The organism is Streptomyces sp. NPDC088124, from assembly GCF_040685895.1.
GTDB lineage: Bacteria > Actinomycetota > Actinomycetes > Streptomycetales > Streptomycetaceae > Streptomyces.
Genome location: NZ_JBFBJB010000037.1, coordinates 1 through 94,124, shown reverse-complemented (window position 1 = coordinate 94,124; position 94,124 = coordinate 1). Strand labels below are relative to the sequence as shown.

Here is a 94,124-nt window from a genome sequence, read left to right as displayed (position 1 = left end):
GCCGCCCGGCACCGCGCCCCGGTGACGTATCTCCTGCTGGACAACGGCGGTTACGGCGCGGTGCGCGCGCTGGGGCACCGGATCGGGGTCGCACCAGGACCCAGGAGGTCCGGGCGGCGCGCCTCTCCGCATGTCGCCCCACGCCCGCGCGTGCCCGCCCGCAGGCGCGGCTGGATCTGTCAGGGGGCCACGGTCGTGGAGCACGGCTCGGAGCACAGGAACGACGAAGGCTCGGCTTCTTCCCGGTACACCCGGGACATGAGGGAGGCACGCCGCTCCGGGCGCGAGGCGTTGCGCTCGGATCTGTCCAGCGGCCACCTGGGCCTGGGCGCGACGGTGATCGTCCTGGCCGTGATCGCCGGTAGCTCCGGCCTCCGCTGGACCTTGATCGTCGGCGGCGGGGTCACCACCTGGTTCGTTCTTGCTCTGGCCGTGATCCACTACCGGGGCGGCCGCGGCCGGGACGCTTTCCGGCGTGCCTACATGGCAACGTTCGGCTGGGGCCAATGGCTCTGAACACCTTTGGCGCTGCCTGCTTGGGCAGGGGCGACACGTTGGGTGCGTTGTCGGGTACCAGTTCGTGCCGAGGGGCGCCGGAGGCGCCCGGGGCGGGTTGTGGCAGATGAGACTGCCCTCTCCAGCCGGTTCAGCGATGGGACACACGGATCGCGCCTCGAAGAACGTCGGTGAGGAGCGCGATCTGGGACCGTGAGAAGTGAAGGAGTGCCTCAGGAGCAGAACCCTCAGCCGTGAGGGGAATGTGCATCCGCCATGATCCAGGACGCCATGGGTGGCGCATCCACTCGCCGAACGCTTCAGTTCCGGCGAGCATTTCAACCAGTCTCTGAGCTTCGGGAACCGGCAGCTTCAAAAGTGCGTAGCCATGGTGATACGCGATGAAGCCGTCGCCGCCGTAGCCGAGCGGTGTCTCCCTCTGGGCGCGGATGCCGGCGACGGCCTCGCCGACATCCTGGCAGCAGGCCGTGGTGGTGAGGCCGAGGCCCCAGAGTGCGCGGATGACGGGAACCATCTCGGTGTCGATGTCCGCCTGATCCCCGGCGGGGGTGGTGAGCGTCTCAGTGCGGTGGACGGGTGGGTCGGTTGCCATCAGGACTCCCGCTGTCATCGGGCTCGGCGGTAGGCCGACCAGCGAGCTGCGGCGTCCGCGAGGTCGCGCTTCCAGGGCACGTCGAGCGCATCTGCGGCGATGCCTTCCCACAGGCGCTGTTGGGCGGTGGCGAACACGTCGAGGGCGCGGGCCGGTGCTGTGGCCCAGGCCGGGGTCTCTGCTGCCCACTGTTCGGCACCCTCGGGGGTGTGGCCGGTGGAGATCAGCCAGACGATCCAGCACGCGGCATCGATCCAGGCGGCACCTCGGGTCGGCCAGGCCCAATCGACGACGCGGGCGGCCTCTCCGACGATGAGCACATTGTCCGGGGTCCAGTCGGTGTGCAGCAGTGCTTCGCCGCACAGGAGTTGGGCGTCGGCGGGGGTGTCGAGGTACTCGGCGAAGCGCTGTTCGATCTGTTTGAGCTCGATATCCGCCGGAGCCCGGACGGAGGCGAGCCTGGTGATCGCCTCGGCGACGAGGGGCACGTCGGGGGAGGCAGGGCTGTAGTCGGCGGGGCGGCCGTCGAGGTGCTCGAAGCCGAGGAGGTTCCACTCTCCGTCGTCGATCATCCAGAGGAGGCGCGGGGCGAGCGGGGCGACATACGGGTTGATGGCCGCTTCGCGGTTCTGGGTCCAGACGCGGGGGTGGTCGCAGCGTAGGCCCTTGACGAAGACACGGCCGATACTGGTGTCCAGGGCGGCGGCGATTTCACTGTTGAGGCCCTTGTCGGCCGTTGTCACCCCGTAGACGGGGCCGGTGCGGGCGACGACGGCGTCGAGGGTAGGGGTGGGGAGGTCGTTCCAGTGCAGTCTCATGGTCACCAAGGTGAGAGTGTAGGAGCGGACGAGGCCCGAGTGGCGGAGCCACCCGCGCGTAGCGGGTGGCTCCGGTTCTGAGTCGGTCTAGTGCCGCGACCGGCAATGTTTGCCCCGAAGGAGCGTCGTCCGGTGCGTGCGATCGCAAGGCGGCCGGAAGTCCTTGTAGCGGAGCTACCAGGGCTTTTGGCCAACGCGGCGAGCGTGCGTGCTGGGCGGCGCGACGGGGCAAAGCTTGCCGGGAGGGGCACTAGTACGGGTTGTCGTTGCCGCAGCCGAGCATGACCTCGGTGCTGGAGACGGCGTCGAGGTCGTCGACGAACTCGATCTCGTCCTCTTCGGCCTTCGACATGGTATGAATCTTCACCGCAACAGGTGCCATGGCAGTTGTCACCTCCTTCCCGCTGTCTCGGTGTGCTGGCAGTAGCGGGTCAGCGGAGCGCCTGCCTTGCGGTACAAGGCGGCGAGCGGCATGCACGTGCTGCATGACTTGCTGAGAGTGCAGCCCGCGCAGCCGCCTTGGCGTCCCAGAGCCCGGTCGGCGAGTTCACCGAGCCGGGCCAGCCCCGCTACCCCCTCGGTCACGAGGGAGATCGGGTGATCGCGGGAGACCTTGCAGACGCTGGCCATGCCGTGGGGGTCCACGTGCACGGAGGTGTGGCCCGCGTCGCAGCCGGTGAACGGCTTCCGCTCGCGCAGGTAGGCCGTCGCCTGGGAGGATAAGGACTCGGCCCCGCCGTAGATCGTCGGCGACATCTGCGTGTACTCACGCGTGACCGCGCCGTACCGCTTGCCGAGTTCGTGCATCGCCTCGACCTCGTGCACGTTGTCCTCGGTGACGATAACCGTCAGCTCCAGCGGCAGCCCGGCCTCGTGCGCCGCGTTCAGCCCGCGCACGAAGTGGGACCAGGAGCCCCGCCGTTGGGTGAGGCCGTCGTACGTCTCCTCGGTGGCTCCGTAGACGCTGAGCGTCAGCCGGTATGGACGTCGGCTCGTGAAGAGGTCGAGGAGCAGTGGGTTATGGAGGCGGGAGCCGTTGGTGAGGACTTCGATCACCATCCCGAGCTCGTACGCCAAGGAGTGAACCGCGGCAAAGTGCCGGTCGATGGTGGGCTCGCCACCGGTGATCTGGAGCCAGACCACGCCCGCATCCCGGAGGACGTACAGCAGCTTCTCCCGCTGGTTCCATTCGAGTCCGGCGAACTCCTTCAGGCCCAGATAGCAGTGCTTACAGGCGTAATTGCAGCCGAGGTTGAGCTCGTACGAAGCACGGCCGAGGCCGTACGGGGACGGATCCCGTACCAGCAGGCCGGCGTCGGCCCGGGTGCTCGCCAAGTCCAGGGCCCACTGACGAAGTACGGGGCGGCAGAGCCACCCGGGGACTTCGCCGCCGGTCGTGACGACTTGGCGGAGTTCGAGGTACCGATGTGCAGGGATCTTGATTCCCTTCGCACTCCCGGGGCGTAGGACGTAGTAGTCGCCCAGGAACGGGGCGACGATCAGTTCGTGCATGAGCTTGCTCCCTGGGCGAGTGGAGGTCCGGAAGGCGGGCACTACGGGAGTCGGCAGTGCCGAACTGCTGTCGTCCACTTCGATCTCCCTTCCCGATGCGGTGGCGCGTGGGGTGCCCGAACGGATCGATGGGCTTCACAGAACCGCTTCCTGAGGCCTCGAACCAGAGCAGAATTGGCGCATGGGTGAGGCATTCATGACGCATCACCGGGCATGACCTGGAGAGTTTCGCCTTCGGGGATCGCGAAGAACTAGGCTGGGAGATTCCTTCCATGGCTCTGAAACGGCACGGCTTGGTGCGCCGTCGCCGGGCGGTGGGCCACACGCAGGAGAGCCTCGCTGAGGTGCTGCACGTGGAACGGTCCACCATCGCGCGCTGGGAGTCGGGGAAAGTGGCGCCCAAGCGTGGATCCGGCCGATGCTGGCAGAGGTTCTCCAGGTCAGTACGGAGAAGTTGAGTGAGCTCCTGCTGGTCTCGTCCCCTGACGAGCAGCCCCCGGCTGAGCGCACGGAGTACGCCATGCGCCATCCGTCCCGGGTGGATCTCTCGACGGTTGCCGAACTGCGGGGCGGCATGGACTCCTTGGGCGAGCGCTACGACTGTGAGGCGTCCGCAGCGCTCCTGGCACGTGCCGGAGAACACGTGAGCCAGGTTGTCTTCCTCGCCGGGGAAGCTCCGTCCGGGCGCGTTCAGCGGGAGATGCGCATCCTTCAAGCGGACGCAGTGACCTTCATGGGGCAGCTCGTTTGGGACGCATCCCATCGGAGAGACCATGCAACGACCCGCTCCTATTACGCGCAGAGCATCGAGGTGGCTCGCCATCTGGGCGACCCGAACGCGGAGGGACATGCCCTCTTACGGACTTGCTACGTGGCCCTCTACGGAGCCAGTGACTACCGAGAGGGGCTGGATCTGGCCCTCCAGGCAGCCCGTACGGTCCGACGAACCAGCCACGTCCTTACGGGGCTTGCCATGCTGCACGCCGCGGAGGCGTATGCCTACCTGAGTGAAGCAGGCGAATGTGAACGTGCCTTGGCGGACGCCGAGAGGCACTTGAACCAAGCGCATGGTGCGGATGTGGCCCACGACCTGTTCTCGCCCCCACACTTCGGCCGCCTGGCCGGCTCCTGCTACCTCTCGCTCGGCGACTACCACAGGGCCGAACAACTCCTGGCCCACACTGCTGCCGAGCTGCACGACCGACGCAAGTCTCGGGCCATCGTCCTCGGCAACCTCACTCTGGCCCGGCTCCGGGACGGGGACCTGGACGGTGCGCTCGCCGCCTTCAACGACGCTGTCGGCGAACTGCGCAGCACGCGCGGAGGTGGTGGGATGAACATCGTCTTCCGAGCCGCCCGAGAGATGCGCCCTTGGCACGGCGAACCTGCGGTGCAGGATGCGAGGGACTGTCTGATGGCCTTGATGGAAGCGATGTGACCACGGAATGAAGGAGGCCGACGTGCGTACACAAGTGGACAAGGACAAGCAGCGAGTGCGCGAACGTGTGTGGGATCTGCTCGATGCGGAGGGCGCTGTCCTGACCGCGACGGCACACGGCCGCATCCCGAACTTCAAAGGCTCCGAAACCGCTGCGGACCGACTCGGCGACTTGACGGCCTGGCGCGATGCGCACGTCATCAAGGCCGTGCCGGACAAGGCGCAGCTGCCGGTACGCGCTCGCGCTCTCGCCGAGGGGAAGACGGTGTTCATGGCGGTGCCGAAGCTCGCCGACCCGCGCCCTTTCTATCTCCTCGATCCGGCGGTGCTGCCCGTTCCGCCGCAGGAGGCTGCCTCCAGCAAGATCGCGGCAACGGTGGCCCCGCAGGTTGATGTGGCCGATCTCCAACCCGTCGACATGGTCGTCGTCGGCAGTGTCGCAGTGAACCGGGCCGGCGTACGCATTGGTAAGGGAGCCGGATACTCGGATCTTGAATTCGCGCTCCTGATGGAGGCTGGTCTGATCAGCGACCGGACGGTGGTTGTGTCCACGGTCCACTCGCTCCAGGTGCTGGACGAGGAGCTCCCGTCAACCGATCACGATTTCGGGATGGACCTGATCGTCACACCCGACGAGGTCATCTCCTGCTCGTCGCCTCACCGCCCTGCCGGGCTGGTGTGGGAGCACCTGGACTCAGCGAAGATCGCTGCCATTCCGGTGCTCGCCGCCCGGGCTCCGGCGAACGGGCGCTGAAGCCTCATTGCGGGTGTTGCCCGTCCGTTGCGGAGCGGTGTGATCTGTAACATCAGCAAACCGGACGGAGGGGTCTCCTCCCGATAAGGAGGCGATCAGGAACACCGCAGGTCAGATGGCCATCCACCGGGAATTCCGGTGCCCATCAGCCTGGACTCGACCGGCCGCACACCTGGACTTCGCCACGGCAGCCCCACTCCACGACCGCGTGCCCCGCAGGGCGAGCCGGCCCGGTGGACTGGAACCGGCTCTAGCGACAGATATGCCTCTCAGAGGGCCGCCCCTGCCCCCGGCACCACGGTGACCAATACGTCACCGGCTCACCCTCGTTACCCCTCGGCCTGAACCCGCATCCGCCGCCGTCAGGGCAGCCAGCGTCCGTGTCCGCGTATGCGGGGGATCTGGCGGGCGCGGATGGTGATGTGCACCGGGTCGCGGTGGCAGTGGCAGGTGTAGGAGTACGTCTCCTCCGTCTCGACGCACAGCGCATCCGGGACGCCCTCCTCCGCCCCCGGGCGCCCGCCGGCCGCGTAGAGCAGGCCGAACACCAGCGCGGTGAAGCTGACGCAGAGCGCGACGACTCCCCAGAATGTCTCGTCGGCCATTGCGGTGGTCACCGCCGGGGCGTTGCGTCGGCCCGTGTGGGCTTCAGGTCGATCTCGGCGTAGACGGTCTTGCCGACGGTCCGGGGCTCGGTTCCCCACCGGTCGGTGACCTGCACGACCAGCGGTAGCCCCCGCCCGAAGCACTCGCCCTCGCTGGCGGTCCGCAGTGCGGGCAGCCGCTCTCCGCGCGGGTCGGTGACCTCGATACGGAAGCAGGTGGACCGCAGTACCACGGCGACCTGGAAGAGCCGGTCCCGCAGACACCCGTGCAGCAGGGCGTTGGTGCCGAGTTCGCTCACGACCAGGGCCGTGGCCCAGGCGAGTTCGGGGTGGCCCCACTCGACGATCAGCCGCGACGCCCGATGCCTTGCCAGGGGCACGCTGCTCGGGACAGGCGGGTAGTTCAGCCCGTCCTCCTGCAACACAGGCTCGGAATCGGGGCTTTCAAGGGTTGAGGTCATGGACGCGCACCTCCATGTGCGGTCGGGGACTGCCCGTACGGGGTGCGCATGGCGGTGGCGATGCCGCGCGTACGGCTGCGCTCTGGCGCAGGGCAGCGCGGTGCACTTCCACCAGGTGGCGCCGCTGTGCGAGCGGTTACGTACCGAACGTAGCCATCCATTCGCCTTGAAGGCAAGGGAACTGGAGCCAATTGGCCCCATGGAGGGAAGTGAGTCGACTGGCCGGTACCTTCGACGCCACACTTGGCTTGTGAATGAGTCACCGAAAGTCGGTAATAGGGCGTCAACTGTCCTCGCGCGTAGGCTCGGACGAGAGCTGCACGGTCTGCGCGACGCAGCGGGCAAGACGCAGCATGAAGCCGGGGCTTCCATTAACTCGACGAACTCGAAGATCGTGAAGATGGAGCGCGGCCTGGTGCCCATGCGGGACCCGGACATCCGGGTGCTGTGCGAGTTCTACGGGGCGGATGCGAAGGACACGGGTCGACTGCTGGAACTCGCCCGGCTGGACCGGGAGCGCCGCAAAGCGAAGGGCTGGTGGCAACACTCGCCGCAAGCGGGTGCGCTGGCGGAGTACATCGCGATGGAGGATGTGGCCCGTCGCGTGCGGACATGGCAGCTGTCGCTAATTCCGGGCCTGTTCCAGACGTCGGACTATGCACGGTCGCTGGCCGTCAGCGATGGTGTGTGGGAAGACCCGAACGACATCGAGCGCATCGTCGAAGTGCGGATGAAGCGGCAGGAGCGGCTTACGAGAGAAGACCCGCTGGAGGTGTACGCGGTGGTCTGGGAAGCCGCCCTCCGTCAGCAAGTGGGCGGCCCACAGGTAATGAGGAGGCAGTTGGAACGCCTCCTGGAGGTCTCCCAGTTGCCCAACGTGCGTCTTCAGGTGATGCCGTTCCAGGCGGGTGGACATCCCTGCGTGTCCAGTACGTTCAACATCATCTCGTTTGCGGAGAACGAGGCTGTCGACGTTGTCCACACCGACACGATCGTTTCTATTGTCTGGGTGGAGAATGAAGGCGAAGGTGCCGTGTACAGCACGTTCTTCGATCGCACAGCTCGGCTGAGCCTTGCTCCGAAGGACTCGGTGAGCTTGATCGACAGCATCTGCAAGGGGATGTATACGTGAGCGATCTCGTCTTCGTGAAGTCCAGTTATAGCGCGTCCGGCGGCGAGTGCGTCGAGGTCGCCGGCAACATACCCGGCACCGTGGCCGTCCGTGACTCCAAGAGCCCGTCCGGCCCGGTCCTCCGTCTCGGCCCCGCCGCCTGGCGCGCCTTTCGCGCCGGTCTCCAGGCGGGATGTGCGCGGGATGCCGACGGCGGCGCCGGGCCGGGGGTGCTGTAGTCGGCCGTTCGGCGCCCCGCAGCTCCGTTTCCCGGGGCGCGCGGTTACGTGCGCAGCAGCAGTGTGAGGCCCGCCACCGCCAGGCCGAGGAGCACCGCCGACGCGCCGTAGGCCAGGCGGTGTGCCTTGAGGACGGGGAGGAAGCGGTCGGCGGCGAGCCGGCCGGGGCCGGTGAGGGCCAGGGCGGCGGCGCCGGCGGTGAGCAGGAGCTCGTATTCGATTCCGGCCGGGGCGAAGAAGGCGCCGGTGCCCTTGACGGCGATGGCGTTGACCATGGTGCCGACCACGGCGGCGCCCATCAGCGGGGTGAGCAGGCCGACGGCCAGGCCGAGGCCGCCGAGGGTCTCGGTCAACCCGGCGACCACGGCGAACGCCTTACCGGACGGGTAGCCGCTCATCGTGAAGAACGCGCCGGTGCCGTCCAGGCCGCCGCCGCCGAACCAGCCGAACAGCTTCTGGCTGCCGTGTGCGGCCATCGTCAGGCCCAGGACGACGCGGAGCAGCAGCAGGCCGACGTCGTAGGCGTGGGGCGTGGAGGCATGGGCCCGGTCGCCCGGTGCGGAGCCGGCGAGCGGGGCGAGGGCGCGGGTGGCGGTGGAGGTGGGGGAGGACATGAGCGCGTTCTCTCCTGGGTGAAGGGGTGGGGGCCGCTTCTGCGGGGCCGCTTCGGGGGGCTTGGGGTGCTTCTTCGGGGCCGTTCCTGTCCGGCCCCGTGAGCCCGGTGGCCATTCCTTGAAAGTTGAAGCAATGGCTCGGTTCCGACGGTACACATTGATTTGAATTTCAACAACTGGAGCCTAGGATGGGGCCATGGACGAGCCCCGCTGGCTGGACGAGCACGAGCTGGCCGCGTGGCGCGGGTTCATCACCGCCGCCACCCTTCTGGAGCGCCGCCTCGACCAGCAGCTCAAGGAGGAGGCGGGCCTCTCCCACGCGCAGTACGAGATCCTGGTGCGCCTCTCGGAGGCGCCCGGCGGTGAACTGCGCATGACCGGGCTGGCGGAGCTCCTGCTCACCTCCAAGAGCGGCCTCACCTATCAGGTCGGACAGCTGGAGAAGGCCGGTCTCGTCCGCCGCCGCTCCTGCCCCTCCGATGTGCGCGGCGTCTTCGCCGTCCTCACCGACGCGGGCCGCGAGCGGCTGCGCGCGGCGGCCCCCGGGCATGTCGCGCTCGTCCGCGAACTGCTCATCGACGTCCTCGACGGCGACCGGCTCGCCGCCCTCGCCGGGAGTCTCGGCACGGTCGGGCGGCGGCTGCGCGAGGGCGAGCGGGGCCGCTGACCCTTCGGAGGCAACCTGATCGGCCTTCCGGCGCGTTCCACTGGCGTGAGGGACCGAACAGGACAGGGACGCGCATCGCGCGCCGCGCCCGCGGCACGGGACCGGTCGGGTGAATCCCGCCCCGCGCCGGGTGCTGTGCGCCGCGGGCGACGCGCCGGGGACCGGGCGGAGGACGTCCGTACGATGATCACCGGCGCAGACTTCGGTGCAGGAAGCGCATCCGCCCCTCCTGCCTTCACCGGAAACACGGAATGAGAGGCCCGTACATGTCTGTGCGCCCGACACGCGCTGCCCGCGCTCTTCGCACGCTTCGCGGAGGACCGCGGCTGGCCGCCGCGCTGCTGGCGACCGGTCTGCTGCTCACCGGCTGCGCGGACGGCGACGGCGTGCGCGACGCGGGCCGGGCGGACACGGCGGACAAGGCAGGCACCCGCTCCGGGCCGGGCGCCGGCGCCGCCTCCGCCTCGGATTCCGACGACGCCGTCGCGCGGGGCGGCGAGGACACCGCCGACGGCGCCGGCACGGGCGCGTCCGGGCCGCTGGAGGCGCGTGGCGCACGGGCCCGGGCGATCCCCGGCCTCGGCCCGGAGACCCGCGCCGAGATCCCCCCGGGGACGACCCAGGCCGTGGTCGTGACCGGCATCAACCGCGACTCCAACCTCTCCTCCGTCGTCGTCTACGAGCGCGACCCGGTCACCGGCTGGGAGCCCGTCACCGACACCTGGCCCGCGCACAACGCGCTGGAGGGGTGGACCGACGACCACAACCAGGGCGATCTGCGCTCGCCCATCGGGGTGTACGGGCTGACCGACGCGGGCGGCCGGCTGGCCGATCCGGGGACGCGGCTCCCGTACGACCGGGGACCGGCCTTCTCGGTCTCGGGCACCGGGTTCGAGGGCGAGCCGCTCGAAGGCTCCTTCGACTACGTCGTCGCGATCAACTACAACCGCACGCCGGGGAGCACCCCGCTCGACTGGACCCGGCCGCTCGGCGGCGACAAGGGCGGCGGCATCTGGATCCACGTGGACCACGGCGGCCCCACCCAGGCATGCGTCTCCGTGCCGCGCGAGCGGATGAAGGAACTGCTGCGCACGCTGGACCCGGCGAAGCGGCCGGTCGTGGTGATGGGTGACGAGGGCTCCCTGGGCCGATGAGCCCCGACGGCCGCGCCTGCTTTTCTGCGTCTCCGGGCACTCTTGGTTGATCCGTTGTTCACAGCCCGCGCCCAGGTCGCTGCCAGCTTGGCTCCCTAGGGTCCCGTGACATGACAGAGACCCAAGTGCCTTCGGAGAAACGGGACATGATGCGCCGCAGAGCGGTACTCGCGGGCGGCGCGGCCATTGCCGCCACCGGGATAGCGGCCGCGGCCGTCACCACGGCGTCGGCGGGCGAGGGCACGGCAGCCTCGTCCACCGGCACCGGCACCGGGCGCGGCGCCACGGCGACCGGCGACGGCGAGGTGTGTTACCGGCTCACCTCGCAGACCACCGAGGGCCCGTACTACATCGACGCCGACAAGATCAGGAAGGACATCACCGAGGGCAAGGAGGGCATCCCCATGACCCTCCGCCTCAAGGCGATCGACTCGGACACCTGCAAGCCGCTGCGCGGCGCGGCCGTCGACATCTGGCACTGCGACGCGCTGGGCCTCTACTCCGGCTACGAGTCCGCCTCCACCGGCGGCGGGGGCGGCGGCACCCCGCCCACCGACGCCCCCACGGACGCCCCCACCGGGACACCCCCGACCGGCGGCCCCGGCGGTGGCGGCGGCGGTCACGAGGAGCCCACCGACGACAAGCGGTACCTGCGCGGCACCTGGCTCACCGACAAGAACGGCTTCGTCGAGTTCACGACGGTCTTCCCGGGCTGGTACCGGGGCCGCGCCGTGCACATCCACACCAAGGTGCACGTCGGCGGCAAGATGACCGACGCCGGGTACGAGGGCGGGCACACCTGCCACACCGGCCAGTTCTTCTTCGAGGAGGCCGCGGTCCTCGACTCGGCGAAGATCGCGCCGTACTCGACCAGCACGACGGAGCGCACCACGCTCACCGAGGACACCATCTACGACCGGAGCGGCGTCCAGGGCGGTCTGCTGAAGCTCTCGTACCGCAAGAACGACATGGCGCGCGGTGTCGTCGGCTCCATCACGATGGGCGTCGACCCGGACGAGACCCACGACGGCACCGACCTCTGATCCGCCGTTCCTCCGCGATCACCCACTCAATGGGGTCAGGGCCCGGAACCAGGCACGTCAGCCTGGTTCCGGGCCCTGACCCCTGAACGTGTGTACGGCGCTACGCCGGCTGCTCCTCCAGACGCGGGAAGAGCACCGCGCCCTTCGTCACCGTCGCGCCCGCGGGCAGCAGGCCCCACGTGCCCGCGTCCTGGACCCGCTGGTCGGCGAGCGCGCCGAGCGCCTCGTCCGCGCCGAGCGAGTCCCACAGCTTCTGCGAGGTCTCCGGCATCACCGCGTTGAGCAGGACGGCGATCGCCCGCAGCGACTCGGAGGCCGTGTAGAGGATCGTCGCGAGCCGCGCCCGGCCCTCCGCCGAGTCGTCCTTGGCGACCTTCCACGGCTCCTGCTCGGTCAGATAGCCGTTGACCTGCTTCACGAAGTCGAAGACCGCCGCGATGCCGCCCGCGAAGTCCAGCTCCTCGCCGATCTTCCGGTCCGCCTCCGCGACCGCCTTCACCAGCCCGTCCCGTACCGCCTGCTCCGCGTCGCCCGGGGCGGCGTCGGCTGGCAGCGTCCCGCCGAAGTACTTGCCGACCATGGCCGCGACGCGCGAGGCGAGGTTGCCGTAGTCGTTGGCCAGCTCGGAGGTGTAGCGGGCGGTGAAGTCCTCCCAGGAGAACGAGCCGTCCTGCCCGAAGGCGATGGCCCGCAGGAAGTACCAGCGGTACGCGTCGACCCCGAAGTGCGAGGTCAGGTCCTGCGGCTTGATGCCGGTCAGGTTCGACTTCGACATCTTCTCGCCGCCGACCATCAGCCAGCCGTTGGCGGCCACCCGGCCGGGCACGGGGAGCCCCTGCGCCATCAGCATGGCGGGCCAGATGATCGCGTGGAAGCGCAGGATGTCCTTGCCGACCAGGTGGACGTCGGCCGGGAACGTCGCGTCGAACTTCTCCTGGTTCGCGCCGTAGCCGACCGCCGTCGCGTAGTTCAGCAGCGCGTCGACCCAGACGTAGATGACGTGCTTCTCGTCCCACGGCACCGGGACGCCCCAGTCGAAGGTCGAGCGCGAGATCGACAGGTCCTGCAGGCCCTGCTTGACGAAGTTCACGACCTCGTTGCGGGCGGACTCGGGCTGGACGAAGCCGGGGTTGGCCTCGTAGTGCGCGAGGAGCTTCGGACCGTACTCACTGAGCTTGAAGAAGTAGTTCTCCTCCTTGAGGATCTCCACCGGCGTCTTGTGGATCGCGCACAGCTTGACGCCGTTCTCGTCCTCGATCAGCTCGGCGGAGAGTTTGTACTCCTCGCAGCCCACGCAGTACGGGCCCTCGTAGCCGCCCTTGTAGATCTCGTCCTTGTCGTACAGGTCCTGCACGAACTCCTGCACACGGGCCGTGTGCCGCTCCTCCGTCGTCCGGATGAAGTCGTCGTGTCCGATGTTCAGGTGCTCCCAGAGGGGCTTCCACGCCTCCTCGACGAGCTTGTCGCACCACTCCTGCGGGGTGACCCCGTTCGCGTCGGCGGTGCGCATGATCTTCTGACCGTGCTCGTCCGTGCCGGTGAGGAACCACACCTTCTCGCCGCGCTGGCGGTGCCAGCGGGAGAGCACGTCGCCTGCGACGGTCGTGTAGGCGTGGCCCAGGTGAGGAGCGTCGTTGACGTAGTAAATGGGGGTGGTGACGTAGTACGCCTTCCCACCCTGCTCTTCGGATCCAGTGGCCGCCATGCTCGAAATGGTATCGGCCCGGAAGTGGTGCCTTCACATCGATAAATGACGGTAGCTACCCGGTGGAGACCTCCGGGAAACAGGTGCCGCGATAGACAGGCACATCCTGGGAGGGAATGGGCATCATGTACGAGGCGGGACAGAGGATGAGGGACGGGACGGGCACGGGGACAGGCACGGGGACGGGGACAGGGTCAGATCCGGGGGCAGGTCCGGTGCCGGGGCCGGTGCCGGGGCCGGGGAGAGAGACAGGGGACGACACCATGCGGGTACTGGTCGCCGAGGACGAGGAGGTCCTGGCCGAGCTGGTGGCCACCGGGCTGCGCCGGGCGGGCTTCGCCGTCGACACCGTCTACAGCGGGGACGCCGCCCTCGCCTATCTGGGCCTGCACGACTACGACGTCGTCGTGCTCGACCGCGACCTGCCCCGCGTCCACGGCGACGACGTGGCGCGCAAGCTCGTCGCCGAGTCCTCCCGTACGCGCATCCTGATGCTCACCGCGTCCGCCTCCCTGGAGGACCGCGTCGAAGGGCTCGACCTGGGCGCCGACGACTATCTCGGCAAGCCCTTCGACTTCCCCGAGCTGGTCTCGCGGGTCCGCGCCCTGCGGCGGCGCAGCGCCAGGCCCGTACCGCCGCAGCTGGAGAAGCACGGGGTGCGGCTCGACTCCGTACGGCGGACCGCGTCGCGGGACGGGGTGGCGCTGGATCTCTCGCCCAAGGAGTTCTCCGTACTCCAGATCCTGCTGGAGGCGGACGGCGCGCCCGTCTCGGCCGAGGAACTGCTGGAGCGCGCGTGGGACGCGCACGCCGATCCCTTCACCGGGGCGGTACGGGTCTGCCTGAGCAAGCTGCGCTCGAAGCTGGGGGACCCGCCGCTGATCCGCACGGTGCAGGGGGCGGGGTACGCGCTGTGAGCCCCTGGCCGATACGTCGGGGCGGCGCCCGCCTGCTCCGGCCGCTCGCCGGCTCCACCATCCGTACGCGCATCGCGCTCGTCTACGGCGGTGTCTTCCTCGTCCTCGGCGGCTGTCTGCTGACCATCGTCAACCTGCTGGCCGGCGCCGGAACGCAGATGGAAGCCGCGGAGATCGCCGCCCGGGTGGCGCCGGCCCAGGTGGCGCCCGCGGTCCAGCCGGAGTCCATGACGCGTCTGATCGGCGAGCAGCAGATCGCGCCCGTCACCGTCAACCAGGTCGCCGACAACGTCACGAACGCGGCCTCCGACGAGATGGTGTTCTGGTCGGTCGTCGCGCTGCTGATCATGGCGGCGTGCGCGGTGGGCGTGGGGTGGTGGACGGCGGGCCGGGTGCTGCGGCCCGTGCACGCGATGACGGCGAAGGCCCGCAGGCTCTCCGAGCGCAATCTGCACGAGCGGATCAGGGCGCGCGGCCCGGACGACGAGCTGAAGGAATTGAGCGACACCCTGGACGCCCTGCTGGCCCGGCTCCAGAAGGCGTTCGACAGCCAGCGCCGCTTCATCGCCAACGCGTCGCACGAACTGCGCACCCCGCTGGCGACGCAGCGCACCGCGATCCAGGTCGGGCTGGACGACCTCTGCTCGCCGGACGAACTGGCGCGCACGAAGGAGACCCTGCTCGACAACAACCGGCGCAGCGAGAAGCTCATCGAGGGGCTGCTGGTGCTGGCGCGCAGCGAGCGCGAGGTGGACGACCTGGAGCCGGTCGACCTCGGCGAGGCGGTGGCGGAGGAGACGGTGCGCTGCGGGGGCGCCGTGTCGCTGACGGTCAAGGACGCCGAGACCGTGCAGGGCAACCGGCTGCTGCTCGGCCAGCTCGTGGGGAACCTGCTGGCCAACGCCGTCACGTACAACGTGCCGGGCGGGACGGTCGACGTGGAGGTGACGGGCGCGGTGCTCGTGGTGCGGAACACGGGGCCGGAGGTCGCGGCGGCGGATGTGCCCGCGCTGTTCGAACCGTTCCGGCGGGGCGAGGGCCGCGACCGGATGGGGCGGGGCGCGGGGCTCGGGCTCTCGATCGTCCGCTCGATCGCGGAGGCGCACGGCGGGACGGTGGACGCGGTGCCGGGCGGCGACGGCGGGGGGCTGGTGGTGACGGTGACGCTGCCGGTGCGGTCGTCGGCGCCTGTCGGGCAGTCCGTGCCTGCGTAGGCGTCTGCGGCGTTGCTCGCGGCGGTGCTTGTGCCGGTGCTTGTGCCGGCGCCGGCGCCGGACGGGGAAAGTGCCCGTCCGGCGCCTGGGTGAACGGCCGGCGGTGAGGGCCGGGGCCCTCAGACTCCGCTCTCGGGGTGCCAGTCGGCGAGCAGCCCGCGGTAGAACGCCGCGTCGGGCAGGTCGCGCGGGACCGGGCCCGCGTGGAAGAAGCCGACGTTGGCGGTGGCCGCGTCCGCGCCGAGCTTCCGCGCGAAGTCGAACGCCTTGGAGTCCTCCTCGCCGAACGCCACGAACTGCCAGAACACCGGCAGCTTCGCGGCCTCGGCGAACGCCTGCTCGGCGGCGCGGACGAGGCTGGGCGCGCCGTCCGTCTGGAAGATCACCAGCGCGGGCCCGTCGGCTCCGGACTTCTCGTAGTGCGAGACGACCTCCTCGACGGCGCGGTGGTAGTTCGTACGCCCCATGCGGCCGAGGGAGCCGTTCAGTTCGTCGATCTTCCCCTCGTACGCGTCGAGCCCGATCTCCCCGGTCCCGTCGATCTCGGTCGAGAAGAACACGACGGGGACGGTCGCGCCCTCGTCCAGGTGCGCGGAGAGCGCGAGGGCCTGCTCGCCGAGGTGCTGGGCGCTGCCGTCCTTGAAGTACGGCCGCATGGATCCGGAGCGGTCGAGGACCAGGTAGACGGTGGCGCGACGCCCGGTCAGCCCGTGCTTCTTGAGCGCGGCGCCGGCGGCCTTGTAGCGCTCGGCGAGCCCGGGTGCGCGGGATTTGACGCGAGCGAGGGCGAGGGCCGGGCGAGCCGCGGTGGCGGTGTCGTCCTCGGTGTCGCCCTCCGTGTCCGTGTTGACCTCCGGCGTGACCTCCGCCGCGAGGGGCTCAACTTCGTTGGAAGGGAGGGGAGTTGGCTCCGGCGAGGGGGTGGGGGTGGGGGTGGGCTCGGGCTTGGGAGCCGACTCCGGCTCGGGGGCGGTCTCGGGCGCGGCAGCGGCTACCGGCTCGGGCGTGGCCACGGCCGCGGGCTCGGTGGCCGGCTCGGGCTCGGTCACGGTTTCCGGCTCGGCCTTCGCGGCCGGTGCGGGCTCCGGCGTGGACTCGGGCTCGGGCTCGGGTTCGGCCTTGGTCTCGGGGCTGGTCTCGGGGCCGGTCTCCGGCTCTGCCTCGACCTCGGCCTCGACCTCTGCCTCTGCCTTTGCCTTCGATTCCGCCTTCGCTTCCGGCGCGGGTTCGGTCACCGCCGCCGTCACCGCTGCGGGCTTCGCTTCGGCCTCCGGCTTCGACTCCGGCTCCGGCGACGGCTCCGGGGTCTTCTCGGCCTCCGGCTCGGCTTTCGGCTCGGCCTCGGGCTTGGGCTCCGGCTTCAGTTCCGGTTCGGCGGACGCCTGCGCCGGCACGGTCGGGGCCGCCGGTGCCGACGGGGTCTCCTGAGCGGTCGTCAGCGGCTCGTCCGCCGAGCGCGTGCGCGACGCCTGGGGCGGCACGCTGCGCTCCGGCTCGCTCGGGCGGGGGTTGTCGAACGCCGCGGCCACCAGGTCCGCGGCCCCGGAACCCGCTCCCGCCCCGGCACCCGCCGTCGCCGGCGACTTCCGCGCGGGCGCCGACTTCTCCGTACGGTCGGCCTGGGACGGCACCGAGACGGACGCCGGCACCGACGCCGAACCGGAGGCCGAACCGGACGACGTATCGGCGGCGGAGTCCGAGTCTGTCGAGGCAGAGGCAGAGGCAGAGGCAGCAGTAGAGGCAGAAGTAGAGGTAGAGGTAGTAGAGGTAGAGGTAGAGGCCTGGGCCGAGTCGGACGCCACCTCCGGGGCCGATTCCGTAGCAGGGGCCGACCCGTTGCGCTCCTCCGCACGGTCGCGTCCGAACACCTTGCGCAGCAAGCTCCGAATGCCCATGGGCGAGCCTTTCAGATGAGTTGGGTGCGGTGTCCGCCACCGGGAAAACGCGCATTCCTGGCCAGGGCGGATACGTAAGGTTAGCGGCCGCCCCGGGCGATCTACGGCAGGGGCGGTTCACGTAACGGGCAGAAGGGTAGCGGCGTGGCCTCCACGGCGCCCCGCGTTCGCCTGCGCGCCGGACATTACCCTCCCCCGACCACCCGGTCGATGTGGATTCATGTTCCGTTCACCTTCCGGCCGCCGCGCTGCCGGTGCCCGCGCCTAGCGTCGGCCGCCGAGTCATCCCGACACCCTGTCGGCGCGGTGCGCGCCGAACCATCACCGGAGGCATACGTGCGCAAGCTGCTCCCGCTGCTCAGCTCCCCCTCATCCCCGCATCCCGGCGGCCGTTCCGCCCTGACCTGCCGGTACCGCTGCGGCGACGCGTGCTTCCACGAGGTGCCCAACAAGAGCGACAACGAGTACGTCGGTGATGTCATCGCCGGTGCCCTGTCGAGACGTTCGATGATGCGCGCCGCCGCCGTCGTCACGGTCGCGGGCGCCGCGGGCAGCGCGCTCGCCCTCGGTGGCCCCGGCGGTTCCACCGCCTCCGCCGCCCCCGTCGTCGGCAACGGCCACGGCAACGCCGGTACGGGCGGCGGCTCCGCCACCGCCGACGGCGCCCGCGGCCTGCGCTTCAAGCCTGTCGCGCCCAACACCGCCGACAAGGTGACGATCCCCGCCGGCCACAGCCAGAACGTCGTCATCCGCTGGGGCGACCCGATCCTGCGCGGCGCGCCCGCCTTCGACGCGGACCAGCAGACGGCGAAGGCCCAGGCAGGTCAGTTCGGCTACAACACCGACTTCCTGAGCCTGCTGCCCCTGACCGAGAAGGGCGAGAAGGGCCGGCAGCTCCTCGTGGCCAACCACGAGTACACGGACGAGATCCTGATGTTCAAGGGATACGACCCGGCCAAGCCGACCCGCGAGCAGGTCGAGATCGCCTGGGCGGCCCACGGCCTCTCCGTCGTCGTGGTCGAGGAGGACCGCAAGAGCGGCAAGCTCACCGCCGTCACCCGCCACCAGCTCAACCGCCGCCTCACCGTGCGGAGCGAGTTCCGCCTCACCGGTCCGGCCGCCGGCAGCGACCTGCTGCGCACCTCCGCGGACCGCACGGGCAGCAAGGTGTACGGCACGCTCAACAACTGCGCGGGCGGCACCACTCCGTGGGGCACCACGCTGCACGGCGAGGAGAACTTCAACCAGTACTTCGCCAACGGTTCCAGCCCGACCGACCTGCGGTACGGCATCGGCACCGGCGCGTCCGAGCGCAAGTGGGAGCAGTTCGACAAGCGCTTCGACCTCAAGCAGGAGCCCAACGAGGCGCACCGCTTCGGCTGGGTCGTCGAGCTGGACCCGTACGACCCGGACTCCACGCCCCGCAAGCGCACCGCCCTCGGCCGCTTCAAGCACGAGGCCGCGCAGCCCCGGCTCACCGCCGACGGCCGTCCCGTCGTCTACATGGGCGACGACGAGCGCTTCGACTACCTCTACAAGTTCGTCTCCTCGAAGAAGATGAAGAAGGGCGGCGGGCGCGCCGCCCACGAGCACAACCTCACGCTGCTCGACGAGGGCACGCTGTACGTCGCGAAGCTGACCGGCGACAGCCCGGCGGGCGAGATCGACGGCACGGGCAAGCTCCCGAACGACGGTGAGTTCGACGGTTCCGGCGTCTGGATCCCGCTGGCCACCGGCGATGTCTCGCACGTTCCGGGCATGTCCGCCGACGAGGTGTACGTCTTCACGCGCCTCGCGGGCGACAAGGTCGGCGCCACGAAGATGGACCGTCCCGAGGACGTCGAGCCGTCCCCGCGCACGGGCCGCGTCTATGTCGCGCTGACGAACAACACCGACCGCGGCAAGGCGGGCAAGGCGGGCCCCGACGAGGCCAACCCGCGCAACGCCAACAAGCACGGTCACATCCTGGAGCTGGCGGAGAACTGGGACGACCCGGCGGGCGACGGCTTCGCCTGGCGGCTCTTCCTGGTCGCGGGCGACCCGAAGGACCCGGCCACGTACTTCGCGGGCTTCCCGAAGGACAGGGTCTCCCCGATCTCCTGCCCCGACAACGTCGCCTTCGACCCGCACGGCAACCTGTGGATCGCCACGGACGGCAACGCGCTCGGCAACCACGACGGGCTGTTCGGCGTCGCGACGCAGGGCGACCGGCGCGGTGAGCTGAAGCAGTTCCTGACCATGCCGACCGGCGCGGAGACCTGTGGCCCGATCATCCAGGACCGCCGGGTCCTGGTCGCGGTCCAGCACCCGGGCGAGGTCGACGGCGCGTCGGTCGAGAAGCCGGCGAGCACGTGGCCGGACGGCCCGGGCAGGATCGTCCGCCCGTCGGTGATCTCGGTGTGGCGCAACGACGGCCGCGACATCGGCGCCTGACGCCGGGCGCGTGAGACACGTATGACCAGGGGTGGCGCCGCTCGGACCGGCGCCACCCCTTCCGTGTGCCGGGCCGGGCTACCCTCGGGGTATGGCTTCTGAGGCTTCCGGTACGGGCACGGGTGCGGGTGCGGGGACAGGGCCGGGCGAGGGAACGGCCCGGGTCGACACCTGGATCTGGTCCGTACGGCTCACCAAGACCCGCTCCCAGGCGGCCACGGCCTGCCGCGCGGGCCACGTCCGCGTCAACGGCGAGCGGGTCAAGCCCGCGTACACCCTGAAGCCGGGCGACGAGGTCCGCCTGCGCCACGCGGGCCGCGACCGGGTGGTCGTGGTCTCCCGTACGGTACGGAAACGGGTCGGCGCCCCGGTGGCGGTCGAGTGCTACGTCGACAACAGCCCCCCGCCCCCGCCCCGCGAGCTGACCCCGTCGGTCCCGGTGCGCGACCGGGGCGCGGGCCGCCCGACGAAGCGGGACCGACGGGAGATGGAGCGGTTGCAGGGGCTCGATCAGGGCCGGGCGCCGAAAAGTGCTTGATCGTACGGCGGCGGCGCGCGTACGCCGCCGCCGGACCTGGGGCCTGTCGCGAACTCCCGGGTGATCCGGGTGTGTTCGCATCGTGACCCCGGCACTACAGTGCAACGGTGACCTCGCTGCCGGAAGACCCGCTGTCGCTGATCCGTGAGGACGACCGGGACGCGGCCGTGCGGCGCCTCCAGGACGCCTACGCCGAGGGACAGCTCTCGCACGAGGAGATGGACGAGCGCCTCGGCCGGGCGCTCACCGCCAGGACGCACGGCGAGCTGGTGTCGGCTCTGGCCTCGCTCCCGGCGGAGAACGCGAGCACCACGTCCACGTCCACGATCGCCGTCGCCGGCGGACGGATCCGGCGGCGCGGCGCATGGCGCGTACCCCGGTTCCTCAAGGTCGAGTCCGCGTTCGGAAAGGTGCACCTCGACCTGTCCCGGGCGGTCTTCGACCACGCGGCGGTCGACATCGAGCTGCAACTCGGCACCGGCGGAGCGAAGATCACGGTCCCCCGGGACGCGACGGTCGACATCGAGGATCTGCACACGGGTTGGAAGGACTCGCTCCACAGGACCCCGCGGGGCTACCGCCCCGGCGTGCCCAGGATCCGGATCTCCGGGACGATGGGGTTCGGGCGGCTGAAGATCCGTCACGCGCGGCGCTGAGCTGTTGAGCCTTCGTCCGGGGCCAGGCGGATCAGTCCGCGGTGGCCCGCACCGCGTCGTTCCAGGCGTGGGGGCTGCGGTAGTGATTCCTGTGCCCTGCCGCGAGTACGGCCCGGAGCTCCGCGAGATGCGGGGTGTCCGCCGGGAGCCGCAGCCGGGCGAGGAGGGACCGCGCGGGCGCCGGATCCAGGTCGCCGCGGACATCGTGGTAGCCGGCGAGCAGGCCCTTGAACAACGGGCCGTGCAGGGCGGGGAGCCGTGCGGCGGCGTCGTACGCCGCCCGCTTCACCGGCCAGGGGACGGGGCCCGAGACGGCCAGGGCGCGGCCGGCCCGGCGGAGCGGGGCCGCGGGGCCCGCCGCTCCTTGCGCCACGACGCGGTCGATGTCGTTTCCGAGCACCTCGGCGAAGGCGGTAGCGGCGGTGTCGGGGTCCTCGAACCAGTCGACCCAGAGCGAGTACGTGACGGCCTCGGCGTCCCGGTCCGCCTCCAGTCCGCGGCGGTAACCGTCCCACAGCGCGTCGGCGGGCAGGGGACCCTCCGGGCCCTGGTCCGCGGACCGGATCTCGTGGCTCACCCAGTACTCGCCGAGGAGATCCAGCAGCCCGAAGGCCAGCCGTACGCGCTCGGCCGCCTCCAGGGACTCGTCGGTGAGCAGCTGGCCCGCCCAGGCGAGCGCGACCTCGTTGCCGGTGAGCGGGCGGTCCGGCGCCTCGGCGTCGAACCACCTGCCGGCGGCCTCCGTGATGCTCTGCTCGGCGAGCCAGCGCCGCGCGTCCTCCATGGCCCCGGACGGTAACGGATGAGGCCGCCCGTCGGCGAGGCGGGCGCCGGCCCGGGAATGTTCCGGTCCCACGAACCACTCCTCCCTCTAGGATATTGATCATGTTCAAGTCAGGGGTGGGGTTCCTCGCGCTGTTCGGCCTCGGCTGGTGGGCCCTGGCCACCAGCGCGTTCGACGGCCCGGACGAGACCGTCCGCCTCGCCGTGGGCCTCATCGCCGCGTTCAGCCTGTGGGGCATGGCCCTCTGGACGGTCATGGGGGCGGCATCCGCCGCCGGGCGCGGCCGCGGGGTCACCAGTTGATGGCGAGGTCCATCGTCGACTGCCAGTAGGTGACCTTGAGGGAGTCGTCGATGTTGACGCCCTTGGCGGGCAGCGGGGGGTTGGCGCCCTTGCCGACGCTCTCGTTGCCGGAGCGGCCCTGGAAGTAGACGGCCAGGGACTTCTCGGTGCTGCCGTTGGCGCCGCTGCCGTCGGCGGCGGACAGGTTCACGGCGGCGTAGCCGGACTGGCCGGGCTCCAGGGTGACGACGGCCTGGGGCTGCGTGTCCTCGATGACCGGCGGTACGGACTGGGCCTCACCGAACTGGACGGCCGGGTAGCCGTACAGGAAGCAGGGGTTGCTGCCGGTGTTGGTGACCGTGAGGAGCAGGTGGTTCACCGGGCGGCTCAGCGGAGTCGCGACGGTCTTCGTCACGGAGCCCTCACAGGTGACCACCTGGCTGGGGGTATCGGCGTTCGGCTGCGAGCCGCCGGTGTTCTGCTTCGGCTCACCGCCGGAGGAGCCGCTGCCGGAGGAGCCGCTGCCGGAGGAGCCGGCGGCGGAGGAGCTGCCGTTGGAGGGGTTGCCGTTGGAGGAGCCGTCGGCGGAAGAGCCGGAGGAGGACCCCTTCGACGCGCTCGTGTTCTCGTCGGCCACGGCGGTCGCGGCGGAGTCCTTCGACGCGCCCTCGTCGGCCAGGCCCGTTCCGTCCTGGCACGCGGTCAGGGAGAACGCGGCGAGTGCGACGCTCGCGGCGACGGTCACGAGACGGGTGCGGGAGTTACGGATGCGGGACATGGTGCGTTTCCCCTTAGGCGTCGGGTGGGGTGCTGCTTGGATGACCAGAGCTTGTCCGGGCATCCGTCCCAGCCGCTACGGTCAGCCGGGAGTTCGGGATGGTGGAACGCCGAAAAGGGCCCTGAGCAGGGGAAACGCGGTGGCCCTGGAACGCGTGGATGGGACGCCGGAGGGGTCCGGCGGCGCCGCTGCGGGAGCTGAGGGACGGCGGGGGACGGCGTACGAGGGCCCCGGGGCCGCCAGGGCCCCGGGGTCTTCGGTCTTCCGGGCCTTCGGGCCTTCGGTCAGCGGACGTTCGCGCCGGCTTCCGCCACGAGCGCGTCCAGTATGTCGCCGGGGCTCGGCATCGCGGCGATCCGGTCGGCCGCGTCCCGCGCGGCGGTGCGGTACCGGCCGTCAGCCAGCAGTTCCGACAGGGACGAGGCCACCGTCGCGGCGCTGTCCGCGACGAGCGAGACGCCCGCGGCCTCCGTACGCGCGGCGGTGAACGGCTGGTCGGCGCCCTGCGGCCAGAGGACCATGGGCACCCCGTGGCTGAGGGCCGCCAGGACGGTGCCCGAGCCGCCGACGCCGACCACCGCGTCCGCGCCGTCGAGCAGATCGTGGATCGGCGCGAAGGGGACGTACCGCGCCTCGCCCGCCCCGTTCACCGGACCGCCGCCGGCACCCTCCGCCGGCCCCGTTCCCGCCTTCAGGCCCTGCGAGATGCCGAAACCCACGGTGACCAGGGCGTTGGTGTTCTGCGAGGTGACGGCCTCTACCACCGTGTTGAGCAACTCCGCCTCGGAGAAGATGGTTCCGAGGGTGACGAGGACCCTGGGCCTGGCCGGGTCCGCGAAGGCCGGCGGTGACCAGCTGCTGCCGGGGCGGCGGTGGGCCTCCGGGCGCATCGGCCAGTGCCGGACGGGGCTGGACCACTCGGGTACCTGGAGCAGCGGCGGGCAGGGGTCGATGTAACTGCGCGGCGGTGCCGGCCGCGCCCCGCGCGCGGCGTAGCGAGGAGCCGCCTCCCGGGCCAGCGCCTCGGCGAACGGGCCGGGCATGGCGGGCCCGAGGCCCACCTCGTACCACTCGACGTTCAGCATCGCCGCCAGAAGCGGGCCGACCGTGTCGTACGCCTCGGCGACGACGACATCCGGCTTCCAGCCGAACACGGCCGGCACCGCTTCCTCGACGGTCAGGTCGATCCTGGTCGCGGCGAAGATCTCGCCGACCTCGTCCGGCGAGGGGTTCATGACATCGTGGCCCACGCGCCGCGTCGCCTCGGCGAGAAGCTCCGCGGGCATGGGGCCGGCGGGCAGGAGTTCCACGGCCGGGGGCAGTTCCTCCGCCACCACCTGTGCCATTCCCCCACCGGTCAGCAGGGCCACCTGGTGACCGCGGTCCACCGCCGCACGGATCAGTGAGCCCATCGGTAAGAGGTGACCGTGTGCCGGCGTCGCGCTGAAGAGTATGCGCATCGGTGTTCCTCACTATCGCTGTTGTGCTGGTAACAGCGGTGCTGTTGCTGCCGCTGGTGATCCGGTCCGGTCCGATTCGATTCGATTCGATTCGAAGGACGGACCGCTAACCGGGTTTGATGGAGGAGAGCTGTACGAGCAGGAGGACCAGCCGGTAGGCGTCGGCGAAGTCGTCGACCGTGAAGGTGACCGTCCGGCCCCCGTCGCCCCCGGCGCGTGAGACGCCCGGGATGAGCGTCGCCAGGTCGACCGAGACCGGGCTGTACAGGTCGACCTCGACATCGAACGGCCCGGTCAGGACCAGCGGTGGAACCGTCGCGCGCCGGGTGATGGCCTCGGCGGCGGCGCGGCGCAGCCGCTCCCGGGCCTCCTCGGGGTGCAGGGCGACGGCGGTGGCCTGTCCGAGGGCCTGCTTGACGGGGACGGTGACCGCGGTGGGCAGCAGTTCGCGCAGTTCGGCGCAGGCGGTGTCGTCGCCGCTGAGGAGCACGACCGGCACGCCCAGGGTTCCGGCCAGGGCGGCGTTGAGGCCGATCTCGCCCAGAGGGAGTCCGGCCACGCGTACGTCGAGGATGTCGCCGCTCATGGTGTGCGCGAGGACGGCGGGCCCGACGCCGGCGCGCGCGTGGTAGCCGATGAACAGCACCGCGTCGGTGTCCTCGTCGATCCCGCCGAGCATGCCCAGGGGGCGCGGCTTGCCCCGTACGAGATGGGCCCGCCGGTCGAGTTCCTCCGGCAGCAGGTTGCGGAACGGGCCGTGCGCGTCGGCGACCCACACCACGGCGGTGGGTTCGGCGTCGAGGACACCGGCGATCACGGCGTTCGCCTCGGCCGTCATCAACGCCCGGCCGCGCTCGTAGTCGTAGCGGTCCGGATTCGTCTCGGTGGGGTGTACGACCCCCGAGATGCCCTCCATGTCAACGGATATCAGCACCTTCATAGTTCAAGAAGCCTAGGTGTCAGGTGAGTTGTCTCCTACGAGTCGGTGCGCGCGGGTGTGGCGACGGGCTGTCTCCGGGCCGTTCGTGCGTCCGTGTGCTCGTGTGTTCGTGTGTTCGTGGGGCCGTGCGTCTGTGAAAAGGGTTCGGCGGGCCCGGTCGAGCCGTGGAATCATCGGGCGGCCGGACCGGCGGATGATCTCTTCGAGGAGTGGTGAACGGACATGGTGGCCGGCTGGGAGTGGGACGAGACGCTGTTCCAGGGCACGGCGCCCTATTACCGGCGCGGGAGACCACCGTACGCCCCCGGACTGGTGGACGTGCTCGCCGATGTGCTCGGACTCGACGGGCGTGGACGCCTCATCGACGTGGGGTGCGGACCGGGCACCCTCGCACTGGGCCTGGCGCACGCGTTCCGCGAGACCGTCGGGGTGGACCCGGACGCCGGGATGATCGCCGAGGCGGAGCGTGGCGCGGCCGGGACCGGAGTGGCCGGCAGGACGCGGTGGGTGCGGGCGCGGGCCGAGGAACTGCCGCTGGGGCTCGGGACGTTCACCGTCGCGACGTTCGGCCAGTCCTTCCACTGGATGGACCAGGAGAGGGTGGCGGCGACCATCCGGGACATGCTCCTTCCCGGCGGGGCGCTGGCGCACGTCGCGGACCTGAAGTCGGCGGACCGGTCCGCCGGGCCCGTCGGCTCTGTCGGCTCTGTTGGTGGTTTACCGTATCCGGCCGTGCCCGACGCGGCGATCGGGGAACTGGTCAGGGAGTACCTGGGACCGGTCCGGCGGGCCGGCCGCGGGGTGCTGCCGCACGGAACGCCCGGCGGCGAGGCGGCGGTGTTCGCACGGGCGGGGTTCTCCGGTCCCGAACGCCATGTCGTGCCCGGCGGGCAGCCGCTGGACCGTACGGTGGACGACGCCGTCGCGGGCGTGTTCTCGATGTCGTTCTCGGCCCCGCACCTGTTCGGCGCCCGTCGTGACGCGTTCGATGCGGACCTGCGCCGACTGCTGTGGCGGGTCTCCTCGTCCGGCCGGTTCTCCGGCCGCGTGCCGAGCACCGAGGTCTTCGTCTGGCGGAAGGGTCCCGCCGCCGGACCGGAGGCCCAGCCCTCCTAGCCTTCTCGGCTCTCTCCTCTCCTCTCCTCTCCTCTCCTGTCCCCCTGCCTTCCCTGCCGCCCCTGCTCACGCCTCCGCACCTTTCGCCGATGTAACCGACTCCGGCGCGGGAAGCGAAACCGCCGGCTCCGGCACGCTGCCGGCACGGCCGGTACCCGGCCCGTCGGCCCGGGCGCCTCGCGGTCCTCGACGAACGGACCGCGGGCGCCGTCTTCGATGGGAGAAGGACATGCCTGTGCGGCGGCCGGCGACGCCGCGTGCCGGACCGTCGCGGAACGGCCGGGGGCCGGGGCGTAGGGCGTGTTTCGAAGCCGCCGTGGCCACGGCCGGGGTCGGGGCGTAGCCGCGGCGGCAGCCGTCCGGGCGCCGGCGAGGGTTACGGGGCGCCCTCCGCGCGGGTGGGCGGCAGCAGCCCGCAGAGCGCGGCGCGCTGGGTGGGGTCGATGTCCTCGGCGAGTGCCTGGACGACGGCGGCGGCCAGGGCCGGGAACTCCTCGCCCAGGACGCGGCGCGCCTTGTCGGTGAGGGCGACCTCGATGCCGCGCTTGTCGCAGGAGACCGACCGGCGGGTGACCAGCCCGGCGCGCTGGAGACAGGCGACCTGGTAGGTCAGCCGGGTCTTCGGGCGGCCCAGGAGTTCGGCGATCCGGGTCATCCGGAGGCTGGCCTCCGGCTGGTCCGCGAGCAGGCACACCACGAGGAACTCGTCGTGCGAGACCCCGAGGGCCGCCTTGACGTCCGAGCGCAGCCGCTGCTCGACCACGCCGGCCGCCGCCAGGAGGTGCATCCAGGCGCGCAGCTCGGGCGGCAGCAGCGCGTCCCCCCGGGACGCGGGGCACTCGGGTGCGGCTGGGGGGTCGGAGGGTTCCGGCATGGGGCCCATTCTATCGGTCGTCCAATTTTGGAGGAGTAGGTTGTTCATATTTGGATTACGGGCTACGGTGACATTGTTCAAATTTGGATGACCAATGCCGTCGGTGGCCCGTGCCGTCGGTGGGCCCGTGCCGTCCTGCGTTTCGTCATACCGTCCCTCATAAGGAGCGCTCTCATGACCGTCGCCGTCGAAACCGGCCTGTGGCGGCTCGACCAGGCCGCCTCCGTCGTCGCCGTACAGCAGAAGACGATGTGGGGCCTGGTCACCGTCAAGGGAACCTTCACCTCCGTGAGCGGCGAGGGCGAGGTCCGGGCCGGCGGTTCCGCCCAGGGCACGATCACGCTCGACGCCGCCTCCCTCGACACCAAGCACGCCAAGCGTGACCAGCACCTGCGCCACGCGGACTTCTTCGACGCCGACAACCACCCCGCCCTCACCTTCGCCGTCCACGGCGCCGAGCTCCGTCCGGACGACACCGTCCAGGTGACCGGCGAGCTCACCGTGCGCGGCGTCGGCCGGCCCCAGACGCTGACCGCGCGGGTCGTACGGGCGGACGCCGGCGCGGTCACGCTGGAGACCGAGTTCGTCGTCGACCGCGCCCAGTTCGGCATCGGGTGGAACCAGATGGGGATGATGCGCGGCCTGACGACCGTCAACGCCACCCTCCGCTTCGCCCGCGCGGTAGCGTGACCGGCCCCGTACCTCCTCACCCTCTTTCTGCCCCTCCTTCTGCCTCTCCCTTACGCCCTGCTTCCCGACCCCTGCCTCGCCGATGACGGAGACCACAGCAATGACGACCGACCGCGCCGACCTGACGATCAAGGCCCTGCGTACCGGACACGACGAACTGGCGTCCCTCGTGCGCGGCTTCACCGCGGACGACCTCACCCACGCCACCGGGGCCTCGGAATGGGACGTGTCGCAGGTGCTGAGCCATCTCGGCAGCGGCGCCGAGATCAACCTCGCCGTCCTCGAAAGCGCCCTGAACGGCACGGAACGCCCCGACGGTGATTTCAACCGCTCCGTCTGGGCGCGCTGGGACGCGATGACGCCCGCCGAGCGGGCCGAGCGCTTCCTCGAAGCCGACGAGGCACTGGTCCGGCGGTACGAGGGTCTGGACGCGCAGACCCGCGCGGACCTCCGTGTCGACCTGGGCTTCCTGCCCGCGCCGGTCGACGTGGCCACCGCGGCCACCATGCGGCTCAGCGAGTTCACGCATCACGCGTGGGACGTCAGGGTCGGCTTCGACTCCACGGCGGTGCTGGCGCCCGAGGCGACCCGGCTGCTCCTCGACCAGACCGGCGCGCTCCTCGGTTTCCTCGCCAAGCCGGCCGCTCTCGACGGCCGCCGGGTCGCGCTCGCCGTCCGCCTCACCTCCCCGGACCACGCGTTCGGCCTCGAACTCGGCGACGCCGCCACGGTCGGCGACACCCCCGAGCGGCCGGACGGTGTCCTCACCGCCCCGGCCGAGTGGTGGCTCCGCGCGGTCACCGGCCGCCACGCCCCCGACCACACCCCCGCCTCGGTGGTGCTCACCGGCGACGCGATCACCCTGGACGACCTGCGGCGCGTCTTCCCCGGTTTCTGACCTCGGGCGGGCGGCGGGACCCCTGGAGCGAGGCGGGCTTCCGGCGGGCGGCGGACTTCGGATGGAGATATTCGGGCCGGAGAACGTAAATGTCCTGTTACGGGGAAGTTTTGTCGCATGAACCACGACGCCCCCATGAAGCACGACGACGAACAGCGCGATCCGCAGGGCCGATACGTCACGTTCCGGCTCCCCAGTCACCCCCGTAGCGTCGGCCGGGCCCGCGAAGTCCTGCACACGCGGATCGGGTTGCCCGGGGATCCGGGCGAGACCGCGGCCCTGCTCCTGTCCGAGCTGGTCACCAACGCGCTGCGGCACGGCAGTCCGCCGGGCCGGGAGATCGCCGTCACCCTGTACCACGCGGAGGGGCTGCTCCGGGTGGAGGTCGAGGACGCGGGGGACCGTCTGCCGAGACCGCGCGTGCCGGGCACGGACGACGAGTGCGGGCGGGGGCTCGCGCTCGTCGCGGCGCTGGCCGACGACTGGGGCGTGGCGCCGCGCAGGGGGCCCGGGAAGCGGGTCTGGGCGCTGCTGAAGGTGCCCGGCGGGGGTACGCGGGGCTAGGGTCTGTCGTTTGGATCAGGCTGGATCAGGGAGCGCCCGCCGCGTCAGCGGCTGATGTCGCTGTTGGTGCCGTGGATCGCAAGGCCGAGGAGGGAGGCGACGCGTGAGCGTCGGCTCCCCCGTATCCGCCGTCAACGCGGCGAGGCGCGGCCCGCCGCGGTAGCGGCTGATGTCGCTGCGGGCACGCGAGCCCAGCATGATCCAAACGACAGACCCTACGTGCCGGGAGTCACCTCGCGCGACCGGTGAGCCCGGTGGTGCCGGTGAGGCCCGGGCGCCGCTGCGGGGAGGCGATGGCGCGGGCCGCCCGTACCTCGTGGCGCAGCGGGGCCAGTACGCCCTTCTCGTCGCCGCCGAGTTCCGCCCGTACCTCCACCAGGACGTCGCTGGAGCGCATACCGGTCGCCATTTCCCGCAACTGGCGCTCGATCGCGGCGGTCTCGGCGGGGGCGGGCGGCGGGGCGCCGTGGTCGACGCGGACCCGGGCCGCCGTCGTGGCGTCCACGACGCGTTCGACGGCGACGAGCAGCGGCCACCAGGCCCTGGCGCGCGTACCGGTGGGCGGGGGCTCCGTCAGGGCGCGCTGGAACTCGGTGCGGACGACGGAGAGATCGCGGTAGATGCGGCGGCGCGTGCGCACCCGTTCCGCACGGTCGGCGTCGGGCGCCGCGGCGAACGCGCACCGTACGTACTCCGCCGTCTCCTCGACCGCGTCCGCCAGCCGGTCCCCGATCCGGGTGTGCCAGCTCTCCGGCCAGAGCAGATAGCCCGCGACCAGGGCGATCGCGCACCCCATCATCGAGTCGACGAAGCGCGTGAGCAGCAGCCCGGACCCCTCGTGGCTGAGGAGGTCGGAGAGAAGCAGGATGACAGGGGTGACGGCGGCCGTCTGGAAGGCGTAGCCCTTCACCGTCATCGCGGGCACGAGCCCCGCGATGACCAGCATCACCGCCACGTCCCACCAGCCGCGCGCGACGTGGGAGAGGATCACCGCCGCGACGACCAGCCCCGCCACCGTGCCGAGGGCGCGCAGCACCGCGCGGGAGAAGACCGAACCGTAGTCCGGCTTGAGGATGAAGGTGACGGTGAGGGCCACCCAGTACGAGCGCGGCACCGGGACGAGGGACACCAGCGCCTGGGAGAGCCCGATGCAGAGGGCGAGGCGCAGTCCGTACCGCCAGGAGTCCCCGGAGAGCAGGACGTCACGGGTGGCGCGCCGGGCGCGGACGCGCAGGGCGGCGGGGCGGCCGAGCCGGTCGTCGACGTTGTCCGGGTCGGGCTCGGCGTGGTGCACGACGGACGTGGCGTGGCGGAGCGCGGCGTCGACGGCCCGTTCGGCCGAGGTGGCGCCGGGGCGCGTCGGGTCGGGCCGCGCGGGCTCCGGCGCGGGGCGCGCGCGGTCCGTACGGCCTTCGGCCACCGCGTCCGCGAGCTCCCGTACGGCGGCGGGCACCGCGTCCGGCAGCGGACGGCCGCGCTGATGGGCGGCGGGGGCGGCCTCCACCAGCGGGATGACGACGTTGAGTTGGGCGAGCAGCCGCACGAGCGGTTCCGAGCGGCCGTGCTCGCGGGCGCGGCGGGCGAGAACCAGGTCGTACGCGTGGTTGAGGGCGTCGGTGACGGCCTGACGCCTCGTGTCGTACGTGCCGTGCGTGCCGTGCGTGCCGGATGTCCCGTACGCGCCCCGCGCGTTGTACGGAGTGCCGGCCGCGGGCTGCTGACGGCCCGCCACCGCGAGGAGGTCGGCCACGGCGCGGTACGTACCGGCGACGGCGGCCCGTTCCGGTTCCAGCCCGCGCAACGGCCAGGCCAGCAGCGACAGCAGAAGGACGAAGAGCCCGCCCAGGGTGAACAGGAGCGGCGCCACCCACCACGGCTCGGGCATCGCGAGCCCGGCGCCCAGCACGGCGAAGAGGAGGAGCAGGAGCCCGGAGGACGAGGCGACCGCGCCGATGGAGGAGATCATTCCGGAGACGAGCGCGAGCAGAGTGAGAACGCCGACCGCCCACCAGCCCCGGCCGAAGACGAGCGTGCCGAGCGTGACACCGACGGCGCCGAAGAACTGCGGGACCGCGATGTTGAAGATACGCATCCGGTACGCGTCCGCGGTGTCGCCGATGACGCCGTACAGGGCGCCCAGCGAGGCCAGCGCCCCATAGGCGGGCCGGTCGGCGGCGATCCCCACCGCGAGCGGCGTGGCCATGCCGACGGAGGCCCGGGCGGCGGCGGCCCAGGGGACGGGCGCGGAACTGGGCCGCAGGCCCGCGAGCAGCCACGGGGGCGCGGCGGGGCGGCGTGGCGAGGGCGGACCCGCGCCGGAGGCGCCGCTCGGGACACTGCTCTCGGAATGTTCTCCCATGATGACAGCGTGACGTACGAGAGGTGCGTGACGTACGAGAGGTGCGTGACGTACGAGAGGTACGCGAGGTGCGTGACGAGTCGGGTCAGTGCAGTTCGAGGGTGACGAGCAGCGACCGGTGGTCGGTGTCCGCCAGGTCCAGGAAGCGGGCGCTCCGTACCGAGAAGTCGTCGCTGACCAGTACGTGGTCGATCTGGGCGCCCAGCGGCCGCGGCACGTCCGAGGGCCAGGACGGGGTGTGGCCCGCGCCCGCCAGGAGCGCGCTGTCGCGGAGCCGGCCCGCGTCCAGGAGGGCGCGGAACACGGCGTGGTCGCGGGTGGCGTTGAAGTCCCCGGCGAGGATCAGCGGCGCGCCGGCCGCCTCCTGCGCGGCGGCGTAGGCACGGATACGGCCCAGTTCCGTCCGCCAGTCGTCGACCATGCCCGGGATCGGCGGCAGCGGGTGGGCGAGCTGGAGCTGCACCGTGCGGTCCCCGATGCGCGCCGCGGAGCCGGGCATGGCGAGGGTGCCGGGGAGGCCCGCGGTGTCGGTGAGCGGGAAGCGGGACAGGATCGAGGACCCTTCGGCGCCGCCGGCCCTGACCATGTTCCGGTACGGGTAGTCGGCGGCCGGTATGCGTCCGTCGAGGAGGCGCGTGCAGTCGAATTCGCACTCCTGGACGAATATGAGGTCGGGCTTCTCGCGCCGGATCGTCTCGACCAGGCCGGACGCGGCCTGCCCGAACTCGACGTTGGACGTCAGCACCTTCAGCGTGGTCGGCGCGGTGCCGCCGGAGCCGGACACGGCGCCCGCCGCCCTGACTTCGGAGCCGGTGCCTGTTTCGTACGGCCGCAGGAACCATCCCACGGCGCCGATCACCACCAGCGCCCAGACCGCCCCGGCGCGCCAGCGCAGCAGTGCGGTGAGGAGCAGGGCGAGGGTGGCGGGGGCGAGCAGCCAGGGCAGGAACGCGAGGAGTTGCGGTACGGGGGTGACGCCGTCGCTGCCGAGGGCGCGGCAGCCGAGCAGGACGGTGGCGGCGAGGAGGAACAGACCGGTGGCGCCGACCAGCAGGCGCTGGGGGAGGGGACGGGCGAGCGGCGGTGACGGTGTGTCCGGCGGTGACGGTGTCTCCGACAGCACCGGTTGAGCCGGTGGATCCGTACGGTCCTTGCGGGGCGTCTCGTTCGTGCCGCTCGTGTCACTCAAAGGGGGTGGCCTCTCGCGCTCGGCCTGCTGGAGGTCTCCATCTTTCCTCAAGCCGTACGGACGCACGGAGCACACGTGTGAATGCGGGAACAGCGATGACGCTGTTCCCGCGAGATGGGTGGGGGATTCTCTGTTCCGGCGTGCCGAACCGTCAGGTTCTGGCGCCCGTTCCGGCTCCGGCTTCGGTTCCGAGAACGCCTCGGTCCGTGGCCAGCGCCCAGATGATGAACGCCGACAGTGCCATGCCGATGATGGCCCACACCGGCTGGTGCGGCAGGTACATGAACTGCGCGATCAGATTCAGCGACGCAATTCCTATACCCGCGTACCGCGCCCACCTGGCCCGCCCGAGGATCGCCATACCCACGAGGCAGAGCACGATGCCTATCGCAATGTGGATCCAGCCCCACGACGTCAGGTTGAACGAGTAGGTGTAGCCCGCGGCGTTGAGGAAGGTGTTCCTCCTGACCGCCGCTATCCCCTGGAGAATGTCTGTCACTCCGGTCACCAGCAGGAGTACGCCGGCGAAGAAGCTACCGCCAACTGCCCAAGCGGCCTTCCTTTCCGCATGGGCTCCGGTTCCGGTTCCTACCCCGGTGGTTCCCATGCCCATTCCAGTACCAGTGCCTGTGCCTGTGCCCATGCCCGTGGTGGGGGGCCGCTGTGCTGTGTTCTGGCTCATATCCCCATGGTGCTCCAAACGGCACAAAAGGGACATTCGGTTGGGCGTTATCGGCATAAAGATTTAGTAAAGTCAGGCGTGGCGGGCGTCGTGGCGGGCGTCGTGGAGGGCCTCGGGGTGGGCAGTGCACCAGGCGTCACGGGGGCCGTCGGGAGGGCCTTCGGGAGGGCTTTCGGGGCCCGTCCGTACACCTCGGCGCAGCCGTCCCGCCGGCCGCAGTCGCCCCGTCAGCCACGCCGCCAGGGCCAGCAGGAGCCCGGCGGCCAGCAGGGCCCAGCCGGTGGCCCGGAGCGAGCCGGTCAGCGCGTCGTAGAACGCGGCGCCGGCCGACCGGTCGCCGTTGTCCGGCAGATCCCGCAGTACGGTCCCCCGCGTCACCGCGACGACCACGACCAGCAGCGCCCCGCCCGCCGCGACCGCCAGACCGACGCCCGTCACCGCCCGGCCCCGACGGCCGGACGCGGCGAGCGGGACGGCCGCCGCCGCGAGCAGCGCCGTGCCCACGGCGGGCCAGATCCCGGCGGCGCGCAGCCCCTCGGTGACATCGCGCCAGACGCCGAGCCCGTTGGCCTCCACGACGACGATCCGGGTGTCCTGCACGGGGATCCGGTCGGCGAAGGGCACCCCGTCCGCGACCAGTTGGCTCTTCACCTGCCGGACGACAGGCGCCAGATCAAGGGTCACGGCGTTACCGCGCCCCTCGGTCAGGGCCCGTTCCACGGTGGAGTGGGTGGCGCGTACAGCCGTCCGCCACGCGTTCCTGAAGGCGCCGGACTCGGTGAAGGAGAGCACGGCGTCGTGCAGCAGGCCACGCATCGCGCGTTGCAGGTCGTCCTGGAGCGGCCCCACATTGAACCCGCCGTTGGCGATCTCCGACATGACCTGGTCCGTGATCCGGTCCGCGAGAGCGTTCCGTACCGCGGGGTCGGAGGCGAGCGGCGCGGTCGTCGCGACGAAGCGGTGGGTGTCGCCGATCTCCAGATCGGCCCAGGCGGCGATCGCGCTGAGCGGGGTGAGGACCGTCAGCAGGAGGATCAGCGCCGTGGAGAGGGAGGTCCGGTGAATGGTCCGCACATCTCAAGGGAACGTGGCGCGGCCGGGCGACGCGAGCGGTGCGCCGCCGACCCGGTGAGAGGAGAAAGAGGAGCGAAGGGAAGCCAAGGGAAGCGAAGGGAAGCGAAGGGAGACGAAAGGGGGAGGAACGGGCTTGACGGGCACGGCGGGCGGGTGTGCCCTGGAGAAGTGGGGGGTGCGGGGGGTGTGAGGGAAGGAGTTCCCGGTCATGGCCACACCTGTCCGGCTGCCGGGGCGGCACGGTGGCGCGCCGTTCCGCACACGAGGGGCGCATCGTACGCATGACACCTCTGCCACCACTGCCACACCCGCCACCACCGCCGCACCCGACCGACGCCGGCACACGGGTGTCCGCGGGCGCGTCTCCCCGCTCGCCATCGGCGTCCCGCTCCTCCTGGGCATCGCGTACGGCGCGTACGCGCAGGAGATCGCGCGCAGCGGCGGCCCCGCGACCTGGGGACAGCTGGCCCTGGCGCTGATCTCGGGGGCGGCCTTCGCACTGCTGCTCTTCGGGCTGCTCCGGGTGCAGCACCTCCTGATCCGTGAACTGCGGGCCGCGGCCTGGGGTGTGCTGGTGGGCGGATCCATCGGCTTCCTCTACAGCCTCACCGGGCAGAGCGTGCTGCTGTCCTCGGCGATCGGCCTCGCGATCGGCGTGGGGACGGTCATTGCCACGTTCTACCGCTTCTACACGCGAGAACCCTGAGGTCCGAGCGATTTGCCGCGCGGTCCGCCAGATCCGATCTGGCGGACCGCGCGGTCGTGTCTCGCGCCTGAGTGGTGAGGGGGTGGCGGAGTGTCGAATGCGCGAGGAAACGGTAATGAGCACTGATCTGGCGATCGAGACCAGAGAGCTGGTGAAAGTCTTCGGCGCGAACCGGGCCGTCGACGGAGTCGATCTCGCCGTGCCGGCGGGCACGGTCTACGGGCTCCTCGGGCCGAACGGGGCGGGCAAGACGACCCTCGTCAGGATGCTGGCGACGCTGCTCCGGCCCGACGGGGGCGAGGCGCGGGTCTTCGGCAAGGACGTACGGAAGGACGCGGACGCGGTGCGCGGCCGGGTGAGTCTCACGGGTCAGTACGCGTCGGTCGACGAGGATCTGACGGGTACGGAGAACCTGGTGCTCCTCGGCCGGCTCCTCGGCCATTCCGGCCGGGCGGCGCGGGAGCGGGCGGCGCGGCTGCTGGCGGCGTTCGGTCTCGCGGAGGCGGCGGGGCGCCAGGTCAAGCACTACTCGGGCGGGATGCGGCGCCGTATCGACATCGCCGCGTCCATCCTCAACACGCCGGACCTGCTCTTCCTCGACGAGCCGACGACCGGTCTCGACCCGCGCAGCCGCAATCAGGTGTGGGACATCGTGCGGGCCGTCGTCGCGCACGGCACGACGGTGCTGCTGACGACGCAGTATCTGGACGAGGCCGATCAGCTGGCCTCCCGTATCGCGGTGATCGACCGCGGCCGGATGATCGCCGAGGGCACGAAGGGCGAGCTGAAGGCGTCGGTCGGCGCCGGGGCGGTCCATCTGCGGCTGCGGGACCCCGGGCAGCGGACGGAGGCCGAGCGCGTGCTGGCGCGCGCGCTCGACACGGCCGTGCAGCTCGACCCCGACCCGGTGGCGCTGACGGCGACGGTCAACGGCCACAGCGCCGAGAGGGGCGCGGCGGAACAGGCCGCGCGGGCGCTGGCGGAGCTGGCCCGCGCCGGGATCACGGTCGACAACTTCGCGCTGGGCCAGCCGAGTCTGGACGAGGTGTTCCTCGCCCTCACCGAGAGCAAGCCGGCCGGAGGCCAGGACAGCAGGCGGGACGACAGACAGGAGAGCAGGCAGGACGACAGACAGGCGAACAAACGGAGGGACGGACAGGCGGACAGGGTGGATCCGGCGACGAAGGAGGAGGCGGCGGTATGAGTACCGGGGTCACACAGACGCAGCACGCGCCCGATTTCGTGGATCCCGCGCAGACGTCCCCCACGGTGGAGGACCTGGCGGGGCTGCTGGTCGACCAGGACCGGCCGGCCCGGCCCAGCGGGCTCACCGCCTCGCTGGCCTTCGGCTGGCGCACCATGCTCAAGATCAAGCACGTGCCGGAGCAGCTCTTCGACGTCACGGCCTTCCCGATCATGATGGTGCTGCTGTACTCGTACCTCTTCGGCGGTGCGCTGGCCGGTTCGGTCGCGGAGTACATCCAGTTCCTGCTGCCGGGGATCCTGGTGATGAGCGTCGTGATGGTCACGATGTACACGGGCGTCGCGGTCAACACCGACATCGGGAAGGGCGTCTTCGACCGTTTCCGCACGCTTCCCATCTGGCGCCCGGCGCCGATGGTCGGTTATCTCCTCGGCGACGTCGTCCGCTATGTGATCGCGTCGGCCGTCATGCTCGGCGTCGGCATCCTCATCGGTTACCGCCCCCAGGGCGGCGCCCCGGGGGTCGTGGCGGGCGTGGTGCTGCTGCTCGTCTTCGCGTTCTCGTTCTCCTGGGTCTGGACGATGTTCGGGCTGATGCTGCGCAGCGAGAAGTCCGTGATGGGCGTCAGCATGATGGTGATCTTCCCGCTGACCTTCCTGAGCAATGTCTTCGTCGATCCGAAGACCATGCCGGGCTGGCTCCAGGCGTTCGTCAACAACAGCCCGGTCAGCCATGTGGCCACAGCGGTGCGGGAACTGATGGCGGGCAACTGGCCGACGGCCGCCATCGCCTGGACGCTGGGCTGGTCGGCGGTCCTGCTGATCGCGTTCGGTACGGTCACGATGCGCTTCTACAACCGGAGATGACCTTCTACAACCGAAGATGACCCGCTCCCTTGACCTTCCTCCGCGGGGAAGCCCCAGCATCGGTGGGGCCGGGCACGGAGCCCGGTACGAGGGAGGAAGCATGGGCCCGGCGCCGGATCCCGGTTCGCTGACGATCGGTGCGTTCGCCCGTGTGTCCAGGCTGTCCGCGAAGGCGCTGCGGCGCTACGACGAACTGGGGCTGCTGCGACCGGCCCGGGTCGACGCGTACACCGGCTACCGGTACTACGACGAGGCTCAGTTGGACCGGGCCCGGCTGGTGGCGTGGCTGCGGCGGATCGGGATGCCGCTGGCTCGCATCCGGTACGTGTGCGACCTCCGTGAGACGGACGCGGACGCCGCGGCGCGGGACATCGAGACGTACTGGATCCAGGTGGAGGCCGAGACGGCCGCCCGCCGGGATCTGGCGACCTTCCTCATCGGCCATCTGTCGGGGAATCCGGCAGGGAAGGACGTCACCGCCATGTCATCATCCGAACTCCCTCCCATCTCTTCGTCCAACGCTTCGTCCAACGCTTCGTCCGCTTCTTCTCCCGCCGCCCGGCTCGGTCTCCGGTACGCGGCGCGATCCGACCGGGGCCTGGTCCGGGAGATCAACCAGGACACGGCGTACGCGGGTGCGCGGCTGCTGGCGGTCGCGGACGGCTACGGGCGCGAGGGCGCCCCGGCGTCCGAGGCCGCGGTCGAGGTGCTCAAGTCGCTGCCAGGGACGGGACCGGAGGCCCGGGACGGGGACGACCTGCTGAGCACTCTCGCCGAGGCGGTGGAGGAGGCGAACCGGGCCGTCGACGGGTTCGCCGACTCCGGCACGACGCTCACGGCGCTGCTGTGGACCGGCTCGCGGCTCGCGCTGGTCCATGTCGGGGACACCCGCGCCTATCTGCTGCGGGACGGTGAGTTCTTCCAGATCACCCATGACCACACCGTGGTGCAGTCGATGATCGACGCGGGCAGCCTCAGCCCCGAGGAAGCGGCTTCGCACCCTCAGCGGGCGATGCTGCTCCGGGCGCTCGACGGCAGCGAGGAGATGGCCCGGCCCGAACTGCGCGTCCATGACGTGCGCGCCGACGACCGGTATCTGCTCTGCTCGGACGGTCTGTTCACGGCGGTGGACGCGGACGTGATCCGCGGTACGGTCGCCGCGGCCGCCGGACCCGAGCCGGCCGTGCGGGAGCTGATCGAGCTGGCCTGTCACGCGGGAGGGGCGGACAACATCGCGTGCGTGGTGGCGGACGTCGTACCACTGTGAGTGCCGGGACCGGTCAGAGGTGCCAGGTGAGGGGTGGGGCGGTCGGGACGGGGCGGTAGGCGCAGGTGGTGCCCGTGGACACCGACGCCCGCAGGTGGGCGGCGAGTTCGGGGTGGAGGGTGTCGAGCTTGCGCAGCGTGTCGCGGATCCGGGCGGTGACCGCCTTGCGGGCCCGCTCGGATTCGTCACCGAGGCGCCGGGTCCGGCCGCCGAGACCCGCCGCCCGGCGCAGCTCGTCCAGCAGCGCCCGCCGCTCCCGGTCGCCCTCGGCGGCGCGGTCCGTGTCCCCTCGTACGGAGGCCCGGTCGATCTCCTCGTCCAGCTCCGTCAGTCGGCGTTTGTAGGCGGCCTTGGCGGTCTCGTCCAGTACCGCGTCGCCGCCCAGTGCCCGGGTCGCGGCCACGACGCGGCCGCCCTCGGGGGCGAGGAGTTCCCCGGCGGGCAGGTCGGTGCCCGGGTGGCCGAGGAGCGTGTGCAGGTCCCGTAACCCCTTGGCGTCGGGCACATGGATCGCCCGCCCCGCGAAGGCCAGCGACCAGACCGTGCCGTCCCGCCGGAACTCGGCCCGGGGGGACGGCACTCGGGCCGCGGGGACCGGTGCGGGGGGTGGCGCGGGCGGCTCGGCGGACACGGGCGGCTCGGCGGACACGGGCGCCGGGGCGGGGGTGTCCGTGGCTGCCGGGGAGGAGGAGCGGTTGCCGTTGTGGTCGCGGTTGCGCAGGGCCGCCGTGAGGGCTGTGGTCGCGCGGTGCGACCACGGGGCCGCTCCGAGCCGGTCCGCCGCGTCCCGGGCGGCCGTCAGCGCCGTTACCGCCTCGTCCGGGCGGCCGCTCGCGGCGGCCAGCACACCGAGCCAGAGATCGACGGGGCCGCTGATGTCGCAGCCGTACAGGGAGACCATCCACTGGCCCGCGTACGGCGCGAGCGCGGCCCGCGCGCGGCCGATCAGCGCCTCGTCGCCGGACGCGGCGGCCGCCTGGGCGCGGAAACGCAGCCACAGCGGGGCGAAGACACGCGGGAAAGGAGGGTCGGCGCCGGCCTCCGTCTCGCGGAGATACCGGACCGCGCTCGCGGTGTCACCGCGCTCCAGCGCCGTGAGCGCCGCCGGCAGCCGTGGATACGGATGGCCCAGCCCGGCCAGCGCCCCGACCACCGTGTCCGCCGCGTCGAAGCGGCCCCGGAGCAGCTTGAGCGCCCAGTCCAGGTGCGCGCTGATGAACCCGTACGGCGCGTGCTCGCGCCATGGCTCCAGCGCCTCGGCCAGCAGCTCCTCCGCCTCGTCGAAGCGGCCCGCGAGGGACGCGGCCATGGACAGGTCGATGGCCCTGCCGAGCTCGAAGCGGCGCTTGCCCGTCCGCCCGGCCAGCGTGACATAGGCGCGGAGTTCCGCGTGGAAGCGCGGATCGCCCAGCTCCAGCAGCGTGACCCAGCGCATCGCCGTCGCGTGCACCTCCATGTCACGGTCGCCCGTGCGGCGGGCGATGGCGGTCATCTCGTCCGTGAGCACGAGCCGTTCGGCCGCCGTGCCCAGGCCCCAGATCGTGTCGTGCCGCGCCCAGAGCGAGAAGGCGAGCGCGTCGTCGTCCTCGCCGCGGCGCGCCAACGCCGTGGACCGTATGGTCAGTTCCTGCGCGAGCTGCGCCGGGTCGAGCTGCCGCGGATCGGCCTCGCCGCCGATCAGGGTGCGGTGGGCCTCCCGGAGCAGCCGGGCGGTCTGTGCCTCGTGCCCGGGGACCCCGCCGCGCCGGTGCAGGGTGATCGCCACCCGGGCCAGCAACTCGGCGTCCCGCAGCTCGCGGGCCGGGAGGGCGGCCCGTTCGAAGTACCGCCAGGCTTCCTCCTCCTCGCCGTAGTTCCGCAACTCCCCGCCGAGGTCCAGCGCGATCAGCACGGCCCGGCGCGGATCGCCCGGCTCGCCCTCCCCCCGGCCCGGCCCGTCCGCGTTCGCCCGCGCCCGCCCCGGCGCCGGTTCCGGCTCCGCATTTCCCTCCGTGCTCTCTCCCGCATTTCCCTCCGTGCTTCCTTCCGTGCTGCCTTCCGCGCTCCCCTCGGCGATCCGCAACGCGCGCCGGTAGTGGCCGAGGGTCTCCTCGCCGGCCAGCCTGCTGGAGGCGTCCCGCGCCGCCGCCAGCAGCAGGTCCAGCCTGCGGTCACGCTCCAGCGCGGCGCCGGCCAGATAGGCGTGCCGGGCCAGCTCGGCGGGCAGCAGTTGGGCGGTGAGGGCGGGATCGGCGTCCAGGGCGCGGACGACCGCGGCGTGCCGGCGCCGTACGTCCGGTTCGGGGAGCGATTCGTACAGCGCCTCCCGTACGAGATCGTGCGCGAAGGCGAACCGCCCCGACCGCGCGCCCACCACCACCCGGGCCGCCATCGCGCGCTCCAGCAGCCGGTCCACCCGCGGCACGGGCTCGGCCGCGACGCCCGCCAGCACCCCGCGGTGGAACTCCCGGCCGAGCACGGCGGCCGAGGTCAGTAACGCGTACACCGGCGGCGGGAGTTGGGCGAGCCGGCTGCGCACCGCCTCGCGCACCCCGGGCGCCACCGCGGAGAGCGGGCTGCCGCTGCACCAGAGCCGGGCCGTCTGCTCGACGAAGAAGGGATTGCCGCCGGTCCGCAGGTGCACCTCGGCCATGACGGCCGCGTCCGGCTCCCGCCCGGCGGTGAGCGCCAGCAGCGCACCCACGCCGTCCCGGTCGAGCCCCGTCAGCGTCACCGTCGTCGTCGCGCGCGCGACCAGCGGGAGGATCAGCGGCTGGAGCGGATGGTCCGCCGCCTCCACCTCCACGTCCCGGTACGCCCCGACGAGCAGCAGCCGCTCGAACCAGGCGTGCTGCGCGGCGAATTCGAGGAGCCGGAGGGAGGCGCTGTCCGCCCGGTGCAGATCGTCCAGGACGACCACGACGGGGCGGTCCTGTGAGACGGTGACCAGGGCCGTGGTCACCGCGTCGTACAGCGCGAAGGCGTCCTCCCGGTCCGGCGCGAAGGCGTCCTCGTCCCGGCCCCGGTCCTCGTCCCGGTCCCGGTCCGGAGCCGGAGGCGGGAGCCCGGCCGGGGACGGGGGCTCGCCCAGCAGCACCGCGAGCTGCCCGCCCGCCGCGCTCTCGACCTCCGCCCAGCGCTCCTCCCCGACCCCGCGCCGCAGCCCCCGCAGCACCTGCACCCACGGCCAGTAACCCGGCGCGCTGTCGGAGTCCCAGCACGAGCCGCCGACGACGAGCGCCCCGCGCCGCCGCGCCTCGTGCGCGGCCCGCGTGACGAGCGCGGTCTTGCCGATGCCCGCTTCCCCCGTGACCAGCGTGAGTCCCCCATGGCTGTCCGCGGTCCGGGCGATCTCCGCCCGGAGGACACCCATGGGGTGGTCACGCCCGATGAGAGCAGGGGTCATACCCAAACGATAGGAGGCCCCACTGACAACGGGCCCTCGTTCGTCGATCGGGTCAGCGCGTCACGTTCGCGAGAAGCTGCTCGAAGGGGACCACCTCGTCGTCGCCCTCGCCTCCCACGCCTCCCGTGCCGCCCATGTCTCCCGTGCCTCCCGCACCTTCCGTACCGCGAGGGCCTTCCGCGCGTGCCGTCCGCCCCTGGAGCAGCCGGCCGAACTCCCCGCCCGCCCGTTCGATACGGGCCGGCAGTCCGCCCGCGTGGGTGTCGGCCCCCGCGCCCCAGTCGTCCGTCGCGGCGAACACGGCGGTCGGCAGGGTCAGCGCGTGGAGGTACGAGAACAGCGGCCGCATCGCGTGCTCCACCGCGAGCGAGTGGCGGGCGGTCCCGCCGGTGGCCGCGAGCAGCACGGGCGTCCCGGTGAGCGCGTCGGGTTCGACCAGGTCGAAGAACGACTTGAACAGCCCGCTGTACGAACCGGCGAACACCGGGGTCACCGCGATCACCCCGTCCGCGCCGCTCACCGCGGCCAGCGCCGCGCCGAGCGCGCCCGAAGGGAAGCCGGTGACCAGGTTGTTCGCGATGTCGACGGCCAGTTCGCGCACCTCGACGACCTGGACCTCGGCCTTGCGGTCCTCGGCGGCGAGGGCGCGCACCGACGCCTCCGCCAGCCGGTCGGCCAGCAGGCGCGTCGAGGACGGCTTGCCGAGACCGGCCGACACGGCGACCAGCTTCAACGGCTCCGCGGTGCTGGAGGCGAGCGGCGCGGTGGTCATCGTCAGACCTCCTTCTTCTCGTTCACGGTCTTCTCCGGTGCGGAGACGGCCGGGTGCAGCGGCCCGTCCGGCACCCCGGCCGCCCGCAGGTTCGCGAACTCCTTGCGCAGTACGGGGACGACCTCCTCGCCGAGCAGGTCGAGCTGTTCCAGCACCGTCTTCAGCGGCAGTCCCGCGTGGTCCATCAGGAAGAGCTGGCGCTGGTAGTCGCCGAAGCTCTCCCGGAAGGACAGCGTCTTCTCGATGACCTCCTGCGGGCTGCCCACGGTGAGCGGGGTCTGCTCGGTGAACTCCTCCAGGGAGGGACCGTGCCCGTACACCGGCGCGTTGTCGAAGTACGGCCGGAACTCCCGTACCGCGTCCTGCGAGTTCTTCCGCATGAACACCTGGCCGCCGAGGCCGACGATCGCCTGCTCCGGGGTGCCGTGGCCGTAGTGCGCGTACCGCTTGCGGTAGAGGTTGATCAGCTTCTGGAAGTGTCCCTTGGGCCAGAAGATGTTGTTGGCGAAGAAGCCGTCCCCGTAGTAGGCGGCCTGCTCGGCGATCTCCGGCGACCGGATCGATCCGTGCCAGACGAACGGCGGGACCCCGTCCAGCGGCCGGGGCGTCGAGGTGAAGCCCTGGAGCGGCGTACGGAACTTGCCCTCCCAGTCCACGACGTCCTCGCGCCACAGCTTGTGGAGCAGTGCGTACTTCTCCACGGCGAGCGGGATGCCCTGCCGGATGTCCTCCCCGAACCAGGGATAGACCGGCCCGGTGTTCCCCCGCCCCATCATCAGGTCGACGCGACCGCCGGCCAGGTGCTGGAGCATCGCGAAGTCCTCGGCGATCTTCACCGGGTCGTTGGTGGTGATGAGGGTGGTGGAGGTGGAGAGGATCAGGCGCTCGGTGGTGGCCGCGATGTAGCCGAGCATGGTGGTGGGCGAGGAGGGCACGAAGGGCGGGTTGTGGTGCTCACCCGTGGCGAACACGTCGAGCCCGACCTCCTCGGCCTTCTGCGCGATGGCGACCATCGCCTTGATCCGCTCGTGCTCGGTCGGCGTACGTCCGGTCGTCGGGTCGGTCGTGACATCGCCGACTGTGAAGATCCCGAACTGCATCGAGCTCACCTCTCGCCTTTCGCCTTTACGTCCTTGGCGGACTGGCTCAGTACTTCAATCCTTACTTCAACCTTTTGGTTGAAGGTTCAACTTTTCTTTCCGAACTTTACAACGGCAAGGGGTGCGGAATCTATTCCGAGTCCGCCGCTCGGTGGCGACAGGTCACTTTGCGTAGATTTGTCGTATCGATCTGGTCAATCTGGAACCCTTTGGTAGGTGATGCCCCTCTCGATGGGTGGAACGGACCGGCTCGCCCCGAGGAGAACCGCCGATGTCGCACCTTCGCCGCAGGGGCGGCCTGTGGGCCCTCGGAGTGGTCCTGGCCCTCGCGCTCGGGCTGCTCGCCCGGCCCGTGCTCGGCGCTCTCGGGGTCTTCTCCGACACGGGCGACCCGATCAGCTTCGCCACGGACGGGGGCGTGCCCCTGTCCCCGGCCGTGGGCGGCGGTGATGGCGGCCGGCGCCCCGGGGCGGCGCCCGGCGCGTCCGAGGTGCGGATGCCGACCGGCCCTGCCGCCGCCTTCTCCGTGGCGGCCACCGTTCCCGAGGACGGGTCCAAGATCGCCGTCACGACGCTGAAGGGGAGGAAGTCCGGATTCAGGGGGCGGGTCTGGGTCTGGGCGCCGCCGCAGTACAAGGACCCGGCGTACGCGAGGAGCGGGTTCCCGGTGCTGATCGCGCTGCCCGGGGGCGCCGGCTACCCCGTCAACTACTGGATGGGCACGGATCTGAAGCTGGAGGCGAGCATCGCCAAGTGGTCCAAGGAGGGCAGGAGCCTGCCCTTCATCCTGGCGATGCCGGTGCTCAACCCCCGCCCCGACGCCGGCGGGCTGTACTGGGACGCCAGTGACATCCCCGGGCAGCCGAAGATGGGAACGTGGCTGACGGAGGACGTCCCCGACCTCATCAGGGCCAATTTCCGCACCCTGCGGTCGCGCGACGGCTGGGCGGTCATGGGGTCGTCCACCGGCGGATTCGCGGCCCTGAAGTCCGTGCTCCAGAAACCCCGCCGGTTCAAGGCGGCCATCGCCTCGGGACCGGACATCGTGCCGGACTCCCGGCTGTGGGCCGGGCATGAGCGGCAGCGGCGGGCGAACGACCCGCGGGTCCTCGCCCCGGCGCTGATCGAGGCCGGGGGCCCCGAGGTCTTCCTCGCCTTCCAGGTGGGCACGGCCGGCTCGGACGCCCGGACCCGGCCGAAGGTCGAGGACTTCGTGCGGACGTACACGAGAGGGCCGGTCAGGACCAGGCTCAGCGTGATCCGGGGAGGCGGGCACAACGCGCGTACGTACGTACCGAACCTGGTCGACGGCGGCCTGATCCAGTGGATCAGCGCCCACATGCGGGGCCCGGTGCCCGGGGCTGTCGGGTAGCGTTTCAGGTCCCCCGTCCCTGCGTGGAGGGGGCGCTCGGCGCCCTGTGGAGTAGAGAGTTAGGTTAGGCTCGCCTGACCTTCCGGTGGGAGTCCCTGACGGCTCCTCAGCACCACTTCCAGCTCCCCATATCCCGGGACGCCGTCCACAACGTGGCCGTACTGCCCGTCGAGTGGTGGGACGAGGAGTGTCCGCGCCCGGTGGCCGAGGACACGAGCGTCACCGTCGTCGGTGAGCTGTGCACCGTTCCTAGAGACCGAGTGGGAGTGAGTCCTGTTGCCAGTACTCGTGTTCAGCCGAACGTCCCGAACGGTGTTGGGCGTTCTGGTAGCCCGCGTTCGCTCCGTGTCCGGGCGGCGCGGATCGTGTCCGTGGTCCGGGTATACGGGGGCGGGGTTCCTCACGCCCGGGGATGTCCGGTGGGGCCTGGGCGGTCCGATGCCCGTGCACATCGCTCTGGTGTGCACGGGGCGGTGCCGTCCGTCGCCGGACCGGATGTCCCTGGGCGCGTCGTCCGATCGCGATGCTGGCCGCATCGTGCCGGGTGGTGGTGCGTCGTGGGGTGGTGAGGGGTTTCTGCCAGTGCTGGGCGCCCCATCGGGAGGTGCAGGCGGGGTCGACCGCGACGATCGTGAGGTCGTGTTCGGCGGCCATCGACACAAGCCGGGCCCGGAGCTTCGCGGTGGGGAAGCGGGAGATCAGGCGCCGGAAGCGCTTCCTGCGGCCGTGTTTCTCGCGGGTCTTCTCCCGTTCGAAGTCCAGGTCCTCGACCGCGATCGCCTTCACCCCGCACTGGCGGGCCCAGTGCAGGAGGCGGGTGAGGGCGTGGCGGATCTGCGCGTCCCGGTGCCGGGCGGTGCCGGTCAGGTCGTAGCAGAAGCGGTGAGGCTCACCGACGGGGTTGCCGTGGACATCGAGGTGCCAGGCGGCGAGGTGGTCGTCGTTCATGTCCACCCCGACACAACCCGCCGCCAACGCAGCCCCCAGGGGCAGGACCGGCACCGCCTTGCGCTGCCAGGCGGCGGTGACGTACCAGCGGTCGGTGTCGTGGTGGATGGTGTAGGCGACGGCCCGGTTCCCGGCGATCCGGTCGGCCCACTCCACACCCCGGTAGGAGAAGATCACCGGCTGCTGAAGGAGGAACCGGCCGTGCGGGGCGTTGGCGAGGTGGGCCAGAGGTGCGGGAAGTTTGACCGAGGGCTGTCCTTCGGGGGTGATGCGGATGGTCTCGTTGCCGTACCGCTTGCCCGACTCACCGTCCGCCGACAGGAACAGCCGCGCCGCCACCCACCGACGCCGCCACTCCACCTCCGTCAGCCGCGCCTCCGGGAGATGGTGACGGGTGTGCGCCAGACGCCTGCCGCCCCGTACGACCCGCACCCGCCCCGCACGCCAGTCCGCCACCGCCCGCGCGTGCCGCGCCTCCAGCACCGTCAGACGCCGCGACTTGGCATGCCACTCACGCCGGGAGCGGTAGCCACCCGGGGCACGCCGGGTGCCCTTCTCGCCGACCGGCAGGGACAGGCGGTGACGGACCGTCGCGATCCCCGCCTCCAGACCACGGATATGCGCCGCCAGGCCCCGGCGCGCCAAGGTCCACTGGTCATGGGTGGCTTTGGTGATGCTCCCGGCCCACCGCGACGACGACCGCCCCGTCAACGCCCGCTTGCGCACCGCCCAGCGCTCCGCATCATGCTTCAGACCGTCACGGCAGCGGACCGCCAGATCCCCCGAGGCCAACGACCCCAGCCAGCCACCCACCTCACCCAGCACCCGCTCCTCGACACCCGACAACCGCAACCGGGTACGCACCGCGACACCCGCAGGACCGGGCACGACGAACGGCGCGGCCAACGCCCGAAGCACCGCCATTCACCTCACCCCCTTCCGCCCTCAGCGCCGGTCATCCCGTCTCGAACAGGAGAACGAACCACCGGACCAAAAGTCACCCGACCGGCCCCACGACATCCACGCTCCACCCGAGCGGAACAAGCACCCACCCCACCGCCCGCACTCACTCCCACACACTCACACGTCCCAGAACTCACTGATCCGGCAGCAGCTCCAACCCCCGAGGACACTCTTCCGCGTGATGTCCTGATCGACCGGGTACGCGCGGGGGATCTGATCGTTTTCCCCTACGCGGGCTCGTACGGCTGGGAGTTCGCCCCGCATGCCTTCCTCGGCCACCCCGTCGCCGAGCGCTATCTGCTCTGAGCCCGTATCCGCGTATGCCTACCTGTCGGCACGCGCGTACCTGTCCGCATCCGCATCCGCGCCCGTATCAGCTCCGTCTGCCCTCCTCGTATTCTCCGGAGTCGTGTCATGACCGTGCCCCCCGTCACCCTGCCCGCCCCGGCCGCCGCCGCGGCCGCGGAGGGCATCCTGCGGCGCCAGCGCGCCCGGGAGTCCTCGGCACGTACCTACGCCCGCTCGTTCCCGATCGTGCCCGCCCGCGCCTCGGGCATGACCGTCGAGGGGACGGACGGGCGCCGTTATCTCGACTGCCTCTCCGGCGCGGGGACCCTCGCGCTCGGCCACAACCACCCCGTCACGCTGGAGGCGGTCCGGCGCACGATGGACAGCGGGGCGCCCCTGCACGTCCTCGACCTGGCGACCCCCGAGAAGGACGATTTCACCGACGCACTCTTCGCCACCCTGCCGCCCGGCCTCGCCGACCGCGCCCGTGTCCACTTCTGCGGACCCGCCGGTACGGACGCGGTCGAGGCGGCCCTGAAGCTGACGCAGACCGCGACCGGGCGGAGCGGGCTGCTCGCGTTCACCGGGGCGTACCACGGCATGACGGCGGGCGCGCTCGGCGTGACCGGCAGCGTCGCAGTCAAGGAGCGGGTCGCGGGTGGCGGGGCCGAGGTGACGCGGCTGCCGTACCCGTACGCGTACCGCTGCCCGTTCGGCATCGGCGGCGAGCGCGGGGCGGCCCTCGCCGCCACGTACGCGGAGCGGCTGCTCGACGATCCGGCGGGCGGTGTCGTCCCGCCCGCCGCGATGATCGTCGAGGCGGTGCAGGGCGAGGGCGGGGCGGTGCCCGCGCCGGACTCCTGGCTGCGCGAGATGCGGCGGATCACGCGGGAGCGTGGGATTCCGCTGATCGTGGACGAGGTGCAGACGGGCGTCGGGCGCACGGGCGCGTTCTGGGCCGTCGAGCACAGCGGGATCACCCCGGACGTGCTGGTCATGTCGAAGGCGATCGGCGGCGGACTGCCGATGGCCGTGATCGTGTACGACGAGAGTTACGACGGCTGGCTGCCCGGCGCCCACACCGGCACCTTCCGCGGCAACACCCTGGCCATGGCGGCGGGCGCGGCGACGCTGCGGTTCGTGACCGCCGAAGGGCTGAGCGAGCGCGCGGCGACCGTCGGCGCCCGGATGACGGCGCGGCTCGACGGCCTGCGCGCGCAGCTCCCGGTGATCGGCGACGTACGGGGGCGCGGCCTGATGATCGGCGTCGAACTGGTGGACCCGGACGGCCCGTCGGACTCCTGCGGCGCCCGTCCCGCCGACGCGGAGCTGGCCGGACGGGTGCGGGCGGCCTGTCTCGACCGGGGGCTGATCGTGGAGCTGGGCGGGCGGTTCGACGCGACCGTACGGCTGCTGCCGCCGCTGGTGATCACGGACGAGCAGGCGGAGGCGGTGGTGGACCGGCTGGCGGACGCGATCGCGACGGTCACGAAGGACGCGACGCGCCGGGCCGCGGGCCAGGGACGGCAGACATGACGGAAACGCGGACGGAAACGCGGACGGACCCGCGGACGGCGAAGCGGACGGAAACGCGGGCGGGGACGGAGACAGGGACACGGGCGGAAATGCGGGCGCGGGCGGCATACGAGGCGGGCGAGGCGACCGGGATGGGTGAGTCGACCAGGATGGGTGAGGCGACCGGGATGGGCGAGGGCGGGGAGGGCGGCTGGGCGCCGCTCTCCGGCGGGCCCGGCGGCTCCCACGCCCTGGAACCCCTGGTCGCGACCGTCCTCGCCGCCCTCACCGAGGGAGCCAAGCGGCGCGACGGCCCCGTCGCCCCCGGCCGTCCCGAGGCCATCGCGGCCTCGGTCGCGGAAGCCCTCGCGAGCGCTTCCGCGAGCGCTTCCGCCACCGAGGAGGGGACGGAGGACGGGACAGCGGGCGGGCCGGCGGCCGGTGCGGGGTCCGGGGGCGCCGCCGCTCTGGCACGGCTCACCGAACTCCTCGCCCACGGCAGCGCCGACCCGGCCGACCCCGCGTGCGCCGCGCATCTGCACTGCCCGCCCCTCGCGATCGCCGTCGCCGCCGATCTCGCCGTCTCCGCGCTCAACCCCTCCCAGGACTCCTGGGACCAGGCGCCCGCCGCGACCACCCTGGAGACGCTGCTGCTCCAGGAGATGGCACGGCTCGTCGGGTACGACGACGCGCGCGCCGCCGGGGTGCTCACCTCCGGGGGCACGGAGTCGAACCTGATGGGCCTGATGCTCGCCAGGGACCGGGTCCTCGGCGCCGCGACCGGGCGCCAGATCGAACTCTCCGGCGTGGTGGAACCTCCGGGCGTGGCCGGGCCGGGCCCCGCCGGGCGGCCGCGCATCCTCGCCTCCGCCGCCGCGCACTTCTCCGTACAGCGCGCCGCCGCCCTCCTCGGGCTCGGCGAGGACGCGGTGCTCACCGTCCCCGTCGACCACGAACTGCGCATGGATCCGGCGGCGTTGGCCGCCGTGCTCGACGGCTGTGCCGAGCGCGGCGAACGGCCCGTCGCCGTCGTCGCCACCGCGGGCACCACCGACACCGGCGCCATCGACCCGCTGCGCGCGTGTGCCGCCCTCGCCGCCGCGCACGGCGCCTGGCTGCATGTCGACGCGGCGTACGGCGGCGGCGCCCTGCTCTCCGACCGGCTCGCGCCGCTGCTGGACGGGCTCGCGCTCGCCGACTCGGTCTCCCTGGACTGGCACAAGCTCGGCTGGCAGCCGGCCGCGGCCGGGATCTTCCTGGTCCGCGAGTCGGAGACGTACGCCTCGCTCGCGCGCCGGGCGGTCTACCTCAACCCGGCGGACGACGAGGAGGCCGGCTACCCGAGCCTGCTCGGCCTGTCGCTCCGTACGACCCGGCGCGCCGACGCCTTCAAGATCGCGGTCACGCTGCGGGCGCTGGGCAGGGACGGGCTCGGGCGGCTGGTCGACGCCTGCCGGGAGCTGGCGGTCGCCGGCGCCCGGAGCGTACGGGAACATCCGCGGCTGGAGCTGCACTCCGAACCGGTGCTGACCGCCTTCCTGTTCCGCTACGTGCCCACCGCGGGGGCCGGGGCCGAGGTCGGGGACGGGGTCGGGGTTGGGGACGGGACCAGGGACGGGGCGCGGAGCGATGCGATCAACGCAGCCCTGCGGCGCCGGCTGCTGCGCGAGGGCCGTGCCGTCGTCGGCCGTACGGAGCTGCCGGGCGAGGGCCCCGGCCGCGTACGGCTCAAGCTCACCCTGCTCAACCCCCACGCCACGGCCGACGACGTCGACCGGCTGCTGGCGGCGGTCGTAGCCGCCGGACAGGCCGAAGAGGCGCAAGAGGCGCAAGGGGCGGAAGAGCCGGAAGAGATGCAAGAGGCAGGTGTGGCGGGGTGAGGCCGGAACAGGAGACCGCCGGAGCGCGGCCTCCGGTCCCGCCTCTCGCCGGGTTCATCAACTCCCCTATGGAGGAACTGCGTTGACGACCTCTCACGATGTGTACGACCTGGTCGGTGTCGGGATCGGCCCGTTCAACCTCTCCCTGGCCGCCCTCGCGGACGGTGTCCCCGGGGGCGGGCCGCGGGCGCTCTTCCTCGACGCCAGGCCCGCCTTCTCCTGGCATCCGGGGCTGCTGCTGGAAGGAACGATCCTCCAGGTCCCCTTCCTCGCCGACCTGGTGACCATGGCGGACCCGACCAGCCGCTGGTCGTACCTCAACTATCTGCGGGAACACGACCGGATGTTCCCGTTCTTCTTCTCCGAGCGCTTCCACATACCCCGGCGCGAGTACGACCACTACTGCCGCTGGGTCACCGAGAACCTGCCGTCCTGCCGCTTCGACGCGCGCGCCACCGAGCTGGCGTGGGACGAGAGCGCCGATGTCTTCCTCGTGACCTACCGTTCGGCCGGCGGCACGGTCTCGTCCGTACGGGCGCGGCAGGTCGTCCTGGGGGTCGGGACGAACCCGGTCGTCCCGGAGCCCCTGCGCCCGTATCTCGACACACACACCAACAGCGACCGCGGCACCGGCACCGGCATCGGCACGGGCACCGGCACCGGCACGGGCACCGGCACCGGCACCGGCACGGGCACGGGTGACGGGCCGCGGGTGCTGCACAGCGCGGAGTACCGCGCCCACCGGGCCCGGCTGGCCGGTCTGGACGACGTGACGGTCGTCGGGGCGGGCCAGTCCGGCGCCGAGGTCGTCCTCGACCTGCTGCGCCACCAGGACGGCGGGGGCGCGGGCGGCCCGTACGTGCGCTGGCTGGCCCGTACGCCCGCGTTCGCGCCCATGGAGTACTCCAAGATCGGCCTGGAGCACTTCACGCCCGACTACATCCGCTACTTCCGCGCCCTGCCCGAAGCCCGCCGCGAGCGGCTCGTACGGGAGCAGTGGCAGCTCTACAAGGGCGTCAGCGAGGAGACGCTGGGCGAGATCCACGACGAGCTGTACGAGCGGACCATCGGCGGCACGGAGCCGCGCGCCGCGCTCCATCCGGGCGTGGCGGTCGAGGCGATGGAGCGGGGCGCCGACGGTTACGTGCTGATGTGCCGCCACACGGAGCAGGACGAGCGGTTCGAGGTGCGTACGTCGGCGGTCGTCTCGGCCACCGGGTACGAGGCGGCGCGCCCCGACTTCCTGGACGGTCTGGCCAAGCTGGTGGACTGGGACGAGCGGGGCCGTTACCGCATCGACGGCGACTACCGGGTGGCGCTCGACCCGCGGGTCTCCGGCACGCTCTACGTCCAGAACGCGGAACTGCACACGCACGGCGTCGGCGCCCCGGATCTGACCCTGGGCGCGTGGCGGGCGGCGACGATCCTCAACGCGGTGGTGGGGCGTACGGTGCTGCGGGTGCCGGAGCGGGCGGCGTGGACGACCTTCGGAGCCCCGGGTCCGGGGGCTCCCGGGGGGCCGGAGGGGAGTCCCCGATGAACCGTCCCCTGTGCGTTGCCCGGGCGGAGGCGGGACGGAGGCGGGGCGGCGGGAACACGGTCGTGCTCTTCGACGGCCGTGAGTTCCCGGTCGGGGTCCTGACGGTCCGTCACCCTGCCGTCACCGGTCCGCGGAGGGATAGCTCTTCTCGACGGCGTCGAGGACCTGGCCGGCGCCGGTGTAGCCGATGCCGAGCATCCACAGGTTGTCGTCGACCTTGAAGGCCGTCTTCCTCTTCACCGCCTCCAGGTTCTTCCAGAGCGGCCCCTCGGTGGTCTCCGCCTCCTTGGCCTTCTTCGCGTCCCCGTAGACGGAGTAGAAGATGACGTCCGCGTCGGCCTGGTCGATCTGCTCCGGGCTGATGTCGAGCGCGAAGCCGTCCTTGTCCTGGTTGGCGGGGCGGCCGACCTGGAGGTCCTTGAAGAGGGAGCCGACGAACGTGTCGTTGAGGTAGAGCCGGGTGTCCGCGCCCTCGATGAACCGTACGAAGCCGACCTTGAGCCGCTTCGCCTCCGCGGCTCCGCCGAGCGCCTCGGTCACCCGCTTGACGTGTGCCTCGTACTCCGAGACGACCTTCTTCGCCTCGTTCTTCCTGCCGAGCGCGTCCGCGTGCAGCTCGAAGTTCTGCCGCCAGGAGGGGCCGGTGGTGTCGGAGAAGACGGTGGGGGCGATCGCGGAGAGCGCCTGGTAGTTCTTCTCGTCGCGGACCTTGCTGCTCAGGATCAGGTCCGGCTTCAGCGCGTTGATCGCTTCGAGGTTGGGCTGGGCGATCAGCCCGACGGACTTGACGCCCTTCAGCCGGTCGGCGGGGAGGTACGTGGAGAAGGGGGCCCCGTCGACGACGGTGGTGGCGCCGACCGGGGTGACCCCGAGGGTGACCGCGGAGTCGAGCGCGTCGGTGTCGAGGACGACGACCCGGCCGGGCGCGTTTTTCACCCGCACGTCGCCCATGACGGTCTCGACGGTGTGCGTGCCGGCACCCGCGTCGGTGCCCTGGCCCTTGCCCGCCGGTTCGTCGTCGCCGCCGCAGGAGGTGAGGGTGACGGCGAGCGCGGTGGCGGCGGCTGCCACGGTGATACGGCGGGTGAGGGCGGTGGACGCGGTGGTCGGCACGGTGGTGGGCCTCCTTGACGGCAGCCCGGATTCTGCCCCGGACCAAGTAAGGCAAACCTAACCATCGGGTCACGCGCGCAACAAGTCCTATCGGATCACGCCGGATCACGCCGGATCACGTGGCCACGGCGGGCGTGCGGTCCGTCGCCAGTTTGACGGCGAGGGCGCCCAGGACCGTGCCCATCACGTACCGCTGGACGCGCAGCCACCCGGGGCGGCGGGCGAGGAAGACCGCGATGGTCCCGGCGGCGAGCACGATGAGCAGATTCACGGCCAGGCTCACCACGATCTGGACGCCGCCGAGGACGAACCCCTGGAACAGGACGTGCCCCGCCCCGATGTCGATGAACTGCGGGATGAGCGAGAGGTACATGACGGCGATCTTCGGGTTGAGCAGATTGGTGAGCAGCCCCATCGAGAACAGCCGCCGGGCAGAGTCGGGCGGGAGTTCCTGCGGGGCGAAGACGGAGAGACCGCCGGGCTTCAGCGCCTTCCAGGCGAGCCAGGCCAGGTAGGCGGCTCCCGCGAGCTTCACGGCCAGGTACAGCTCGGGCACGGCGAGGAAGACGAGCGACAGGCCCAGGTTGGCGGCGCTGAGGTAGACGAGGAAGCCGACGGCGACCCCGGCGAGGGAGATCGCCCCCGCGCGCCGGCCCTGGGTGATGCTCCGTGAGACCAGGTACATCATGTTCGGCCCGGGGGTGAGCACCATGCCGAGGGCTACCACGCTGACGCCGAGGACCGCGTTCGTTCCGATCATGCGTCCAGCATCGAAGACGGGTCTCTTCAGCACCAGCGAACAGTTCTTCATGGATGGATGTAGTGCTGCTACATCCAGGGCTGCATTCAGATCCCGGGAAGAGATTTTCCTCCGACCCGCAACCTCGGGCGGGGCCGCACGTCTGTCCGGGTGGAGGCGCCTCCAGTCCAGTCCGTACGTGAGTCCAGTCATCACCCGAGTTGATTCGAGGAACACATGTCCAACCGTCACCGCCCCCCGCGCCCCGTACGAGGAGCCGCCCTCCGCGGCCGGATGCGCATGGTGCTGGGAGCCTCCGCGGCCGTGGTCGCGCTCTCCGCGGGCGGCGCGATGGCCGCCGCCCAGTCGGGCCCGGCGACGCCCGTACCGTCCCGCGTCGCGCCCGAGGAGGCCCCGGTCCCCGTCCCGGCGGAGCCGACGGAGGTCCCGGTCCCGGTCCCGCCGACCGAGGCTCCGGTGCCTGCCCCGGTCCCGCCGACGGAGGCTCCGGTCCCCGCCCCGGTCCCGCCGACGGAGGTCCCGGTGCCGGTCCCACCGACCGAGGCTCCGGTGCCTGCCCCGGTCCCGCCGACGGAGGCTCCGGTCCCCGCCCCGGTTCCGCCGACGGAGGCCCCCATCCCGGTCCCCGCGGACGCGAACGGGGTCCCGTACCCGCAGGCCGCACGAGGGTAACCGGGCGCGGCGGGCATCGCCGCTCCACACCCGACAGGGGCTGCCGGACCGATCACCCGGCGGCCCCACCACCTCCGTCCCCCTCACCCCCCTCACCCCCTCAGCGCAGGAGCCCCATGACGACAGCGGCGGCGTACCCGTTCGGTCAGGTCGGCCCGGTGTGTACGGCCCCGGTCTCGGCCCCGGCCCCGGTCTCGGCCCCGGCCCCGGTCTCGGCCCCGGCCCCGGTCTCGGCCCCGGCCCCGCCGCGCCGGAGATGGCGGGCGCTCCTGCGCAGCCTTTCCCGGCCACGGGAGCAACGGGAGCACACCACCCCGGGCGTGGGCGCCGACATCGGCGTGGGGGACGGCGCGCCGTCCATCGACGACCTCTACCACCACCGCCGGCTCCAGCTCGTGCGGCTGGCCCTGCTCCTCGTGGACGACCTCCCCACGGCCGAGGACGTGGTGCAGGACGCCTTCGCCGCGCTGTTCCGCCGGTACGGGGAACGGCTCACCGGCCTGAACGACCCGGAGGCGTATCTCCGTACGTGCGTGGTCAACGCGGCGCGCTCGGTACTGCGCCGCCGCCGGACCGTACGCGCGCATGTGCCCGAACGCGAGGGTCACGCCCCGGCCGCCGAGGAGTACGTACTGCTGCACGAGGAGCACCGGGAGGTGCTCGAAGCGCTCCGCTCTCTCACCCGGCGCCAGCGCGAGGTACTGGTCCTGCGGTACTGGTCCCACCTCACCGAGGCCCAGATCGCCGATGCCCTCGGTGTGTCGCGCGGCACCGTCAAGTCCACCGCGAGCCGGGCCCTGGACGCCCTGGGCCGGAAGCTGGAGATAGCCGCATGACCCCGACGACCCCCACGCGCCGCGAGCGGCCGGGCCCCGGTCCCGACGCGCTCGAACGCAGGCTGCGGGAGGCGCTGGAGGCCGGGGCCCGTACGGTCGGACCGGGCGACCTGCGCCGCGCCTCCCCGCCGTCCGCGTACCCCCACCGGCGTTTCCCGATGCCGGTACGGATGCGCCGCACCGCGCTGCTGGCGTTCGGCCTGGCCGCGGTGGTGGCGTGCGCCGTACTCGTCCTCGTACCGAGGGACCAGGGCCGGACACAGGAGCCGGCCGGCCCCAACGAGTCGACGCAGCCGACGGAGTCCCCGCGCAGCGCGGACCCGGACCCGTCGCGCGTACCGGTACCGATGCCGTCGTCGGTCGAACCGCCGGGGGTGGAACCGGTCCCGAGGGGCGAGACCGAGGTACCGGCCGGTGCCCCCGCGCCCCCCACTTCCGGCTAGCCGGGAACCGGCAGTGCTGGGCTGCCGCGAAATCGTTGGACGCCCTGCGGGTCGGTCGGCGAGCATCCGTGGGTGACAGATGAAGCCGATGACGCGGGACCGTTCACGCGAAGCCCGAGGAGCGTACGTTTTGTCGAGCTGTCCGGCGGGGCGATGTCCGCTCTGCTCGATGGCGACCTGCCCGAAGCCGGCAGGGTGGCCGGGGTTTCGCTGACCGAGTACTTCGTGACCGACAGAGCACGGTGGCTGTGGCGGTTCCGGCTCGACCAGATGGCCGCCGATCCCGGCCGGGCGCGGTGGATGGCGCGACAGGCGATCGTCGGCGACAACGGTCTCGTCGTCGGACATGCCGGGTTCCACGGACCGCCTGATGAGATCGGCATGGTCGAGATCGGCTATTCCGTCGCTCCCGACTTCCGCCGCCAGGGATATGCCCGATCCGCCCTGATCGAGTTGCTCCGCCGGGCAGCGGCCGAAGCCACGGTCACGACGGTGCGGGCGACGATCAGCCCCGACAACGTGGCATCTCTGGCCACGATCTCGGGCTTCGGCTTCGTCGAGGTCGGCGAGCAGTGGGATGAGGAGGACGGTCGTGAACTCGTCTTCGAGGTTCCTGCCCGCCGGGTTCCGCCCGCTTGAGGGGAAGGCCCACGGTGCAACGCCGAGCTGTGCCCGGGGCACCCTCCCCGGCGGATGCCTGTCGGCGAGGGACGGCCGGCCGTCATGGCAGCGGGGTCTGACAATCCCTTCCCGCCCTCTGGCGGTGTCGGGTGCAAGGCGGCGCGCGGCAGTGCCGCGCGGGGGTGTGCTTGTCCGGTGGTGTGTTGGTTGCGGTGGGGCGGGCCCGGCACACCACCCGACACCGGGTCGTACGCCTCGCCCGGCGGCTCCGGGGGAGGGGGCTCGGTGGAAAAATGCCTACCCCGGTGGCTGGAAAGGGCGGAGACTTCTTCTATGGCTGACATGGGGGCGTTCCGGGATGCGGTCACCGCGTGGGCAGCCGGTGGCCCTGGTGGCTCCGGTGACATGGGTGACACGGGTGGCCCCGACGGGACCGCGCGGGAGTTGGCGGCGCGGCTGGGCGTACGGACCGCCGTTCTGCTCGAAGGGCCGAGCGATGTCGCGGCGGTGGAGGCGCTGGCCGCGCGCCGTGGGCGGGACCTGGCGGCCGAGGGGGTCTGCGTACTCCCGATGGGCGGTGCGATGAGCGTCGGGCGCTTCGCCGGCCTGCTCGGGCCGTCCGGCCTGGGCCTCCGCCTCACCGGGCTCTGCGACGAGGCGGAACGTCCCTACTACGCCCGCGGCTGGGAACGGGCCGGTGCGGCACAGGCCGGGATCTTCGTCTGTGCGGCGGACCTGGAGGACGAGCTCATCCGCGCGCTGGGGGCGCCCCGGGTGGAGGAACTCGTCCGGGCGGAGGGCGACCTGCGCCCCCTGCAGACCTTCCTGCGCCAGCCCGCGCAGCAGGGCCGTCCCGCACAGCAGCAGTTGCGGCGTTTCTTCGGTACGAAGAAGGGCCGCAAGATCCAGTACGGCCACGTCCTCGTCGGCGCCCTCGATCCGGACCGGGTCCCCGCGCCGCTGGACGGACTGCTCGCCGCCCTCTGAGCGGGGCGTAACACTGCTACACGGCAGAGGACTTCACGCCATCCGGGAGACCCTGGCGGCGCCCCGCAAGAGTGCTCAGTGGCGGTACGCGGTCGTCGCGGTCCGGATGAACGAGCGGATCAGCGGGTTCTCGTCACCCTCGTTCCACGCTGCCACCACACGGCTCGGCGCCATGTCGAGCAGCGGCACCACGGCCAGCTCCGGAGGGTGGTCGTGCCCCAACGGGGTCAGTCCGACCGTACCGTTCCAGATCACTGCCTGCAGGCACTCCTGGACGGCCCGCACCACCGGACCCTCGCGTGGCGCTCCGCCGTTCCAGTACGACTGCCAGAGAGGATCGGTGCCCTCCGGGAACCGGAACCAGCGCCGGTCGGCCAGGTCGGCCGTCTTCAGGCGTTCGCGGCGGGCCAGCGGGTCATCGGCGCGCAGCACCGCGCCCACCGGGTCGGTCCGCAGCTCGCGGACCGTCAGGCCCGTCTCGTCGAACGGCCCGCGCGTCAGGGCGACATCCACCAGCCCGGCGCGCAGCCCGCAGGTCGGATCGGTCAGGTCGGTCTCGCGGATGACGACCTCGACGCCCGGGTGACGCCTCCGGTACGCGGCGGCCAGCCGCGCGGCGCCCCGGTCGGTGCCGTCGCCCAGGATGCCGACGGTGAGGGTCGCGGCGCCGGCCGCGGCGGTCACACGTACGCGTATCCGGTCGGCCCGGTCGAGCAGGGTGCGTGCCTCGTCCAGCAGGGCCGACCCGGCCGGGGTGAGCGCGACGCCCGCCGGGGAGCGGTGCAGCAGCGCGGCACCGAGGTCGGTCTCCAGCCGCCTGATCGCCCGGCTCAGCGGCGGCTGGCTCATGTGCAGCCGGGCGGCGGCACGGCCGAAGTGGAGTTCCTCGGCGACGGCCACGAAATAGCGCAGCGTACGTAACTCCATGGCCAGGGACGATACCTGTGGGGTATCGGCGCGACCTCATCGGTCTTGGACGGCCGCGGTGTCCGGGCGGTGAAATCGGAGCGTGGTCCACGAACCGTGGAGGAAGGAGCCGGCCATGACTGAGGCAGGCGGGACGGACGGGACGGACGGGATGGACGGGTTGGATGGAGTGGGCGAGGTATCGGTGGTCGGTCCCGGCGAGGGAGAGAAGTTCCTCCTGGGCACCACACAACTGCGCATCCTCGAAGACGGCAGCACCACCGGGCACCGTCTCGGGCTCGGCGAGACCATTCTCGCCCCGCACACGGACGGACCGCCGCAGCACCGCCATGCCCAGCACGACGAGGGTTTCTACGTCGTCTCGGGCACCGTGCGGTTCACGGTCGGGGAGAAGGTGTACGACGCGGTCGCGGGCACGCTCGTGATGATCCCGCCGGGGGCTCCGCACACCTTCGCCAACCCGACGGACCAACCGGCCGTCATGCTCTGCACGTTCACCCCCGACCTGTATGTGCAGTACTTCCGTGACCTGCGGGACATGATCGCCGGTGGCCAGGGGCTGACCCCGGAGGCGACCGTCCGCGTCATGAGCCGCTATGCCACCGTGCCGGCCACCGACTACGCCGCGAGGACGGAGGAGTGACGCCGCGGGGGCCCGGTCAGTGGACGACGTCGAGGATGTTCATCTGCAGCCCGTTGGCGTACACGGCGTGCTCGACGAGCTTGAGCTTCTGGGTGTCCTTGTCGGTGGCGGGGAACAGGCGCTTGCCCGCGCCGAGCAGCAGCGGGTGGACGAGCAGGTGGTAGCGGTCGATCAGGCCCGCGTCCGCGAGGCTGTGGTTGAGGGCGACGCTGCCGTGGACGATGATCGGACCGCCGTCGGTCTCCTTGAGGGCGGCGACCTCGTCGAGGGTGCGCAGGATGGTGGTCTCGCCCCAGTTCGGGACGAGCCTGTCCTCGGTGAGGGTGGTGGAGACGACGTACTTCGGCATGATCTTGTAGCGGGCGAAGTCGTCCATGTCCGGCCATACCGGGCTGAACGCCTCGTAGCTGGCCCGGCCCAGCAGGATCGCGGTGGACTCCTGCTGCTCCCGTTCCTTGATGTCGAACGCTTCGGGGACGAATTCGACGTCCTTGAAGGTCCAGCCGGAGTTGCGGTAGCCGGGTTCGCCGCCCGGGGCCTCCATGACGCCGTCGAGCGAGATGAAGGCGGAGCTGATCAGCGTACGCATGCTGGTTCCTCGAATTCTGGCGTGCGGTTCATCTCTGCGAGGCACCCAGAATCCATCCGACAAAAAAAATTGTCAAGACGAGGGGAGTTGTCGGTGAGCCGGGAAGGAGGCAGGGAGGCGAGGAGGGGGGAAGGGAGGGGCGCCTGTCAGTAGTGCGGTGCGGCACACATCCGGCTCCGCCGGAGGGCGGAGGCGGGGGCAGGGCGGAGAGGGCAGGCCCGTGCGGGGCCCGGCAAACACGGGCAAAACCGGGCAGATGCAGGGGTGAAGGCAAAAGCAAAGGCAGAGACGGAGGCAGAACCCGGGCAGGGCGGAGGCCCGGCGGGGCCCCGGGCTCCCCGGGGCCGTACGAGAGGTCCTAGATCACCGGCGGGCGGCCCAGGGCCGTCATCCGGCCCACCGTGCGCCACCGGATCGGGCGCCGCGTCCCGCACGCCGTCCGTACGCCCTCGGCGAATCCGCCGAACCAGGCGCGCAGCCCGCTCACCGACCGCGTACGCGCCACCGTGAGCAGGATCCACGTGGTGAGGTAGAGCGGCACCAGGACCGCGGGCAGATGGCGGCGCGCCAGCCAGACCCGGTTGCGGGCGGTCATCCGGTAGAACTCGGCGTGCCGGGCGGGGGAGGTGCGCGGGTGCTGGAGGACCAGCTCGGGCTCGTAACGGATCGTCCAGCCCGCGTCCAGCGCGCGCCACGCGAGGTCGGTCTCCTCGTGCGTGAAGAAGAACTCGTCCGGCCAGCCGCCCGTCTCCGCCAGCATCGCCATGGACAGCGCGTGCCCGCCGCCGAGGAAGGTGGTCACCTCGCCGGCGCGCATCGGGTCCTTCGCACGCAGCCGGGGGATATGGCGCCGCTGGGTGAAGCCGGTCTCGTCCGCGATCCGGAAGCTGACGATGCCGAGCCGGGGACGGCCCTCGTACAGATCGGCGATACGGGTGAACACGTCGGCCTCGATGAGCAGCCCGTCGTCGTCCAGGTCGACGAGGATGTCCACGTCACCGGCTTCGCGGAGCTTCTCCATGGCGACGTTGCGCCCGCCGGAGACGCCCAGGTTCTCCGGCAGCTCGATCCCGATGACGCCCGCGGGCAGCTCCGGCAGCGGGGAGCCGTTGCCGACGACGACGATCCGGGTGGCGGGCTCCCGCTGCTTGGCCACGGAGTCCAGCAGGGCACGCAGCTCGACGGGCCGGGTTCCCATGGTCAGTACGGCCACACCCACACGCGGTCGGGACACGTCCAGATCACTCCAGCACTCGTTCGCTCTACGACGGACAGACAGACGGACAGAAGGACAGACGGACAACAGGGGAACAGCGGAAGACACACGGGACAGCGGCGGGCGGCGCGCAGGCCGTGCGTCGATGCTAACCGGCGCTCTCCACTCCCCGGACATCCGAAGATGTTCCGGCGGACGCCCAAGGTTCATCTTGCCGCCCGTGACGCCCGTACCAGGCGGCCTGTGGCGGCGGAGCCGCGGCACTGTGCTCGGTCACACATACGACGAGGGCGCCGGGACCGGGTGACGCGTACGGCGGGCGTGTCGCCGGGACCCGCCCTCCCCGGCGTTCACCGTGGTCCGGAACAACCTCGAACAACCTCAACAACCCCGGAAAGTTCACGGATATCACGGGCCGACCACAGCCCGAATTCATCTCCGTCGTCACTGTGTCCACGATCACTCGCCTGTGGCACACTGCCCGCATGCCGGAGCTCGGGGGTGGGGCATGAGTGAGCCGCGGTCCGCGCCGACGATCGGCCAACTCGTCCTGAGCAAGCAGCTCCAGGCGTTCCGCGAAAGGGCCGGTCTCGGCCGGGACCAGGCCGCCAGGCTGCTGCGCGTCGCGCCGGCCACCATCCGCCGGATGGAGATGGCCGAGGTCGCGCTCAAGATCCCGTACGTGCAGCTCCTGCTGACCGCGTACGGGGTCCCCGAGGAGGAGGTGACGGGCTTCCTCGACCTCGCCGAGGAGGCCAACCGGCCGGGCTGGTGGCAGCGCTTCCACGACATACTGCCGGGCTGGTTCGGCGGCCATGTCAGCCTCGAAGAGGCGGCCAGGACCATCCGCTGCTACGAGCCGCACTTCGTGCCGGGGCTCCTCCAGACCGAGCAGTACGCCCGGACGATCCTGACCTACGGCGAGGTCGGACGCAGCGACCCGGCGCGCGTCGACCGCCATGTCGCGCTCCGCATGGAGAGACAGACGCTGCTGACCAGACCCGGTGCGCCCGCCTTCTGGGCGATCCTGGACGAGACGGTGCTGCGGCGCCGCGTCGGATCGCCGGCCGCGATGCGCGCCCAGATCGACCGGCTGCTGGAGGCCGCCGAACTGCCGAACGTGACACTCCAGATGGCCCCGTTCGCCGCCGGACACCACCCCGGCACGTACAGCCCGTTCGTCCTCTTCCGCTTCACGGTCCCCGAGATGCCCGACATGGTCTACGTCGAGTATCTGACCGGCGCGCTCTACCTCGACGGTGCCCGCGAGGTCTCGCAGCACAAGGAGGCGATGGACCGCATGGCCGCGCACGCGGAGTCGGCGCAGCGGACGAAGCAGATCCTCGCCGACTTCCGCCGGGAGCTGTGACCGGGCGGGACTCCGCGGGCCCCGGCATCGGCCCGGAGCCGTCGGTATCGCGCCTCGTGCGCGCACGGCGCCGTTGCGTGGGCGCGTACGTCCTCCTACGTTTCCCCCATGCTCAACAAACAGCAAGCAGCCGAAGCAGTCCGTGGCGCCAAGGCCGAACTCGGTCTGACGTGGGCGCAGCTCGCCGAGGCGGTCGGCCGGCCCGTGGCCTGGACCACCGCCGCGCTGCTCGGCCAGCATCCGATGAGTGCGGAGCAGGCCGAGGCCGCCGCGTCGCTCCTCGATCTCGGCGCGGACGTGGTCCAGGCGTTCCGGCTCCAGCCCACGCGCGGCGCGCTCGACTCGGCCGTGCCCGTCGATCCGACCGTCTACCGGCTCTACGAGGTCATCCAGGTGTACGGGCCGACCATCAAGGAGCTGATCCACGAGGAGTGCGGCGACGGCATCATGAGCGCCATCAACTTCCGGCTGGACGTGAAGCGCGTACCCGACCCGGCGGGTGACCGGGTGGTCATCACGCTCGACGGGAAGTACCTCCCGTACCAGTGGTAGCGCGGCCGAGGACAAAGGCCCGGCCGGCTTTCCCGCCGACCGGGCCTTTCCCTTACCGCAACCGCGTGCCGCGTGCCGGTGCCGCGTGCCGCGTACGGAACGCCGCCTACGGAACGCTACGTACGGAACGTCAGTCCGTGACCTCGATACGGCCGTCCGGACCCGTGCCGTTCGGCGCCGTGCCGTTCGCCGCCGGGGCCGCCCCGGATGCGGGCGCCCCCGTCAGGGACTTGCCGGCCGCCACGCCCTTCAGCAGCTCCGCGAGGTCGACGCCCGTGGTGGAGCTGAGGAGTTCGACGCCCTGGGCGACGTTGTCCGCGACCGTACGGGCGAGCTGGCCCGCGCCGTCCGTGGAGATGACCGTCATCTTGTCCACCGCGCTCAGCGGCTCGGACGCCTTCTCCACCACCGACGGCAGCACCTCGACGAGCATCTGGAGGACGGCCGCGTCGCCGTACCGCGCGAACGCGTCCGCCTTCTTCTGCATCGCCTCCGCCTCGGCCGCGCCCTTCGCGAGGATCGCCGCGGCCTCCGACTCACCCTCGATCCGTACGGCGGCGGCGAGCGCGGCGCGGTGCGCCTTCTCGCCCTCACCGGTGAGGCGGGAGCGCTCGGCGTCCGCCTCGGCCTGCTTGACCAGGGCGATACGGCGGGCCTCGGCCTCCTGCTCGGCCTGGTAGCGCGCGGCGTCGGCGGGCTTACGCACCTTCGTGTCCAGCTCGCGGTCGGTCAGCGCGGCCTGGCGCTCGGCGACCTTCTCCTGCTCCATGAGCACGTCCTGCTCGCGCGCCGCCTGGGCCAGCGGACCCGCCGCGGCGGCGCGTGCCACCGCCTCGTCCGTCTCGGCCTTGATCTCGGCCTGCTTGAGCTGGAAGGTCCGCTGGGCGATCGCGATCTCTTCCTCGGCCTTCAGGCGCGCCTGCTCGGCGGCGCGCCGCGAGACCGCCTCCGCGATGTCGGCCTCCTGCTTGGCGCGGGCGGCCTCGGGACGGCCGAGGTCCTCCAGGTAGGAGCCCTCGGTGGTGATGTCCTGGATCTGGAAGGCGTCCAGCACCAGGCCCTGCCCGGAGAGGCTCGCCTCCGCCTCCTCCGCGACCTGGCCGGCGAAGGCCGCGCGGTCGCGGATGATGTCCTCGACCGACATCCGGCCGACGATGGAACGCAGCGCGCCCGAGAGGACTTCCTGGGTGAAGCCGACGATGCCGCCCTGCTGCTGGAGGAAGCGCTGGGCCGCGGCGCGGATGGAGTCCTCCGTACCGCCGACCTTGACGATGGCGACGCCTTCGAGGTTGGCCTTCACCCCGCGCAGCGTGACCGCGCCGCGCACCGCGATCGGGATGTGGCGGCTGGACAGGTCCAGGGTGAACTTCTGCTGGACGAACGGCACGACGAAGACGCCGCCGCCCACCACGACCTTCTGGCCGCTGTTGTCGATGGAGATCCGGCCGGTGTTCGGGTCGGTCGACTTCTTGCCGCGCCGGCCGGTGACGATGAACGCCTCGCTGGGTCCCGCGACCTTGTAACGCGTGATGACGACCAGGGCCAGCAGAACGACGAGTACGACGATCCCCAGCACGGCGATGACGACTGGACTCATGGGGCTCTCTCCCTTGCCTCCCGGGGGGACGGCAGATCGGAACGGTTCGCGCGGCGGCGGTGCGACGGTGGACGCCGCGGGTGCGGCATGTGCCGCGCGCTGTACAAAAAACGGGGGACGCCCGCGGACGACCCGGACGGTCCGGTCGGCGCCGCCGGTCAGCGCTGGACGGGCCGTACGGAGACGGAGCTCGCGGAGAGCGTCGCCTCCACCCAGATCTCCGTGCCGTACGCCACCGGCTCCGCGCTCTTGGCGGAGAACTTCACCGGCTGTCCGCCGAGCCGCAGCAGCACCTCGCCGTAGCCGGTGGCCGGAATCGCCGTGACCACCGTGCCCGACGACCCCACGAGGTCGTCGCCGCGCGGAGTGACGGCCGTCTGGTCACGCATCAGCGCCCTGCTGAACTTCCACGTCAGCCAGCCGGCACCGACACCGGCCGCCGCCCCCACAGCGACGGCCGGGCCGGTGCCGAGTTGAGTGGTGCCGAGGACGAGTGCGCCACCGAAGCCGAGCATCGAGACGAACCCGGCGATCACGGGCAGCGACAGCAGACCGTCGAAGAGCCCGTCCAGGACCCCGGCCCCGTCGAAGAGCCCTTCGAGCACCCCGTCGAAGATCAGCGAAAGGACGAGCAGCACGATCCCCGCGATGCCGATACCGAGAAACAAGGTCATCGGATCAACCTCCCCCACTGGCGCGATGTCCTCGGCCAGGGCTCCATCGTCGCATAGTTGACCGGAACCCGACATTGCCGTTTTCCGGCAGTCTTAACGCGTTCTTAATGCCGGTAGGTGCGCGGAAGTTCCCCTGCGGCGCCCCGATCCGTCACGGAAGGTCTCAGCGAATCTCAGCGAATCCCGGCGAATCTCGGAAGAACTCGGGAGATCTCAGAAGGTTTTGGCCGGCCAGTCCATGAGCCTCGCCCCGATCACCGCGGTCTGCAAGGTGTAACGGTGCACCGGATCGCCCGGGTCGGCGCCGGTGAGCCGGTGGATCCGTGCCAGCCGGTACGTCAGCGCCCGTACGCTCAAGGACAGCCGCCGCGCCGCCTCCGCCGCCACACACCCCGCGTCGAAGTAGACGGAGAGCGTTTCGAGCAGCGGCTCGGCACCGCCGCGCGCCGACTCCAGCGGGCCGAGCGTGTTGAGGACCAGGTCCGCCATGGCCTGCCGGTCGCGGGTCAGGACCGGATAGACCAGCAGTTCGGCGGCGCGCAGCACGGGCCCCTCCAGATCGAGCCGTTCGGCGAGGTCGAGCACGCTCAGCGCCTCCTCGTACGACTGCACCACCCCGCCCACCCCCGGCTGCGGCCGACCGACGGCGACCCGCCCGCCATCCGTGGCCGCGAAGGCCTGCTTGGCGAAGTACGAGAGGATCTCGCCCTGGTCACCCGGCGCGATGCACACCAGCCGCCCCGCCTTGGTCGTCAGCAGCACACTGCGGTCCCCGAACCGCCCCATCAGCGCCTGCTCCACGGAGCGCGGTACGGCGTCCTCCTCGTCGTACGCGACCCAGCCCTCCGCCACCGCCACGGCGTGCTCGTACGACAGCCGCAGCCCGAACCGCTCGGCGCGCTCGGCCAGCCGTCCCAGATCGCTGCGCCCGTACAGCAGGTCGTCGATGAACTCCCGCCGCGCGGCGGCCTCCTGGCGCACCGCGAGCCGCTGCGCCCGCTCGTACCCCTCGGCGAACGCGTCCACGGCCTGCTCGACGGCGGCGAGCACACTGTCCGCGGCGCCGCTGTCGGCCCCGGTGGCGGGCCAGTGCGCGCGCGCCGCCGCCAGATGCGCCCCGACGAGCGCCCGCAGCGCGAACCCGGCCTCGGCGGCCTGCGCCCCCAGCTCCCGCCGGGCGAGCAGTTCCTCCCGGCTGAGCCGCCGGCCGGTGGCGGCGACGGCCACCAGGATCCGGGCGTACCCGTCCATGTACTCGTCGGGTATCCCGTGCCCTGTCACGCCCGCTCCCGGTCTGTCGACGACTTGAGATGACCGGAACCGGCCTCTGCCTTTCTAGCAAGGATTCCGCGATCTCCGCCGGAAAGATCGGCACAGGGCCGGCCGCGGCGGCCGGCCCTGCCTACAGGCCGTTCGGTCCCTCCTCCACGAGCACCCGGAGGTCGTCGATCACCCCGTGGCTCGCATGGGCCAGAGCCTCGCGCGGGGTGGGGCCGCCCGCGTAACCGATGACCGGCATCCCCGCCGCCAGGGCCGCGGTGACGCCGGCCGGGCTGTCCTCGACGACCAGGCAGGCGGCCGGGGGGACGGCCAGGGTGTGGGCCGCGTGGAGGAAGAGGTCCGGGGCGGGTTTGCCGCGAGGGACGTCCTCGGCGCTGAAGACGCGGCCGGCGAAACGATTCCACAGGCCCGTGACCGTCAGCGAGTGCTCGATGCGGTCGTGGCCGCCGCTCGACGCGACGCAGTACGGGAGTTGCCGGGCGTCGAGCGCGTCCAGCAGCTCCCGTACGCCGGGCATGGTGAACGGGCGGGCCGTGAACGCGTCGCGGACACGGGCGCGGTAGAGGTCCAGCCACTCCGGGCCCAGCGGGGTACGGGCGTGGGCCCGTACCTGTTCGTAGAGGTACGGCTCGGGGCGGCCCAGGAAGCGTTCGCGCACCTCGTCGGGGGTGAGCGGCCACCCCGCCTCCGTGGCCAGTTCGGCGACGATGTCGGGGCCGATGCGCTCGGTGTCGACCAGGACACCGTCGCAGTCGAGGACGACGAGGCCGGTGCCCCGCGCGGGGATCAACGGGACCCTGCCGCGCCGAGCGAGTCGAGGGCCGCCGCGACGACCGCTTCCCGGGTCATGCCCATCGCCGTCATGGCGTCCGACGCCGACGCCGAGGTGCCGAACCCGTCGACGGTGACCGCCCGTCCGGCGTCCCCGATCAGGTCGTGCCAGCCGAAGACCGTCGCCGCCTCGACCACCACCCGGGCGCGGACGGCCGGCGGCAGGACCGTGTCGCGGTACGTGGCGTCCTGCTCGGCGAACCAGTCCTTGCACGGTACGGAGACCACGCGGGCGGCGATCCCCCGGCCGGCCAGTTCCTCCCGGGCCGCCAGCGCCAGCGCGACCTCGCTGCCGCTCGCCAGCAGCAGGACGTCCGGGGCGCCGGGCGCGTCGGCCACCACGTACGCGCCGCGCGCCACGCCCTCCCGTACGGCGGCGGGGTCCGTGTCCAGTACCGGCAGGCCCTGGCGGGCCAGGACGAGGCCGACCGGGCCCCGGCGGCCGAGCGCGGCGAGCCAGCCGGCCGCGGTCTCCGTGGCGTCGGCCGGGCGGACCACCGAGAGGCCGGGCATGGCACGCAGCGAGGCGAGATGTTCGACCGGCTGGTGGGTGGGGCCGTCGGCGCCGAGCGCCACCGAGTCGTGCGACCAGACGTGGACGACCGGCAGCCGCATCAGGGAGGCGAGGCGCAGCGAGGGGCGTTCGTAGTCCGAGAAGGTGAGGAAGGTGCCCGCGAAGGGGGTGTCGTAGCCGACGATGGCGATGCCGTTGAGCGCGGCGGCCATCGCGTGCTCCCGTACGCCCCAGTGGATGTTGCGCCCGACGAGGCCCGAAGTCCCCTCGGGGGTCTGCTCGTCGGCGGGGAGGAAGGAGCCGCCGGCCTTGATCGTCGTACGGTTCGAGTCGCCCAGGTCGGCGCTGCCGCCCCAGAGCCGCGGCAGGCGCTCCGCCAGCGCCTGGATGACGGTGCCCGACGCGTCGCGCGGCGCGATCACGGAGCCGGGCGGGAACGCGGGCAGCGCGTCGGCGGTCTCGGCCGGGTCGAGCGGGCGGATCGCGTGGGCGCGGGCGGCGGCGCGTTCGGGATGGGCCAGGGCCCACTGCTCCAGCGCCTTGTCCCAGGCGCGGTGCAGCGCGGCACCCCGGGCGAGGGCGCCCCTGGTGTGTTCGAGGACGTCCGCCGGGACGGTGAACGGCTCCTCCGCCACACCCAACAGCGCCTTGGTCGCGGCGACTTCGGCCGCGCCGAGCGGAGCGCCGTGCGCGGCGGGGGTGTTGACCGCGTTCGGCGCGGGCCAGGCGATCTGCGACTTCAGCACGATGAGGCTGGGCCGGCCGCCATGCTCCTTGCCGGTGGAGGCGGCGGTGAGCGCGGCGTCGAGGGCGCCGGTGTCGATGTCGCCGTCCGCGCCGAGCCCCACCCGCTGGACGAACCAGCCCTGCGCGGCGAAGCGCGCCGCCGTGTCCTCACGGGTCGTCAGGTCGGTGGAGCCCTCGATCTGGATGCTGTTGTCGTCCCAGACGACGACCAGGTTGTCCAGGCGGTGCCGGCCGGCGAGCGCGCCCGCCTCGTAGGAGATGCCCTCCTGGAGATCGCCGTCGGAGCACAGGACCCAGACCGTGCGGTCCGGGGCCCCGCCGCCCAGCCGGGACTCGTCGCGCTTGAGCGCCATCGCCATGCCCACCGCGGTGGCGACGCCCTGGCCGAGCGGTCCTGTCGTCATCTCGACGCCGGTGGTGTGGCCGAGTTCGGGGTGCCCCGGGGTCAGCGAGCCGAGTTGGCGGAAGCGCCGGAGGTCGGCCAACTCCAGTCCGTAACCGGTGAGATGGAGCTGCGTGTACTGAAGGATGCTGGCGTGCCCGCAGGACAGGACGAACCGGTCGCGGCCCTCCCACGCGGCGTCCGCCGGGTCGTGGCGTATGTGCCGCTGGAACAGCAGATGCGCGACGGGCGCGAGGGCGAGCGCGGTGCCGGGATGCCCCGACCCGGCGGCCTCCACGGCGTCCATCGCGAGGGCGCGCGCCACGGCCACGGCCCGCCGGTCCGCCTCGCCGAAGACGGAGAACGGGGCGGAGGCGGAGGAGGGGGAGGTGGGAGTGGAAGGAGAAGAGGCGGTGGGGTGGGCGGTCACGGCAGCTCCTTGGAGATCATGTCGTCATGATGACTTCGGACAACGTAACCCACCGCCGAAGACCCTCCCCTGAGCTGATAAAGCCTCAGGTCAGGCATCCCGCGGGTAACGCGAAAATTGCCTATTGACGTCTTCTGGGGTTCTGGTCATTATGACGTCTTGATGACGCAGGGACTCGACGAGGAGACCACGGATGGCCGAGCACAAGTACGCACAGGTGCGGGATCACCTGCTGCGCCGGGTGAGCGGTCTCCCCGTGGGCGGGCAGCTTCCTCCGGAGGCCGCGCTCTGCGAGGAGTACGCGGTGAGCCGCATCACACTGCGTCGCGCGGTCGAGGAGTTGGTCAATGACGGACACCTCATCCGTGAACACGGCCGGGGCACCTTCGTCACCCGGCCGCGGTACGCGCTGAAGCACCGCGAGCGGTTCGTCAGCGAGGTCACCGGCTTCTTCACCCAGATGAGCCGGCAGGGTCACACCGTCACCTCCGAGGTGCTCGTCCAGAAGCGGATGCGGGCGGGCGCGCGCCTCGGCGCCGCGCTGGACATCAGCCCGGCCGCGTCGGTCGTACGGCTGGAGCGGCTGCGCCGGGTCAACGGTGTGGTGCACCACCTCGCGGAGTCGTACGTCGAGGAGGAGCGGTTCGCGGACGTCCTGACCGCGGACTTCGCCACCACCTCGCTCTACGCGTACCTGCGGGCGCACCACGACGTGCTGCTCGCGCGGAACGAGATCGTCGTCGGGCTGCACACCTGCGACCGGCGTGAGGCGGAACTGCTGGGGGTCGAGGCGGGGTCGCCCCTGCTGCTCGCGACCTCGCGGGTGTTCGATCTCAACCGGAAACCCGTGATCCACGGGACGTCGAAGTTCCTGCCGGAGACGGCGGAGCTGTCCTTCGACATCATCGCCGACGCCGAGTAGCCAACGTAACCGTACGGAGTGTGCCGCACATGCTCAGCGAACTGCTGACCGAGGAGAAGATACGTTTCTCCAATGAGGTCCTGGACTGGCGCGAGGCCGTCGCCCAGGTCGCCGAACCCCTTCTCGACGCCGGTGACATCACCCCCGGCTACGTCGACGCCATGATCGAATCGATCGCCGCGGGCGGTACGTACATCAACCTCGGGTACGGGATCGCCCTGGCCCACGCCCGGCCCGAGGCCGGTGCCGTGCGGACCGCGATCTCGATGCTGCGGCTCACCGAGCGGCCCGCGCCGCTGCTGGACCTGCCCGAGCACGCGGTCGACCTCTACTTCTGCTTCGCGGCGGCCGACACCGCCGCGCACACCCAGGCCATGGCGTCACTGGCCCGCATCCTGTCGGACACGGAGACCCGCGAAGCACTGCGCGACGCGCGCTCCGCCGCCGACGTCACCCAGCTGATCACTCGATTCGAGGAGCGTGCTTCGAAATGACGAAGTTCCTGGCCATGTGCAGTACCGGGCTCGGCAGCAGTTTCATGGTGCGGATGAACATCGAGGACATCGTGCGGGAGCTCCAGCTCCCGGATGTCACGGTGGAACACACCGACATCAGCTCGGCCGGTCCCGAGAGCGCCGATGTGTTCTTCGTCGCCAAGGATCTGGCGGAGGCCGCGCAGGGGCTCGGCGATGTCGTGGTGCTCAACAGCATCATCGACAAGGACGAGCTGCGTGACGCGGTCAAGTCCGCGGCCGGGCGGCACGGACTGCTCTGAGCGTCCGTACGCCCGAGTGCCCCTCCCGGCAAGCTTTGCCCCGTCGGCGAACATTGCCGGTCGCGGCACCAGTCGTACGCCCGCTTCGTATGGCGGAGACCCACCGCCGACGTCCTGCCCCGTTGTGAGCCACCTCCCTGGTGGACCACCGCAGCGATCACAGTGACCCACCACACCGATCACGGCCGAGCCGTGCCCGTGGAGAGGCGTTTCCGCCATGAACAGCGTTCTGAACACCCTGCTCGACATATTCCGTGAGCCATCCGTCATCATCGGGCTGATCGCTCTGCTGGGGCTCGTACTCCAGCGCAAGTCCCTCTCCGACACCCTCAAGGGCACGATCAAGGCGTTCGTCGGATTCCTGGTGCTGGCCGCGGGCGCGGGCGTCGTCTCGGACGCCCTCACCCCCTTCGGCGAGATGTTCACGCACGCCTTCGGCGTCCAGGGCGTCGTACCGAACAACGAGGCGATCGTCGGCAAGGTCCTCACCGACTACGGCTCGCAGGCCGCCCTGATCTTCTTCTTCGGCATGGTCGTCAACGTCCTGCTGGCGCGCTTCACCCGGTTCAAGTTCATCTACATGTCCGGCCACGTCGCGCTCTACCTCTCCGCGATGATCGCCGTGATCCTCATCGCCAACGGCTTCAGCGCCTGGCAGGCCGTGCTCTGGGGCGCCCTCGCCCAGGGCCTGGTCACCACCCTCTCGCCCGCGCTGGTGCAGCCGTGGATGCGGCGCGTCACCAAGCAGGACAACGTGGCCCTCGGCCACACCGGCAACTTCGGCATCGCCACCAGCGGTCTGGTCGGCAAGCTCCTCGGCGACACCAAGAAGTCCACCGAGGACCTGAAGATCCCCAAGAACCTCGGCTTCCTGCGGGACACCACCGTCGTCATCGCCGTGTCGATGGGCGTCATCTACCTGCTCGTGACGCTGATCGCGGGCGCCGGTTACGTCGAGGACAAGCTGAGCGGCGGTCAGTGGTTCCTGCTCTGGGCGGTCATGCAGGCCGGGAAGTTCTCCGCCGGTGTCTTCATCATCCTGGCCGGTGTCCGCGTCGTACTCGCCGAGATCATCCCCGCGTTCAAGGGCATCTCCGAGAAGCTGGTCCCCAACGCCAAGCCCGCGCTCGACGTCCCGATCGTCTTCACCTTCGCCCCGAACGCCGTGCTCATCGGCTTCCTCGCCAGCTTCGCCGGCGGTCTGATCGGCATGGGCGTGCTCGTCGCGGTCGGCGGCACGATCATCATCCCCGGCATCGTCGCGCACTTCATGACGGGCGCCGCCTCCGGCGTCATCGGCAACGCGACCGGCGGCCGGCGCGGCGCGGTGCTCGGCGCCATGACCAACGGTCTGATGATCACCTTCCTGCCGCTGCTCGTCCTGCCCTTCCTGGGCGATGTCGGCCTGGCCAACTCCACCTTCTCCGACGCGGACTTCGGTGTCTCAGGCTTCCTGCTCGGCAGCGCCGTACGGTTCGGCCACGCCGCGGTGATCGTGCTGATCCTCGCCTCGCTGGTGGCGGTCTTCGTCGGCAGCGCGCTCACCACCCGCCGGGAGGCCGCGAAGGCCGCCGCCACGCCGGAGGCGGACGGGGACGCGGAGGCGGCGCGGCAGCCGGTGAGTTGATCCCGGTGTCGGTGCCTCTGCCCCGACTCCCGCCCGCGTCCGCCCCTCCCGGGATCCCGGGAGGGGCGGACCCGCTTGCCGGGCCCGGCCGCCGTTCGTCTAGCCTCCCGTGCATGCTCTGGTACGAAGCGCAAGCGAATGACAACGCCTTGCTCGTCTTCGACGGCAGTGTGCTGGAGGTGTTCGGTCTCTCCGGAACCCACCGCTATCACATCTGGCAGGAGCCCCGGCTGCAGTTCAGCGACGGGGCGCGGCCGCGCGTGACGATCATTCCGCGCCGGGGGCCCTGTCTCTCACTCGCGTACGACGCCCACCGCCTCGACGGGCTGCGCGCGCTCGCGGACCGGCTGGCGCGGGTCCGGGCGGCGGCGTCCGGGGAGCGGGAGCCCGCGGGCTGAGCCACGCGTACGGGGAGCGGGAGCCCGCGGGCTGAGCCACGCGTACGGGGAGGCGCCGCCCGTCAGGCGTCGAAGCCGCTGCGGGACGCCTCGATGTGGGCGAAGTACCGGTGGGTCCAGTCGCACATGGCGTCGACGGTCGACCGCAGGGCCTGGCCCGGCTCGGTGAGCGTGTACTCGACCCGCGGCGGCACCGTGGGGTGCACCGTCCGTATGACCAGGCCGTTGCGCTCCAGCAGGCGCAGGTTCTGGGTGAGCATCTTGTGGCTGATGCCCTCGACCTCGTCGCGCAGTGCGCTGAAGCGCAGGGTGCGCTCACCGAGGGTCTCGATGATCAGGAGCGCCCACTTGTTGGCGATGTCCGAGAAGATCTCCCGCGCCAGGGAGTCCGCGCGCCGGAGATCGGCCTCGTCGGGCGAGCCGCTGTTCTGCTTGGTCACCATCTGGTTCCCCAGTCACCGAAAAGTGCGTTCTTCCATGTCAGCGCTCACTCTCCTACGGTTTCCGGGTAACCACAAGAGACCACGAGAGGCGTCGAGAGGCGTCGAGAGACCACAGAAGAGGCGAGAAGCATGACCATCACCCTGGTGAACCCCGACGGACTGCCGAAGGTCGATCTCTACCGTCAGGTGTCGGTCGCGACGGGATCGAGGCTGGTCTCCGTCGCCGGACAGGTCGCCTGGGACGCCGACGGGGTCACCGTCGGCGCGGGCGACCTCACCGCGCAGGTCGAGCAGTGCTACCTCAACGTCGGCACCGCGCTGGCCGGGGTCGGTGCCACCTTCGGCGACGTGACGAGGCTGACCGTCTACCTCGTCGACTGGACCCCGGACAAGATGCCCCTGATCGAGGCGGGGGTCGCCCGGGCGGCGGCGAAGCTGGGGGTCACCCCGGTCCCGCCGCTCACCGGGATCGGGGTCGCCGCCCTGGCCGCACCCGATCTCCTGGTCGAGGTCGAAGCCACCGCGGTCCTCGACTGAGCGGGGGTGAGCCGGCCCTTCCCGGCCGGCTCACCCCGTACGCGATCCCCGTACGCGATCTTCTTGCCGGTGCGGCTCCCGGCCCGGCTCCCGCCCCGCTCCTACCGCTCGGGCGCGTCCCCGAAGTCGGGGACCGGGAGCCGTTCCCCGCCCTTCAGCGCCGACGCGTGCGCGACGATCCCCGGCAGGGTGTAGCGCGCCGCGACCCACGCGTTGACCGGCGGCAGGGTGCCCGTACCCACGGCGGTCACGAAGTCGTCCGCGAGGAAGTGGTGGCTTCCCTCATGGCCGTTCGAGACGTTGCTGAACTCCTCCGGCAGCCGGGACCGGTCGTGCACCGGTGCCGAGCCCGACGTGAAGGCGTCCCGCAGCGCGGGGGCGACATGTTCCAGCGACGGGTCGTCGGGGGAGAGGGTCGGCTTGGGCCGGAGGTGGTCCGTGACGTCCTGGACACCCTCCTTGTCCTGCCACAGGCTGACCGTGGCGAGCTGCTCCAGGCTTCCCTCCGTACCGAAGAACCGGAAGCGCGACTCCCGGATGTGCGACGGGTAGCCCACGCGCCGGAACTCGTTGATACGGAAGGAACCGCCGCCGGCGACCTCGAACAGCGCCGTCGCGTTGGAGAAGTCGTTGTCGAACCGGCTGACGTCCTTGTCGAAGACCCCGTCCCCCCGCTCGTCCCTGACCCCGATCGCCGAGACGCTCACCGCGTGCGTCCGCCAGGCGCCGAGCACGCCGCCCACCGAGTGGGTCGGGTAGAGGAGGGGCGGGTAGCTGGCGGTCGACTTCCACTCCTCGCCGCCGCTGTACCGGTACGCCTCGTAGAAGCCCAGGTCCATGTCGTGGACGTAGTCGCCCTCGGCGTGGAAGATCCGGCCGAACGCGCCGTCCGCGACCTGGTCACGGGCGTACACGGTGGCCGGGTTGTACTGGCTGGTCTCGCCCATCATGTACGTCAGGCCGGTCTCCCGTACGGCCTCGATGATCGCGGCGATCTCCTCCTCGGAGACGGCCATTGGCACCGCCGAGTACACATGCTTCCCGGCGCGCAGCGCCCGGACGACGAGCGGGCCGTGCGTCCAGCGCTGGGTGAAGACCGCGACGGCGTCGACGTCCGAGTCGAGCAGGGCGTCGAAGGACGGCAGGGTGCCGGCGAGGTCGTACTCGGAGACCAGCTTCTCGGCCCGCTCGGGGAGCAGATCGGTCGCGTAGATGTCGCCGACGCCGGGGTGGAGGCGCCAGAGCTTCGCGAACTGCCCCGCGAACTGGCCGGCGCCGACAATGCCGAGGGAGAAGGACATGACACACCTTTCGTGGTTGTTGTCGCTGTGAGTGGCCGGCGGCCGGGACTGTGTCTCAGCCGCCCTGCGAGAGGATGAGGTTGATCTGCCGGTTGGTCGTGGTGAGACCGCCCACCGGCGCGCCGTTGGCGTACACGTTCTGCATGGCGGGGCGCATGAGCCCGGCGACGTCCGCCGCGTAGTTGGTGATGGGGAACGAGAACGTCGTCCCGTCCGCGACCGGCCGCGTGAAGGCCGTGACGTCGATGCCCTCCTTCCGGTAGGCCGCGATCGCCGCGTCCGTACCCGCCTTGGTGGCCGGGAAGACGCCGCCCTGCCGCCCGATCACCGTCTGGCAGGCGTCGGAGGCGAGATACGCCACCCACTTCTGGGCGGCGGGCTTCTTCGCGCCGCGCTTGGTGAGGGAGTCGGCGAGGCCGTTCTGCATCGTGGCGCGCTCGCCGGAGGGGCCGACGGGGGTCAGGGCGGTGCGTGCGTCGATGCCCTTGAAGCCGTAGATGGTCTTGGTCATCCAGGAGCCGTGCAGCGCGATCGCCGCCTTGCCCGAACCGAGCTGTACGTCGGCCCGGTTGGACTCGGAGAAGACGGTGTACGGGGCGAGGTACCCCTTCTCCGCGAGGCCGAAGTACCAGTCGATCGTGGACTGGAAGACCTTCTCGTCGTAGTTGTAGCGCGTTCCCCACGCCTTCTTGTCGGTGTAGCTCCACCCGGCCGAGGCGGCGAAGGCGCTCCACTGCGTCTGGCCGTCGCCCTCGCCCGCGTCGTTGCTGGCCAGCCCGTACGTCCTGACGTTGTTCCTGTCGAAGCCGGGCTCGTCGCCGCGCCGGCCCTTGGTGTCGACGGTGAGGCGGGCGACGGTCTTCTCGAAGGTGCCGCCGTCGACCGGGTTCCAGTCGAGGGAGTTGAGGGTCTTGGCGGAGATGCCCGCGGCGTCGGTCTTCTTCTTGTCGTAGAACATCGCGATGGTGTCCCAGTCCTTGGGCGCGCCGTAGCGATGGCCGTCCTGGCCGACCCAGGAGGCGGCGAGGCCGGGCTGGTAGTCGGAGTCCTCGATGCCCCGGGTGGCGGGCAGTCGGTCGAGGGGAGCGAGCACGTCCAGGTCGATGAATTGCGCGAACTTGGTGATGTGGTCGGTGAAGACGTCCGGCTCGGTGCCCGCGATCATGCTCGCGGTGAGCTTGGTCCAGTAGTCGTCCCAGTGGGTCTGGGAGAAGGCGACCCGGACGCCCGGGTTCTCCTTCTCGAACCCCTTGGCGCACGCCTCGTATCCGGGCAGCTGGTTGGAGTCCCAGAGCCAGTACGAGACGGTGTCGCGGGAGGCGGCGGAGGACGAGGAGTCCTGCGCGCCGCACCCGGCGGCGAGGAGCGAGAGGGACACGGCACCGACGAGGGCGGCCGACCTCCGGGACATCCGCCGGGGCATCCGCCGGGGCGCCTGCTGCGGCATCTGCTGGGAAGGTCCGTGCGGGCCGCGTGCGGCGGCGCCGGCCCCGGAGCGTGAACTGGTCACTTGGTACCGCCTCACTTGAGTCCGCTGAAGCCGATGGAGTTGACGATCCGCCGCGCGAAGGCCCCGAAGAGCACGAGCATCGGCAGCGCGGCGACCAGCGTCGCGGCCATCAGCCCGGCCCAGTCCGCGCCCGACTGCGGGGCCTGCGACCGGAAGACCGACAGGGCCACGGTCAGGACGCGCGAGCTGTCGCTGTACGAGACCATCAGCGGCCAGAAGTAGTCGTTCCACGCCGTGATGTACGTGAGGACGCCCAGGGTGGCCATGGGTGCGGACGCCATGGGCAGGGCGAGCCGGAAGAAGATCCGTACCTTCCCCGCGCCGTCCAGCAGCGCGGCCTCCTCCAGCTCCCGGGGCAGGTTCATGAAGAACTGTCGCAGGAAGAAGACCGCGAACGGCGTCATGAACATCGTCGGCAGGGCGATCCCGAGGAGGGTGTCCACCAGGCCGAGTTCCTTCACCAGGACGAAGTTCGGCAGGAGGGTGAAGATGGACGGCACCATCAGCCCGGCGAGGAAGAGCCCGAAGACCCGGTCCCGGCCGCGCCAGCGCAGCCGGGCGAAGGCGTAGGCGGCCATGGCGGAGAACATGAGCTGACAGGCCGTCACGAGCGTCGCCACGAAGGTGGAGTTGACGAGGTAGCGCCAGAAGTTCAGGGAGCCGCCGGAACCCCCCTGGGCGAGCGCCTCCTCCGTGTTCTGCAACCCGAAGACCCGCTCGAATCCACCCCAGCTGAATTCCACGGGAAGCGGGTTGCCCGGGTCGGTGGTGAGCCCGGAGTTCGAGGAGAGGGCCGTACGCGCGATCCAGTAGAAGGGCAGCACGGTGATGAGCACGACCGCGACCATCACCGCCCAGGCGGCGATCCGGCCGGGCGAGGGCCGGCGCCGCACCGGTGTCGCGGACCTGGGTACGGGTGCGGGCGCGGGGGCGTCGGACGGCGCGGGCGTCAGGACAGCCACGGCACAACTCCTTCGTACGGGGGCGGGCGCATCAGCCGAGGTCCGTCTCGCCGGCCCGGGTGACCCGGTACTGGATGATCGTGATCACGCTGAGGACGGCCAGCAGCGCCACGGACATGGCGGACGCGTAGCCGAACTGGAAGCGCCCGAACGCCGAGTCGTAGATGTAGAGCTGGAGGACATTGCTGGCGTTGGCGGGGCCGCCGGGGCCGGACGTGGCCACCGCCACGGTGTCGAAGACCTGGAACGAGCCGATGACCGTCATGATCAGGACCACCGCGAGGACCGGCCGCAGCAGCGGCAGCGAGATCCGCCAGAACATCCGCACCTCACCGGCGCCGTCCACCCGCGCGGCCTCGTACACATCGCCGGGGATGGCCTGGAGCCCGGCGAAGAGCAGCAGGGCCGTGTAGCCGACGTGGCGCCACACGTTGATCAGCGCGACGCTCGGGATGACCCATTCCTGGCTCGCGAGGAAGGCGATGCGGTCGAAGCCGAGCGCCCCCAGGATCTCGTTGCCGATGCCGGTCTGGGTGTCGAGGATCCAGAGGAAGACGACGCCGGCGACGACGTTGGAGACCAGGTACGGGGTGAGGACGACGGAGCGCAGGAGGGCGGAATTGGTCAGCCGCTGCATGAGGACGGCGATGCAGAGGGCGGCGACCGTCTGGACGCCGATGTTGATGAAGACGTATTCAAGGGTGACGCGCAGGGATCCCCAGAAGATGGGGTCGTCGATCATCCGGCGGTAGTTGTCCAGGCCGGCCCACTCGGCGGGCGTCAGCAGGTTGTAGCGGGTGAAGCTCAGATAGATGCCGCGCAGGGTGGGCCAGAGCAGGAAGACCAGGAAGCCGAGCAGGGCCGGGGCGATGAAGACCGCCGCGAGGAGCCCGTCCCGGCGCCCGCCGCCGTCGGTGTTCCTGGTCTGCGCGGTCTTCGGCATCACCTTGGTGCCGGGCGCCGCGCGGCCCGATGGCGCGCCGTGTGAGGCGACAGTCATCAGAGACTCCCTTGTCCATGACTCGTCCTCGGAGGTGGGGGTTACTTTCGTACTGAAAGAATTGCCGCGTCAAGGGGTGTGTTGAGGTGAGTTCTAGGCTCGGAAGTTTCGGTGTGGAGGTCCAGTTTCTTCCGTGGTGAAATAAAATGAGGGTGCCGGTCCTGGCTACGATGAACCGGGAGCACCGTCATGGACTCCACTGGGAGCGACTGGAGCAAGGGGAACACGGGCATGCTTTCCGCCAGTTGGGCACCGCTGAGCCCCGCCGAGCGCGCGGTGGCGATCGAGGTGCTGACGCACGGCCCGGTGTCGCGCAGCGAGATCGCCAGGAAGCTGAACCTCTCGGCGGGCAGCCTCACCCGGCTCACCAAGCCGCTGATCGAGTCGGGCCTGCTGGTGGAGGACCCGCCCCCGGCGTTCTCGCCGGTCAGGGGAGAGTCTCCCGCCCCCGCCCTCTCCCCTTCCCCGTCCGCCTCCGCTTTCCCGTCTCCCGCTCCCCCTCCCCCTCCCGCCACGCGGCAGGGACGCCCCTCCCAGCCGCTGGACGTCGTCGCGGACTCCCGTTTCTTCGCCGGGTTCAAGGTCACCGAGGACACGGTCTACGGGGTGGTGACCAACCTCAGGAGCGATGTCGTCGCCGCCCGCGCGCGTTCCCTCCGTAGCCGCGAGCCGGTGGACGTGGCCGACCTCCTGCACGCGATGACCGCGGACTTCGCGGTGGAGTTCCCGCGGCTGGCCGGGATCGGCGTCGGCATCGGCGGCCATGTCATCGGCCCGGATCGCGCGGTCACGTCCCCCTTCCTCGGCTGGGAGGGCGCCCCCTTCGCAGACCTCCTCGAACAGCGCACGGACCTGCCCGTCGTCGTCGAGAACGACGTGGCGGCGCTGGTCGAGTCGGAGGCGTGGTTCGGCGCGGGGCGTGGCCTGGACCGTTTCGCGGTCCTCACCATCGGCGCCGGGGTCGGTTACGGTCTGGTCATCGGCGGCCGGCTGGTCCGCTCCGGCGACGACGGCCGGGGCATCGGGCGCCGCTGGATCGTCAACCCGTACGGCCCTCTCACCCCGGACGGAGACCGTGGCAGCGCCGTCTCGCTGCTCTCCATCCCGAGCATCCGCTACCAGGTCGCGGCGGCCACCGGCCGGGACCACACGTACGAGGAGATCCTCACCCTCGCCGCCGCGGGGCACCCCCTTGCGGCCCGTGTGATCGACGAGGCGGCGCGCGCGCTCGGCACGGTGGTGGCGCAGATCGCCAACTTCGCCATGCCGCAGAAGATTCTCCTCGCGGGGGAGGGCGTGGGCCTGGTCGAGGTGGCGAACCCGGCGATCGACGAGGCGATCGCCGCCAACCGCCACCCGCTCGCGGAACCGGTCGCGCTGGAGACCAAGATCTCCGACTTCAACGACTGGGCCCGGGGCGCGGCGGTCCTGGCGATCCAGATCCTGGTGCTGGGCCGGCCGAAGACATCGCAGTGAAGGAACGGCCGCTGCGCGGGGCCGGTGCACGTTCGTCGATGTCACATCGGGGAGGGGCCGTTCCGTCAGGGATGTGCGACCACCGGCACTGCGGAGGAGTTTCCCCATGGCAGACAGCAACAAAGCGACGTTCAGGCGCTTCCACGACGTCCTGAACAGTGGTGACGCGGAGGCCATTTCGAAGATCATCGACGAGGTCGTCGCGCCGGACCTGCTCTTCCACGCGCCCGTACCGATGGGCGCGACGGGGGTGCAGGCGCTCAAGAAGGTGTGGACGGTGCTCCTTCGCGCGTTCCCCGACCTCCGTGTCGAGATCGAGGACGTGATCGCCGAGGGGGACAAGGTGGTCGTCCGAAACACGGTGACCGGGACCCACCGGGGCGAGTACCGGGACCTCCCGCCCACCGGCAGGTCCGTCAGGTACGACGAGATCTTCATCTTCCGCTTCGCGGGCGGCCGGATCGCCGAGGTCTGGGGCGTCGTCGATGTCTTCGCGCAGATGCGGCAGCTCGGCGTGCTCCCCGGGGACGCTCCGTGAGGACGCGGTCCTGGCCTTGCGTGACGTAACCGCTCCCTCCCCGCGGGCCGGTGGGGAGGGAGCGGCTGGTCCGGACGGGACCGGCCCGGCGGTCCGGCGGTCCGGGCGGGGCCGGCGCCCGTGCCGTCGGTTACCGCCAGTCCGGCATCACGGCCGCGGAGTAGCGGGATCCTGCCGCCCCGTGCGGCAGGATCTCCTCGATACGGCGGAGATCCTCGGGCGAGAGGGTGACCTGGGCGGCGGCCACGTTCTCCGCCAGCCGTCGTGGGCTGCGGGTGCCCGGGATGGGCACGATGTCGTCGCCCTGCGCGAGCAGCCAGGCCAGGGCCAGCTGGGTGACCGCGATGCCCTTGCCCTCCGCCAGGGCGGTCAGCTCGCGGACCGCGGCGAGGTTCTTCTCGTAATTGCCGGGCTGCCAGCGGTCGTCCTGACCGCGCATGTCGTCGGCGGGGTAGTCGGCGGCCGGTTTGACGGCGTCGGTGAGGAAGCCGCGGCCGAGGGGCGAGTACGGCACGAAGCCGATGCCCAGTTCCCGGACCACCGGCAGGATGTCGGTCTCCACGGCCCGCTCGAACACCGAGTACTCCGTCTGCAGCACCGAGACCGGCTGGACCGCGTGGGCCCGCCGGATGGTGTCGGGGCCGGCTTCGCTCAGCCCGAAGTGGCGCACCTTGCCTTCGGCAATCAGCTCTCCGACCGTGCCGGCCACGTCCTCGATGGGTACGTCCGGGTCCACGCGGTGCTGGTAGAGCACGTCGAGGCGGTCGGTGCCGAGGTGGCGGAGGCTGCTCTCGGCGACCTCGCGGATGTGCTCGGGACGGCTGTCGAAAGCGGTTCCGACCCTGGCCGGGTCGCTGAGGTCGAAGCCGAACTTGGTGGCGAGCAGGATGTCGTCGCGGAAGTCCTTCACGGCGCGGCCGAGGAGCTGTTCGTTGCTGCCGGTGCCCAGGCCGTACAGCTCCGCGGTGTCGAAGAGGGTGACGCCGAGTTCGTGGGCGCGGTGGATCGTGGCGATGCTGCTCCGCTCGTCCGGGGCCCCGTAGGCGAAGGTCATGCCCATGGTGCCGAGGCCGATCGCCCCGGCCTGGAGCCCCTGACCGCCCAGAGTCCGGCGGGGGAGGTTCGTCGTGTCGTATGCCATGCCCTCGACGCTAGGGACACGGAGTCCGGAGGGCATGGGGCACGGGGCGCATAGAATTGCCTGATCCTCTCAGGAGTGGAGCGTGCGGTGCTCGATCGGCTGGCCACTGTCATCGACCGGCACTGCGGGGTACCGGGCTCGGACACCAAGATCCCCCGGTTCTCCCTCGTCTCGGTGCACGAACCCATCGGGCCCGTCGACCTGCTGTACGAACCGGCGATCTGCTTCATCGCCGACGGCACGAAGCGCATCACCGCGGGAGACCTCGGCCTGGTCGCGCGCGCCGGCGACATGCTCCTCACCACGGTCGACCTGCCCGTCGCCGTCCATCTGGAGGTGCCCTACCGGTCCGTCCTCATGCGGCTGGACGAGCAGGTGCTCACCGGCCTGCTCATCGAACTGGACGAGACCGGACCGGCCGCCCCGTCGGCCGCGGCGGGGCAGATCAGCGCGGAGATGACACCGGAACTCGTCGACGCGGTCACCCGCTGGGCCGAACTCCTCGACACCCCCGAGGACATCGGCCCCCTGGCCCCCCGGATCGAGAGCGAGATCCTCTACCGGCTGCTCCGCGGCTCCCCCGGCGCCGTCCTGCGCCAGTGGTCGCTCGCCGACTCGGCCACGAGCCGGGTGCGCCGGGTGGCCCGATGGATCTGCGAGCACTACACCGAGCCGCTCAGCATCGACGCGATCGCCGCGGTCGCGCACCTGAGCCCGGCCGGCCTGCACCGGCATTTCAAAGCGGCCACGGGCATGAGCCCGCTCAAGTACCAGAAGCACCTGCGGCTGCAGGAGGCCCGGCGGCGCCTGGTCGCGGGCGACGCCACCGCGGCCCAGATCGCACAGGCGGTGGGATACGTGAGCGCCACCCAGTTCAGCCGCGAGTACCGCAGCGCCTACGGCCTGCCCCCGGGACAGGACGCCACGCGGCTCCGCGCCCGACTCGCCGGTCGTCCCGGTCCAGGGCCTCGCTCGCCCGTACGGTCAGGGCCCGCGCCCGGGCGTCGTACACGGCCAGGCATGGAAGCTCCTCGAACGCCTTGAGGCAGAGGGCGATTTCGGATGGCTGGGTGATGTTCACCCGCGACGGGGCGCTGGGGAATGCTCTTCGGCCTGACGGTGCGGTGAATGTGCGTACGGGGATCGCCTTCACGGCCGGGTTGTCCAGACGCGCCGGTTGCTGGAGGCATCGAAACGGCGGTACGCCGGTGGCCCCGACCCGGTCGGAAGGAGGGAAAGCCCTCCCGGGTGAACGGAGTTGCCGGTTTCCGGCAGTCGGAGGCCGGGACGCCGTTGCCGTACTCCTCCCTGTTTCCTGATCAGCGCGGTGTGGCTCAATGCTCTCGAATTGACATCCTCCCCCAGCTGAGGCAGGGGGATTCCTGGCTCAGGCTGCCTGGGGGAGCGGCGCTCCCGCAGGTCTTGTGCCATCGGTACCAGCCGGGTTGAGACCAGCCCGGACGAGCATCACGTGTGCGGAGTTCTTGTCCCTGGGGGACTCGGCTCCGCACGCGGTGCACGTGTAGGTTCGTTCGGAGAGGGGGAGTGCGTGCTTGGTTCTCGCACCGCACTGCGCACAGTCCATGGTGGTGTGCGCGGGATGCACAAGGCGCACATCGCGCCCGTGCTTGCGGCCCATCTCGATCAGTGCCGTCCTGGTGGCGCCGATCGCCGCGTCGGCGGCCTTGCGGGCCATGGTCGACTTGGCCAGGAACTTCGGCTTGAAGTCCTCCACGGCGATCGCGTCGTGGTCGTGGACCACACGCTTGGCCCACTTGCGGGCGGTGTCCTGCCGCTGCCGGGCGATTTTCTTGTGGACTTTGGCCGCCGCGCGGGATGCCGTCCGGTAGCCCTTCGACGCGGCCTTGCCGCGCGCGGGTTTCCGCCTCGCCATCCGCTTCTGGTACCGGGCCAGCCTGGCGGCGGCGGCCTTCCCGTGCCGGGCGTGCGGCAGGTCGTGGGCATCGGAGGTGGTGGTCGCGGTCTCCTTGACGCCCCAGTCGATACCGATCGCCCGGCCCGTCGGGGGAAGCGGCTCGATGGCCGTCTCCACGACGAACGAGGCGTACCAGTGGCCGAGGCTGTCCCGGTACACCCGCACGCTCGACGGGGCCGACGGAAGGTCACGGGACCACACCACGGTCACCGTGATGCCACCGGCGAGGTGCAGGCGTCCGTCCTTGAGGCGGAACCCGCGCCGTGTGTAGTTCAGGGACGGCTCGGTGCCGCGTTTCCTCTTGTACCGGGGCATTCCGGCCCGCCGTGCCATCGGGACGCGTGCCGTGATGTCCTTCAGTGCCTTGGCGCGGGATTTCGCGAAGTCCCGGATCAGCTGCTGCTGCGGCACGGAGGATCCCTCGCGCAGCCACGTGTTCGCGGCGCGCGCCTCGGTCAGCATCTTGTCGAGGCGGGCCGGGCCGCATTTCTCGTCCTCGGCGTGGGCCTTGCGGGACCGGGCGACGGACTCGTTCCAGATCCACCGGCAGCGCGCCCACTCGGCCTCCAGGCGGGCGGTCGCGGCCGACGACACACGGAGACGGTAGGTGAACCGGGAATACCCGGTCTCCTCACCCTTTTTCCGAAGTGTCGTCATAAAGCCAGTCTAGCAGGGGAGTTGAGGTACGAATGAGGCAAAGCGCATCACCCTCCGTCTTCCTGAAGGCCTTCACCGGTGGCTCGCCGAGCGGGCCCGTGCGGCTGACCGGTCGGGCGAGGCCGGGATCGTCCACCGCCCGGAGGGCGGGTACCGCGCCGTTGTGGTGGACGCCGAATCGCCCTGAGGGCGATTCGGCTCCTCCTGCCCTGCTCCGCAGGGGTCCGATTCCTCCCCGGCCTGAAGGCCGGGGCATCCTTGGAGAACTTCGGCGAAGGGGGCAACGGGGATGACGGTACGGACGGCATGGCGGGCGGCACCGGTCCGGCCACGGCAGGCGTGGCTGCGGGCGGTGGCGTGGGCGCTGCTCGGGGTGGTGCTGCTGGGGCTCTCCGCGGCCGCGGGTGTTCCGGTACGCGAACGGGTCGCCGATGAGGAGGCGTTCCAGGGCGCACAGCCCTGCGGCAGCGAGGCGGCGGCAGCGGACATGGCGGACTGCCTGCGCACGATCCGCGGAACGGTGCTCTCCGCCGAGCCGGTCAAGAGCGGCAGGGCGATGGTCTTCCAGGTGCGGTTGCGGGGCCCGGTTCCGGCCCCCGCCGACCGGCCGCTGGACCTCGATACGCACGGTGACCTGTCGGAGCGCGTCAAGCCGGGGGACGAGGTGGAGGTCACCACCTGGCGGAACGTCCGGGTCGCCGTCGGCCACGACGGGCGCAGCGAGACGCTGACCGGGCTGCCGGACGAGAAGGCCACGATGCTCGTCGGGCTCGCGCTGGCCGCCGCGTGGCTTGCGATCCTGGCCTTCATCGCCGCGTTCCGGGGCGCCGGGCGGGCGCGCCGCCTCGCCGAGGGGCGCCCCTTCGCACCCCGGGTCCCGTTCGGTCCGGCGAAATGCGTAGGCGTGGTGGCCCTGCCGATCGCCGTGGCGATCCTCGCGGGCCAGGTCTGGGACGCCTGGACGGCGGTGGTGGCGACCGTGGTCATCTGGGCCGCGACCGCACTGCCGGCCACGGTGGCCGGGATGCTCTGGGACCGCGACGAGCCCCGCGGCACAGCAGGCTGACACGGCGGCGCGGATCCGGCTCGGACCGTCGGTGCCCAGCAGGGGGGAGGGTGTTGACTCTTCAGCCGCTTGAGACTCCATAGTGGCCGGCGTGGACGACGAGTTGTACGCGATCGGGGACGTGGCGCGCCGTACCGGGCTGAGCGTCAGCGCCATCAGGTACTACGCCGACGCCGGGGTCATCGCGCCCAGCGGTCGTACGGCCGCCGGTTACCGGCTCTACGACATCGGTGCCATCGCCCGGCTGGAGCTCGTCCGCACCCTGCGGGAACTCGGCGCGGGCCTGGACGACATCCGTCGGCTGCTGGCCGGCGACATGGCGTTGGGCGATCTCGCCACGGCGCATCTCGCGCTGGTCGATGGGCAGATGCGCCGTCTGCGGGCCCGCAGGGCCGTCCTGCGGACCATTGCCGAACAGCACACCGCGACAGAACAGGTGGGTCTCATGCACAAGTTGGTCTCCATGTCCGACGACGACCGCGACCAGCTCATCGACGGGTTCTGGAACGAGATCAGCGACGGCCTCGACGTGCACCCCTCGTATGTCGAGCAGTTGCGCGCGTGGCGGCCGAAGCTGCCGGAGGAGCCCTCCACCGAGCAGCTCGAAGCCTGGATCGAACTGGCCGATCTGGTGCGCGACGGGGAGTTCCGCCAGTCGGTGCGCGCCTTCTTCCACGACGCCTTTTCCCATAGTGCCCATGCACGCCACGTGACGGCACCGGCCGTGCAGCGTTTGATGGAGGAACACGCGAAGGTCCTCCAGGAGGCCGGCGAGGCGCAGCGGTTCGGGCTGGCCCCGGAGTCCCCGCAGGCCCAGGACATCGCCGCCCGCCTGCTGGCCTCGATCGCCGAGTTCGAGGCCGAGTTGAGCGGGGAGCCGGTCGTGGAGCGGGATAACGCCGAAATACGGGAGTGGGTCCTCACCTCGGGGCGCGCCGACCCGGGGGGCGAAGCCGTCGAGGACTTCGTGTCCGGGTTCCAGGACATGTTCCAGGGGCTGTTCGGCCGGTACATGTCGCTGGTGTCCACGATCAACGGGACACCGCAGGCGGATCCGGCGGGCGAGGACGCGGCCTGGGAGTGGTTCACCGCGGCGGTCGCGGCGAGCCCGCACGAGGAGGGAGCTGGGCAGGGGGCGGGGCGGACGGTGATGCCCGCAGATCCGTCGGGCGGTCCTGCCTCGGGCGGGCACGTGTAGTCGCCCGCGCTCACCACCCCTGCTGTCCGAAACACGCCCTAGGGGGATTCCGTGGGGTGCGGGGGCAGCGGCGCCAGGGCCGAGGCGAGTTCCGCCCTTCTGCGGATGCCCAACTTCCGGTAGGTGCTGGTCAGATGGGTCTCGACGGTGCGTTTGGCCAGGTGCAGCAGTTCGGAGATCTCCGCGTTCGTGCTGCCGTCCGCCGCCAGCGCCGCGATCCGTCGTTCGCTCGCCGTGAGGGAGTTCGTGCCCGTGAGCGGGGTGTTCCTGCGCCGGGCGCCGCTGGCCCGCAGAGCCGTCTCCGCCGTGGCCAGCAGGCGCGGTGCCGCCAGGCGTTCGGCCGTCGAGGCCGCCTCGCGGAGCAGCGGGCGGGCCCGGCCCGGGCGGCCCGCGGCGACGAGCTGGCGGCCGTGCGCGACGAGGGCCTGGACGAGTTCGGTGTCGAGCGGGGTGTTGCGCAGCGCCTCGACGGCCTCGCCGGTCAGTTCCAGGCCGCGCCTGCCGCCCGTGGCCGCGCCCAGGACGCGCAGCGCCCGGCCTCGTACCCGGGGGGTGTTCCACACGGTCGCGTACCGGTACTCCACCTCCGCGATCGCCAGCGCCTCCTGCGGCTGGCCCAGCGCGAGATAGCACTCGGCGGCGGCCGAGCGCCACGGCGTGACGACCGGGCTCTCGATGTCCCGGCCGGTCTGGCGTCTGCCGCACTCCAGGAAGTCGGCGAGCGCGCCCGCGTGGTCGCCGGTGGCGGCGCGCAGCACCCCGCGCGCGTACAGGAAGCGGTTCAGCTCCCAACTGTCGTGCGCCTCGCTGACGTTGACGCCCGCGACCAGCCGTTCCGCCTCCGCCGTACGGTGGTGCTCCACGAGCGCCAGCACCCGGTGCGCCAGGAAGTTGCTGGGCCCGGCGCGCGGCGCGTCCGGCGGCGGCGGGACCACGCCGGCCGTCTCCTCCAGCACCCGCGCGTACTGGCCGCCCGCGGCGGTGGTGTCCACCCGTACGTTCACCAGGGAGGGGTGGATCGGGTGCAGCGGCGACAGCCGGTGCTCCGTCAGCCCGGCCCTGACCAGGCGTTCCGCGTCGTCCTGGGCGTCCGCCCACTGGGCCACCGCGGCCGCCGTGCCCAGCAGGTACGGCACCAGCAGCGGATCCTCCGGCGCGGTCAGCAGCCGCCGGATCTGCCGCATGGCCCAGTCGGCGGAGATCAGCCCGGCCGTCGCCTCGTACCGGATGAGCAGGGTCCGTACGGCCGGACTCATCGCCTCCGGGGAGTTCGCCGCGGTCTCGCGCAGCCGGGCGTAGACGCGGCGCCGTATCTCCCGGTCGTGGTCGGCGAGGAGCGCGGCCGCGGTCTGCACCGTACGGGCCAGGACGGGCTCGTCCTCCAGGGCGCCCAGCCCGCGCAGTACGTCGAACGCCGCGTGCGGCTCGCCCCCCTGGGCCAGCGCCGTGCCCAGCGTGACCGCCGTCATCACGCGCTCCCGGGGCCGTTCCTGAAGGCGCAGCGCCTCGGCGAGCCGGGATATCCCCGACGACCGTACGGTGGCGAACTCCAGCGCGCCCAGCTCGGCCAGCACCGCCGCCCGGCGCTCGCGCGGCAGCGGTTCGTCCAGCGCGCGGCGGAGAAAGGCGACCGCGTCGGCGGTCCTGCCCTCCCGCGCCGCGGCGGACGCGGCGTCCAGCAGGGCCCCCGGCACCCATGCCGAGCCGTCCGACGGCGTACGCAGCAGATGCGCGGCCACGGCGCCGACCCGGTCGCCCCGGCGGCGGCGCAGCTCGGCGGCGCGCCGGTGCACGGCCTGGCGGTGCGAGCGGGGCCAGCCGTCGAGTACGGCTTCGCGCAGCAGCGGGTGGGCGAAGCGGGGGCCGCCGTGCGCGGGGTCGCGGCGCAGCACGCCGAGCCGGACCATGGCGGTGAGCCAGCCGGCGACGCGGGACGGGTCGGCCCAGGTCACCTCGGCGAGCAGGTCGCCCACGTCGTCGGTGTCGTCGTCGCCCGACAGCTCCGCCAGCGTTCTGGCCACGGTGGCCGTGCCGGGCCCCGCGCTCTCCAGCCACCACGACACGGCCGCGACGAAGGCTCCCGGATACAGCTCGGCGGTGCTCGTCGGCAGCTTCGTCTCCGTATCTCCGTGCGCGTCCGGGAAGACCGCCCGCAGATCGTCCAGCAGGGCCCTCAGCAGCAGCGGGTTGCCCGCGCCCGCCCGTAGGCAGCCCTCCACCCACTCCTCCGAGACGGCCGCGGCCGGCTCCCCGGTCCCGGCGTGGGCGCCGCGTATCAGCCGCTCGGCGGCCGCCCGGCTCAGCGGTGCCAGCGCGTGCGAGCCGACCGTCGCGGGCGGCAGGGCGTGGGCCAGGCCCGGTGACGGGGGCGCGATGTCGTACTGGCCGCGTTCGGTCACCACCATCAGCACTGGCAGCCCGGTCAGTCTGCGGGCGCTCTCCGTCAGCCAGCGCCGGGACGCCTGGTCCGCGAGATGGACGTCGTCCACGGCGACCAGCAGCGGCGACAGGGCCGCGTACCCGCACAGCACCTGCCACAGCCGGGCCGAGGACAGCGCCCCCGGGCCGTCCTCGTCAGGGGCGAAGCGGTCGGGCACGGACAGGAGTTGGCGTACGAGGGTGAAGGGGCCCTCGGAGCCGCCGGGGGAGGCGTGGGCCCGCAGCACCCGCATGCCGAGCTTCGTGCCCAGTGCCGCCGCGGCTTCGAGCAGCGCGCTGCGGCCCGTGCCGGTCGGGCCGCGGAACACGACCAGCCGGCCGGAACCGTCCAGCGCGCGCCCGGCCTCGAAGGCGAGGAGTTCGAGCGCGGCCTCGCGTTCGAGCAGCCTCGGCCAGGGGGAGGAGGCGGAGGAGTGGAGGGGAGGGAGGGAAGGGAGAGAGGAGCGGGAGGGGAGAGAGGGGATCGAACGGGGGACAGGGGAGGGGGAGGGGATGGATGGGGACATGGGTGGGGGTGGGGGTGTCCTCGGGAACGGGGTGGTGATGTGGTCCGGGCCGCTGCCCGACCCGGTGCCCAGGGGCGCGTCCGATGCCGCGGTCATGGGTGAACCTCCCGCCGATCTCGTGGTTGGTCTCGTGGTGGGCCACGGTTGCGGCCCCTGCCCTGAGAGAGGGACGGTGGGAAGAGATTGTTCCGCTAACGCAAGGACGTAAGGGAATGGTTCTCCGTACCCCGGCCAGAATCCCGGTCGAGGTCCACGCATCGGACCCGCTCTCCCTCGCCGGAGCGGCCAGCCAGCTCCGCAGGCAGCCGGAGATAGAGCTCGTCGAAGAAGCCGCCGGACGGCCGGGAACCGTCGCGGTGCTGCTCGCAGAGGCGCTGGACGAACCCACCCTGTCCCGGCTGCGCCGGCTGGTCAGGGCGGACGGCACCCGGGCCGTCCTCGTCACGAGTCTGATCCGCGAGGCCGAACTGCTCCAGGTGATCGAGTGCGGAGTCGGCGCGATCGTCTGGCGCCGCGAGGCCACCGGACACCGGCTCCTCCAGGCGGTCCTGGCGGCCTCACGGGGCGATGGTGACCTGCCGTCCGACCTGCTGGGACGGCTGATCACCCAGGTCGGCACGTTGCAGCGCGGCACCACCAACGTGCCGGGCGCCCCCGCGTCGGGTCTGGCGCCGCGCGAGGTGGACGTCCTCCGGCTGGTGGCCGAGGGGATGGATACCGGGGAGATTGCCAGCAAACTGTCGTACTCCGAACGCACGGTCAAAAACGTCATGCACGGGCTGACGACCCGTCTGCAACTCCGCAACCGCGCCCACGCCGTGGCCTATGCCTTGCGGGAAGGCTACATCTGATGGTTCGGACCTGAGTCAAGGTTCCCGGGGGCAGAGGAGCCTGCCCCTTGATCGTCCCGTGCGTGCATCGTGGAGCGGATGCCCCACGGTCCACGATTGCCTGGGGTGTGCCGTGCCGTCACACCGGCGCGCCGAGGGCCACGGACTGTTCGTCCGAGGGCCGCGGGCCGTTCTCCGGACGTGCCGTCACCCCCTCGGCGGGCGGCGGTGCCGGCCGACCCGCGACGATGTGCGACGTGAAGGGCTGCGACCGTGATCCACGAGGTGGACGATGTCCTCAAGGGCTTGCTGACCGGAGGAGCCCTCGCCGGTTCGGGCGTCGAGGTCACCTTCGAGGCCCCGACCCGTGACTGGGCGGCACGTCAGAACGCCCCGACCATCGACGCGTATCTCTACGACATCCGCGAGGACACCCGGCGGCGCGAGCGCGGCGCGGGCGCCGTCCGTGACGACCAGGGCATCGTGGTGAAACGGCGACCGCCCCCGCGCTGGTTCCGGCTCGCGTATCTCGTCACCGCCTGGACCAAGCGTCCGGAGGACGAGCACCGGCTGCTTTCGGCCGTACTGGCCACGCTCCTGCCCCATGAGCTGCTGTCCCCGGCGGAGCTGACCGGTGGGCTCGCCGAACTCGGTCTCAATGTCCCGGTGTCCGTCGCGGGTCTGCACACCGAGGCACGCTCGCTCGCCGACATCTGGTCGGCGCTCGGCGGCGAACTCAAGCCGTCGCTCGACGTGGTGATCACCGTGCCCTTCCCGTCCTACCGTGAGTTCGATCCGGGCCCGCCGGTCGTCGAGGGAGCGGGCGTACGGGTCAAGGCCATAGGCGGCCCGGAGAGCGCCCGGAGCGAGCGGCACCACCTTCCCCGGCACCTGAAGAAGAAGGACGGGCCGGCGAAGTTCGGCGCGAACTCAAGGGACAAGGGATGAACGAGGTGCCTTCGCTGCTCGGAAGGGTGACCTGGCTGCGTGAGCGGGTGGCGCGGCTGGTCGAGCACCGCAGCGCCGACGACCCGACGGCGACGGACCCCCTGCGGGGGCTGTACCTGTCGGAGGAGGCCGTCTGGCGGCTGCTGTCACCGCCGGAAGGCACGGGAGGCGCAGGAGAGCCAGGAGAGCCAGGAGAGCCAGCAGAGCCAGGAGGGTCGGAGGACACCGGAAGGCCGGGAGAGCCAGCAGAGCCGGGAGAGTCCGGTAAGCCGGGAGAGCCAGCAGAGTCCGGTGAGCCGGGAGAGCCCGGTGAGCCCGGAGAGCCGGGGGGATCTGCTCCCGAAGAGGTTGAACCGGCCTCCGCCGGCGGACCGGCCTCCCCGGAGGAACCCCCCTCGCAGGCCGACCGGCTGCTCCTGCTCGCGCGGCGGCTGCGCCTGAGCAATCTCGACGCCACGATCCTGCTGGTCGCCCTCGCGCCCGACCTCGACCGTACCTTCGAGTCGCTGTACGGCTATCTCAACGACGACGTCAGCCGCCGCCGGGCCACCACCGGGCTCGCGCTCGAACTGTGCGGGATCCCGGCGTACTCGGCCGCCGGACGGTCCAGGTTCCACGCGTCGGCCCCGCTGGTCGCGCTGGGGCTGATCGTGGTGGAGGAGCCGGAGCGCCCCTTCCTCAGCCGGAACCTGCGGGTTCCCGACCGGGTGGTGGCGCATCTGCTGGGTGACGACACCCAGGACGCGACGCTGGACAGGCTGGTGCGGCCGTTGCCCTTCAGGGAGGGCAGCCTGTCCGCGTACGGTCCCGGCGCCGATCCGGGTTCGAACGCCGACCTGGTGGTCTCCCGGCTGGTCCGGCGTCTCAGCGAGAGTCACTGCACGGTCTATCTGCGGGAACACCGCGAGGGCGAGGGACTGGCCTGCGCCACTGCCGCCCTGGACGCCGTCGGGATCCCGGCGATGCATCTCCTGCCGGGCGCGTGGGAGTGGTCGCAGGGCGAGCGGCAGCAGGGGGAGACCTCGCCCCCGCAGAAGGCGGACATTCCGTACGCGGAACTCCTTCGCGAGGCGCGGCTGTCCGGCTCGGCCATCGTCGTCACCTCGCTCCCCGAGCAGCCGCACGAGCTGGTGCGGATGCTGGCGGTCGCCGATGTGACGGTGGTGTTCACGAGCACCCGCCCGTACGACCCGCGCTGGTACAACGGCGGGGAGCCCGGCGGTGAGCCCCTGGTGCTGGACACGCCCCGGCAGCGGGCGGGCAACCTGGAGGTGTGGACGGACGCGCTGGCCGGACCCCCGGGGTCCGGGACGGAGCTGGAATTCGATCTGGCGCCGGTCGTCGCCGCCTACCGGCTCGGCAACGAGGGGATCAGGCGCGCGGCGCGCACCGCGTTCGACCTCGCCGACTTCGACGGTACCCCGCTGTCGGCGGAGCATGTCCGGATCGCCGCGCGTCAGCAGTCGGCGTCGGGCCTCGAACAGCACGCGCGGCGGATCCGCCCCGACGTCACCTGGGACGATCTCGTCCTGCCCGAACGGCCGCTGGGCCAGTTGCGGGAACTGGCCCTGCGCTCCCGCCACCGTGACCGGGTTCTCGGCGACTGGCGGCTCAGCGCGGGCGGCGGGCGCGGGCGGGGCGTGCTGGCGCTGTTCGCGGGCGGGTCCGGTACGGGAAAGACCCTCTCCGCGGAGGTGGTCGCCGCCGAACTCGGCCTGGATCTCTACGTCGTACAGCTCTCGTCGATCGTGGACAAGTACATCGGCGAGACGGAGAAGAACCTGGAGCGGATCTTCACGGAGGCCGACCGTACGGACGCGGTGCTGCTCTTCGACGAGGCCGACGCCGTCTTCGGCAAGCGCTCGGAGGTGAAGGACGCGCACGACCGGTACGCGAACATGTCGAGCGCCTACCTTCTGCAGCGGCTGGAGTCCTTCGACGGCATCGCCCTGCTCACCACCAACCTGCGCGGCAACATCGACGAGGCGTTCACGCGCCGCCTGGATCTGGTCATCGACTTCCCGTTCCCCGACCCCGAGCAGCGCCTCGCGCTCTGGCGCCACAGCCTCAAGCATGTCCCGTGCGCCGACGACATCGATCCGACCCCGTGCGCGAAGGACTTCGAGCTGGCGGGCGGTTCGATCCGCAGCGCCGTGGTGACGGCGGCCTACGCGGCGGCGGGACGGGGCGAACCCGTCGCCACCGGCGACCTGCTGACGGGCGCGCAGCGCGAGTACCGCAAGGCGGGGCGGCTGGTGCTGGACGGCGGGGACTGGTAGCCCGCACACCCGCACACCCGCACAGCGGCGGAACGACGGAAGGGGCGGCGGCCGGAGTTCTCACTCCGGCCGCC

87 protein-coding genes and 2 pseudogenes are annotated in these 94,124 nt (G+C 71.5%); 49 read left to right on the top strand and 40 right to left on the bottom strand.

Annotated elements, in window-relative coordinates; genetic code table 11:
- Positions 1-516 (top strand): hypothetical protein (locus AB0P17_RS28050; protein ID WP_365814832.1); only part of this gene is annotated, 516 nt, incomplete at its 5' end.
- A 130-nt stretch (positions 517-646) separates the two neighbouring features.
- Here AB0P17_RS28050 and AB0P17_RS28045 read toward each other — a convergent pair.
- The 3 genes from AB0P17_RS28045 to AB0P17_RS28035 form a co-directional block, all read right to left on the bottom strand.
- The gene (locus tag AB0P17_RS28045; RefSeq protein WP_365814830.1) at positions 647-1,108 is read right to left on the bottom strand and encodes a hypothetical protein; all 462 of its coding nucleotides are present in this window, start codon (positions 1,106-1,108) and stop codon (positions 647-649) included.
- A 14-nt stretch (positions 1,109-1,122) separates the two neighbouring features.
- Positions 1,123-1,926 (bottom strand): aminoglycoside phosphotransferase, encoded by an 804-nt coding sequence (locus tag AB0P17_RS28040; RefSeq protein WP_365814846.1) that lies wholly within the window; start codon positions 1,924-1,926, stop codon positions 1,123-1,125.
- A 390-nt stretch (positions 1,927-2,316) separates the two neighbouring features.
- Positions 2,317-3,438 carry a radical SAM protein gene (locus tag AB0P17_RS28035; RefSeq protein ID WP_365814828.1) on the bottom strand — a complete coding sequence of 374 codons (1,122 nt, stop codon included), beginning with the start codon at positions 3,436-3,438 and terminating at the stop codon, positions 2,317-2,319.
- A gap of 272 nt (positions 3,439-3,710) precedes the next feature.
- On the opposite strand from AB0P17_RS28035, the gene AB0P17_RS28030 reads away from it, so the two are divergent.
- The 3 genes from AB0P17_RS28030 to AB0P17_RS28020 are packed head-to-tail and all read left to right on the top strand — an operon-like array spanning position 3,711 to position 5,630.
- Positions 3,711-3,896: a helix-turn-helix transcriptional regulator gene (locus AB0P17_RS28030; protein WP_365814826.1), complete on the top strand. Its 186-nt coding sequence runs from the start codon at positions 3,711-3,713 to the stop codon at positions 3,894-3,896.
- Positions 3,857-4,876: a transcriptional regulator gene (locus AB0P17_RS28025; RefSeq protein ID WP_365814824.1), complete on the top strand. Its 1,020-nt coding sequence runs from the start codon at positions 3,857-3,859 to the stop codon at positions 4,874-4,876. Before AB0P17_RS28030 ends, AB0P17_RS28025 begins: the two co-directional genes overlap by 40 nt.
- A gap of 7 nt (positions 4,877-4,883) precedes the next feature.
- A complete protein-coding gene (locus AB0P17_RS28020; protein WP_365814822.1) occupies positions 4,884-5,630 on the top strand; it encodes a 5-formyltetrahydrofolate cyclo-ligase in 747 nt (248 codons plus the stop codon).
- Positions 5,631-5,992: 362 nt separating this feature from the next.
- On the opposite strand, the gene AB0P17_RS28015 is transcribed toward AB0P17_RS28020, so the two are convergent.
- On the bottom strand, positions 5,993-6,247 hold the full coding sequence (locus AB0P17_RS28015; RefSeq protein ID WP_365814820.1) for a hypothetical protein: 255 nt from the start codon (positions 6,245-6,247) through the stop codon (positions 5,993-5,995).
- Positions 6,244-6,696 (bottom strand): ATP-binding protein, encoded by a 453-nt coding sequence (locus tag AB0P17_RS28010; protein ID WP_365814818.1) that lies wholly within the window; start codon positions 6,694-6,696, stop codon positions 6,244-6,246. The genes AB0P17_RS28015 and AB0P17_RS28010 overlap by 4 nt, the downstream gene beginning before the upstream one ends.
- Before the next feature lie 250 nt (positions 6,697-6,946).
- On the opposite strand from AB0P17_RS28010, the gene AB0P17_RS28005 reads away from it, so the two are divergent.
- Together AB0P17_RS28005 and AB0P17_RS28000 are read left to right on the top strand one after the other, a co-directional pair.
- Positions 6,947-7,828: a helix-turn-helix transcriptional regulator gene (locus tag AB0P17_RS28005; protein WP_365814816.1), complete on the top strand. Its 882-nt coding sequence runs from the start codon at positions 6,947-6,949 to the stop codon at positions 7,826-7,828.
- Positions 7,825-8,046, top strand: a complete 222-nt coding sequence (locus AB0P17_RS28000; RefSeq protein ID WP_365814814.1) for a DUF397 domain-containing protein — start codon at positions 7,825-7,827, stop codon at positions 8,044-8,046. The genes AB0P17_RS28005 and AB0P17_RS28000 overlap by 4 nt, the downstream gene beginning before the upstream one ends.
- A gap of 44 nt (positions 8,047-8,090) precedes the next feature.
- On the opposite strand, the gene AB0P17_RS27995 is transcribed toward AB0P17_RS28000, so the two are convergent.
- The gene (locus AB0P17_RS27995; protein ID WP_365814812.1) at positions 8,091-8,660 is read right to left on the bottom strand and encodes a DoxX family membrane protein; all 570 of its coding nucleotides are present in this window, start codon (positions 8,658-8,660) and stop codon (positions 8,091-8,093) included.
- Between the two features lie 196 nt (positions 8,661-8,856).
- Between AB0P17_RS27995 and AB0P17_RS27990 the strand changes: the two genes are divergently transcribed.
- From AB0P17_RS27990 to AB0P17_RS27980, 3 genes are all read left to right on the top strand, one after another.
- On the top strand, positions 8,857-9,327 hold the full coding sequence (locus AB0P17_RS27990) for a MarR family transcriptional regulator (protein WP_365814810.1): 471 nt from the start codon (positions 8,857-8,859) through the stop codon (positions 9,325-9,327).
- Between the two features lie 266 nt (positions 9,328-9,593).
- A complete protein-coding gene (locus AB0P17_RS27985; protein WP_365814808.1) occupies positions 9,594-10,481 on the top strand; it encodes a hypothetical protein in 888 nt (295 codons plus the stop codon).
- 110 nt (positions 10,482-10,591) lie between these two features.
- Positions 10,592-11,524 carry an intradiol ring-cleavage dioxygenase gene (locus AB0P17_RS27980; protein ID WP_365814806.1) on the top strand — a complete coding sequence of 311 codons (933 nt, stop codon included), beginning with the start codon at positions 10,592-10,594 and terminating at the stop codon, positions 11,522-11,524.
- 100 nt (positions 11,525-11,624) lie between these two features.
- On the opposite strand, the gene metG is transcribed toward AB0P17_RS27980, so the two are convergent.
- A complete protein-coding gene (gene metG / locus AB0P17_RS27975) occupies positions 11,625-13,229 on the bottom strand; it encodes a methionine--tRNA ligase (RefSeq protein ID WP_365814804.1) in 1,605 nt (534 codons plus the stop codon).
- Positions 13,230-13,492: 263 nt separating this feature from the next.
- Between metG and AB0P17_RS27970 the strand changes: the two genes are divergently transcribed.
- The gene (locus AB0P17_RS27970; RefSeq protein ID WP_365814802.1) at positions 13,493-14,146 is read left to right on the top strand and encodes a response regulator transcription factor; all 654 of its coding nucleotides are present in this window, start codon (positions 13,493-13,495) and stop codon (positions 14,144-14,146) included.
- A complete protein-coding gene (locus tag AB0P17_RS27965) occupies positions 14,143-15,360 on the top strand; it encodes a HAMP domain-containing sensor histidine kinase (RefSeq protein ID WP_365814800.1) in 1,218 nt (405 codons plus the stop codon). Before AB0P17_RS27970 ends, AB0P17_RS27965 begins: the two co-directional genes overlap by 4 nt.
- Before the next feature lie 119 nt (positions 15,361-15,479).
- Here the strand turns inward: AB0P17_RS27965 and AB0P17_RS27960 are convergent, their stop codons facing one another.
- Positions 15,480-17,009, bottom strand: coding sequence for a VWA domain-containing protein (locus tag AB0P17_RS27960; RefSeq protein WP_365814798.1), 1,530 nt, complete (start codon positions 17,007-17,009; stop codon positions 15,480-15,482).
- Positions 17,010-17,591: 582 nt separating this feature from the next.
- Here AB0P17_RS27960 and AB0P17_RS27955 point away from each other — a divergent pair.
- From AB0P17_RS27955 to AB0P17_RS27945, 3 genes are all read left to right on the top strand, one after another.
- Positions 17,592-19,688, top strand: coding sequence for a PhoX family protein (locus AB0P17_RS27955; RefSeq protein ID WP_365814796.1), 2,097 nt, complete (start codon positions 17,592-17,594; stop codon positions 19,686-19,688).
- A 91-nt stretch (positions 19,689-19,779) separates the two neighbouring features.
- Positions 19,780-20,226 carry a S4 domain-containing protein gene (locus AB0P17_RS27950; protein ID WP_365814795.1) on the top strand — a complete coding sequence of 149 codons (447 nt, stop codon included), beginning with the start codon at positions 19,780-19,782 and terminating at the stop codon, positions 20,224-20,226.
- 107 nt (positions 20,227-20,333) lie between these two features.
- Positions 20,334-20,882, top strand: coding sequence for a DUF1707 domain-containing protein (locus AB0P17_RS27945; protein ID WP_365814793.1), 549 nt, complete (start codon positions 20,334-20,336; stop codon positions 20,880-20,882).
- 31 nt (positions 20,883-20,913) lie between these two features.
- On the opposite strand, the gene AB0P17_RS27940 is transcribed toward AB0P17_RS27945, so the two are convergent.
- Positions 20,914-21,666, bottom strand: a complete 753-nt coding sequence (locus AB0P17_RS27940) for a hypothetical protein (RefSeq protein WP_365814791.1) — start codon at positions 21,664-21,666, stop codon at positions 20,914-20,916.
- A gap of 101 nt (positions 21,667-21,767) precedes the next feature.
- Here AB0P17_RS27940 and AB0P17_RS27935 point away from each other — a divergent pair, with 101 nt between their 5' ends.
- Complete coding sequence (locus AB0P17_RS27935) at positions 21,768-21,968, top strand: hypothetical protein (protein WP_365814789.1); 201 nt, start codon at positions 21,768-21,770, stop codon at positions 21,966-21,968.
- Here AB0P17_RS27935 and AB0P17_RS27930 read toward each other — a convergent pair.
- The 3 genes from AB0P17_RS27930 to AB0P17_RS27920 all read right to left on the bottom strand — a co-directional run bounded on the left by AB0P17_RS27930 (position 21,958) and on the right by AB0P17_RS27920 (position 25,125).
- Positions 21,958-22,725 (bottom strand): DUF4232 domain-containing protein, encoded by a 768-nt coding sequence (locus tag AB0P17_RS27930; RefSeq protein ID WP_365814787.1) that lies wholly within the window; start codon positions 22,723-22,725, stop codon positions 21,958-21,960. The genes AB0P17_RS27935 and AB0P17_RS27930 overlap by 11 nt on opposite strands.
- A gap of 284 nt (positions 22,726-23,009) precedes the next feature.
- Positions 23,010-24,137, bottom strand: coding sequence for a nucleotide disphospho-sugar-binding domain-containing protein (locus AB0P17_RS27925; protein WP_365814785.1), 1,128 nt, complete (start codon positions 24,135-24,137; stop codon positions 23,010-23,012).
- A 154-nt stretch (positions 24,138-24,291) separates the two neighbouring features.
- Positions 24,292-25,125, bottom strand: coding sequence for a M55 family metallopeptidase (locus AB0P17_RS27920; RefSeq protein ID WP_365814783.1), 834 nt, complete (start codon positions 25,123-25,125; stop codon positions 24,292-24,294).
- A 222-nt stretch (positions 25,126-25,347) separates the two neighbouring features.
- Between AB0P17_RS27920 and AB0P17_RS27915 the strand changes: the two genes are divergently transcribed.
- Positions 25,348-26,241, top strand: a complete 894-nt coding sequence (locus AB0P17_RS27915) for a class I SAM-dependent methyltransferase (protein WP_365814781.1) — start codon at positions 25,348-25,350, stop codon at positions 26,239-26,241.
- Between the two features lie 376 nt (positions 26,242-26,617).
- Here the strand turns inward: AB0P17_RS27915 and AB0P17_RS27910 are convergent, their stop codons facing one another.
- The gene (locus AB0P17_RS27910) at positions 26,618-27,115 is read right to left on the bottom strand and encodes a MarR family transcriptional regulator (RefSeq protein ID WP_365814779.1); all 498 of its coding nucleotides are present in this window, start codon (positions 27,113-27,115) and stop codon (positions 26,618-26,620) included.
- Positions 27,116-27,289: 174 nt separating this feature from the next.
- Here AB0P17_RS27910 and AB0P17_RS27905 point away from each other — a divergent pair, with 174 nt between their 5' ends.
- From AB0P17_RS27905 to AB0P17_RS27895, 3 genes are all read left to right on the top strand, one after another.
- Positions 27,290-27,805, top strand: coding sequence for a YceI family protein (locus AB0P17_RS27905; RefSeq protein WP_365814776.1), 516 nt, complete (start codon positions 27,290-27,292; stop codon positions 27,803-27,805).
- A 100-nt stretch (positions 27,806-27,905) separates the two neighbouring features.
- Positions 27,906-28,703 (top strand): maleylpyruvate isomerase family mycothiol-dependent enzyme, encoded by a 798-nt coding sequence (locus AB0P17_RS27900; RefSeq protein WP_365814774.1) that lies wholly within the window; start codon positions 27,906-27,908, stop codon positions 28,701-28,703.
- Positions 28,704-28,820: 117 nt separating this feature from the next.
- Entirely contained in the window at positions 28,821-29,267 is a 447-nt protein-coding gene (locus tag AB0P17_RS27895; protein WP_365814772.1) for an ATP-binding protein, read from the top strand.
- A gap of 229 nt (positions 29,268-29,496) precedes the next feature.
- Here AB0P17_RS27895 and AB0P17_RS27890 read toward each other — a convergent pair whose 3' ends face one another.
- The 4 genes from AB0P17_RS27890 to AB0P17_RS27875 all read right to left on the bottom strand — a co-directional run bounded on the left by AB0P17_RS27890 (position 29,497) and on the right by AB0P17_RS27875 (position 34,571).
- On the bottom strand, positions 29,497-31,626 hold the full coding sequence (locus AB0P17_RS27890; RefSeq protein WP_365814770.1) for an FUSC family protein: 2,130 nt from the start codon (positions 31,624-31,626) through the stop codon (positions 29,497-29,499).
- 85 nt (positions 31,627-31,711) lie between these two features.
- On the bottom strand, positions 31,712-32,815 hold the full coding sequence (locus AB0P17_RS27885; RefSeq protein WP_365814768.1) for an endonuclease/exonuclease/phosphatase family protein: 1,104 nt from the start codon (positions 32,813-32,815) through the stop codon (positions 31,712-31,714).
- A gap of 151 nt (positions 32,816-32,966) precedes the next feature.
- A complete protein-coding gene (locus AB0P17_RS27880) occupies positions 32,967-33,497 on the bottom strand; it encodes a hypothetical protein (protein ID WP_365814766.1) in 531 nt (176 codons plus the stop codon).
- A gap of 72 nt (positions 33,498-33,569) precedes the next feature.
- On the bottom strand, positions 33,570-34,571 hold the full coding sequence (locus AB0P17_RS27875; RefSeq protein WP_365814764.1) for a hypothetical protein: 1,002 nt from the start codon (positions 34,569-34,571) through the stop codon (positions 33,570-33,572).
- A 208-nt stretch (positions 34,572-34,779) separates the two neighbouring features.
- Here AB0P17_RS27875 and AB0P17_RS27870 point away from each other — a divergent pair, with 208 nt between their 5' ends.
- From AB0P17_RS27870 to AB0P17_RS27855, 4 genes are all read left to right on the top strand, one after another.
- Positions 34,780-35,277 (top strand): hypothetical protein, encoded by a 498-nt coding sequence (locus AB0P17_RS27870; protein ID WP_365814762.1) that lies wholly within the window; start codon positions 34,780-34,782, stop codon positions 35,275-35,277.
- 115 nt (positions 35,278-35,392) lie between these two features.
- Positions 35,393-36,481, top strand: coding sequence for an ATP-binding cassette domain-containing protein (locus tag AB0P17_RS27865; protein ID WP_365814760.1), 1,089 nt, complete (start codon positions 35,393-35,395; stop codon positions 36,479-36,481).
- Entirely contained in the window at positions 36,478-37,347 is an 870-nt protein-coding gene (locus tag AB0P17_RS27860) for an ABC transporter permease (protein WP_365814758.1), read from the top strand. Before AB0P17_RS27865 ends, AB0P17_RS27860 begins: the two co-directional genes overlap by 4 nt.
- 100 nt (positions 37,348-37,447) lie before the next feature.
- Entirely contained in the window at positions 37,448-38,614 is a 1,167-nt protein-coding gene (locus tag AB0P17_RS27855; RefSeq protein WP_365814756.1) for a MerR family transcriptional regulator, read from the top strand.
- A 13-nt stretch (positions 38,615-38,627) separates the two neighbouring features.
- On the opposite strand, the gene AB0P17_RS27850 is transcribed toward AB0P17_RS27855, so the two are convergent.
- From AB0P17_RS27850 to AB0P17_RS27840, 3 genes are read right to left on the bottom strand one after another with little or no spacing between them, the layout of a single operon-like run.
- Positions 38,628-41,999: an AAA family ATPase gene (locus AB0P17_RS27850; RefSeq protein ID WP_365814754.1), complete on the bottom strand. Its 3,372-nt coding sequence runs from the start codon at positions 41,997-41,999 to the stop codon at positions 38,628-38,630.
- A gap of 52 nt (positions 42,000-42,051) precedes the next feature.
- Positions 42,052-42,771: an FMN reductase gene (locus AB0P17_RS27845; protein ID WP_365814752.1), complete on the bottom strand. Its 720-nt coding sequence runs from the start codon at positions 42,769-42,771 to the stop codon at positions 42,052-42,054.
- A gap of 2 nt (positions 42,772-42,773) precedes the next feature.
- The gene (locus AB0P17_RS27840) at positions 42,774-43,871 is read right to left on the bottom strand and encodes an LLM class flavin-dependent oxidoreductase (protein ID WP_365814750.1); all 1,098 of its coding nucleotides are present in this window, start codon (positions 43,869-43,871) and stop codon (positions 42,774-42,776) included.
- Between the two features lie 271 nt (positions 43,872-44,142).
- Here AB0P17_RS27840 and AB0P17_RS27835 point away from each other — a divergent pair, with 271 nt between their 5' ends.
- Positions 44,143-45,243 carry an alpha/beta hydrolase-fold protein gene (locus tag AB0P17_RS27835; RefSeq protein WP_365814748.1) on the top strand — a complete coding sequence of 367 codons (1,101 nt, stop codon included), beginning with the start codon at positions 44,143-44,145 and terminating at the stop codon, positions 45,241-45,243.
- 249 nt (positions 45,244-45,492) lie between these two features.
- Here the strand turns inward: AB0P17_RS27835 and AB0P17_RS27830 are convergent, their stop codons facing one another.
- A complete protein-coding gene (locus AB0P17_RS27830; protein WP_365814745.1) occupies positions 45,493-47,115 on the bottom strand; it encodes an IS200/IS605 family accessory protein TnpB-related protein in 1,623 nt (540 codons plus the stop codon).
- A 453-nt stretch (positions 47,116-47,568) separates the two neighbouring features.
- Between AB0P17_RS27830 and AB0P17_RS27825 the strand changes: the two genes are divergently transcribed.
- From AB0P17_RS27825 to AB0P17_RS27815, 3 genes are all read left to right on the top strand, one after another.
- A complete protein-coding gene (locus tag AB0P17_RS27825) occupies positions 47,569-48,978 on the top strand; it encodes a diaminobutyrate--2-oxoglutarate transaminase family protein (RefSeq protein WP_365814743.1) in 1,410 nt (469 codons plus the stop codon).
- A 131-nt stretch (positions 48,979-49,109) separates the two neighbouring features.
- Entirely contained in the window at positions 49,110-50,837 is a 1,728-nt protein-coding gene (locus AB0P17_RS27820; RefSeq protein WP_365814741.1) for a pyridoxal-dependent decarboxylase, read from the top strand.
- Between the two features lie 82 nt (positions 50,838-50,919).
- Positions 50,920-52,377 (top strand): SidA/IucD/PvdA family monooxygenase, encoded by a 1,458-nt coding sequence (locus AB0P17_RS27815; RefSeq protein ID WP_365814739.1) that lies wholly within the window; start codon positions 50,920-50,922, stop codon positions 52,375-52,377.
- A 120-nt stretch (positions 52,378-52,497) separates the two neighbouring features.
- On the opposite strand, the gene AB0P17_RS27810 is transcribed toward AB0P17_RS27815, so the two are convergent.
- Together AB0P17_RS27810 and AB0P17_RS27805 are read right to left on the bottom strand one after the other, a co-directional pair.
- Complete coding sequence (locus AB0P17_RS27810; RefSeq protein WP_365814737.1) at positions 52,498-53,490, bottom strand: iron-siderophore ABC transporter substrate-binding protein; 993 nt, start codon at positions 53,488-53,490, stop codon at positions 52,498-52,500.
- Positions 53,491-53,605: 115 nt separating this feature from the next.
- Positions 53,606-54,250 carry a LysE family translocator gene (locus AB0P17_RS27805; RefSeq protein WP_365814735.1) on the bottom strand — a complete coding sequence of 215 codons (645 nt, stop codon included), beginning with the start codon at positions 54,248-54,250 and terminating at the stop codon, positions 53,606-53,608.
- 216 nt (positions 54,251-54,466) lie between these two features.
- Here AB0P17_RS27805 and AB0P17_RS27800 point away from each other — a divergent pair, with 216 nt between their 5' ends.
- From AB0P17_RS27800 to AB0P17_RS27780, 5 genes are all read left to right on the top strand, one after another.
- A complete protein-coding gene (locus AB0P17_RS27800; protein WP_365814733.1) occupies positions 54,467-54,922 on the top strand; it encodes a hypothetical protein in 456 nt (151 codons plus the stop codon).
- A gap of 116 nt (positions 54,923-55,038) precedes the next feature.
- Positions 55,039-55,758, top strand: coding sequence for a SigE family RNA polymerase sigma factor (locus AB0P17_RS27795; protein WP_365814731.1), 720 nt, complete (start codon positions 55,039-55,041; stop codon positions 55,756-55,758).
- The gene (locus tag AB0P17_RS27790; RefSeq protein WP_365814729.1) at positions 55,755-56,201 is read left to right on the top strand and encodes a hypothetical protein; all 447 of its coding nucleotides are present in this window, start codon (positions 55,755-55,757) and stop codon (positions 56,199-56,201) included. The genes AB0P17_RS27795 and AB0P17_RS27790 overlap by 4 nt, the downstream gene beginning before the upstream one ends.
- A 153-nt stretch (positions 56,202-56,354) precedes the next feature.
- Positions 56,355-56,840 (top strand): GNAT family N-acetyltransferase, encoded by a 486-nt coding sequence (locus AB0P17_RS27785; RefSeq protein WP_365814844.1) that lies wholly within the window; start codon positions 56,355-56,357, stop codon positions 56,838-56,840.
- A 315-nt stretch (positions 56,841-57,155) separates the two neighbouring features.
- On the top strand, positions 57,156-57,809 hold the full coding sequence (locus AB0P17_RS27780; RefSeq protein WP_365814727.1) for a TOPRIM nucleotidyl transferase/hydrolase domain-containing protein: 654 nt from the start codon (positions 57,156-57,158) through the stop codon (positions 57,807-57,809).
- Positions 57,810-57,884: 75 nt separating this feature from the next.
- Here the strand turns inward: AB0P17_RS27780 and AB0P17_RS27775 are convergent, their stop codons facing one another.
- Positions 57,885-58,736 carry a LysR substrate-binding domain-containing protein gene (locus tag AB0P17_RS27775; protein ID WP_365814725.1) on the bottom strand — a complete coding sequence of 284 codons (852 nt, stop codon included), beginning with the start codon at positions 58,734-58,736 and terminating at the stop codon, positions 57,885-57,887.
- A 151-nt stretch (positions 58,737-58,887) separates the two neighbouring features.
- Here AB0P17_RS27775 and AB0P17_RS27770 point away from each other — a divergent pair, with 151 nt between their 5' ends.
- The gene (locus AB0P17_RS27770) at positions 58,888-59,379 is read left to right on the top strand and encodes a cupin domain-containing protein (protein ID WP_365814842.1); all 492 of its coding nucleotides are present in this window, start codon (positions 58,888-58,890) and stop codon (positions 59,377-59,379) included.
- Positions 59,380-59,395: 16 nt separating this feature from the next.
- Here AB0P17_RS27770 and AB0P17_RS27765 read toward each other — a convergent pair whose 3' ends face one another.
- Positions 59,396-59,968, bottom strand: a complete 573-nt coding sequence (locus tag AB0P17_RS27765; RefSeq protein ID WP_365814723.1) for a dihydrofolate reductase family protein — start codon at positions 59,966-59,968, stop codon at positions 59,396-59,398.
- 358 nt (positions 59,969-60,326) lie between these two features.
- On the bottom strand, positions 60,327-61,166 hold the full coding sequence (locus AB0P17_RS27760) for a glycosyltransferase family 2 protein (RefSeq protein WP_365814840.1): 840 nt from the start codon (positions 61,164-61,166) through the stop codon (positions 60,327-60,329).
- 526 nt (positions 61,167-61,692) lie between these two features.
- Here AB0P17_RS27760 and AB0P17_RS27755 point away from each other — a divergent pair.
- Both AB0P17_RS27755 and cynS read left to right on the top strand, forming a co-directional pair.
- Positions 61,693-62,553, top strand: coding sequence for a helix-turn-helix transcriptional regulator (locus tag AB0P17_RS27755; RefSeq protein ID WP_365814721.1), 861 nt, complete (start codon positions 61,693-61,695; stop codon positions 62,551-62,553).
- A 108-nt stretch (positions 62,554-62,661) separates the two neighbouring features.
- Positions 62,662-63,105, top strand: coding sequence for a cyanase (cynS, locus tag AB0P17_RS27750; protein ID WP_365814719.1), 444 nt, complete (start codon positions 62,662-62,664; stop codon positions 63,103-63,105).
- A 130-nt stretch (positions 63,106-63,235) separates the two neighbouring features.
- Here cynS and AB0P17_RS27745 read toward each other — a convergent pair whose 3' ends face one another.
- The 5 genes from AB0P17_RS27745 to AB0P17_RS27725 all read right to left on the bottom strand — a co-directional run bounded on the left by AB0P17_RS27745 (position 63,236) and on the right by AB0P17_RS27725 (position 69,561).
- Complete coding sequence (locus AB0P17_RS27745) at positions 63,236-64,702, bottom strand: SPFH domain-containing protein (protein WP_365814717.1); 1,467 nt, start codon at positions 64,700-64,702, stop codon at positions 63,236-63,238.
- A 158-nt stretch (positions 64,703-64,860) separates the two neighbouring features.
- Entirely contained in the window at positions 64,861-65,376 is a 516-nt protein-coding gene (locus tag AB0P17_RS27740; RefSeq protein ID WP_365814715.1) for a hypothetical protein, read from the bottom strand.
- A gap of 213 nt (positions 65,377-65,589) precedes the next feature.
- Positions 65,590-66,657: a helix-turn-helix domain-containing protein gene (locus AB0P17_RS27735; protein WP_365814713.1), complete on the bottom strand. Its 1,068-nt coding sequence runs from the start codon at positions 66,655-66,657 to the stop codon at positions 65,590-65,592.
- Positions 66,658-66,778: 121 nt separating this feature from the next.
- Positions 66,779-67,447: an HAD family phosphatase gene (locus AB0P17_RS27730; protein ID WP_365814711.1), complete on the bottom strand. Its 669-nt coding sequence runs from the start codon at positions 67,445-67,447 to the stop codon at positions 66,779-66,781.
- On the bottom strand, positions 67,444-69,561 hold the full coding sequence (locus tag AB0P17_RS27725; protein ID WP_365814709.1) for a transketolase: 2,118 nt from the start codon (positions 69,559-69,561) through the stop codon (positions 67,444-67,446). The genes AB0P17_RS27730 and AB0P17_RS27725 overlap by 4 nt, the downstream gene beginning before the upstream one ends.
- A 193-nt stretch (positions 69,562-69,754) precedes the next feature.
- Here AB0P17_RS27725 and AB0P17_RS27720 point away from each other — a divergent pair, with 193 nt between their 5' ends.
- From AB0P17_RS27720 to AB0P17_RS27700, 5 genes are all read left to right on the top strand, one after another.
- On the top strand, positions 69,755-70,483 hold the full coding sequence (locus AB0P17_RS27720) for a GntR family transcriptional regulator (RefSeq protein ID WP_365814707.1): 729 nt from the start codon (positions 69,755-69,757) through the stop codon (positions 70,481-70,483).
- A gap of 29 nt (positions 70,484-70,512) precedes the next feature.
- The gene (locus AB0P17_RS27715) at positions 70,513-70,977 is read left to right on the top strand and encodes a PTS sugar transporter subunit IIA (RefSeq protein ID WP_365814705.1); all 465 of its coding nucleotides are present in this window, start codon (positions 70,513-70,515) and stop codon (positions 70,975-70,977) included.
- Complete coding sequence (locus tag AB0P17_RS27710; RefSeq protein WP_365814703.1) at positions 70,974-71,258, top strand: PTS sugar transporter subunit IIB; 285 nt, start codon at positions 70,974-70,976, stop codon at positions 71,256-71,258. Before AB0P17_RS27715 ends, AB0P17_RS27710 begins: the two co-directional genes overlap by 4 nt.
- A 217-nt stretch (positions 71,259-71,475) precedes the next feature.
- Entirely contained in the window at positions 71,476-72,885 is a 1,410-nt protein-coding gene (locus AB0P17_RS27705) for a PTS ascorbate transporter subunit IIC (RefSeq protein WP_365814701.1), read from the top strand.
- A gap of 113 nt (positions 72,886-72,998) precedes the next feature.
- Positions 72,999-73,283 carry a hypothetical protein gene (locus AB0P17_RS27700; RefSeq protein WP_365814699.1) on the top strand — a complete coding sequence of 95 codons (285 nt, stop codon included), beginning with the start codon at positions 72,999-73,001 and terminating at the stop codon, positions 73,281-73,283.
- Between the two features lie 62 nt (positions 73,284-73,345).
- On the opposite strand, the gene AB0P17_RS27695 is transcribed toward AB0P17_RS27700, so the two are convergent.
- Entirely contained in the window at positions 73,346-73,726 is a 381-nt protein-coding gene (locus AB0P17_RS27695; protein WP_365814697.1) for a helix-turn-helix domain-containing protein, read from the bottom strand.
- A 129-nt stretch (positions 73,727-73,855) separates the two neighbouring features.
- Here AB0P17_RS27695 and AB0P17_RS27690 point away from each other — a divergent pair, with 129 nt between their 5' ends.
- Entirely contained in the window at positions 73,856-74,263 is a 408-nt protein-coding gene (locus AB0P17_RS27690) for a RidA family protein (RefSeq protein ID WP_365814695.1), read from the top strand.
- 101 nt (positions 74,264-74,364) lie between these two features.
- Here AB0P17_RS27690 and AB0P17_RS27685 read toward each other — a convergent pair whose 3' ends face one another.
- The 4 genes from AB0P17_RS27685 to AB0P17_RS27670 form a co-directional block, all read right to left on the bottom strand.
- Positions 74,365-75,564: a Gfo/Idh/MocA family oxidoreductase gene (locus tag AB0P17_RS27685; RefSeq protein ID WP_365814693.1), complete on the bottom strand. Its 1,200-nt coding sequence runs from the start codon at positions 75,562-75,564 to the stop codon at positions 74,365-74,367.
- 55 nt (positions 75,565-75,619) lie between these two features.
- Positions 75,620-76,975 (bottom strand): extracellular solute-binding protein, encoded by a 1,356-nt coding sequence (locus AB0P17_RS27680; protein ID WP_365814838.1) that lies wholly within the window; start codon positions 76,973-76,975, stop codon positions 75,620-75,622.
- A gap of 110 nt (positions 76,976-77,085) precedes the next feature.
- A complete protein-coding gene (locus AB0P17_RS27675; protein WP_365814836.1) occupies positions 77,086-78,027 on the bottom strand; it encodes a carbohydrate ABC transporter permease in 942 nt (313 codons plus the stop codon).
- A 40-nt stretch (positions 78,028-78,067) separates the two neighbouring features.
- Complete coding sequence (locus AB0P17_RS27670) at positions 78,068-78,979, bottom strand: sugar ABC transporter permease (RefSeq protein ID WP_365814834.1); 912 nt, start codon at positions 78,977-78,979, stop codon at positions 78,068-78,070.
- A gap of 246 nt (positions 78,980-79,225) precedes the next feature.
- On the opposite strand from AB0P17_RS27670, the gene AB0P17_RS27665 reads away from it, so the two are divergent.
- A complete protein-coding gene (locus AB0P17_RS27665; RefSeq protein WP_365814691.1) occupies positions 79,226-80,512 on the top strand; it encodes an ROK family transcriptional regulator in 1,287 nt (428 codons plus the stop codon).
- Positions 80,513-80,618: 106 nt separating this feature from the next.
- Positions 80,619-81,050 carry an ester cyclase gene (locus tag AB0P17_RS27660; protein WP_365814689.1) on the top strand — a complete coding sequence of 144 codons (432 nt, stop codon included), beginning with the start codon at positions 80,619-80,621 and terminating at the stop codon, positions 81,048-81,050.
- 130 nt (positions 81,051-81,180) lie between these two features.
- Here the strand turns inward: AB0P17_RS27660 and AB0P17_RS27655 are convergent, their stop codons facing one another.
- On the bottom strand, positions 81,181-82,191 hold the full coding sequence (locus AB0P17_RS27655) for an aldo/keto reductase (RefSeq protein ID WP_365814687.1): 1,011 nt from the start codon (positions 82,189-82,191) through the stop codon (positions 81,181-81,183).
- Positions 82,192-82,266: 75 nt separating this feature from the next.
- On the opposite strand from AB0P17_RS27655, the pseudogene AB0P17_RS27650 reads away from it, so the two are divergent.
- Positions 82,267-83,097, top strand: a pseudogene (locus tag AB0P17_RS27650) (AraC family transcriptional regulator); the annotation flags it as partial.
- A 55-nt stretch (positions 83,098-83,152) separates the two neighbouring features.
- On the opposite strand, the pseudogene AB0P17_RS27645 reads toward AB0P17_RS27650, so the two are convergent.
- A pseudogene (locus AB0P17_RS27645) lies at positions 83,153-83,278 on the bottom strand (transcriptional regulator); the annotation flags it as partial.
- A 300-nt stretch (positions 83,279-83,578) separates the two neighbouring features.
- Positions 83,579-84,784 carry a transposase gene (locus tag AB0P17_RS27640; protein ID WP_365814685.1) on the bottom strand — a complete coding sequence of 402 codons (1,206 nt, stop codon included), beginning with the start codon at positions 84,782-84,784 and terminating at the stop codon, positions 83,579-83,581.
- Between the two features lie 289 nt (positions 84,785-85,073).
- Between AB0P17_RS27640 and AB0P17_RS27635 the strand changes: the two genes are divergently transcribed.
- Both AB0P17_RS27635 and AB0P17_RS27630 read left to right on the top strand, forming a co-directional pair.
- Positions 85,074-85,850: a hypothetical protein gene (locus AB0P17_RS27635; protein ID WP_365814683.1), complete on the top strand. Its 777-nt coding sequence runs from the start codon at positions 85,074-85,076 to the stop codon at positions 85,848-85,850.
- Between the two features lie 91 nt (positions 85,851-85,941).
- Entirely contained in the window at positions 85,942-87,048 is a 1,107-nt protein-coding gene (locus AB0P17_RS27630) for a MerR family transcriptional regulator (RefSeq protein WP_365814681.1), read from the top strand.
- A gap of 38 nt (positions 87,049-87,086) precedes the next feature.
- On the opposite strand, the gene AB0P17_RS27625 is transcribed toward AB0P17_RS27630, so the two are convergent.
- Positions 87,087-90,089, bottom strand: coding sequence for a LuxR C-terminal-related transcriptional regulator (locus AB0P17_RS27625; protein WP_365814679.1), 3,003 nt, complete (start codon positions 90,087-90,089; stop codon positions 87,087-87,089).
- A gap of 116 nt (positions 90,090-90,205) precedes the next feature.
- Between AB0P17_RS27625 and AB0P17_RS27620 the strand changes: the two genes are divergently transcribed.
- From AB0P17_RS27620 to AB0P17_RS27610, 3 genes are all read left to right on the top strand, one after another.
- A complete protein-coding gene (locus tag AB0P17_RS27620; RefSeq protein ID WP_365814677.1) occupies positions 90,206-90,844 on the top strand; it encodes a response regulator transcription factor in 639 nt (212 codons plus the stop codon).
- Between the two features lie 252 nt (positions 90,845-91,096).
- Positions 91,097-91,771, top strand: a complete 675-nt coding sequence (locus tag AB0P17_RS27615; RefSeq protein WP_365814675.1) for a DUF4255 domain-containing protein — start codon at positions 91,097-91,099, stop codon at positions 91,769-91,771.
- Positions 91,768-94,050, top strand: a complete 2,283-nt coding sequence (locus AB0P17_RS27610) for an ATP-binding protein (protein WP_365814673.1) — start codon at positions 91,768-91,770, stop codon at positions 94,048-94,050. The genes AB0P17_RS27615 and AB0P17_RS27610 overlap by 4 nt, the downstream gene beginning before the upstream one ends.
- The last annotated feature ends 74 nt before the right edge of the window (positions 94,051-94,124 follow it).

What these genes read in the sequence shown, in the direction of transcription:
- AB0P17_RS27715 (WP_365814705.1), top strand. Translation starts at nt 70,513, where the DNA reads ATGCTCAGCGAACTGCTGACCGAGGAGAAGATACGTTTCTCCAATGAG.
- AB0P17_RS27685 (WP_365814693.1), bottom strand. Translation starts at nt 75,564, where the DNA reads ATGTCCTTCTCCCTCGGCATTGTCGGCGCCGGCCAGTTCGCGGGGCAG.
- AB0P17_RS27855 (WP_365814756.1), top strand. Translation starts at nt 37,448, where the DNA reads ATGGGCCCGGCGCCGGATCCCGGTTCGCTGACGATCGGTGCGTTCGCC.
- AB0P17_RS27830 (WP_365814745.1), bottom strand. Translation starts at nt 47,115, where the DNA reads ATGGCGGTGCTTCGGGCGTTGGCCGCGCCGTTCGTCGTGCCCGGTCCT.
- AB0P17_RS27980 (WP_365814806.1), top strand. Translation starts at nt 10,592, where the DNA reads ATGACAGAGACCCAAGTGCCTTCGGAGAAACGGGACATGATGCGCCGC.
- AB0P17_RS27745 (WP_365814717.1), bottom strand. Translation starts at nt 64,702, where the DNA reads ATGAGTCCAGTCGTCATCGCCGTGCTGGGGATCGTCGTACTCGTCGTT.
- AB0P17_RS27805 (WP_365814735.1), bottom strand. Translation starts at nt 54,250, where the DNA reads ATGATCGGAACGAACGCGGTCCTCGGCGTCAGCGTGGTAGCCCTCGGC.
- AB0P17_RS27795 (WP_365814731.1), top strand. Translation starts at nt 55,039, where the DNA reads ATGACGACAGCGGCGGCGTACCCGTTCGGTCAGGTCGGCCCGGTGTGT.
- AB0P17_RS27720 (WP_365814707.1), top strand. Translation starts at nt 69,755, where the DNA reads ATGGCCGAGCACAAGTACGCACAGGTGCGGGATCACCTGCTGCGCCGG.
- AB0P17_RS27935 (WP_365814789.1), top strand. Translation starts at nt 21,768, where the DNA reads ATGTTCAAGTCAGGGGTGGGGTTCCTCGCGCTGTTCGGCCTCGGCTGG.
- AB0P17_RS27620 (WP_365814677.1), top strand. Translation starts at nt 90,206, where the DNA reads ATGGTTCTCCGTACCCCGGCCAGAATCCCGGTCGAGGTCCACGCATCG.
- AB0P17_RS27845 (WP_365814752.1), bottom strand. Translation starts at nt 42,771, where the DNA reads ATGACCACCGCGCCGCTCGCCTCCAGCACCGCGGAGCCGTTGAAGCTG.
- AB0P17_RS27610 (WP_365814673.1), top strand. Translation starts at nt 91,768, where the DNA reads ATGAACGAGGTGCCTTCGCTGCTCGGAAGGGTGACCTGGCTGCGTGAG.
- AB0P17_RS28025 (WP_365814824.1), top strand. Translation starts at nt 3,857, where the DNA reads ATGCTGGCAGAGGTTCTCCAGGTCAGTACGGAGAAGTTGAGTGAGCTC.
- AB0P17_RS27895 (WP_365814772.1), top strand. Translation starts at nt 28,821, where the DNA reads ATGAACCACGACGCCCCCATGAAGCACGACGACGAACAGCGCGATCCG.
- AB0P17_RS27860 (WP_365814758.1), top strand. Translation starts at nt 36,478, where the DNA reads ATGAGTACCGGGGTCACACAGACGCAGCACGCGCCCGATTTCGTGGAT.
- AB0P17_RS27820 (WP_365814741.1), top strand. Translation starts at nt 49,110, where the DNA reads ATGGGTGAGTCGACCAGGATGGGTGAGGCGACCGGGATGGGCGAGGGC.
- AB0P17_RS27880 (WP_365814766.1), bottom strand. Translation starts at nt 33,497, where the DNA reads ATGAGCCAGAACACAGCACAGCGGCCCCCCACCACGGGCATGGGCACA.
- AB0P17_RS27660 (WP_365814689.1), top strand. Translation starts at nt 80,619, where the DNA reads ATGGCAGACAGCAACAAAGCGACGTTCAGGCGCTTCCACGACGTCCTG.
- AB0P17_RS27825 (WP_365814743.1), top strand. Translation starts at nt 47,569, where the DNA reads ATGACCGTGCCCCCCGTCACCCTGCCCGCCCCGGCCGCCGCCGCGGCC.
- AB0P17_RS27785 (WP_365814844.1), top strand. Translation starts at nt 56,355, where the DNA reads ATGTCCGCTCTGCTCGATGGCGACCTGCCCGAAGCCGGCAGGGTGGCC.
- AB0P17_RS27890 (WP_365814770.1), bottom strand. Translation starts at nt 31,626, where the DNA reads ATGGGAGAACATTCCGAGAGCAGTGTCCCGAGCGGCGCCTCCGGCGCG.
- AB0P17_RS27790 (WP_365814729.1), top strand. Translation starts at nt 55,755, where the DNA reads ATGACCCCGACGACCCCCACGCGCCGCGAGCGGCCGGGCCCCGGTCCC.
- AB0P17_RS27920 (WP_365814783.1), bottom strand. Translation starts at nt 25,125, where the DNA reads ATGAAGGTGCTGATATCCGTTGACATGGAGGGCATCTCGGGGGTCGTA.
- AB0P17_RS27680 (WP_365814838.1), bottom strand. Translation starts at nt 76,975, where the DNA reads ATGTCCCGGAGGTCGGCCGCCCTCGTCGGTGCCGTGTCCCTCTCGCTC.
- AB0P17_RS27640 (WP_365814685.1), bottom strand. Translation starts at nt 84,784, where the DNA reads ATGACGACACTTCGGAAAAAGGGTGAGGAGACCGGGTATTCCCGGTTC.
- AB0P17_RS28020 (WP_365814822.1), top strand. Translation starts at nt 4,884, where the DNA reads ATGAAGGAGGCCGACGTGCGTACACAAGTGGACAAGGACAAGCAGCGA.
- AB0P17_RS27900 (WP_365814774.1), top strand. Translation starts at nt 27,906, where the DNA reads ATGACGACCGACCGCGCCGACCTGACGATCAAGGCCCTGCGTACCGGA.
- AB0P17_RS27760 (WP_365814840.1), bottom strand. Translation starts at nt 61,166, where the DNA reads ATGGGAACCCGGCCCGTCGAGCTGCGTGCCCTGCTGGACTCCGTGGCC.
- AB0P17_RS27870 (WP_365814762.1), top strand. Translation starts at nt 34,780, where the DNA reads ATGGCCACACCTGTCCGGCTGCCGGGGCGGCACGGTGGCGCGCCGTTC.
- AB0P17_RS27970 (WP_365814802.1), top strand. Translation starts at nt 13,493, where the DNA reads ATGCGGGTACTGGTCGCCGAGGACGAGGAGGTCCTGGCCGAGCTGGTG.
- AB0P17_RS27850 (WP_365814754.1), bottom strand. Translation starts at nt 41,999, where the DNA reads ATGACCCCTGCTCTCATCGGGCGTGACCACCCCATGGGTGTCCTCCGG.
- AB0P17_RS27905 (WP_365814776.1), top strand. Translation starts at nt 27,290, where the DNA reads ATGACCGTCGCCGTCGAAACCGGCCTGTGGCGGCTCGACCAGGCCGCC.
- AB0P17_RS27755 (WP_365814721.1), top strand. Translation starts at nt 61,693, where the DNA reads ATGAGTGAGCCGCGGTCCGCGCCGACGATCGGCCAACTCGTCCTGAGC.
- AB0P17_RS27690 (WP_365814695.1), top strand. Translation starts at nt 73,856, where the DNA reads ATGACCATCACCCTGGTGAACCCCGACGGACTGCCGAAGGTCGATCTC.
- AB0P17_RS27655 (WP_365814687.1), bottom strand. Translation starts at nt 82,191, where the DNA reads ATGGCATACGACACGACGAACCTCCCCCGCCGGACTCTGGGCGGTCAG.
- cynS (WP_365814719.1), top strand. Translation starts at nt 62,662, where the DNA reads ATGCTCAACAAACAGCAAGCAGCCGAAGCAGTCCGTGGCGCCAAGGCC.
- AB0P17_RS28045 (WP_365814830.1), bottom strand. Translation starts at nt 1,108, where the DNA reads ATGGCAACCGACCCACCCGTCCACCGCACTGAGACGCTCACCACCCCC.
- AB0P17_RS27635 (WP_365814683.1), top strand. Translation starts at nt 85,074, where the DNA reads ATGACGGTACGGACGGCATGGCGGGCGGCACCGGTCCGGCCACGGCAG.
- AB0P17_RS27800 (WP_365814733.1), top strand. Translation starts at nt 54,467, where the DNA reads ATGTCCAACCGTCACCGCCCCCCGCGCCCCGTACGAGGAGCCGCCCTC.
- AB0P17_RS27625 (WP_365814679.1), bottom strand. Translation starts at nt 90,089, where the DNA reads ATGACCGCGGCATCGGACGCGCCCCTGGGCACCGGGTCGGGCAGCGGC.
- AB0P17_RS27705 (WP_365814701.1), top strand. Translation starts at nt 71,476, where the DNA reads ATGAACAGCGTTCTGAACACCCTGCTCGACATATTCCGTGAGCCATCC.
- AB0P17_RS27665 (WP_365814691.1), top strand. Translation starts at nt 79,226, where the DNA reads ATGGACTCCACTGGGAGCGACTGGAGCAAGGGGAACACGGGCATGCTT.
- AB0P17_RS27765 (WP_365814723.1), bottom strand. Translation starts at nt 59,968, where the DNA reads ATGCGTACGCTGATCAGCTCCGCCTTCATCTCGCTCGACGGCGTCATG.
- metG (WP_365814804.1), bottom strand. Translation starts at nt 13,229, where the DNA reads ATGGCGGCCACTGGATCCGAAGAGCAGGGTGGGAAGGCGTACTACGTC.
- AB0P17_RS27780 (WP_365814727.1), top strand. Translation starts at nt 57,156, where the DNA reads ATGGCTGACATGGGGGCGTTCCGGGATGCGGTCACCGCGTGGGCAGCC.
- AB0P17_RS28040 (WP_365814846.1), bottom strand. Translation starts at nt 1,926, where the DNA reads ATGAGACTGCACTGGAACGACCTCCCCACCCCTACCCTCGACGCCGTC.
- AB0P17_RS27950 (WP_365814795.1), top strand. Translation starts at nt 19,780, where the DNA reads ATGGCTTCTGAGGCTTCCGGTACGGGCACGGGTGCGGGTGCGGGGACA.
- AB0P17_RS27930 (WP_365814787.1), bottom strand. Translation starts at nt 22,725, where the DNA reads ATGTCCCGCATCCGTAACTCCCGCACCCGTCTCGTGACCGTCGCCGCG.
- AB0P17_RS27840 (WP_365814750.1), bottom strand. Translation starts at nt 43,871, where the DNA reads ATGCAGTTCGGGATCTTCACAGTCGGCGATGTCACGACCGACCCGACG.
- AB0P17_RS27865 (WP_365814760.1), top strand. Translation starts at nt 35,393, where the DNA reads ATGAGCACTGATCTGGCGATCGAGACCAGAGAGCTGGTGAAAGTCTTC.
- AB0P17_RS27770 (WP_365814842.1), top strand. Translation starts at nt 58,888, where the DNA reads ATGGACGGGTTGGATGGAGTGGGCGAGGTATCGGTGGTCGGTCCCGGC.
- AB0P17_RS27710 (WP_365814703.1), top strand. Translation starts at nt 70,974, where the DNA reads ATGACGAAGTTCCTGGCCATGTGCAGTACCGGGCTCGGCAGCAGTTTC.
- AB0P17_RS27915 (WP_365814781.1), top strand. Translation starts at nt 25,348, where the DNA reads ATGGTGGCCGGCTGGGAGTGGGACGAGACGCTGTTCCAGGGCACGGCG.
- AB0P17_RS27995 (WP_365814812.1), bottom strand. Translation starts at nt 8,660, where the DNA reads ATGTCCTCCCCCACCTCCACCGCCACCCGCGCCCTCGCCCCGCTCGCC.
- AB0P17_RS28035 (WP_365814828.1), bottom strand. Translation starts at nt 3,438, where the DNA reads ATGCACGAACTGATCGTCGCCCCGTTCCTGGGCGACTACTACGTCCTA.
- AB0P17_RS27740 (WP_365814715.1), bottom strand. Translation starts at nt 65,376, where the DNA reads ATGACCTTGTTTCTCGGTATCGGCATCGCGGGGATCGTGCTGCTCGTC.
- AB0P17_RS27990 (WP_365814810.1), top strand. Translation starts at nt 8,857, where the DNA reads ATGGACGAGCCCCGCTGGCTGGACGAGCACGAGCTGGCCGCGTGGCGC.
- AB0P17_RS27775 (WP_365814725.1), bottom strand. Translation starts at nt 58,736, where the DNA reads ATGGAGTTACGTACGCTGCGCTATTTCGTGGCCGTCGCCGAGGAACTC.
- AB0P17_RS27835 (WP_365814748.1), top strand. Translation starts at nt 44,143, where the DNA reads ATGTCGCACCTTCGCCGCAGGGGCGGCCTGTGGGCCCTCGGAGTGGTC.
- AB0P17_RS27700 (WP_365814699.1), top strand. Translation starts at nt 72,999, where the DNA reads ATGCTCTGGTACGAAGCGCAAGCGAATGACAACGCCTTGCTCGTCTTC.
- AB0P17_RS27910 (WP_365814779.1), bottom strand. Translation starts at nt 27,115, where the DNA reads ATGCCGGAACCCTCCGACCCCCCAGCCGCACCCGAGTGCCCCGCGTCC.
- AB0P17_RS27925 (WP_365814785.1), bottom strand. Translation starts at nt 24,137, where the DNA reads ATGGGCTCACTGATCCGTGCGGCGGTGGACCGCGGTCACCAGGTGGCC.
- AB0P17_RS27670 (WP_365814834.1), bottom strand. Translation starts at nt 78,979, where the DNA reads ATGCCGAAGACCGCGCAGACCAGGAACACCGACGGCGGCGGGCGCCGG.
- AB0P17_RS28030 (WP_365814826.1), top strand. Translation starts at nt 3,711, where the DNA reads ATGGCTCTGAAACGGCACGGCTTGGTGCGCCGTCGCCGGGCGGTGGGC.
- AB0P17_RS27940 (WP_365814791.1), bottom strand. Translation starts at nt 21,666, where the DNA reads ATGGAGGACGCGCGGCGCTGGCTCGCCGAGCAGAGCATCACGGAGGCC.
- AB0P17_RS28010 (WP_365814818.1), bottom strand. Translation starts at nt 6,696, where the DNA reads ATGACCTCAACCCTTGAAAGCCCCGATTCCGAGCCTGTGTTGCAGGAG.
- AB0P17_RS27985 (WP_365814808.1), top strand. Translation starts at nt 9,594, where the DNA reads ATGTCTGTGCGCCCGACACGCGCTGCCCGCGCTCTTCGCACGCTTCGC.
- AB0P17_RS27695 (WP_365814697.1), bottom strand. Translation starts at nt 73,726, where the DNA reads ATGGTGACCAAGCAGAACAGCGGCTCGCCCGACGAGGCCGATCTCCGG.